Source organism: uncultured Tenacibaculum sp. (genome assembly GCF_947498805.1).
Classification (GTDB): domain Bacteria; phylum Bacteroidota; class Bacteroidia; order Flavobacteriales; family Flavobacteriaceae; genus Polaribacter.
In genome coordinates this window covers 461,371-576,713 of sequence record NZ_CANMLT010000002.1, presented here as the reverse complement: position 1 = coordinate 576,713, position 115,343 = coordinate 461,371, and the positions used below count along the sequence as shown (strand labels likewise).

The following is a 115,343-nucleotide window of genomic DNA, read 5'->3' as shown; positions in this document are numbered from 1 at the left end:
TGTGTTTTGGTATGTAAATGAAAAATATATTGGTAAAACGCAACAATATCATGAAAAAGAAATACTCCCAAAAAAGGGAGTATATAAAATTACGGTCTTAGATGATTTTGGTAATGAAAAAACGCGTATGCTTAAATTGCAATAGCTTCTTTCTTCTTGCATATAATATTTTGTAAACGCATACCGTAATCAGCCAACGCTTTAATCTCTTTAATACCAGCTAAACGTTCTCTACCAATAATTAATAACCCTCTATTACTGGCTTCAATGTGGTAGTATGTATTACTTTCGAAAAATAGCACTAATTCATCGGTAAAGAAATGCTTTATTTCTGAAGTGCTTTTACCAGATAAATAAAAACGTTTAGAAAAATCTGGATGCTTATCTATATCAATATCTTTAAATCCAGCAAAGTGATATATATATTCAAAAATACCTTCACGATCTAAAGTAAACTCAGGTACATTATGTTCTAATTGAATATGTAACATTGTTGCTTTGATGATTTGCTTGGCAAATAATTCACCTTCATGAAATTCAACGTCAAACAACGTACAATTTTCATTAGAAAGTACATTTGATACTTTCTTAATAGTACGTGTTTTAAAATATCCAAATTCTGGAATTTTGGTTACTTGAGAAGGTAATAATTGATATTCCCAACCTAACTCAGTGCTAATATGTTGTAATGATTTTTGTCTTTTAGTTAAATTGTGAACTGCTCCTAACTCTTCTTGTTGCGTTGGTATATTTTTACGTAAGGCAAAAGGATGTTCACTAGTAGAGTTGTGACTATCCAAACCAATTACTTCAAAATGACCTCCTTTACGTTTAAAAGATTCTGCATAATTGTTGAGGTTTTCCATTACCGAATGATCTACAAAATCACATAGGGTAAAGTCAATAATAGCATCTTCATTTTCTGGGATTTGATCTAATTTTGCTTTTAGTTTTGTATAATTTAAAAAACTAGAGAAGTTTTTTACCGAAACGTAGTATTTATCATCCTCTTTAAACATTAAAACATTAGGTTTTAATAAGTTTCTAAAAAATAAACTAAAACTCTTGTTGATAAATGTATGAATTACAAAAGTTGCTAGAATACCCACTAAAATACCAGTAATTAAACTAGTGGTAATGGTAGTTAATAAGGTAATTAAGAAAATTACTAATTGTTCTTTCCCGATTTTAAATACTTTACTAATGTTTTCTGGGGAAGCGAGTTTGTAACCTGTATAAACTAGGATAGCAGCTAATGCTGAAAGTGGAATCTTACGTAATTCACTAGCAAAAAGCAAAATAAATATCACTAAGAACGAAGCATGGAAGAAGTTTGCAGAACGATTACTTCCTTTATTATTTACGTTTACAGAACTACGAGCGATAACGGTTACTACATTTAAACCACCCAAGAAACCGCTAATTACAGTAGCTAACCCTAAAGCTCGAATGTCTTTGTTTACATTAGAACGACGTTTTAAGGGATCTAATTTGTCTACGGCTTTAATACTCAATAAACTTTCTATACTTGCAATCAAAGTAATTGAAATAACAGCGCTGATGAAGTCTGTTTCATACACCTTTCCAAAATCAGGGAAATTAAAATTAGAAACGACATCATCAGGAATATTAATTAATAAATTAGCATCGATAGGATAGTTACTTGCAGAGAAATATTCGAAATAGTAATACATCCCAACACTTAGCATAACAATCCACATAGGAGCTGGAACTAACTGAAAATACTTATTTCTAATTTTACCATAAAATACCATAATAAGTAAACTCAGAATACCTACACCACCTGCATATAACACACTTGTACTATTAGACGTAACGTAATTATATAATCCTTCTGGAGTTTGTAATACTAATTGTACAATACTTCCTTTGGCATCTAAATTCCCTAGCATTACATGAATTTGCTTGGCAAAAATACCAATACCTATGGCAGCCAGCATTCCTTGTATGGCAGAGGCTGGGAAAAAGTCTCCTAATGATCCAAGTCTTAAAAAACCTAGAATAATCATAATAAGCCCAGAGATAACGATGGCAGCTAAGGTGTATAAGAAACCTTGATGCATATCTCCAGCACCAAGTGTAGTAATTGCAGCTAAAATAACTACTACTAAACCATTTCCTGGCCCTGTGATAGTTACATTTGAGCCACCTAATAAGGCTACTACAGAACCTCCAACAATTGCTGCTATAATTCCAGAAATAGGAGGTGCTCCTGAAGCCAATGCTAAACCTAACCCTAAAGGTAATGCTATTAAAGAAACAACAAACCCAGAAAAAAGATTTTGAGGAATGTCGTTTATAAATGTTTTAAAATTATTCTTCATATTCATTTACTTCACTATTAAAACATCGGTTGGTAATTCTGATAAAATGTATTCTAAGTCTTGAGGAAAAATTCTGTCTAAAATTCCCGTTTTTGAAGGTGGGTTCATTATGAGTAAATCGGCACGTTTTACTTTTGCATAATGACCAATAGAATAACCTCTTTTACCAAAGATGTTTTGTGTTTTTACGGTAATATCTTTGGTGTCGATTTCTTCTAAAATTGAACGAACACGTAAATCTTCACGTTTTTTTATCTGCTCTTTTACTTTTGTGCTTTTTTCTAGAGTTTTGTCATCGTTAACTCTAACATTCAATTCAGACTGACTAGTTTCTTCAACAATTGTAACTCTTTTACATCCTAAACTGTGAGAAACATTAAAAGCTGTTTTGATAGTCTCTTGTGTTTTGTCATCTTTTAGACCATTCACAACAATATGCTTACAAGGAATTCTTTTTACAGAAGGTTTTATCATTAATAAAACAGAACATGGAGCTTTTCTAGTTAGCTTCCTAGCGATAGAACCCACATAATACTTATATAAATTTTCTCTTTGTAAAGCTCCTAGTATCAATAAATCAATTTGATGCTTATGAATAGTGTTTAATATAACATTTACAGGATTTCCTTCTTGCCAAATAGTAGTATAAGAATCTGTTTGGGGTGCAATACTTAACAATTGCTTTAATTTAGATTCTTTCTCTGGAGTTTGCTTACCAACATGAACTCCAACAAGTTGAGCGTTGAGCATATCAGCTAATCGAATTGCTTCAAATAAGTTGGATTTTAAATTTGGAGAAAAAGCAATACCAATAAGAATTTTTTTCGTCAAAATTTGTATTTTAAGCCGCCGAAGATAGAGTTTTATTATCGCATACGAAAAAATAACTATTAAGAACACTGAACTTTACATTTATGATTGAATTAGCGGGAATTATCATTTTAGGAATTTTAGCACAATGGGTGGCATGGAAATTCAAAATACCAGCAATTTTACCTTTAATTTTAATAGGTCTTTTTGTAGGGCCAATTGCTGCTGAGTTTTTTAATGAAGATGGAAGTAAATGGATAGAACCTGTTTGGAATGGTACAAAAGGGCTTTTTCCAGGTAATGGACTGTTTTATTTTGTTTCATTGGCAATAAGTATTATACTTTTTGAAGGAGGATTAACACTTCGAAAAAGTGAAATATCAAATGTTGGACCTGTAATTACAAAGTTGATAACCTTAGGTTCTGCGGTAACATTTGTAATTTCTGCAATTTTTGCACACTATATTTTCGATTTAGGTTGGGAGATTTCTATGCTATTCTCCGCGTTAATAATTGTAACTGGACCAACGGTAATATCTCCAATTTTAAGAAACATTCCGCTGAAAAAAGATGTTGCTGCAGTATTAAAATGGGAAGGAATTTTAATTGATCCTATTGGAGCATTGGTAGCAGTATTAATGTTTGAGTTTATTAGTGTAGGAGGAGGAAGTGGTTTCACAAAAACCGCATTGTTAGAGTTTGGAAAGATTTTGTTATTCGGATTTACCTTCGGGTTTACTTTTGCGCATGCACTTATTTTTGTAGTCAATAGAAAGCTTGTACCGCATTATTTGTTAAATGTTGTAGCACTATCTTCAGTATTATTGGTTTTTGTATTGTCTGATTTGTTTGCCCATGAATCTGGACTACTTTCTGTAGTAGTTATGGGAATGGTTATAGCAAATAGTAAAATTCATAGTTTTGATGAATTACTCTACTTTAAAGAATCTTTATCCGTTTTGTTGATTTCAATATTATTCATTTTATTAGCTGCAAACATGAATATTAGTGAGTTAATGCTAGTATTTAATTGGAATGCGTTGTTGCTATTTGCTTCTGTAGTATTAGTTATAAGACCATTAGGAGTATTTCTAAGTACCTATAATTCTAAATTAAAATTAAATGAAAAACTATTTATAAGTTGGGTTGGTCCTAGAGGTATTGTAGCTGCGGGTATTGCATCTTTATTCGGAACAAAGTTGATGCAACAAGGAGTAGAAGGAGCAGAATATATTACTCCATTGGTATTTATGATTGTATTAGGAACGGTTTTATTAAATGCTACCACTGCAAGATTGTTTGCAAAGTTGGTAGGAGTTTTCTTAAAAGAATCAAAAGCAATTGTAATTATAGGAGCTTCAGAGGCATCTCGTTTGATTGCTAAATACTTAATAGACAATGACCGTAGAGTGGTGTTGTTAGATAGAAACAAAAGTTATATCAGTGAAGCAAGAGATAATGGAATAGAGGCATTTGATGTAGATATTTTCCATGATAGTTTAGATGAGAATGTAGAGTTGAATGATGTTGGATATTTAATAGCAATGACAGGAAGTGATGCCGTAAATGAGTTTGCAATAAACCAGTTTTCAGAATTATATGGAGAACAAGGTACCTTTAGAATTGCAACTTCAAATGAGGCTAAATTAGAAGATAGCCAGATGAATGGAATGCTGTTAAGTTGTAAAGATGATTATATTAATTTAAATGACAGTGCTAGAGATTATCCTAATATGAATGAATTGGTAGTAAGTTCTTCTGAAGATTATCTTAATAAATTAAAAGTAATTAATGACGAGTTAAAGGCGATTCCATTATTTGTGAAAATGGGAGAGAACTTTGAAGTGGTTACTAATGTAAAAGCAGAAGATATTAAGGAAAATAACACGATTGTTTATCTAGGAAAAGAACTAGACATCTAATCCAAAGGTATTTTTAAGCGTTTCTAAAAGAGGATTTTTCTCTTTAAGCTTTTGATATTTTTCATGGGGTGTGTACGCAAATTTCTTTTCAACTTTTTCGTTTACCACCACCTTAATACTAATACCATAGTTATTTAAAGCTTCTCGCAAATGCCTTAATAACTTTGGTTTTGCACGCTCTAATTGATTAGACATTAAACTATTTGGTAGTGAAAAAAGAATTTCGAAGTTTTGAGCCAATTTAGGCTCACCAGCAGTGATAACTGAAGCTACGCTTCGTTCACCTCCATTATAAAGTTTAAAATAATATTTTTTCCAAGCATCCTTTAATTGTTCTTCAGTAAAAGGTGTTTTAGGATGATTGTCGAAGTTTTCTTCTAAGTCCGTTCCTTTCTCTTCTCGTTTTTCATGAACACTTTTTAAAGTTAGTGAAGAAGAGCGTCTACGAACTCCTTCCAAACGAGGTTTTCTAACTTTTACTTCCTCTTGAGGAATAACTTTCTTTTCAACAGGTTGCTGTTGAACAGGAGTAGGAGTAGGTTTTACTTCTTTTTTTACTTTTTGAATCTTTGGAGATAAAGAAGTAAAAAATGTAGCTGGAATTATGTAGTTGCTAGATTTTTTTTTTGCTCCATCAAAAGTGATAGAGGCAATTTGCATTAAAGTAAGTTCTACCAGTAAACGCTGATTTTTACTGCTTCGGTATTTTAAATCACAATCGTTGGCTTTATCAATAGCGGGTAATAAAAATTGCATAGTAGCTTTATTAGCCTGCTCTAAGTACTTTTTCTTAGTATTATCACCAACTTCTAATAATTGGATGGTGGCGCTATCTTTAGCAACCAATAAATCTCTAAAGTGAGAAGCCAACCCACTAATAAAATGATGTCCTTCAAATCCTTTAGATAAAACATCATTAAAAGCCATTAATACTTCTGGAATTTTGTTAGTTAATAACAAGTCAGTCATATTAAAATATACATCATAATCTAAAACGTTCAGATTCTGTGTAACTGCTTCACGTGTTAAATTACTACCAGAAAAACTCACCACTCTATCAAAAATAGATAAAGCATCACGCATTGCTCCATCTGCTTTTTGAGCTATAATATGCAACGCATCATCATCAGCGGTAATGTTTTCTTTAGCGCAGATTGTTTTTAAATACTCTTTAGCATCTAAAACACCAATTCGCTTGAAATCAAAAATTTGACAACGAGATAAAATCGTCGGTATTATCTTGTGTTTTTCAGTAGTAGCTAAGATAAAAATAGCATGAGCAGGTGGCTCTTCAAGTGTCTTTAAAAAAGCATTAAAGGCTGCTTGAGAAAGCATATGTACCTCATCAATAATATATACTTTATACTTTCCTGTTTGAGGCGGTATTCTTACCTGATCAGTTAAGTTACGAATGTCATCTACAGAGTTGTTAGAAGCGGCATCCAATTCAAAAATATTAAATGCGAAATCTTCGTCGTCAGTTGTAGAACTCTCTTGGTTGATTCGTTTAGCCAAGATTCTGGCACATGAGGTTTTACCAACACCTCTTGGTCCGGTAAACAACAAAGCTTGTGCTAAATGGTTATTTTTAATAGCATTTTCCAACGTATTTGTAATAGCTTGTTGACCTACAACATCCCCAAAATTTTGAGGTCTATATTTACGTGCCGATACTATAAAATGCTCCATTAATTACTTTTGTTTACTTGAACAAAAATAGAAAACCCAAAAGCAACACACAAACAAATTTCTTAAGGAAAACATAAAGTTGTAAACAATTGTATGTAGTTTGTTTTTTTATCGACCAAACAGTCATAAACATTATAAAAGAATGAAAAAATACATTTTAGTAGTACTTGCATTAGCCTTAGGTATTTATGGTTTTAAAACAGAAGAAAAAGTAGAAAAGAAGGTGGTGGAATCTGTAAAGAAAGATACAAGAGTAGCATATTTTGCAAGTGGGTGTTTTTGGTGTGTAGAGGCAATTTTTGAAAGTGTAAAAGGAGTAGAGGAGGCGGTTTCAGGATATGCAGGAGGTCATACAAAAAGACCAACCTATAGAACCATAGGAACTGGAAGAACAGGGCATGCAGAAACAGTTGCAGTATATTATGACCCTAATATTGTTAGTTTTCAAAGTTTAGTAGATGTATTTTTTGGATCTCATGATCCAACTACAAAAAATGGACAACATCCAGATTATGGATCGCAATACCGTTCTATAGCGTTTTATCAAAATGAAAAAGAAAAGGAAATAATCGAAAGTACCATTAACAAATTAAATAAAGAGGTATATAACGGAAGAATTGTAACCGAAGTAACTAAGTTTACAAAATTTCATAAGGCAGAAGAATATCATCAAAACTATGAAAGGTTACATCCTTTCAATTCTTATGTAAGGAATGTATCAATACCGAGACTAAACAAATTCAAAAAACGGTTCCCTCACCTTTTAAAAGATAAAGTTCATTAATAGAATTTTAAGTTAATAGTTTAAATGTAGAAGCCTTTTGATTTGTTAATAACAGGTCAAAAGGTTTTATTTTTTAAATAAGAATCCGAAACCTAATCTACTTAAGAATTTCTTTTCAAACTCCCAGAAGAAATCGAACTTACCAAATAACCAACCTACAATAGGTAAAGTAGTTTGGTAAATAGGAAAAATTAACAAGAATCTATACAAACCATATAGAAACCAGTGTGTGTTATCAGCAGTTACATTGAAATAAGATAAAAGTGGTCCTCCAATCTTAGCAGCAAAAGATCCATTGATAGAAAAAACCAATAGTACGGCAATAACATCCCAAGTAGTTTTTAATCCCCAACGTTGTTTCAATTTTTCCATGCTGCAAAAGTAATTAAAAGAAAAAGGGCAAACAACAAATGTTTGCCCTTTTAAGAATGTATTTTTCTTAAGTTTATTTCTTACCGAAAAGTCCACCAAGTAATCCTCCTAATAAACCTCCTGACTTTTGATTACTAGATCCTCCTAAAACCATTCCAGCTACATCATCTACAACACTTCCGTCTCCATCTGCATCTAAAATTTGCTCTAAAAAACTTTGCTCTTTTTGAGCTGAACTTCCACCTAATAAGCCTCCAAGTAATCCACTTAAATCACCTGAGTTATTTACATTACTTTGACGCGTTTGTTTACCTAAAACTCCCATTAAAATCGGAGCAGCAGTTTTTAAAATATTAGCAACAGATCCTGCATCAATTCCAGCTTTTTGACCAATTACTTGCTCAACTCCTTGTTGTTTGTTACCTAAAACATGTCCTAAAATTTTACCACCATCTTGTAAAACATCCGCATTTACACCTCCTTGAAATAAATCTCCAAGATTATCTAAAATACCACCATCGTGTTTTTTAGATAAAGCACCCATTAAACCTTCAGCACCTTCTGGTGTAGAAGCATTTCGTTGCATTGCTTTCATTAAAACAGGTAATGCCATTGTAAGTACACTTCCAGTTTTATTTGTGTCTTGACCAGTTGATCCTGCAACTCCTGAGATTATTGTTTTTCCTAAGTCGCTATTTAAGAGGTCTAAAATTCCTTCCATTTGTTCTTTTTTAAGATTAGTAATTCGCTTTCAATAATTGAGACACAAGTTACAAATTTAAAGTCACATTTGTTTCAATAATTATTTTTACCTTTCAGCTTTTAAAATAAACGATTACATGAAAAAACTGGCACTACACTGGAAAATTCTAATAGGAATGGTTCTAGGTATTTTATTCGGATTAGCAATGACTGGTATTGATGGAGGAGCAGGCTTTGTAGGGGATTGGATAAAACCTTTAGGAACAATCTTTGTTAAACTATTAAAATTAATCGCAGTTCCGTTAATTATAGCATCATTGGTAAAGGGAATTTCTGATTTAAAAGATATCTCAAAGTTTAAAAACATAGGGTTACGAACTATTGTAATTTATGTCGGTACTACTGTGATGGCTATTACAATAGGGTTATTATTAGTAAATATTGTAAAGCCAGGGGATGGAATTTCTGAAGAAACTATTACTAGATTAACAGAAACCTATGCTAATAGTGGAAGTGTTCAAGCAAAGATTGCGGAAGCATCTAAACAAAAAGCAAGTGGACCATTACAGTTTTTAGAAGATATGGTACCAGATAATGCGATGAAAGCAATGAGTAATAATAAAGCTATGTTGCAAGTTATTTTCTTTACTATTTTCCTCGGAATTTCAATGTTGTTAATTGGAGAAAAAAAATCAAAGCCATTAAAAGACTTTTTTGATTCTTTAAATGAAGTCGTGTTAAAAATGGTTGATTTAATAATGTTATCTGCACCATATGCTGTGTTTGCATTATTAGCGAATGTAGTAGTATCTTCTAATGATCCAGATTTATTATTGGCACTATTAAAATATGCATTCACTGTTGTAGGTGGTTTATTAATAATGGTTACTTTTTATATGATATTGGTAAGTGTATTTACTAAGAAAAACCCAATGTGGTTTTTAAAACAAATAAGTCCAGCGCAATTATTAGCTTTTTCAACTAGTAGTAGTGCTGCAACCTTACCCGTAACTATGGAGCGTGTTGAAGAGCATGTGGGAGTAGATAAGGAAGTATCTAGTTTTGTACTTCCTGTTGGAGCAACCATTAATATGGATGGAACCAGTTTATACCAGGCAGTAGCAGCAGTATTTATTGCTCAAGCCTTAAGTTTTGATTTAACCTTTGGTGATCAGTTAACCATTATTTTAACTGCATTATTAGCTTCTATTGGTTCAGCAGCAGTTCCAGGAGCAGGAATGGTAATGTTAGTAATTGTTCTAGAAGCTGTTGGTTTCCCTGGAGATAAGCTAGCGATTGGTTTAGCACTTATTTTTGCCGTAGATAGACCGTTAGATATGTGTAGAACGGTTATTAATGTTACGGGTGATGCAACGGTATCTACATTAGTAGCAAAGTCAGTTGGTAAATTAGGAGACCCTAAGCCAAAAAATTGGGATGATCATTATGATGAAGTAAAATAATATTTCATTTTTACATATTGAAAAAAATAGTATTTTTATAAACACCACTGTACTTAGTTACATTGGTGTTTATTTTCTTAAAATAGAATAAAGTAACAAACTAAACTAATATCATTTTAACTTTATGAACATTTGTTTTTTAATGTATCCTTGGGAAGAAATAGATCCAGAGAATGATACTACATTAGCACTTATTCATGAGTGTGCTAAGAGAGGTCATGGAGTGGCAATCTGTACACCATCTAATTTAACAATACGTAATAGTATTACCAATGCATTTTGTACAATTATTAATAGGATGGAGAAAGTACCTTCTAGTATAAAATCGTATTATAAAAAAGCAACAACAAGAGAAGAAATGCTCCCTTTAGCAGGTTTTGATGCTATTTTTATGCGTGCTAATCCGCCATTAGATCCACTAATGTTAAACTTTTTAGATTCCGTAAAGGACGATGTGTTTATCATCAATTCGGTTCAAGGGATGAGAGAGGCAAATAACAAGCTCTACACCGCAGTTTTTGATGATCCGAATAATGATATTATTCCCGTGACACACGTTTCAAAAAATAAAGACTACTTGATTAAAACAATTGCTGAATCTGATTCTGATAAGATGATCTTAAAACCATTAAATGGTTACGGGGGATCAGGAGTTATTTTAATAGAGAAATCTGCAATGGGAAATATCAATTCTCTATTAGATTTTTATATCAGTAAAAGTGATGGGTCTTCAGATTATGTAATTCTCCAAGAGTATATTGAGGGAGCAGAAAAAGGAGATGTACGTATTTTATTATTGAATGGGGTTCCAATTGGAGCAATGAAACGAATACCAGGAGAAAAAGACCATCGTTCTAATGTAACCGCAGGAGGAAGAGTTGAAAAACACAAATTAACAAAAGCTGAAAAAGTACTTTGTGAAAAGATTGGACCTAAATTGGTTAAAGATGGGCTGTTGTTTGTGGGAATAGATGTGATTGGAGGAAAGCTAGTAGAGGTAAATGTAATGAGTCCTGGTGGAATTACATATATCAATAAAGTATCTAAAGTTAAACTTCAAGAAAAAGTAATTGATTTCTTAGAAAGTAAAGTATTAGAAAAGAATGCTGCTTTTAGGAGAATGACAGATCTTAAAAGAGCAGTAAATGAGGCTTAAAATACCTACTTCCTTAGTTTCTAAGGAGTGGTTGCATGAAAACCTTCAACATGAAAATTTGATTGTTTTAAACGCAACTATTCAAAAGGTCGGAACAAAGAAGGAAGAAGAAATAGATAAACAACAAATACCGGGTACTATATTTTTTGATTTAAAAAATGTTTTTTTAGACAAAGAGGCAGAGTATCCTAATACAATTCCTTCAGAAAAACATTTTCAAAGAGAAGTCCAAAAACTTGGAATTAATTATAATAGTTGTATTGTTGTTTATGATGATATAGGTGTATATTCTTCTCCTAGAGTATGGTGGCTTTTTAATGTATTCGGATTTAAAAATATAGCAGTTTTAAACGGAGGCTTAAAAGAATGGATTAGCGCAGGTTATAAAACGGAACCTCCTAAGCAAATAGAAAGATTAGAAGGGAACTTTGAGGCAAGTTTTAGTAAAGACTTGTATGCAAGTGCAGAAGAGGTTTTAAAATCTCTTAAAAAGGACGTTTCTATTTTAGATGCTCGATCGAAAGGAAGGTTTAATGCAACCTCTCCAGAACCTAGAGAAGATTTAAGGGGCGGGCATATTCCAAATTCATTTAGTTTACCATATTCAGTTTTACAAGAAGAAGGTAAAATGAAACCTATAGAAGAATTAAAGAAGTTGTATATCGACAGTAATCCTGAAAATAAAGAAATGATTTTTACTTGCGGATCTGGAATTACGGCATGTATTCTTGCATTAGGAGCACAGGCATCAGGATATACTAATTATAAAGTTTATGATGGCTCATGGACAGAGTGGGCTAGCAGATTAGAATTACCAATAGAGAAATAATGGAGTTAGATTGGACCAAAAGAGAATTTGAAATATATGTGTTGTTATTCGCAGCACATTGTAACTATATAGAAACAAAAGAAGAAAGAGACTATATTCTTTCTAAAGTAGATGAAGTTACGTATAACAAGATGCATACTGAGATTGTTGCAGAAAGTGATCATACGAACTTAGAGAAAATAAAATTGTATTTAAAAGAGAATAAGTACTCAGAAACAGAAAAGGATGATTTACTTAGAGATATTAAGGAAGTCTTTTTTGCAGATGGTACTGTGGATGCCATGGAAAGAAAGGTATTTGGTGTTTTACAAAAAATATTGAATTAAATGCTAAAACTATCTGTTGAGGAGATTATAGAAAAGATTTCTAAAGAAGAGTTGTTTGAAGCGGTTAGTAGGGACTATTCTTTTACTTTAAAGGTAGAAGCATATGTTCCTTATGTATGTGGTGCAGTTCATGATGGACATCAATTTAGAAAAGAACTTTGGAACAATTGTAAGCATACAGCATATGAACGTTGGTATGAGGAAGATCCTGAAACAAAGAATATGGTAATTTCTCATCCCATTATTATTGCAGGATTAGATTCTCGTTTTGAGTATGATCTTAATAGAGCGCCAGAAACCGCAATATATGAAGATGCCTGGGGAAAACAATTGTGGCATAAACCTCTTTCAAATGAAATGAAAGAGAAAAGTCTTCAAAAGCATTTTAATTTTTATAGCGTAGTACACGCTTTAATATCGAAAATTGAAGAAAAATTTGACTGTTGTGTAGTGTATGATATGCATTCTTATAATTGGCAACGTTGGGATAGGGAAGTACCTACTTGGAATTTAGGAACGGCTAATGTTGATAATACGAAGTATGCTTTGTATATTGAATCTTGGAGGAAGATTTTGGAGGAAATGCCTTTTCCAAATGGAATTAAATCAAGCTCTAAGATTAATGATACCTTTCAAGGAAATGGATATTTCTTAAAATATATTACTGAAAACTTCAACAATACATTGGTATTAGCTACTGAGATAGCAAAAGTATATTGTGATGAGATACATCAAGTAAATTACCCGGAAGTTGTTTCTGCTGTAGAAAAGTATTTAAGAACAGCACTAAAAAGTCATGCCGAAACTTTTTATAAAAGCTTTAAATTGTAACTTTGCAGCCACTTTTTCAAATTGAATTATGATGAATGATACGAATGTTGCTACGCAAGAGCTGTTCAAAATAGATCGATATATAGATGCTCTAGTGAAAAAAATAGAGTTGTTAAACTATGTGAATCCGACAAATATTGAAGAGCAAAAAGAACTTTTTTTCGCTTCTAAGTATTTAACAGACCCTGTATTTGCATACCCTCAAAGAGATTTTGATAAGTTTAAACTACATAGAGAATTCTTTACACTTCCTTTAGAGAAAATTGAAGATGAACGAATTCGAAATATGTATGAAGAAATTGTGTATTTCTATTCTGGATTAATTCAGTGTATTGAAACTATTGGAGAAGGAAAGAAGTTTTATTATAACAGCTTACGTTCGTTTGGAACTCCAACTGAAGATGATGTAGAAAATGCAAAATTTATCTTACATTTTGAAGATGTAGATAAAGATTCTCCAGTATTCAAACCTAAATTTTCTCCTCAACAAGCAGAAGAAATATTTAAAGAATACGGTAAAAATTATGAATTCAATTTTCATATAAAACAATCTACTAAAATGAGTGCTATTGCCATGGTTTTAAATAGTATTAAAACCTTAGTGATAAGTGGAAATCATACCTTTTCTGAAAATGAAATGGCTATACTTACAAATCATGAAATAGGTGTACATATGGTTACTACCATGAATGGTTTAGAGCATCCTTTAAAAATATTCTCTCATGGTTTTCCAAATAATGTTGAAACTCAGGAAGGATTGGCTGTTTTTAGCGAGTATATGTCTGGGAATTTAACATTAAGACGACTAAAGGAGTTGGCTTATAGAGTTATTGCAGTAGATGCATTAGCTAAAGGATATTCTTTTTCTAAAACTTTTAGATTGTTACATAACACCTATGACTTAGAAAGAGAGGACGCCTTTTATAAAACTGTGAGAGCCTATAGAGGAGGCGGTTTCACCAAAGACTACTTGTATTTAACAGGTCTTAAAAAGATTTATAACTACTACAAATCAGGAGAAGATTTAAGTGTGTTGTTAACAGGAAAGGTATCATTAGATTTTGCAGAAGATATTAAGTATCTGATGAAAAATAATTATGCGGTGCCTTCAAAGTTTATAACAGATTCTTATGCTGAAAATAAAAACCAAAACAAAACCATTGATTTTATCTTAGAAAATTTAAAATAGAATTGTTGGTCAAAAATAGTTTTAGGTAATGTTAGATATATTAATTTGTTTCTAAAGAGCTTCGTTCTAGTTTTTCTAAATAACAATATAAGATTTGTTCGTTAACGTGTAAAAAGTTAATTAGTTTTAAAGCAACCAGAGCAGCCAAGCCTATAGTACCGTTTTTGTCATTGCTAAATTCGATTTGTAACTTATGATTTGGAGTTTGTTGATCGTTAGAGATTCCCTCAGGATCTAACCAAGTACCTTTAGCCTCCACTTCAGTTACTGCTTTTAAGAAAAATAATGAGTCGGATTTAGAAACTGGGAGCATAATAGTTAAGATTTCTTCCTGCTCTCTAGTTAAATGAATGTTAATGCTTTCATCTCCATATAAGCAAGAATAGAGTACATCTCTAGCTTTTTCAAGAAGCAAATCACCATTAGAAGATCTTTGAAGAGAGGAGATAGTATCTAATCCCATATGTGGAGGATTAATTAAGAGGTTGTTTTTTTCTAGTACTTCTCTTGTAGTGTTTTGGTATTGTTTAATAAAATTATCTAGATGTTGTAAATTGTAGTTTGCTGTATGAATTCGTTCTAAACGCTTTTTAAAGTTATCTAAATTATGTTTTTGTTCATGTAAACTGTGCTTTTCGCAAGTGAGAAATATAATTTGATCTATAAGCCAATCTTTATCTTTCTTTTCTAATTCGGCACGAATTTTAGCTTCTAATTGAGGAAACAAATCATCTTGTGCTTTTTTTATAATGCTATTTATATTATTCATAGAAGTAAGGTTTGAAGGGTGTAAGTAGATAGAATATAGGTTATGTGTTTAAACTAAATTCAGGATTATAAATTAAACCTAGAACATTATTAAAAGGATCAAGTACGGTAGCGGTTACAATTTCTCCACCAACATTATACGGTTTTTCATGTTCTTTGGCTCCAAGTTCGATAAGTCTGTTGTATGATTTTATAATATCGTTAACTCCCCAGTAGGTAATTACACTTTCTGTTTTGTTTTGAATTGCTTGTTTTTCAGGTTGTAATCCAAGTTCGTATCCTCCAATATTGAAACCTACATAAAAAGACTGGTTGAAATAAGGAGCAGTTTCAAATGCTTTGGTATACCACTCTGTGGCCTTAGTAATATCTCCTACTTTATAAATAGTGGTACGTAAACCAAGAAATTCAGTCGTATTCATTTATTTAATTTGTTTAGATATATCTTATGGTTGCCATTGTTCTATTAATTCAAGAATACCTTTTTCAATACCAAGATAATACTGTTCATTATTAAATTGAGGAATGATTGTTTTATCAATAACTTGCTTGCAAATAGAATTAGTAAGTACTAATTGAGTGCCTATTCCAGTGGCTATGCCAATCTTTTTACATGGTTTGCATAAAACAATTGCCAGTCCATTATTAGTTTTTTTCGATCCAACTCCCCAGTTATTCCCTAAATCGCTCGTATACTTTTGTATATTAGTATAGGGATTTATGCTATCTACGGTAACCACTACAATTTGCTTTGTTGTTTTAATTTCGTAATCATAAAGTATTTTATGCAGTTGCGCTTTTTGCTCTTGACTGAAAATATGACTAAAATCATTAATAATTCCTCTAGGAGTAGGGAAGGAGCTTTTATTAATTTTTTCCTTCTCTTTTGAAACACTTTTGCAAGAAACAAAATTTAAGGAGATCAATAAAAATATAATTTGAATAGCAATTTTCATTATAAAAGTTTGATAGTTTAGTTATGTGTTTTTAACAAGTTTGTTATGTGTCTAAGTAGTTTTTTAATTGGTTTTTGATAAACCAATTCCATCCTCCAATACAGCTTTCTCTTTTAAATTCTTCAATGTCTGCAGTAAAACTCTCTGTTACTTTATGGGTTAATATTAATTTGGAACCTTGTTCAGATTTAAATATTTCGAAAGTTACAAAAGAATCACCTTTATACCCTTCATATTTCCAATTATAACATATTCTTTCTTTTGGAATAACTTCAGTTACTTCCCAAAGGTGAGGAAAGATTCTATCTTCATTTTGAACGATAAACTTTGTTTTAAAGCCTACCGTAGGCTCAAAAGACTCAATGTTTTCAAAGAACCACTGTTTCATACGATTCACTTCAGTGATGGCACCCCATAGTTCGTTTATGGATACAGTAAAGTTTTCTTCTACAATTACGGGTTTATCAGTTTTTTTCATGTTTGTTAGTTTTTAATTCGTCTTGAATAGAAACATATTTAATACTCCATTTTTTATCCTGTCTTGTTCAGTTGGGATGAGAGTTAATTTTGCTTTCACATGAATCATTTCAGACGTTTCATTGAGGTGAAAATCCTTAATACTATAATTCGAGTATTTTTCATAAGTATTGTCAAGTCTCAATTCTTTGTGATTATAAGTTTTAATCTTTAAAGAATATGTGCCAATTTTTATTATCATTTTTTGTTTTGAAGTAGTTCTTCTAAATTTTTGATAACTTTTTGTATATGGTGTGTATCCCAAGGGGTGTCCACAATAAATTTTGTTAGGTATAGTTTATTCTATTTTTATTCTATTTTCATCATACAGCCCAACCAAGAGGCTATTACCTTTATTGTCAACTTTTAGTCCTCCATACTTGGCTTTTTCATACTTTTCTGCTTCTCCTTCTTGGAAAAAATATGATTCAGAACCAATGTTGATTCCTCTCCACTCTCTTGAAGTATATTTTATTGGAAATTCATTTTTATTAAGAGGGGTTCTTTTGTCTTGAATTCGAACTTTTTCCGCGACTCCATTTTCTTTCAATTTGATAATGCAATATCCTCTTTTAGAAATGCTGTCGGTATCAATGTTATTTGAAATATCGTAATTCAATCTCATATAGTCTCCTTGCATTAAAGAGCGAGGGTCAACAGGAGCTAGCTCTAATAAAACAAGTTGTCCGTCAGCTAGTAATTCTTCTTTTTGAAGAATAGAATTATTAAAAAAAACAAGTAAAATGATAAGATTAATTAGAATGATTACCAACTTATATTTTTTCATTCTTATTTAAATTTTTTATGGTGAATAAATAGAACAATAGAAATATGACTCCAGATATAAATAAGATTATTGACTTGGTTAGCAATGTGAAATTTAAGTCATAATAGTACTGTGAAACAAAGTAAATAATTGAAATTATTCCTATAGCTAATCCTGTTTTGTAGTTAACTAAAAAACTTAATAGTATAATCAAAATTGCTCCTGAGATAGAGGGTGAGAATATTGTTGGAATTAGTATTAATGTACTTAAAGTATAAATCAATACCTTGCTTTTGATAGTTTTAATTTCATTTATTTTTATAATTGAATAAACTAAATACATTATAACTAAAATCATTGCAATTGACGATAACCAAATATAACCTTGCGATATTGGGATTAAATGTCTTTTACCAATTGAAACAAGACCAAATAATAAAGAAATAATCAAACCAATTCTAACTGGATTATAAAGTTGAGATATCCGTTTACTTGATGAAATTAGTTTTGCTTCATTTAAAAACAAGTATGTTAGGCATAAAGTATTAATGAAAACATAAAGATGAATTAAATCATATGAATTGTTAGAGATTATAAGAAAAATAAAATTGCCACTAATAATAAGGACCGAAATAAATGATAGAATAAAATTTTGTGTAACAATCAAAGAACTAAGTGCTATAAAACTTATTAATATTGTAATTATATTTTTATCAACGTTCATCTCTAATAATCCAAAGGCAAACAAAGCAAAGCCTATGACATATATTGAAATACTAAATGTGTCTATGATAATTTTATTGTATGCTTTATTAAGCCAAATAGCAGAAGTTATAAACCCTATTCCAAATATTAACAATCCAAGTTCAGAGTTGTAAAGGCCTGCAATTGCTAAAAAACCGAGGAATGCTAATGTTGCGATAAAGCCTCCAAAAATAGAAAGTATTTTAATAGCTAAACTGGATTTATTTTCTCCTTGAGCTTTATATTCTTCATGGATAGCATTTTCATCACATTCAAAATTAACACCTTCTGATGAACGAATACTATTTAGTAGAGCCTTTTTCTTAGTTAATTTATCCATTTTTTTTGAAGGTCAATTAGATTTTTAATTACAAGTGTTACACTTCCAATAACAAATAAGCTAATGATGAAAAATATACCGGCACCATCTGATATTTTTATTAGCAAAGCTGAAATTATAATAATGATACTAAAAGGAATTATAGAAAGGTAAAAACCGCTTTTTACTTTTAGTCCATATTTAATTCCAATTCCATATAGTATTGATGTAATGATAATTAAAATGAAGAATGATTTTTGGGTTTTGTCAAAAATTCCAAAGATAATACCTAAAGTACTGAAAGACAAAGCTGTCAATGCTATTAAGTTCGAAAACCAAATAGGAATCTTAATTTCTTTGTTAATTTTCTTTCCGTATAAGAAAGTTGTTAAGAATAGTATGTTGATAATGAAAAGTAAAGTAAAAACAAAAACCTCTGACCAATCGTGCGCTACTTGTTGAGTGTATAATATGAGTGTTGTGTTTATTAAAGTTATAAAAATAAGCCACAAAGGAGCAAAATTAGAAATTGCTACCCAAAGGGTAATAAATATAGTCCAGCCTAGAAAAAAATCATAAGCATTAGCGCCGGTTTGATAAATTTGCCCAAAAACGGCAAATAAAACACCTACTAATACTGATGCTCCTGTAAGTAATATCTTTTTAATATCTAAACTTACTTTAGATAATAATAAAGTTAAAGTTGAAATTACAATCAACCCTTCAATTAATCCTATTTTAATGAATTTGTGTAAGTCTGCCCAATTATAAGCAAAGAAGAAAATTATCCCTGCAGTAGTAAAACTAATACCTAAACTAATAAAAAAGAGTCTTAGAAATTTTTGCCAAGATTGTTTATTACTATAAATTTCTTGTTTCAGTATTTTGTCAATACTTCTTTCAGACCAATTGCTGTGTCTGCTTATTATATGAATATCTTCTCTTTCAATTTTTTCCATTCAATTATTTCTTGTTTCAGTAGTATAAATATAGCATTATTTTAGTTTTAACTCAGATTCGATATTTATCCATTTAATTGTCCAGTTTATCTCTTGATATCCACCAGTTGTAAAGAAAAGAAATTTATTGTCTGGAGTTACATATGGATTACCTTGTCCATAACTGTTTATTTCATTATTGAATCTTTTTGTGTTTGTCCAATTACCTTTTCCATCGTTGAAACTAACTTGTAGATCAAGCTGTTTTCCAACCGTTGCAAAAAGAAGGTAGGACTCATCTGGAGAAATGTATGGGGTGCATTTGTTTAAATGAGTTAATGATGGGATTGATACTTTCTGAGCATCTTGAAAGGAATTGTTCACTTGTTTTGCTGAGTAGATGTCCATTTCACTATAGTCTGTATTGCTTGAATGAAAATATAGCGTCCCTGAGTTTGTAATAACAGGATGAGATACTAATTTGTCTCTTAAATTAGGAATATCAACAAAAATAGGAGTGCTCCAAACTCCATTAACTTTTTCTGACTTCCAGATATGCCAAGTAGAAGGAATACCTTTAATATTAACTGGTCTAGTGGAGCTAAAGTATAGTGTATTTCCATCGGGAGAAAAGCTCATTCCATGGTCGTCATATGAACTATTAATGAATGTTTTTTTAGGTTTAGACCATTCATTACCTATTCTTTTAATAGCATAAATATCGAAGTTTTTAAAATCTTTATCAGAGATTGTATAATAGTAGTGTTTAAAGTCTGGACTAAAAATTCCTTTATGGATAATTTTGTTTTTAGGAGTTAGTTCTGGTTTAAATGCTAGAGGGGTGTTAGTAGCATTGGTATTAAACGGAATTGTTTTTCCTAAGTTATAATTACCTCGTGCCCATTGAATAGTTGGAGATATCCACTGTTTTAAAGGTTTAAATAAAAAACCGTGTTTCATTCCAGTATTGAGCTGGATTTCTTTAAAGTGTTGAATTTCACATATAGAATTTTGTTTTCTCTGTATGGCAGAAACTCCAAAGGGATCAGACTTTTCATAAATGGTCAATATGTTTCCGCAGAAATTGATTTCAGGAATATTTTGAATATCACTATCTCGAAAGCTAGCTATAAAAACAAAATTTAATAAGGGATTATTTGCAATAGTAGAAACATACTGAGCAATATATCCACCCTTAGAAGTTCCAACAACTGTAATATGCTTTGGGTTAATTCCTTTTGTAGTTAAGCTATCTATTTGTTGAACAACTCTTGTAGCATATTCACGAGCATTTACATTTCCTTTTCTCTGTTCGCTTATAACGGTAAACCCATTTTTCTTAAATTCATTTAAGATTTCAATATATTCAGTTCGTCCGTATTCAGAATGTGTATCATTTAGATGGTGTTCTTCTAAAAAACGATTGTGTAAAAAGAAAACAAAGCGATTCGGTTTTTCCTTGAACAAATTAATCGTATAATCCAAAAGTTCTGTGCCTCCATTTTTTCCATGTCCAGGAATTACAATTTCTAAATCAGGAAGTTCTTTTTTAATTTTTGTTACAGTTGTAGGCCACTCAGACACAGTAGCATCTGCTAAGTTCCCTTTAGGAGCGTTTACTTGTTTTACTAAACAACCTCCAAATAAGGCTTTTTCCGAAGGAATATACCCAACAATATTATCTTTTGTATGCCCCTCACCAAAGTATTTAGCATAGACTGCTTTATTGCCTATTAAAAACTTAAACTCTCTATCAAACCCTTTCTGAGGAAGAGGATTTTTATTGTTTTCTTTAGCAAGCTGTATAGTTTGATTAGTAGCGTAAGATGGTATTTCTTTAGAATGAAATTCTTTTAGTCCGCCCAAGCAATCAATATGGAAATGAGATACTACAACTGCTTTAATATGTTTTTCTCCTAACCAATTAATTAATTCTCGCGAAGCTTTTTCATTCACTGGAGTATCAAAAATAATTGCTTCATTTTCATTGAAATAAATCATTCCATTACAAGGAACAACTCCGTGACTTTTGGTAGGTAAAAAGGAGGTGTGTTGATATATATGATCACCAATTTTTTTAATCGTTAAAACATCAGAGGTATAATCACTCAATGTCTTTTTATTGGGTGAACAAGCATTAAAAACTAATGTTATTAAAAGTAGTTGTAGAATATACTTCATATGTAAACAGTATATGATTGCATTTATAGGTTCATCTAAGGGAGTTCTACGCAAACTTTTAAACAACATTCTCTTGTCTAACAATAGAGATAAGGGAAACGAAAAAACATTAAGTTGTTTTTTAGAATTTCATTCCAACCTTAAAGTTTAATACTCTGCCTGTCATAAAGTTAGGAATACCATATTGTTGTTTGCTATAGGCATCACGAACCCAAGTATTGGTAATAGAATTACGAATATCAAAAATATTGAATAATTCCAATCCTAAGGTAAACTCTTTAAAATGAGATAAAATTTTGTTGTTTGATGATTTATTAGCGTCTACAAAAACATAAGAAACCCCTAAATCAGCTCTTTTATAATCGTCTAATCTATTTTGAAATTGATATACATCGGCATATGCAGGAGCACCTCCCGGAAGCCCAGTATTGTATACAATATTTAAATAGGCTTTTAAATCAGGAAGGTTAGGTACATAATCTTGAAATAGTAAACCAAATTTTAAACGTTGGTCCGTAGGTCGAGCAATGTAACCTCTTCCATTGATGTTTTCTTCTGTTTTTAAATACCCGAAACTTATCCAACTTTCGTTACCAGGAACAAACTCTCCATTTAATCTAACATCCAAACCATAGGCGTAAGCTTCTGTAACATTATCGGCTCTGTAGCGCACACGCACATTATCAATAGAGTAGGCATTGACATCAGAAAGGTTTTTATAATAGGCTTCTGTTGTAAGTTTAAAAGGACGGTTCCAAAGAGTAAAACTATAGTCATTTCCTGCTACAATATGAATAGATTTTTGTGCCTTTACCTCTGGATGAATTTGCCCATCATAATCTCTTAACTCCTTATAAAAAGGCGGTTGCGAATACCAACCTCCTGAGAGTCGGAATAACATATCTTTTTCCCAGTCTGGTTTGATAGCTATTTGAGCTCTTGGACTTATAATTGTATGACTTTGAGAATTGTTGGCAGTTTTAACATTCCAGTAGTGTGAACGTACTCCTAAATTAAACCAAAGTTGATGATCGTTAAGAGTTGTTTTTCTACTAAATTGAATAAAACTTGTTAAACGATTAATATCCACTTCGTTTTGAGCACGTACATTTTGGAAAGGCTGTATAGGCCCTGTAAAAGGTTCGTATGGCTGATTATTTGTAATGTTATGGTGTGGAGGACGAACAGAAAAACCTAAAGAATCAATTACTTCCCATTCTCTAATACGATCCTTAATATTTTCTTGTTGATATTTTATTCCAGCCTTCCATTCATTATTCCCATCCTTAAGAGTTGCTCTCAATTGAACATTGTTGATTAAGGCATCTAAATCATTTCGAGCATGATTGATTTGCGAGCCAATTCCTTGCGCGAATTGAACATTACCAAAGTTATCTGATCCAATATTACTATCAACTTGTCCTAAGGCATAAGCTGCTGCGATATCAAAATATTCTTCTTCTTGGGTATTAAACGAAGAAACTGTAGCGGTTATTTTTAATTGTTCATTTACTTTATAGTCTGCTGAAAAAGCTCCGAATAAAGTCTGAAATTGATCTTGTTCTTGACCTTGATAGAATACAATAAGTTCTAAAGGGTTGGCTAAGCCTCCAAAGCGAGTTCTTCGAGTTAATGGCTTATAATTATAGTCGTTTAAAGAAAAATTACCTAAGAAATTTAAAGTCAGTTTATCAGAAAACTCATAGCTTAAAAATGTTTGTACATCAGTAAATTGAGGTCTGAAATTTACTTCTGTTTGTTTGCTATTTACAAATAAACTGTTATCACGATAGCGCACTCCCAATATGGCGCTTAGTTTGTTTTTTGCAAATGTATCTTCAATGGTAAAACTACCACCTAATAAACTCAAATCAACTTGACCCTGAAATTCCTTAGGTTTTCTATAGGTGATATCTAACACTGAAGAAAGCTTATCACCATATTTAGCTTGAAATCCACCTGCAGAAAAGTTAATGTTTTGAATCATATGTGGGTTGAGAAAACTTAATCCTTCTTGTTGACCAGATCGTATCAAAAATGGGCGATAGATTTCAATACCATTTACATACACTAAATTTTCATCAAAATTTCCTCCACGAACGTTATATTGAGTACTTAATTCATTATTATTACTAACTCCTGGTAAGGTCATTAATACATTTTCAACACCAGCATTTGCTCCAACAAGAGTATTAACTTTCTTAACATCAATTTTGGTAATCCCTTGGGCTTCTTTCTTTTGGTTTTTAATAACTACTTCTTCTAACTCTTGCGTTTTAAAATTTAAGGTAGGAGAGAAGTTGAATGTTTTACTTCCTCTGGCAGTAAATTTTTTGGTAACACTTTTATAAGAAACATGTGTAAAAGTTACTGAAACAGTTTTTCTTATTGGAATCGTGAATTCGTAATAACCATTTTTATCGGTAGTGGTTCCTTTATCTAAATATGAAATAGCAACTCCGTTGATAGGATTGTTGTATTTATTAATGATGTTACCTTTTACCGTAGCGGTTTTTTGGGCAAAAACAGCTAGAGGGAATAGCAATAATAAAAGTAGTTTCTTCATGTAGGGTTTTATTAATCTCTAAAGATTTTACTTTCTAAAGAACGTTGCAGAAATAATTTTCGTATTTCCAACATTATCAGAAACTACAAGTTTAAAAAGATGTTTGCTACCTACCAACTTTTTATCACTAAAATCGTAAGATAATATTCCTTTTTTATGATTGTATTCCATTAAAACCCAATCATTATCAATAGTTGCACGATAATTCTTTATTCCGGATTCTTTATCTCTAATTTTTACTTTCAATTTTTTAAGTTGAGAGACCCACTGGTTGTTTTTAAAGTTATATAGCTTCGCTGTAGGCGGAATGGAATCAAATTTAAGCGTATAAGTTCCAAGAGATTTGGTGGTCGTATAAACTTTGTCGAGTTTTTTCTTAGTAGAAGTATACCTTGAACGGTTTCGATTAATTTTGGCAATATATACTTGTTGTTTTTCTTTTTCTGTTAAATGTTGAGTGAAAAAAGTAAGTGTATAGCGCTTGTCTAAAGGAATAACTGGTTCATGAATTTTAGCTGTATCGTTTTTTACAGTAAAATCTAGAAAACAATCCTTATAAAAGGTGTTTTTAGGAAAAGCAATGGTTACGTTTTCCTGTTTAAACTTATGAAAATCGTTTGCTTTAATTTTAAAGCTGGTAGTGTCTTTTTTGGTAAAAAGGCTATTACTTTGTATTCCTTCAATAGGAATACTAATAGAAGAAGTATTTCCTTTAAAATCTTTAGCAATGATTTCTACGTGGTAGGTATATCTATCTTCAATATCTATTTTTCCATTGTTAACAAGGTCTTCATAAATACTAAGTCTATTTTCATCTACTTTATGAGTTTTTTGAAATCTTCTTCTAAACTTGGTATAATGTTTATAATCGATTAACAGATTGATATATTTACTTTCAGCAAAAGAAAATGTTTCTAAATCATGGTAATATACACGAGTGCCATTTAGTTTCATTTCTAAACTGTAAATTCCATTTTTATTTAAAGCACCATCTAATCGATCAAAGACATTTACCCCAAAACCTATAGTTCCGCTAGCGGTTATTTTATTGGTAATGTATTGATTGTTTCCTTTATTTCGTAACTCTAAGGTGGTTTTTGTCGCTGAATTATTAATTCTTGCATTATCAGATAGAGGAAAAACCATTAATTTTTTAATGGTTGGAGCTTTGGTATCAACTGGTAAAAGACCAAAAAACATTGGATTGATGATATGTTCTGTTTTGGTATCTCTTATTTCGTAATGTAAGTGTGGTCCTCCAGAACTTCCCGTATCTCCAGTATAACCAATAAGATCGCCTTTTTTAACAGGGAAACGTTCTGGTTTAGGAAAAAGATTACCTGTAGCGTATTGCTCTTTTTGGTATTGAACGCTTTTAACGTATTCTTGAATTTCTGGGGAGAATCTTCTTAAATGAGCATAAACAGTAGTATAACCATTTGGATGATTAATATATAGTGCTTTACCAAAGCCAAATTGTGCTACTTTTATTCTGTATACAAATCCGTCTGCAGGAGCAAAAATTGGAATTCCTTCTTTACCTAAAGTCTTTATATCTACCCCAGAATGAAAATGATTACTTCTCAATTCTCCAAAAGTTCCAGATAGTATAATTGGAATTTTTAAAGGTGGGTTAAAATAATCTTGTGGATATTGCTTTTGAGCAAATCCAAATTTGAATAAAAAAACAGTAAAAAAGGTTAAAAAATATTTCAATTTGCAATGGTTTATAACAAAAATAATAAAAATTATGCCAAAGAGTTAGTAGGTTTAAAACCAGTTAAATAGGAAAATGCGTCAAAAATTTTGCTATCTAGCTAGAGATTAATAACTTTGTAAATATAGTTTTAGTCTCAAAAATAAATGGGTAACACTTTAGAAGCAATTCATTTACTGGAAGATAGATTAGAAAAACTTTTAGTTAACTATGAATTTTTAAAGGAGGAAAATGAGGTTTTACTTCAACAAAATACAAAGTTACACTATTTGTTAGAAGAAAAAGATATGGAGCTTAAAGCAAAAGATGAAAGATATAATTTGCTAAAAGTAGCTAAAACTATAGAGGGCAGTAATGAAAATACAAGAGAAACAAAACTCAAAATAAATGCTTTAGTTCGAGAGATAGACAAATGTATTGCTCTCTTGAATATTTAAAAGTTCTTTATAAATGGCAAAATTAAAAGTTAATGTTGTTATAGCTGGTAGGAATTATCCTTTGAGTGTGAATAATGTAGAGGAAGAGGAAGGAATGCGAAGAGCAGCTAGAAATATTAATGAATTAATTGCTAAATTTGAAGAAAACTATGCGGTTTCTGATAAGCAAGATGTATTAGCGATGTGCGCTTTACAATTTGCCTCTAAAGGAGAGATAGAAAGATTAACACATTCTATAGAAAGCGAAAAAGCATTAAAAAAAATAAATGAGCTAACAGAAAAGTTAGATCAGCACATATAAGTTCTTTAAAATAAAAATTTAAATATACTGCCTACATTAGTACATTGTTTGATAAACTCAACGTTATATAATTATAAAGGATGAGTCTTGGTTAGTAAAGCATGCCGTTTTATACGGATCCTTGATCAACCAGTTAGTCCTAAACCTGTTTTTTTGGAGTTTATAAAACCCTACTGATGTAGGCTTTTTTTATACAATTAATCAAAATTATGGAAGGAGTATTATTTCCTGTGTTAGCAGGGATTGTAGGATTAGCAATAGGTTTTATTATTGCTAAAATGTTAGAAAAAACAAAAGCAAATAAATTAATTCAAGAAACAGAAAAGGAAGCAAAGAGCATTATAAAGGAGGCTAAGGTAGAAGCAGAAGCTCTTAAGAAAGATAAGATATTACAAGCTAAAGAAAAGTTTATTGAGCTTAAAGCAGAACACGAAAAGGTAATCTTAAGTAGAGAGAAGAAAGTTTCTGATGTTGAAAAAAGAATTAGAGATAAAGAAAGTCAAGTTTCTTCAGAATTAGATAAAAATAAAAAGCTAAACAAGTCATTAGCACAAAAAGAAGGTGATTACAACTATAAATTAGATTTCTTAGAGAAGAAGGAATCAGAAGTTGAAAAATTACATAAGCGTCATGTAGATATGCTTGAGCAAATCTCTGGTTTATCTCCTGATGAAGCTAAAACAGAACTTGTAGCTTCGTTAAAAGATGAAGCTAAAGCAGATGCAATGTCTTTTATTCAAGACACAGTTGAAGAAGCTAAAATGACAGCACAGCAAGAAGCTCGAAAGGTTGTTTTAAATACAATTCAAAGAGTTGGAGTAGAGCAGGCTGTAGAAAATTGTGTATCTGTATTCAACTTAGAATCAGATGACGTTAAAGGTAGAATTATTGGTAGAGAAGGACGTAATATTCGTGCTTTAGAAGCAGCTACTGGAGTTGAGATTATAGTTGATGATACTCCTGAAGCTATTATTTTATCTTGTTTTGACCCAGTACGTAGAGAGATAGCACGTCTTTCAATGCACAAGTTGGTTACCGATGGTAGAATTCACCCAGCTAGAATTGAAGAGATTGTTAAGAAAACAGAAAAACAAATCAATCAAGAAATAATTGAAGTTGGTAAGCGTACAGTTATCGATTTAGGAATTCATGGATTACATCCAGAATTAATAAAAACTGTGGGTAGAATGAAATATCGTTCTTCTTACGGACAGAATTTATTACAACACTCAAGAGAAGTAGCGAATCTATGTGGTATCATGGCAGCTGAAATGGGCTTAAATGCAAAGGCAGCTAAAAGAGCTGGATTGTTACATGATATTGGTAAAGTGCCAGAAACTGAAAGTGAATTACCGCACGCTTTATTAGGAATGCAATGGGCAGAAAAATATGGTGAAAAAGCAGATGTTTGTAATGCAATCGGAGCGCACCATGATGAAATTGAAATGAAAAGTTTAATTGCACCGATTGTTCAAGTATGTGATGCTATTTCTGGTGCAAGACCAGGAGCAAGACGTCAAGTATTAGACAGCTATATTCAAAGATTAAAAGATTTAGAAGATATTGCTTTCGGATTTAATGGAGTGCAAAAGGCATATGCAATTCAAGCAGGTAGAGAATTACGTGTGATGGTTGAAAGTGCAAAAGTAAATGATACAAAAGCTGCAGAGCTATCGTTTAACATTTCTCAAAAAATTCAGAACGACATGACGTACCCAGGTCAGGTTAAAGTAACTGTAATTAGAGAAACAAGAGCGGTTAACGTAGCTAAATAATATTGAATACAATAGATGATTATAAAAACCAAATAGGCATGCTTATTTGGTTTTTTTTATTTTTAACAAGATTATGAAGCTTGTTTATGTAAATTTGTAATGAAAAGATTAAAGAAACAACTATAGTTTAATCACACTATCACCCCTAAAATGATCAAAAAAAATGTCATAACGTTTGGATGTTTTTTACTGTTTCTATTGACGGTAAATACAATGATGTCTCAAACTGTGTTTACAAAAACATATAGTGGACCAACGGTATCAATAGATGCTACTACTACTTCAATTCCCATAATATTTAATGCTGCAGATTTCCCTAATGGTACAAACATAGAAAATGTTAGAATTTCTATAACATGGACAAAAACAGATGGAACTTGTGCGGCTCAAAATACAGGTGATCCTTTTCATACGGAAACGGGTTTTGATATACAAGGACCAGGAGCAACGGTTGAACTAGTTCCTACGAATACATGGTCAGGAGGTTTAGATATAGGAAATGTAACCACTGTTTTTGATGATGCTTTTGGAACAAGTCCAACGGGAACTCCTGTAAGTGGTAACTTTTCACCTTCTGGGAGTTTAGCAACTTTTAATGGAGGGGATCCGGTAATGACTTGGAATTTATTGGCAACAGATACAGTAGGACAAGATCCTTTATGTGTTGAGTCATATTCCATTACCATAACCACTACAGATACTTCGACATCAACATGTATTAATGATACTCTTTTAAATGTTAATCCAACTGACGACTTTGTTGGGCCTGCAGAAAGTTGTAGTAATCATACAGGAGGAGATCCAACGAGTAATGCAAGTAATCTATTTAGTTATCCTGCTCCTACAGCTTGTTATGAAGAAGTAGATGTTTTTGTAACCATAATACCCGATAACCCAAATAGTTCTGGTACACCGGGATTTGAAGGAGGGGATTATGTTGAGATAACGTTAACAGATGATAATGGAAGCACAACAACAACAATTCCTGGAAGTACATATAATGGTAACACAAGTAATACATTTACTGCTACTAGAACCAATCCAGGAGCGAATTTAACGATTAGTGTTTTTATTCATATTACGGGTAATTCAAATCCTTCGAATGATAGGGCCTGTTTAGAGCGTCTAAGAGTTACTAATGTTAGGGTAACAGGTAGTGATACTACACCGCCGCCGACACCATCACTTGGTAATGTAAACTTTGATTGTAGTGCTACGCCAACGGCACCAACTATTACCGATACTTGTAATTCTAGTACGATTACTGGTACGACTACAACATCTTTTCCAATTACAACAGTGGGAACTACCGTAGTTACTTGGAGTTTTACCGATAGTTGTGGGAATATTACTACAGCCGATCAAAATGTGATTGTAAACGGTTGTGCAGATTTAAAATTAACAAAAACAGTAAGCAATGCGCTACCTAAAGTGGGTGATAGCATAACATTCACCATTACTTTAACCAATGCTGGTCCGTTAGCAGCAACAGGAGTTCAAGTAACTGACTATACTTTACCAGGATCAACAGCTAGTTTACAATATGTAAGCCATACTACTTATGGAACATCAACATATACCCAAGCTACTGGAGTTTGGGATTTAAGTTCAGAAACAATTCCTTTAAATACACCTGTTCAATTAACAATAACTGTGAATGTAATTGCAGCAGGTCAAATTATAAATACGGCTGAAATAACCAATAATGGCTTAGTCGATCCAGATTCTACAGAAGGAAGTAATAATTAAAAAAGTATAAATTAAAAAACCTCATTTGTACAATGAGGTTTTTTTGTTGTTATCTAGATCTTCTATTTGATCTATCATCTCTATTTGGATTCGCTTGATAAAGATCGTTTCTTCTCTTTTTAGATTTACGTCTTTTAATAACCTTACTACGTTTTCCAATTTTTGCATTAGGAACTGCTCTATAGTAGAAGAAGTTATCATCTTCTCTAAACTGACGGTAATTGTTTCTAAAATCTCTTCTATAGAAATAAATATCGTCGTAATCAAATACATCTCCAATATTAATATCGATATCTATTCCTCCATCGTCATAATATACATCATCTTCACAATAATCGTTGTATTTTACATTTCCATGAAATCTTGGATTTCCCCAACGATCATACCTAATTCTAAGATTTCCTACATCAGTTAATTGCCCAAACCTATATCGCATGTATACACTACCAATTCTTTTTACATTACCTCTTGCATCATAATTGATAAAAGTGTTTCCTACACGTCTTACACGACCTCTATGATCTCTGTCTATACGTACACCACGATTGGATCTTACACGTTTTCCGTAATAATCATAGTATCTTGTATTTCTGTAGTGGGTGTTAAAGTCAAAATCACCATTTAAAAATACATGAAATTGTACTCCTCTTTCTACAAAGGTAACAGCCTCGTTATAACGATATGTAACCCCAAGTTTGCTTGTTGATTTTGTGATGTTATTAGCATTTATAGTTGCCATTGTCATCATTCCTAATAATAAAAGTATCCCTTTTTTCATAATTGCTAGTTTAGGGTTATGCTTACTCTATATGCTTTTCAGCTTCCGCAGTATGCTTTATCAATTTTCAAATAACATGCCAAAAAATATGAAGAAAAGTATGTTAGTAATTACTTTAAATGTAACTCTTTGTTAGTAAGGGTGTTAAAAATGTTTTTAAAAAATACTTACTATAGCCCGTAAAATATTTTATATTTATACGACTCTTTATTCAAAACCAATTTTAAAGCATGATCGACGCTATCGAGAAAAACCTTCAACGAGGAATTAAATTATTAAACTCTATTTCCGATGAACAATACAGTAATAATACAATACCACCTTATTTTTCAAGTATAGGGAGTAATATGCGTCATATTTTAGATGTGTTTTCATGTATTTTTAATGGAGTTAATTGTTGTTGTGTTGATTTTTCAGATAGAGAACGTAATACATTGGCAGAGCAGAAAACGGTAGAAGGAATTGCTTATTTTGAAAGAATCATAAAACAGCTAAGAGAATTAGAAGCTGAAGATTTTGATAAAATCATTTCTGTTACTGATGATTTGGGAACTGGAAGAGTTACTGCAAATTATACTTTAGGAAGTGCATTAATTCAAGCCCATAGTCATGCAATACATCATTACGCAAGTATTGGTTTTATTATAAATCAATTAGGAATAGAACTACCAGATGCAGATTTTGGTTATAATCCAACGACACCAAAATTAGCGAAAGCAAATTAGCCTGATATTCTTAAGGTTTGGTTTACTAAGTATTTAGTTTTTTTATTGTAGCAATGTATTTTTTTAACTCCAGCATTTCTTGAATAAAGTTAGCAGGAGATTTATAGGGAATACGATTCTTTCTATGGTTTTCGGTAGATACATCAAATAAAGATTTCCAGTGTGCTCTAATAGCTTTTAAAGCTTTGAAATAAGTATAGTTTTCAGAATCATAAATATGTGTTGGCTCAGCGATGATTCCATTAATTTCTAAAACTTTAAAATCAGTACCATTTTCTAGTTCCGAAAAATCATTGTATTTTAAATCAACACGACCATAATACCAGCCATCAATGGATTGACTTAATTTATCAAATGTTTTTACTAATTTAGATGTTATAAGGTGGTTCCCATTAATAAACTGTGTTCCTTTAGAATGGTTTCCTATTGAGGTTAACTTAATTACTTCTTTCTCTTTAGGAACGGTGTTCAGTTTTTCTTTATGTATATCTATAAATAGTTCATAATAGAGCTTAGCTCTTGAATCTTGAAGAATCAACTGCTCTAAAGTACTAATGCCATCACCAGTAACTGTAATAAAGTTCTTTAGAGTTAAAGAAGTAATCTTTCCTGAAGCTTCATTTGGATTTCGATGATAGAATACCCCACATTCGTTTTCATGGTCTAAAAACTCTTGTATGATAATATCTATAGGATATTTGCTTAGGTAGTTTTTTAAGGCTTCTGGAGTGTTTATTTTCTTCACAAGCAACCCCCTAAAGCCAATATCTGGTTTAGCAATAAGCGGAAAAGAAATGTTTTCTTTTTTAATTTGATTTAGAACTTCGTTGAATCCAAGGTTTGGAGTTGCTAATACAGATTTTGGTCTAAATTCTTCAGGAACTAATTGTATGGTGATGTACTTACTTTCTGTACCATTTCCTGAACTTTTGATAGATGGATTAGCTGCAGTAAAGAAAGCCAAATGCTTAGCTCTAAAGGCTAAATAAAAAGCATAGGGTAGATTGGGAACATAAAACATTGAAGAAGGCCAATGTTCCCAGTTTAAAATCTTTTCTAATGTAGCTGATCTCTCTTTCAACATTTTAACTATTAAAAATTAAGTCTAAAATGACTTTAAAAGTTTTAATTCCAAAATATACCGTATATAAAATTAAAACAACTCCTAATGCTACTAATATATATGCGATAAAGATTTTTGGCGTATTGTTAAAAACTCGCAAAGCTTTAATTCCAAAACTTAAAACCAAGGGAGAAAGGATTAAAAATCCTAGTAACATGAGTAATCTTTTAACTCCGGATTCATTTGTTTTCGGTTTATCCATTGGTGGTATAGTTTTTAATAGCTTCTCTAACACTTCCATACTTATTTAGTAACTCGCTAGCCATATTTTGGTCGATATTTAGCTCATTTACTAACATTCGAATACCTCTATCTACCAATTTATTATTAGATAGCTGCATATCTACCATTTTATTTCCTTTTACTTTCCCCAATTGAATCATTGCAGTGGTTGAAAGCATATTTAAAACTAGCTTCTGTGCGGTTCCAGCTTTCATTCTAGAGCTACCAGTTACAAATTCAGGGCCAACAATTACTTCAATAGGATACCTTGCTGTTAATGCTAGCGGGCTATTTTTGTTACAGGTAATGCAACCGGTAACAATATTTTTTTGGTTACATTGTTCCAAAGCAGCAATAACATAAGGGGTAGTGCCTGAAGCTGCAATTCCAACTACTACATCATTTTCTGATATCTGATATTGCTGTAAATCTTCCCATCCTTGTTTTGTAGAATCCTCAGCAAATTCAACTGCTTTTCTAATAGCAGTATCTCCTCCTGCAATTAAACCAACTACTAATTCATGTGGAACTCCAAAAGTAGGAGGACACTCACTTGCATCTACAACACCTAAACGGCCACTAGTACCAGCTCCCATATAAAATAGACGTCCACCACTTTTTAACTTAACAACAATTTGTTCGATAAGTTTTTCTATTTGCGGTAGTGATTTTTCAACGGCTAAAGGAACCGTTTTATCTTCGTTGTTTATGCTGATTAATAATTCAGAAACACTCATGTTTTCTAAATTATTGTAGTTTGAATCTTGCTCTGTAGTTTTAATAAAATCCATAATTCAAATGTACATATAAAACAATAAAAAAGCAGACTACTAGAGTCTGCTTTTAAATGAATTTATATAATGTATTAAATACTTGCTAAGATAGAATTTAAGGTAGTATTTGGACGCATTGCTGCATCTGTTAACTCATCTTTTGGTTCATAATATCCGCCAATATTTACTGCATCTCCTTGAATTTTATTTAATTCGTCAACAATAGTAGCTTCATTTGTAGCAAAAGCTTCAGCAACTGATGTAAATTGAGCTTTTAATTCAGCATCGGTATTTTGAGATGCTAATTGTTGCGCCCAGTACATTGCTAAATAGAAATGAGAACCTCTGTTATCTAACTCACCAGCCTTACGAGAAGGTGATTTTTTGTTGTCTAACAAAGTTTCGATAGCCTCGTCTAAAGCATCTGCTAATACTTTTGCTTTAGAATTGTTATTTGTTTCACTTAAGTGCTCTAAAGAAACCGCTAAAGCTAAAAACTCTCCTAAAGAATCCCAACGTAAGTGATTTTCTTTTACAAATTGTTGAACGTGTTTAGGAGCAGAACCTCCAGCACCTGTTTCAAATAAACCTCCACCATTCATTAATGGAACAATAGATAACATTTTAGCAGAAGTACCTAATTCTAAAATTGGGAATAAATCTGTTAAATAGTCACGTAATACGTTTCCTGTTACAGAAATTGTATCTTTTCCTTCTTTTGTTCTTTTTAAAGTGAATGCTGTAGCCTCTGCAACAGACATGATATGAATTTCCAGCCCTGAAGTATCATGGTTTGGTAAATATGCTTCAACCTTTTTAATTAATTCAGCATCATGAGCTCTATTTTTATCTAACCAGAAAACAGCAGGAGTTTGGGTAGCTTTTGCGCGTGTAACAGCTAACTTTACCCAATCTTGAATTGGAGCGTCTTTAGTTTGACACATTCTCCAGATATCTCCTTCAGCAACCTCATGAGAGATTAAAACAGTTCCGCTAGCATCTACTACTTCAACTGTACCATTCGAAGCAATTTGGAAAGTTTTGTCATGAGAACCATATTCTTCTGCTTTTTTAGCCATTAAACCAACATTAGGAACAGTTCCCATAGTAGTTGGATCGAAAGCACCATTTTCTTTACAGAAATCAATTGTTGCTTGGTATAATGAAGCATATGAACTATCCGGAATAACTGCCTTCGCATCTTGTTGCTTTCCTTCTTTATTCCACATTTGACCTGATGTACGAATCATTGCTGGCATAGAAGCATCAATAATAATATCAGATGGTACGTGTAAATTAGTAATTCCTTTATCAGAATCAACCATTGCTAGGTCTGGATTCTTTGCGTAAATAGCATCAATATCAGCTAAAATCTCTGCTTTTTTATCTGCAGAAACTTCTTCTAAATTCCTTAATAAGTTTCCAAAACCATTATTAACATCAACACCTATTTGTTCAAACGTATCTCCGTGTTTTTCAAACAAATCTTTGAAGAAAGTACGTACTGCATGTCCAAAAATAATTGGGTCAGAAACTTTCATCATGGTAGCTTTCATGTGTAAAGAGAATAAAATCCCTTGATCATTAGCATCTTGTACTTGCTTATCTAAGAATGCTAATAAAGCCTTTTTACTCATTACAGAAGCATCAATAACCTCGTCTGCTAATAAAGATACTTTTTCCTTTAATACTGTTTTAGTTCCGTTAGCATCAGTATGCACAATTTGTACATCGGTTGCTGCTGGTACAGTAACAGATTTTTCGCTATGTGCAAAATCACCATCAGTCATTGTTGCTACATGCGTTTTAGAATCTGAACTCCAAGCTCCCATTGAATGTGGGTTCTTTTTAGCGTAGTTTTTAACAGCTTTAGGAGCACGTCTATCTGAGTTTCCTTCACGTAAAACAGGGTTTACCGCAGAACCTTTAACTTTATTATAACGAGCTAAAATTGCTTTTTCTTCTTCTGTATTCGCATCTTCTGGATAATCTGGTAAAGCATATCCTAAAGCTTGTAATTCCTTAACTGCAGCTTTTAACTGAGGTACAGAGGCAGAAATATTAGGTAATTTAATAATGTTGGCTTCTGGTTTTGTAGCCAACTCACCTAAAAATGCCAAAGCATCTTCTACGCGCTGATCTTCAGGTAACATATCTGAAAAATTAGCAAGTATTCTTCCTGCTAAGGAAATATCTTTTATTTCGATTTCAATATTTGAAGATTTTGTAAAAGCTTTTACAATTGGTAAAAACGAACGAGTAGCTAACGCTGGAGCTTCATCCGTTTTAGTATACATAATTTTAGCTGTTTTACTCATACTGTTGTATTTTGAATCTCACGAAAGTGAGTAATTAGTAATGATTAAATTCTTTTGATTTTGAAGCGAAGCAAATTTAAGAATTACAATTGAAATTTTTAATAAGGATTTTTTATTAATCACTTGTTTTTGTTGTGAATATGATAAAAATATAAAGTGATTTTAAGAAGTTGTTATAAATAATAAAAGCCATATCATGCAGTTTCCTGTCTGATATGGCTTCCTTGAAATAGACTTTATGTCCTAATTTGGTATTGCTACAAATTAAATAGAATTACTTCTATGTTTTTAAAAAAATTAAAAACTACATATACTATTTCAAAATGAAATAATAATTGATAAACATTTTATTTATGAATTACTATCTCAAGCGTTTTTAAACGAACCTCAATTGTTATAATGAATCTAATCAAATAACTATTTTAACTTTCAATTAAAATTATAAATCAAAAAATTAATTTATAATTCTATTTTCAATTACATAAATATTAAATCAACTATTACTCGGTTGCTTAAAAACGATTTATATAAAGAACGTTACTTTATGTATTTACTTTTTCGGTGATTAGTATAGTTAAACTATAAATCTGACGTCACTTACTTTAGTAAAGTTATTCAAATTTAAGAAATTATGTTTGTTTTTTTTGTGGTTTAACTAATTATTAATCAACAAGATAAGAACAGGTGTTATTAACAATTGTTAATAAAAAAAGGAGCTTTTAAAAGCTCCTTTTATAGTTTGTTTGAAGATAAAATTAGTTTCTTCTTTCTGTGATTCTTGCTTTTTTACCAGTAAGACCTCTGAAATAGTAGATACGAGCTCTACGAACTTTACCTCTTTTGTTAACTTCAATTTTTTGAATAGAAGGTAAGTTAATTGGGAAAATACGCTCTACACCAATAGTACCAGACATTTTTCTGATCGTAAAAGTTTCTGAAGAACCGCTTCCTCTCTTTTGAATAACAACTCCTCTAAAGAACTGAGTACGAGTCTTGTTACCCTCTTTAATTTCGTAATAAACAGTAATTGTATCACCAGCACCAAATTCTGGTAATTCGTTTTTTGTTACAAATTCGTTTTGTACAAATTTTACTAAATCCATTTTATTTAAATGTTATGATTTTAACAAAACAACATTCACGATTTTCGTCAGAGGTTGATTTTGTGGCTGCAAATTTATAAATATTTTTTAAAAAGAAGAAATATTTTTCTTGTTGATTTTTAGAAAGATAACTAAATTAATCTTCTAATAAATCGGGTCTTATTTCTTGTGTACGCTTATAAGCTTGTTCATTTCGCCATTCTTCAATTTTTGGAAAATTACCAGATAAAAGAATGTCTGGCACTTTCATTCCGTCAAATTCAGAAGGACGTGTATAAACAGGCGGAGACAATAAATTGTCTTGGAAACTATCTGTTAAAGCAGATGTTTCATCTCCTAATACCCCTGGAATTAATCTAATTACGGCATCACATAAAACAGCTGCAGCCAATTCTCCTCCAGTTAAAACATAATCTCCTATAGAGATCTCTTTGGTAATGTATTTATCTCGTATACGTTGGTCAACTCCTTTGTAATGACCTGTTAATATTAATATGTTTTCTTTTAAAGAAAGTGTATTAGCAGTTGCTTGATTTAATGTTTTGGCATCTGGAGTCATGTATATGATTTCATCATAATCTCTTTCAGCTAATAGCTTTTCAATGCATTCTGAAATTGGTTTAATCATGAGTACCATTCCGGCACCACCTCCAAATTGATAATCATCTACTTGGCGATAATTACCAATACCATATTCTCTTAAATTATGAAAATGTACTTCTGCCAATCCTTTTTCGATAGCTCTTTTCATCATAGAGTTTTCAAAAGGACTTTTTATTAAATCGGGTTCTACTGTAATAATATCTACTCGCATGCTGCAAAAGTAGTTTTTTTGAGATTAATAGAATCAATTCCTAACTAGGAAAAATCTTTTTAAATTTTTTAGGGAGTTCAGAAGTAATAAGAAGCTTTTCATGAGTTACCGGGTGAGTAAATCCTAGCGTTGTAGCATGAAGGTACAATCCTTTTCCTTTTAATATTTTATGTTCCAAAAAATAGTCTTTATCGCCTAAAATTGGGTTTCCCAAAGAGAAAAGGTGCTTTCTTAATTGATGTCTTCTGCCTGTTATAGGCGTTAGTTTAACAAGGTTTAAGTATTCAAAACGTTCAGAGACTACCGTTTCTTCAATGTTATATTGAGTAATAGCTTCTTTCTCCTCTAGTGCTTGGTGAATAGTTCCTTCAGTATCCATTTTCCCTATAGCAATAGCAACATAGGTTTTTTGGATGTCTTTATGTTTAAAAAGTTTGTATAAAGCTCTAATGCTAGTACTTGTTTTTCCTACTAATAATAAACCACTTGTGGGATAATCTAAACGATGAATAGGAGTGGGGCGAACAGCATCTTCTTGCGTACTTTTTTGTAGGTTTTGTGGAAGTGCGTTGTAAATAGTAACAAAGGTATTTCCGCTTACTAAAACTCCGGGAGGTTTTTCAATAACAGCTAAATAGTCGTCTTCGAAAACAACCTTTAGGGGAAATTTTAATTTTTGAATAGCACTGGGTAATTCACTCGTTTGAAAGAGTTCAATAGTTTCTCCTCCTTTGATATATAGCGCAGTTGTAGCAGTTTTATTATTAACACGTACCAAGTTCTTTTTAATGGCTTTTTTGAAACCAGATTTACTAGGTAATGTTTTAAAAATACCTACGCCGTACTCTTGTAATCGAATGGGAAGTTCAAGTTTAGGAACGATATGAGTTTCTACAAGTTCTTTTTTTTTCAATAGTTGATTTTTAGTATTAAAAACCTACAGCTTTATCATCACCACGAGGATCTGCACCACCTTCTAGCTTTCCGTTAGGAAGTACCATAATTCCTTCTACTTTACCAATTACAGGAGAGTTGGTTTCGTCTAATTCGTATCCTAAAGATTTTAGTTTGTCTTTTACTTTTGGGTCAAAACTATTAGGCTCCATTTTAATTACATCAGGTAACCACTGATGGTGGAATCTTGGTTGGTTTATTGCTTCTTGCATTCCCATGTTGTATTCATGTACATTTAGAATAGTTTGTAATACTGAAGTAATAATGGTAGATCCTCCTGGAGTCCCCACGACCAAATACAAGTTACCTTCTTTTTCTACAATGGTTGGTGTCATAGAACTTAGCATACGCTTTTCAGGTACAATTTTATTTGCTTCTGCACCAATTAGTCCAAACATATTAGGTACGCCTGGTTTGCTACTAAAATCATCCATTTCATTGTTTAAAAAGAAGCCGAGCTCAGTACAATAGAGTTTAGAACCATAGGCACCATTTAATGTTGTAGTAACCGAAACAGCATTTCCAAATTGATCCACGATAGAGTAGTGGGTAGTTTCATCACTTTCCACCATTTGAATATTTCCATGAGAAACCTCAGATGATTTGGTAGGTTTTTCAAAAGAGAAGTTATTCATTCGATCTTTGGTATATTCTTTAGAAATTAAGGTTTCTACGGGGATTTCTACAAAATCAGGATCACCTAGAAAGAAGCTTCTATCTGCATAAGCTCTACGTTCTGCTTCCGTAATTACTTGTATAGATTTTACAGTGTTATGTCCTAATTCATGTAAGTTATAAGGTTCTACAGCGTTCATAATTTGTGCTAAACAAATTCCTCCACTTGAAGGAGGAGACATAGAGATCAAACGTAAATTATCATAATTAAAAGTAATTGGAGTACGCCATTTCGCTTCGTATTTAGCCAAATCTTCTTCTGTAACATAACCACCATTATCTTGTAAAAAAGCGGCTAGTTTTTTAGCAGTTTCTCCTTTATAAAATTCATCTCTACCATTTTTTTGAATTCTAGTTAAGGTAGTAGCTAATGCATTATACTTGATGGTATCACCAGCTTTCCATTGTTTATCAAAAAGAATTTCATCTTTATTCGCTTTTGGAAAATTAGGTTGGTATTTCTTTATACGTTTTTCTTGTTTTTTGGTAACAACAACACCTCTTTTGGCCAATTCTATTACAGGTTGAATAATTTCTTCAATCGGTAACTTTCCAAATCTTTTATGAGCAGCATATACCCCAGCAACGGTACCTGGAACTCCTACAGCGGTAGCTCCTAAAGTACTTTTGTTTTTAATTACATTGCCTAAACTATCTAGATACATGGTTTCGTGAGCTGCCAAGGGAGCTTTTTCTCGATAGTCTAAAGCACCAATTTCACCGTCATTTTTTCTATATACCATAAATCCACCGCCGCCAATATTTCCAGCATACGGATAGGCAACTGCTAATGCAAGTTCAGTAGCAACCATAGCATCAAAAGCATTCCCTCCTTTTTTTAAGATATCAGCACCAATTTTAGAAGCTTCTTCACGAGCAGAAACCACCATGGCTTTTTCAACAATTAGTCCTTTTACTTCTTTCTTACATGAAAGAATAAGTAAGGATAATACAAATAGTGTAGTGAGTCTTTTCATATGCTTATAAGGATGATATTTTTTCTTTACAAAAGCTTTGTAGTTCTGCAAAAAAAGAAGTGAAGTCTTGTTCGAATACAGCATAGTGATTTAGTAAATCTTCTGTAGCAAGATTCATTTTAGATTTCCCTTCTGTTCTTCGATTCATTCCGTTTAAAACTTCTTGAATTCCTTTAGCAAATTGATAATTGTACAACCAATTATATTCAATCATATAAGGAAGCATTTCTTGTGTCTTTTGAGGAAGAATAGCAATGTTTTCATTAAGTAAGTTGTATACTGAATTCACAAAAACACTTAAGGGGATTTCTGAATAGTTTTTCCAATTTTTGGCTAAAAAGTGATCAAAAAATATATCAATTATAACTCCATCATAATGTCTATAACGTTCATGAAGTCTTCTTTTACTTTCTCGTACAATAGGATGTGTATCTGTATAACTGTCAATATTTCGATGTAATTGAATACCTTTTTGTATATCTTCAGAAAAATGAGAAAACTGATTTCCTTTTACATGATCAGCAATAAAATTGCCAATCATTAACTCTTTATTATCACCAGAAAGGTATAAATGCGCCAAAAAATTCATTTGATAAATGTAAATAAAAACAAGGACTTATACCTTACTTTTATTTATTTAACAGAAAAACGCTCCTTGGCATTGATAAACCTACCTTCTTTTGTATATCCTTGTATTGTAATTTCAAATGTACCAGTAACATCGGATGTAAAGAAAGAAAGTGTATTTTGACTTAGATTTATAGCAGGGTTCCAGTATAACTGTGTTCTAAAATCTGGAATTCTTTTGTTTTTGATGTTTTTATTGTTTTGGAAAAAGTATATTTTTTGGGGTTGTACAGGTGTTACTTCAAACTCTTGAGTCTTATTAGTACTTGACAAGAAATCGTTTTTAAAGGTTCTAATTATAACCACTCCTTGATATAATGCGTTTCCATAAAAATACTTGCTTTTAACGATAGAAATTGAATGGATTTTTCTAGAATCAAAGTCAGTTAAGTCATTATGATTAAATACAATGCTGCCATCTATAATTAATAAAGAAGGTATGTGTTTAAGAGTTTTGGCTTCTCCAGTATTGGTTACCGAAAGGTTATATTGACCTTTATTCCTTATAAAACCAGCTCCTTCGATAACTTCAACAAAGGTTTCTTTTATTGTTTTAAACCGTTTATAATCATCAAGAATATACGTGGTTTGAACGTAATTTAATAAAGGACTTTTCTTGGTTGTATGAGATATACTATCTTTTTTTACTTTGTAAAAGGCATTTTCTATTTGAGAGTAAATACTTCTATCACGTATTTCCTTTGAAATGTCTTCATTTAAGAATAATTCAGGAAAACTTTCAAATTGTATGTTTTCATTTGATGGTTTTATTAATTCTATGTTGTAATCATTCGCATTTTTATCTAATATTTGAATCTCAACTTTAGAAGTCCTTAATTCCGGAATATTAAAATAAAACTCACCTTTATCATTTGTTATTGCTGTAATAGGTAGGCGGTTTTTGTTTTTTGTTGAAAGAGATAATTTAACATCAGTAATAGCATTAGATGTATTTGATGTTGTTACTTTTCCTTGAATAAGTGTACCTCTTAGTTCAGGTAGATAAAAAGCGTTATTTGTTTTTATCGGAGTGTTGGTAGTCTTGTTATTAGGTAGTTGAAAGTTGTTTTTCTTTCTGATAGAAACAGAGAAACTTCCTTTTAATTGAGAGAATGTGTTGGTTAAATTAAGTACAACGTTTTCTCTTTTTGAATAGCTAGCTTTTAAATTGTCAAATAAACCGTTTCTTTCATTAGTATTTTCATTATACTTTAATGTAGTGGTGGTTTCATTTGTAGGGTTACTTCGTAACTTATCAGAAAAAGGGTTCACCAAAAATATATCTTGTTGAAAAAATGAGTTTTTATTTTTCATCCATTGTGTATAAGCAACTAACTTATACGATCCCGTTTTTATCTGAGGGCTGATAAAAAAATCGCCATAACCTTTACCTACATCTAATGAAATACGTTGTTTGAGAATACTATTGTTTTTAGAATCAATCAGTTCGGTATAGGCAATTTTGCTAAAAGGACTGTAGTTATTGTTGTTTAAACAATAAATGGTGTAATACAATGTTTCTCCTGTAAGTAGGAAATTATTATTACTATGTACATATATCTTTTCTTGTGGGAGATCTTTTGTTTGAGAAGCAAAAGATTGCTGTGATTGTGAAACCACTACCTTAGAAAAGGCCAGCAAGCATATTATTAAAATTTGTTTAGTCATCTTTTTCTTTTTAATCAATCCAAAATTCGGGAGCATTAACAGGGCCAATATCAGTACAGTCTCCACATATTCTTTTAGTAATATCATAGGGAGTATTTGGAGGAACGTTACCAAGTCCGTCTAGGTTTTCAGTAATATTTAAGAAAATCCAACCACTTTGCAACCTATTTAGTAAAGGAGAATTCCCTGCTGCACCTAAAATTTCAGGATTTAGAACTTCACCACACTCATCACCAGGATAGTTTATAAAATCAGTATTTGTAAAATCCTTTCTATTAAAGTATACTCTTTGAGATCGTACAGAGGAAACTTCAAAAAAGCCAATAACTTTATTTATATCTGCATTTTCTTTAAAAAAAATGTTGCTAGGAATGTTACCTACTTGAATTTGACTAAAAATATTGTCAGGATCAGAGAATTTATCTAGAAGAGTATAAAAATCATATGAGTTTTTATTGAGTACATATTGTCTAACCATAATAGAGTATCTTATACCAATGAGGTAACTATCTAAAGGAAGTTTTCTAATTTGAAAGTTTACAATTTTATCTTCACTTAAGCTTTTTGTTTCTGCTAGCATAACGGTTTTAGAGCTAGCACTTCCAAAACAAATACCAGTTCCTTCAGAAGGATCTTTATCAACTAATTCAAATCCATAGGGTGGAACACTAGAGGTGACAACCAGCTTTTGAGAATTCCAAAAAACTGTTTTTACTTTATAAGTTTCATCATATTCATAACGGTAATAGTTACCATCACCCGGGGTAGGCACACTATTAACTTTAAATACTACTTCTTTAAATCCTTCATCTTCATTATCTTCTATATTTAAGTTAATGTCTTGAATCTCGACACTAGAAGGTAATTTTTGAGGTGTAGAAATATAAGAACTTCCACTTTGAGTCTGGATGTTTAAAGTATAACTCTTGTTTGCATCTGCTGAAAAAGCTATGAAAGATTCATAAACTCCATTTTCTTTCTCACGAAAACTATAAGTACCACCAGCATCATCTGTAATAGAAACAATAGCATTTCTTTCTGGGTTTAGTTTTGTTGAGTCTATAGGAATTGTTCTTGATAACTCAATAGTGTGGTTTTTTAGTTCATTGGTTAATACAGCTCTAACCACTAAATTTTGTTCTTCGATGGAGCTACTAAACTCAAAAGGTTCTACACAGTTTTGTAGTACAAGTAACGATAGGACTGCTAAAATGTAACTTTTATATGTTTTCATATCGTTTAAAATTTAAAATTATAGGTTATTGTTGGGATTGGGTGAGAAAAAATAGAGCTTTGATAAGCTTCAACGTTACCTGTTCCAGAGGTTTGGAAGAATACTGAATATGGATTATTTCTTCCTAGGACGTTATATACAGAGATATTCCAAAAACTATGAGCAAACTTTTTAATCTTATGATTCCCTTCAATATTAATACCTACATCCAATCGGAAGTAATCAGGAATTCTAAATTGATTTCTGTTACTATAAGTTAAGTATTCTGTTCCTTGATAAATAAATTTTCCTGTAGGGTAGGTGATTGGTCTTCCCGTTTGATAAGAGAAATTGGTAGAAAAACTATATCTTTTTGTAAATTTATAATTTAAAATAAGATTTAAATCATGGGGTTTATCATAGTTTGTTGGAAAGAATTTTCCGCCATTAACACGTTCTTCTTGGAACATGCTATTTAGTTGAATTAAAGATCTAGAGTAGTTGTAACTAAACCATCCATTAAGTCTACCAGAATTCTTTTTTAGTAAAAACTCTACTCCATAAGATTTTCCGTTTCCTTGGATTATTTGAGTTTCCACTTGTTCGTTTAACAATAAGGTCGCACCAATTTTATAGTCTAAGATGTTTTTATAAGTCTTATAGTACCCTTCTAAGCTAAGCTCAATATCTTGATCGTCTAGGTTCTTAAATACTCCTAATGAAAATTGAGAACTTTCTTGTGGAGTAATATTAGAATCTGAAAGTCTCCATGTATCTATTGGAGTAGCTGTGGTATTGTTGTTTAATCGATGTATGTATTGAAAGGCTTTGTTGTAACTCGCTTTTAGAGACAATGAATTGTCAAAAGCATACCTACTAGCAATTCTATAACTAAAATTATGGTAGGTTTTAAATACTTCATTATTACCATAGGTTGTTGAGTTTACTAAAGTAGTTGGATTCTTGGGACCACCACTTTGGTATTCTCTTTGGGTGGATGCTCCTAAGGCTAGATATTGATTTAAACGCAGACCTACGTTAAAATTAAGTTTTGGGGTTACCTTTATTTCGTCTGAAATAAACAAGGCATTTTCTAGGGCTTTTTCTTCTTGAATATTAAGAGGACTCACGATAGAATTGGTTCCGTTTGGTACAATATTACCTGGGTTTACTCTATAGAGTTTCGCTTCAAAACCATAATCGAATTTATGAGTATCAGAGTGATCATACTTCATTTTAAGTTTTAAGTTCGTCTCGTTTATTTTATACGTAAGGTTGAATGCTTTTGTATCGTTAGTTTCATAATCGATATCAAAAGAATAGTTACTATTTGATAGGATTAAATTCCCTCTATTTTTATCATTAAATTTATGATGCCAATTAAGAGAAAACATGGTGTTTCCATATTTATTAATGGTATCTGAAGCAATTTGATATTGATCTCTACTGTAGTAACCAGTAAATTTTACGGTGTTATTGTCATTAATACGATGTGTATATTTTCCAATAACATCATAGAAAGAAGCGCTACTTTTCTCAAAATTCTTTTCATCAATAAGCCCTAAGATCCAATCAGAATAAGTACCTCTAACCCCAAGGTTTAATCCAGATTTATCTTTTACAACGGGAATTTCAACATTCAGGTTTCCTGTAACAGGGCCAATAGAAGCTTCTCCTTTAAATTTTTTAACATCAGCGTCTTTTGTAGTGATTTCAAAAACGGAAGATAACTTTCCGCCATATTCAGCTGGAATATTACCTGTGTATATCTTTAAATCTTTGGTCGTAAAAGGATTGATGGCAGAGAACAAGCCTAAGAAGTGTGTAGGGTTATAAATCACTCCGTTGTCTAATAAAAACAAGTTTTGATCTACTTTTCCTCCTCTAACATTTACTCCTTCCGCACCTTCACCTGCTGATTTAATAGAGGGTAGGGTAATGGCTACTTTTAAGATATCTCGTTCACCAAGGACCAAAGGAATGTTTTTAATGTCTTGTGTTTTAATTTGACTAATTCCACCAACCGTTTGTCGAATATTATCTTTTTTATTGGCATTGATAACAACTTCGTCGAGCTCTTCAGATTTAGGGTTTAGAGAGAAGTTTAATTGACCATCGTTATACATAATCAACTTCTTGTAATTACCATCAAATCCAACAAAAGATGTTTCTACTTCATTTTTGCCATAAGGCAGTTCGAGTCGGTAGTATCCTTTTTTGTTAGAAGTTGTATAGATGTTTTTCTCTTTTTCTAAAATGGTTACACCTTCAATCGGAGTATTGTTTTTATCATTTATAATATATCCAGATAGGGTATAGGTAGCACGTTTTGATTTCGTTTCTTTCCCAATTTTAATTATACTTTCATCAATATTGGTTTTAGATTCGACTAAAACGGGAGCCAATTCATTGGAAGAACTGGTGTTATTAACATCATATATGGAACTTTTAACTAGGTTTCCGCTTGTTAGAATTACTTGATTCTTGTTATGAATGTAATAATTGATTTTACTGTCTTTAAAAATTGAGTTTAATATGTTTTCAATTTTTTCATCTTTAAAAGAAATGTTTATAGGAGTATCGTCTAACCAATCATCAAGAAAGAAAAAGCGATATTCACTTTTTTTCTCGATAAGTTCTATGATTTCTTTTTTGTTTAATTGATTTATCTCTAATGAAATCGTGTTTTCTTTTTCTTGAGATACAATAGGGAACGCTACTAGCACGAGAAGCGTTGGGAGCAATTTTCTAATAAATGATAGCATCATTTTAATTTTCAAGTTGGTTCATTAGTTCTATTATGAAGGTTTTATAATTGTTCTTTTTTAAAGAGGAATTGTCATTAAAAAAGGACGTTATCTGTTTTCTTTTTTCGGGAAAAATTTTAATAAAATCTTTTCTTGATTCTATTGGGAAGTATTGATTGTTGTAATAAAGGTAGAATTCATCTACTTCTTTTTCAAAAGTATGATAAACGTAGTTTTCATTAGTGTTTTTCTCTACAGATTTTTGATGTTTTTTAAGAACAGAAAAATTATCAAAAACGGCTATTTTTTCTAAGAAACCATATTTCTGAGGAAAAGTATTGACAAAATTATGATTGTGTATCTGAAAGTGATCAATTAAGTTTTTCTCTAAAATGATCGAAAGTTTTTGCTCTTGATTGGTAATTCTAGCAATAATGATATCGTTTACAATATCATATTTTAGTTCAGCATTGAAAAAATCTTCACCTCGATAGTGAATGTTTCCTTTTTGAAAAACATCTGACAAAAAACAGTTGTGATTGTTTTTTATTCTCTTTCTAAATTTTTCTTCAAAAAAAACTCCATAGCTTAATTTAGTATTAAAGGTTCCTACTGTTTTATCGAAGTTTGAATACATCGAAGAACCTTGATTTTTACTCTGTGAAAAACCGAAACATACAAAAAAAAGTATAAAGCTAACAAGTAGTAGATTTTTCATTTAAATAGCTTTTTTGTTGTGAATGTATTGTTTTTTTTAATACAAGAATGTTAAAAAGGTGTTTTTTCGATGAATTGTTTATGATAAGTTCAGTCTAAAAAAGGGTAGAAAATAAAAAACCACCTAACTAGGTGGTTTTTATAGTTTATGTAAAGTGAACTTAGTTCTTACTAGGTGTATTTTTTAAAATCTCTAATAAATACTTCCAGAATTTTTCTGTTGATGAGATTTGTGCACGCTCATCTGGAGAGTGTGCTCCTCTAATATTTGGTCCAAATGAAATCATATCCATTTTAGGATAGTTGGTTCCCAAAATACCACATTCTAATCCTGCATGACAAGCTGCAACATGTGGTTGTTCTCCGTTGTTCATTTGTACATATAAATCCCTTAATACTTGTAAGATTTCAGAGTTTACGTTTGGTAACCAACCAGGGTATGAACCTGAAAACTCTACTTCAAATCCTGCTAATTCAAAAGCAGAACGTAAAGAGTTTGCTAAATCCCACTTATTGGTTTCAGAAGAAGAACGTGTTAAACATCCAATTTTAATAGCACCGTCTTTTACAATAACACGTGCTATATTATTCGAAGTTTCTACTAAATCTTCAATATCCGGACTCATACGATACACACCGTTTAAGGCAGTATAAATAGCTTTGATTAATCCTTCTTGTACGCCTAAATCCATTACAGAAGCTGGAGTTGCAACTTCTTTTAATTCAATGGCTAAGTTTTCTTCTAAAGAAGCAAATTCTTCTTTAATAGTATTGATAAGCTCGTTGATTTCAAATAAGAATGGTTCTTTAGAAATAGTATCTACTACTACAGTAGCAAAGCTTTCACGTGGAATAGCGTTACGTAAACTACCACCGTTGATTTCAGCTACACGTAAACCATAGTTTGTGAATCCGTCGAATAATAAACGGTTCATGATTTTGTTAGCATTTCCTAAACCTTTATGAATGTCCATTCCAGAATGTCCACCGTTTAATCCAGTTACAGAAATTTCAAAAGCTGTAGCATTTTCTGAAGTAGCTTCTTCTGCATAGGTTCTTGTAGCGGTAATGTCTACACCACCAGCACAACCAATACCTATTTCATCATCTTCTTCGGTATCTAAGTTTAATAAGATATCACCAGTTAATAAACCTCCTTCTAATCCCATAGCACCAGTCATACCAGTTTCTTCATCAATGGTAAATAGTGCTTCAATAGCAGGGTGTGCAATATCTGTAGACGATAAAACCGCCATGATAGAAGCAACTCCTAAACCATTATCGGCTCCTAAAGTAGTTCCTAGAGCTTTTACCCAATCACCATCTACAAACATTTTAATTCCTTCAGTGTCAAAATCAAAATCTGTATCTGAATTTTTCTGACAAACCATATCTAAGTGACTTTGCATCACTACCGTTTTACGGTCTTCCATTCCAGCAGTAGCAGGCTTACGAATAATTACATTTCCTACCTTGTCTACTTGAGTTTCTAGGTTCAAACTTTTACCAAAGTCAACCATAAATTGAATAACTCTTTCTTCTTTTTTTGATGGACGAGGAACTGAATTTAAATCAGCAAAGTGATTCCAAACCGCTTTAGGTTCTAGGTTTCTTATTTCTGAACTCATTATGAATTGTTTGTTTAATTTTTGATGCATCAAAGGTACTAATTTCAAATGTCAGTTCGAGTGATTTTGATTTTGAATTAAAATGAAAAAACAAAATTGTATCGAGAACAAATTGATTGTCAGGTCTCTTGATGATTTTTGTTGCTGTTATTATAAGCAAAGTGACAAAAAATGGATTTCAAAGTTGAATGTTGTACCTTTGTAGGCTATGGATTTTTCTTCAAAACTTTTAGAAAATGCAGTAAATGAAGTAAGTCGATTACCGGGTATTGGTAAACGAACAGCTTTACGTTTGGTATTGCATTTATTAAAACAGCCTTCTGAAAATACCAAGTACTTGACAGAAGCCTTATCTACTTTACGAAATGAAGTAAAATCTTGTAAGAAATGTCATAATATTTCAGATACTATTTTGTGTGAAATATGTGCAAATCCGAATAGACATACCGAAGTAATTTGTGTAGTAGAGGATATTCGTGATGTAATGGCTATTGAGAATACTGCACAGTTTAAAGGTTTGTATCATGTTTTAGGAGGGAAGATTTCTCCGATGGAGGGAATTGGTCCACAGAACTTACAAATAGAAAGTCTGGTTGAAAAAGTTCGAAATGGAGAGGTAAAAGAATTAATCTTTGCCTTGAGTTCTACTATGGAAGGGGATACCACCAATTTTTATATTTACAAACAAATCGAAAAATACAATATCACTACGTCTACCATTGCACGTGGAATCTCTGTAGGAGATGAACTAGAATATGCCGATGAAGTTACGTTGGGACGTAGTATTGTAAATAGAATTCCGTTTGAAAATAGTTTGAGGTCTTAATCATCTTTTTCTTTTTTTATTAAGTTATCATCTTACCTTATGTGTTATAAGGTAAATACCTTCTTTGTTTGTAAGCATAAAATCAAATGCTATGTAACTATATCAAATTATAAAAAACGTAGAAGAAGTTTTTATGAGCATTCTACTAATTAAAAATGAGGAGTGAAAATATCCTCCAAAGAAACATTTTGTTCCGCCTTGTCGCCAAGTTGTACTTAATAGTTATTCGTTTATAGGTCGTTCCTTAAACTGTAGGTTTTTAGAAAAAAGGAAAACAGTAGGTACCTATGGGGGTAAGACAACCATAAATACAATAATCATACATATTATGAATGTAATTAAAATCAGGAAGAATTTCTACTAAGGGGATTGCAAAGAGAGCACAGGATAATAAAACTGAGACAAGTTTAGTAAAAAAAGAAACTTTCCTAGTCTCTACAAATTCAATATTTAGTTGTTCATAGCTATGTTTCATAGAGTAAAAATAGTAAAACCAAAATAAAGTAAAATAGTAGTAATTATAGGAATTTCTGTCCTAAGTCAAATAAAAAGAAATATGAAATAATTAAGTACAAAGTTAATACAATCAAATTATGAAGTTTTTCATTTTTACTTGTATCAAAAATCTTTTCGTAAACGAATTTTAAAATAATAAACGGTAAGATATAACAAATAAAAATTGTGAATAATGTGATCAAAATTATCTGAGTTTTCCAATTTAGGAAGGCAAGATATTAAAATTAGTTAGTAAAGTAAATTATAAAATAATTGTAGTTAATCGGAACTATTGAAAAATCCGATAAGTTCATTGATATATTTGTAGTAAATAATTATTTTTCTAAACTAGCTAGAGTTAAAGACATATAAAATCGTTGATTTCTGTACGAAATTGATGGTGTAACGATGTGTTGTATATGTATATAAACAAATTATTATTCTTGCCTAATCAAAAATGGCCATTCACTCATTTTGATTTTTTAACCCTAAAGATTGAATATAAATTTGTCTGAAATAAAAGATAAAATGAATAAATCTATTTGCACACTGTTTCTGTTTTTAACAAATACCTATTTGATTTTTGGTCAAGTAAATAAAAAAAGAGTATATGAAATTTCCGTTTTTAACGAACCACAAACGATTGAATTAATAGAATACGATAACGGAAAATATTCGGGGAATGTAATTACAAAAATAAGTAAAGGAAAAAGAGGGGCAGGTTGGATAGATAGAACTTGGAAAAATATTTGGAACATAAAAGATAAAGAAATTGTCGATAAAAATTCAATAGACCAAACAGTTGTAAAAGAACTAATGGCTGAATTAAAAGATAACGGAATTGAAACTATAAAAAAATGTAGTGATGATAATGAATGCAATAAGCATATGTTTCTTGATGGAGGAACAGTTGGTTTTAATATAAAAACATCTGAAATAGAAAGAGAATATTGGTTTGAGGAAATCTATCCTTTAAACGAAAAGAACAAAGAGAAAATATACTTAAGATTTAAAGCGCAAATACTAATTACAATTCTTTATAAACATATTGATTTAAAACAAAGATTCTCGGACTTGTTCAAAAGACTTCCAAGAGGATATTATTATTGGTATCTATCAAGTGGAAATTCGATAGTGATGATAAAAAACAGGAAGCGAAAAAAAAATATGCGTAACAACTGCATGTATAGTAAATAGCAGTTGAATTCCTTATCTGAATACTATCTTTCGGTAACGGCTGAAAAATTATAGTGATTTCCAGCAGCGGACATCAAAAAAAATTTAATATTATTTACTACAAACACCTTATTTAAGGTGTTTTTTTATGTCCAAAATTTTGTAATAAGAATATTAAAATAATTGTAGTTATCCTTCAATGATCTTAATTGTTAAAATTATGAAACCGAAAAAGATTAGACATACTCCAAGTAACAAAAATAAGGTTGAAAATGGTAAGTAGTTTATCCATGCAAGAGCGTTAAATACATTACCTAAAAGTATTAGAATAAGCCATAAGAGTTCTTTAGCAATTTTTTTCATAAACCAAATGTAAACAAACTAAAAGCGGTAGTTAAACAATTAATGTATCTGCCATAATACACCCAAGAATAACAAGATTGGTAAAATTAACGAAGCAATGATACTTAACAAATTAAATATTAAACCTGAAGTATAACGAAATTGGTAAGATTTGATAGAGCTTACTATTGAAACAATGAATAAGAGGAAACAAATAATTAATACCCAGAATTTATTATAGAAAATGTAACGGTTAAACTTTACATTATCTAAATTAAAGATAGTAATAAGATTTAAGCATAACAAAAACAATGGATATAAGGTTAAAAAAATCTTTTTCATATACTAAATAAAGTAAAACTGTAGTTATCTATCAATTATTTTAACCATTAAGATTATAAAGCCGGAAAAGATTGTACCTATTCCTAAAATCATAAATAAAAAGCTAAAAGGGAAAAAGTCTATCCATGCAAGAGCATTAATAATGTAGCCTAATAGCATTAGAATAAGCCATGATAATTCCTTAGCAATTTTTTTAATCATACATCAAAAATAGTAAAACCAAAATAAAGTAAAAGAGTAGTTAGAAGAGTGGTAAAAAAAAGAAAAGCGAACCGAAGTTCGCTTAAAATTTTAAAGAGTTTCCCATACAAGACAACAACTTGGATTAATTGGTACAGCACATCTAACAGCTTCTCTTGGTAAAGGAACACATAGTTCGTTTACAGGTGGTAAACCATCACCACCACTAATAGATTTTTGTTCTGACTTGTTCAAAGTTGTTCCTAAGTTTAAAATGTTCTTTAACATAAAATAGATTTTTAATTTTCTCAAACATATGAATAAAGAATTATGAGAAATAATTAAAAACCTTACTAAAAATAAGGTTTTACCTTGTTTAACTAAAATTAACATTTCAATAAAATAGTATCAATACGATGGGAAAACTAACTATATTAGGTACCTAAATTGGTTATTTTGTTCCTTCCACCATTAAAAGAATCTCTTTAATAATGGTATCAGCATTTTCTTTTTTGGTAATAATAGAGCCATGATTGGCGTCCATGACAAATTGTTTACTATTGCTAGATAACTCTTTTAATTCTTTTTGCATTTGCAACCAAATTTGAACCTGTTTGTCAGGATCAATACCTTGTTTTCTGTATTTCTCTTTTTGAACTTCTCTATACTGTTCAGTAGCACTAAAAACTAAAAGAGGCAATGAATCTAGATTGTTGGTTTGTCCTGCTCGTAAAAGAATATCGTGGTTAATGCTGTTTTCTTTTAAATATCTTTTATATACTTTTCCTGAATAGGTATTAAGGTTACGAGAACGAATATGACATTCTTTAGGAAGTCCATCGTTTCTAAATTTAGGAGCAGACATTTTATTGAAAATACCCGATATCCCCATTTCTGCAAGTATTAACCCCAATTTTATAGAGCTAATATGCTCTTCTGGGATTAAATCTTTTTGAGCTAATCGTTTCCATTGCTCAGGGTGACTAGCATCTATAAGTACAAGTCCTTTTACTTCGTTTGGATAGAGGTCTCTGTATATTCGTTGATAAAGGCCACCCATAGAATGTCCTACTAAAATATAAGGAGGTTTTTCACCGTTCTTTTCTAATAAACCATGTAGTTGATGAGCATAATATGCGGAGTTAATAGAATCATTACTTGTTTCACTAAAACCTTTTCCTTCTCTATCATAACGAATGACTCTCATTTTGTGCTTTAAGCCTTCCGCAACCCAATGAAACATATCTGTGGTTCCACCTGCACCGGCTTCAAGAATAAGTGTAGGTAAATCATTCTTTTCACCTTCGGCAATGATATGGAGTTTGGTTCCGTTAAGATCTACTAATTTTCCTAGAGGAACAGGTTCAGAGCTAAACAATCGAAAGCATAGTCCAGAAATTAAAAGAAGTAGTATAAGTCCAGCAATAATCTTACTTATCCATAAGAGGATTTTGCGAAGTGTTTTCATAGTAATTCTAAATAAAAATGATTGTACTTTTAGTGATGACTAAATTAACCTATTATCCCTTAATTTTAAAGAGAAAAAGTGGTTTTTAGTTTATGATATAGCGACTGTTTTTTGAACTGTTTGTTGTGGGCAATATTATCAAGAATTAGAATAAAAAGTAACAAGACGATACTCAATTCGTCTTAGAAATAAAGAGAAAAAATGAGAATCTTTAAATTAATAATTGCATTAGTAATCTGTTCGTTGATTTGCTGTAAGCAAGAAAAGGAAGAAGTTAAACCTGTTTCTAAAGATATAATTGTTGAAAATGTAAAAGAGAATATAAGTTTATCAGGAACATTGTCTTTGCCCAATGAAAAAGGAATTTTTCCAGCAGTGATTTTGATTAGTGGAAATGGTAAACACAATAGAAATGCTGAGTTTGCCAATCACAAACCCTTTTTAGATGTTTCTAATTATTTGACAAAAAAAGGAATAGCTGTATTTCGTTATGATAAAAGAGGAGTAGGAGAGTCTACAGGAGATTATGGTGCAGCGAATTCTTTTGATTTTGCTAATGATGTTAGGGCTATTTTTAAGTATTTACAAACCAGAAAAGAAATCGATCAAAATAAAATAGGTTTAATAGGTCATAGTGAAGGAGGTTTAATAGCTCCTATTGTTGCTGGTGAGTCTCCAGAGATTGCATTTATTATATCGTTGGCGGGTCCAAGCCTTTCTGGAAATAAAATTCTATTATCTCAACAAAAGGCAATTGCTATGGCTAAGGGGCAGGAGCCGTCGGATATAGAAAAATCTCAAAAATTGAATCGGGATGCTTTCGAAATTGTTCGATTATATAAGAATAAGGATACTCTAAAGAGCAAAATGACTGAATATATTGAAAGAATATCTTTGAATGATCCAGACAAGCCGGAAAGCATGACTTATGATGAATATGTAAAAGCTCAAGTAAATGGAGTTTTAAGACCATGGATGGTAAATTTTTTAAACTACAATCCAGAAGAGTATATTAAAAAAGTTAAATGCCCAGTTTTAGCACTTAATGGAGCAAAAGACTTACAGGTTTTGGCAAGTGAAAATTTACCTGAATGGAAACGGATATTGGTGAATTCAGGAAATACAAAGGTAACGGTTAGAGAGTTTTCTAATTTAAATCATTTATTTCAAGAAAGTAAAACAGGGTTGCCTGAAGAGTATGAAAAATTAGAAGAATCCTTTTCAATAAAGGTAATGGAGGAAATGGTAAATTGGATTCAACAACAATTGTAGTAATTGTTTCAAAACTTAAAATATAGAAAAGCACCGGCTATACGCATCGGTGCTTTTAAGTTATACTATGCCGGAATTACCATAAATGGAATGTTTAGTATATGGCCTAAATTGGCTATAACAGGTTCTCTAAATAGGTTTTCAAAGAAATTATGCTTGTATTTGATCATGGTTAAAACATCAATATTTTCATTATTGATAAAGTTGGTAATTTCATTAGTTATGCTTGTGTTTTGAGAAAGCTCTACATAGTTACTCTGTACATCGTTTAAATACATTTGTAACGAATCTAAATTTTCTTTTTGACTTGTATTTAACTCATTAGTTGTTTGTATATGAAAGATATGTAATTTGGAGTTATGTAAGCTTGCTAAATTTCTAATTTCATCTAATTCTTTACTATTATATAAGCGTTTAAATCCACTTGAAAATCCAATGTTTTTCGGAGTTGTATATGCCGTATTACTAGGTATTGCTAATACAGGACATTTAGAAAGCGTACTCATAACTTCTACCGTATTGCTTCCTACAAAGATTTCTTTAGAGCCTGTGGCTCCTTTGGTACCCATAATAACTAAATCTATATTATGATTTTCTACAGCAATACTTACTGCTTGTTCAATGTCATAGGTACTAGTTGAAATACTAAAACTATGCTTTGCATTGGAATGTGTTTTCTCTAATCGTTCTTGTAGATGTTTTAGGTCCTTTACTGCATTTTCTTGCATTACACGAGCTAGTTTATTTGAAAATGAAGAAATCCTAGAAGATTTAACTGGAGCAGCATGAAGTAAGTGAAAAACACATTCTTCATCAGCAAATAAATTTAGAGCGTACACGGTAGCTGTCCATGCATTTTCTGAAAAATCGGTGGGTATTAATATGCGTTTCATAATGATAGGTTTTAAGAGTTAGTTAATGGTGAGACATTAGTATTTGTTTACGTTTACTGAGTTGTCTCTCTAAATCACTAATAGTGTTCTTAACCGCCAATTGATAATTGTCTTCATTTGAAGAAGCAAATATTTGTGGGCCAGATTGACTCAATACAATTTCACAAATTTTACCTTTTGGCGTAGGGTCATTCTCGTATTTGATAAATACTTGTGCTTTGATAAGCGAATCGTATTTTTTATGAAGTTTGTTTAGTTTTTGTTGAATGAAGTCTTGTAGACTTTCACTTACTGGCATTTTAACAAATTGAATATGTACTTCCATCTTGTATTGTTTTAATTTAATACTCAAATTTAATTGGAAGAAATACCTTTAGGAATGATATATGTCAGTTTATATTTAAGTTTATAATGGTATATTTATAGGGAGTTGTGGTGTTATTGCATAGCATGCAATTAGATGTCGATACATATCAGTATGCAATGAATTTTATCTCAAAGTACTGATTCTTTTAAAGTTAATGAAAATATTTTAGTTTTCACCTTATTTGTTGAGTAACTAATTGTAATAAATCATAAAAAAGAAGCCACTATACAATGGCTTCTTTTTAGATTTTCTGCTAGAAAATAAACTAGTTTTTCTTTTTTAGTTTCACAATGTCAAAAACGTTATTGTATTTTTCTGCAAACAAAAAGTCGGAAAGTATCGATTTTAGGTTTCTCTTTCTTTCAGGTGCTACATCACCCTTTTTTTTGTTAGGATCTGTACTTTCTGAAAGTACCTTGTGTATGTATTGTTCTTGATAATAATCCAAGGTGCTTTTTAAGTTTTCATCTAAACTCAAGCCTTGGAAAGTTAACTTTTTATAACTCACTATTTAAATCCTCTTTGTATTTGTTTAATAACTTCTTGGTAATACCCATGTTAGCCTTTTCTCTATCTAATGCTAAATAGATAAAATACTCTCCGTTTTGTGAGATATTAATGGTGTGTATTTGGTTAGATAAGTTAAATTGAATATCGTTTAACTCTTCATTAATGTCTAGAGCATTCATTGTTTTTCGCTTTGCATTTATAATTTCAACATTAAATGCAGATGCTAATTCTGGATCAAACCCTTCAATGCTAGAATCTGAAATTAATGATTCTCCAGAAGACATTTCTGTTACGCTCACACCTCTGTAACCTGGAATATTTTCTTTTACATTGTTTACTAACCCTTTTAAAACTGTTTCCATAATTTATTAATATTTATTTGTTTAACTCTTTTCTTAAGCTTAGTTCTAATACGCCTAGATTCATGTTTTTATCTGAGAAAAAGCAAATGATAAAATCATCAAGCTTTATTAAAGCAATATTTTTTTTATTCGATTTTATGGTAAGATTAGATAATTCTGATTCAAAAAAATCGGTAAAAAAATGTTGCGCCATATTAAAAACTGTAGCGCTAAATGCTGTAATGTTTTCTGCTGTTTTATTACTTTCTTTAGGATAAGAATCAATAATATTTCCATCTCTTTCAAAAAGATAAATACTATGAGAATTCGTATTAGATAAAAGTTCTTTTAAATTCAATTTTATATTGTTTAAGATTATAAATACATGTGCTGATTGTTAGAGGAAAGTTTAAGGTTAAGTTTGGAGCAAAATTAGTTAAGACGCTAGCGTGGTTTTGATTATTAAAGCGGTATAAAGTCAAAGAATCGGAAATTTATACCTCAATAAATGGTTCTTGTGAATTCTTGTAGAGAATTATAGGTCTTTACATGGTTTAGCTATGGATAGCTTGTAAAAAATAAAACCCAACTTTAAGGCTTAAGCAGAGGAAATTAAACAACTAACTATTGACTTGAGCATTAAGTTGGGCTTTAACATAATAAGGGGTGTAAATTCCTTATTAGTACATCAAACTAACATAAGGGATAGAACGTTCGTCAAAGGTATTATGGAGATTAGTGGGATACAAAAAAATGAGGGAGGTATGAGTTTAGAAATCAGAAATATAAACTCTTAAAATACTTTTATGAAGCTTTGTACTGAGCAGGCGTCATATGAACATTCTTTTTAAAAGCGCTGTAAAAAGTTGCCTTGGTGTGAAATCCAGCTTCAAAACCAATTCCTTCAATAGATAAATGCTGAGTTTGCTCACTTTTTAAAAGCTTTTTAGCTAGTTCAACTCTAAATGAGTTGATATAATTGTTAAAATTTTTTGATTTAACGGTATTGATAGAGTAAGAAATTCGTTTAGGATGAATGTTCAATGTTTCTGCAATATCAATGATGGTTAGTTTGTTGTTCATATAACATCGAGACTCGATTACATATGTTTCAACTTTGAGACAAATGTTTTGAGCTTCTTTAAGAGGCATTAGGTTATGAGATATTTGAGGAGAAATATGAGTGTCGGTATTGATGAAAGATGAATTTGGTTCTTTATCAAGAGCAGCGTTGTTGTTACTTTTCTCTTTAAGTTTTTTATTATCCCAAACAAGTGCTCTGACATTTTCTTGGGTTACTCCTTTAAAAGAAACCCAATAAATAAGAATAACATTGAGTACAGAAATCCAAGCATACCATACATGACTTTTTAAGAAAATGTTGGTTAGGATTAACAAATGAAATAAAACACTAGCGTAGGTAAACCATTTAGACCAACTCAATGTTTTACTATGAATATAGGTGTATTGATTTTCTACTTCAATAACGTGTGAATGAATCCATTTTAATATGAGATAGGCAATGTAGAGTGAATATGATAAGCCAGCAATAAAATATAAAATAGCAATAGATGATTCTTTTATTTGAAGTTTTATTTGATAAGGGAGCATAAAAATAACCAAGGCTATACTGAATTCAATTATTCCAGGAATTAAGGTCCAGTTACTGGTCTTTTTATCTTTTAATATAGATGTTTTTTGAATGTATATAAGTAAAAAAGGATATGCTAGAAAATGAAATCCTACAGGGAGTAACTCAAGTTCTGGGTGTTTTTCTAGGTAACCAAGATCATGGAGTACATTGGGCATGGGTTCTAGTGCGAACAAAATTATAAACAGACCTAGAAATAGAGTTGGTTTGTTTTTTTTTGAATAATAAAAAATTAAAATCAAGCCAAATAATAACCCCTGTACGACTCCTAATGAATCAATGAAACTAATAATGCTGTTTGATAAATCCATTCGTGTTAGCTTAAAAATAAATAGGTAAAGAAAAAGATGAAATGGTATTCATTTTTTAGTTGTTAAAATTTAATTGAGGGCATGCAAAATAGGGGTATTATTATTTAATAATTGATATACAGGGTGTTTTTTAAGTTTAATATTCTGAAATATTTACTAAAAAGAATAATTAAACTTTAAAAGGGGTGCTATAGAAACAAAAAAGCGAAGTGTACACTTCGCTTTTTTTATAGTTTATTATATATTTTCATCTTCTTCGAGTAATTCCTCTTCAAATTTGTCCCAACTCTTTTTAGCACGTATTTTTTTATACAGTCTAACAGCTAACATTAATAGGATAGAAACAAGAAGAATTCCTACAACTCCCCAAATCCAATTAATGGTGTCTTTTAATACCACTAAAAAGACAATTGCAAATAAAAGAATCGTTGCTACTTCATTCCATAAACGAAGTTTAAGAGAAGTGTATTTGATTTCGTCTCGTTGTAATTGTTTGTAAATAACTTGACAAAATCCGTGGTATACGTATAAAACCAATACAAAAGATAGTTTTACCAACATCCAACCTTCTTCTAAATAAATTGGGTTTTTATACAGCATCCAAAATGCAAAAAAACTTGCTAAAATGGCAGAAGGCCAAGTAATAATATACCACAAACGCTTTTGCATAAGCTTGTATTGCGTTTGTAGAATTTCTTTGGAAGGTTGCTCTTTTTTATCTGCTTCAACATGGTAAATAAATAAACGTACCATGTAGAATAGTCCGGCAAACCAAGTAACTACAAAAATAATATGTAATGCTTTAACGTATAAAAAATCCATGATTAGTTGTTGTTAAATTCGTTGATCCAATTGGCTAATACAGCTACCCATTCATCATTATCATTAATACAAGGTACTGTATAGAATTCATCACCACCAGCTTCTAAAAATTCATGTTTACCTTCCATTGCAATTTCCTCTAAGGTTTCTAAACAGTCAGAAACAAAAGCAGGAGTTACAATAGCTAACTTTTTAATACCATCCTTTTCGGCTTTGTTAACGATCGTTCTATCGGTATATGGTTGTAACCAAGGATCTACTCCTAAACGCGATTGGAAAGAGGTAGATACTTTGTTTTCGTCCAAACCTAATTCAGCCATAACATTCTTTGTAGTTTGATAACACTGATGTCTATAGCAAAATTTATGCGCATCTGAAGGAGTATTACAACAAGTTAAATTACCAGCTTCTGGGTTACAATGAGACTTGGTAATATCTGATTTTCGAATATGTCTCTCAGGAACTCCGTGATACGAGAATAATAAATGATCATAGTCTTTATCTTTCAAGTAATCTTTAATACTATTCGATAATGCTTTGATATATTCTGGTTGGTTATAAAAAGCAGGAACATCGGTTATTTTCATATCCGAAAAATGCTTTTTACGCAATTCTTCTGCGAATACTAAGATGGTTTCCGTAGTTGCCATGGCAAATTGCGGATATAACGGCACTAATAAAACATCTTTAACGCCTTTATCATATAATTCTTGTAACCCGCTTTGTAAAGACGGATTTCCATAACGCATTGCTAAAGCAACAGGTAATTCTGTTTTAGCCTGAACCTTGTCTTGTAGTCTTTCAGAAAGCACAATTAAAGGAGAACCTTCTTTCCACCAAATTTTTTGATAAGCCTCAGCAGATTTTTTAGGTCGTGTATTTAAAATAATTCCTCTAACAATAAAAGCTCTTAACCAATAAGGAACGTCGATAACACGCTCATCCATTAAAAACTGATCTAAATACTTTTTTACATCTTTTGGATCTGTACTGTCTGGAGATCCTAAGTTTACTAATAAAACTCCTTTCATGTTTTATAATTTATCTTAAGGAAGATTAATCAAGTAGACTAAACTTGCTTTTTCCGATTGTATTATTATTTATTTTATCAAGAGATAACTTGTTGCCTAGTACTAGATATTTAAAAGCTCTATGATTGTATTTTTTGTAGCAATCATAACTTTTAAGATCTTTTTTATATACTAAGGTGTACGTGAAATTATATCTTTTTTGAATTTTAATATCTTTTTTTGATAACGGTTTTTTTTGAAAAACATATAATTTAACTGTATTCTTTTTGTAATCGTTTCTTACAGATTTGCTAATAATTGTACATTCTTCTACAAATGATATAGATTTAGGTTTTTTTCTTTTGGTCCAAACGTGTTTGTAGTTGTATGTTTTAACAATGCTATCATTAATATAGAAATTAATGATGTAATCTGATTGTTCTTTTTCAATTTGTAATTCAAATAAACCATTATTATCAATTAATTTTTTTTCTGAGAATCCTTTTATTGAAACATTGATTAATGGAAAGTGTTCTTTAAAGTTTTCAGAAGTAAATAGTTTACCCTTAATGGTGTTTTGCCCATTAAGGTTGAGTGATATAAAGAAAATAACTAAAAGTATGTTTTTTATATTTCTTCTAATCTCCAACTTCTACTTTTTTAATTGATTGGTTACTTCGTATAATGTAATAGATAAACTATGAATAACATTCATACTAGAGTTTCTACCATACATAGGTATAGCTACAGTGGCATCTACAACATCTATATTTTCAATTCCATGGCGTTCGCTTCCCAAAAGTAACACGATTTTTGAATGATTTTCAAAATTAAAATCTTGAATATTGATACTGCTATCGGTAATTTCTATACCAATAATAGTGTTTCCTTCTTCTTTTAACTGTTTGATAAGCGTCTCAAAATTGTCATAACTATCATGTGCAATTTGTTGGATAGTATTACGCGCTGTTTTCTTAACAATACGATTGCTTATCGAAGGAGAGTTTTCATGTAAATATATTTTCTGAACACCAAAACTTTCAGCAATTCGAAAACACATCCCTATATTTTCAGGTGTACGAATAGCATCACAAACAATCGTAATAGGAAAAGATTGTTGCGTATTTTCTATTTCATAATGAGTTAATTGTTTCATTTAATTACTTTGTAAAGAGATGACATATTGTTTTGGAGTTGTACCAAATTTCTTTTTAAAAGCGGCAATAAAATGACTAGAGGTACTATAACCTACTTGCAACCCAACTTCATTTACATTTAACTGATTGCTCTCCAATAATTTTCGAGCATGTTCCATTTTATAATCAAATAAAAAGCTATATACCGTATCTCCATAAATTTGTTTAAACCCTTCTTTTAGCTTTTTTAAGTTTAATCCAACTTCATTGGCTAATTCTTGTAGGGTAGGAGGTTCGGTCATTTTAGATATAATGATATCCTTTGCTTTTCTAATTTTTAAAACATCACGTTCATCTACTAAAAAAGGACAGTATTCCCCTTCGTACATTTCATCTTTTTGGAAATACAAGCTTAACAACTCATAAATTTTTCCTTTAACATAGAGGTGTTTTAAAGAGCTATTAATATTGGCATTGATTAATTGTTGTAAAACAACTAATTCTGTTGGCTTAATGGTTGAATCATCGTAATACTTTCTATTTCTGTTCTCTTCACTTAAAAAAGGAATAAAAGCTGCCTCGTTAGAAAAAAGAGAATGAAACTTCTTAATGGAGATCACCAAAGAAACAATTTGTGTTTTTGGTTGTAACTCTAAATTAATTGGAAGTTTTTGCTGTGGATTATACAACAGAATAGAATGCTTATCTAATACATCAAAAGTGTAATTTCCGTTGTTAAAAAGAAAGGATGATTTTCCTTTTATACAGAAATGTAACTGAATAAAAGTGTTATCTATATCTCGTTCAAATCGTTGAATTTCACCACTTTCGTTTTGAAAATACAAAACGCGAAAACCATTTTCTAGGTCGATTTCTTCAAAAGTACTTTTAGCGATGTTTTTTGACATAGATCAAAAAAAGTTTTTAATTTAATTTATTTAGAATGATTATAAATAAAATCATTCCAATTGCCTTATTTTACTGCAAATCTACACTTTTTTGTACGTTTTTTATTTAAATAACGACTAAAAAACGGGAAACGACATTAAAAGTACTTTTAGCGATACTTTTTTTTAATGAATCTTTATATTTTTGACCGTTTTTAGGAAGTAGATTGAATGCAAACAGAGAATAAATCCACAAATTTTTACAACATAGGTGTTAGTTATGTGAAAGCTGATGCGCATACTCGCGGTAAGTTTTCGCTATCTAAAGAGAATCAATTAAACTTATTAGCAGAAGCAAAAGCTATTGGATTAGGTGAGATCTTTGTCTTATCTACTTGTAATAGAACAGAGATTACTGGATTTGCTGAGCATCCATTTCAAATAATTGGTTTGTTGTGTAAGCACTCGAATGGTTCGGTAGAGGAATTCGCCAAAGTTTCTTATGTAAACAAGAACCAAGATGCAATTCAACATTTATTTAGAATGGGAACTGGTTTGGATAGTCAGATTTTAGGAGACTATGAAATTGTTGGGCAGTTACGTCAAGCATTTAAACAAGCAAAAGAGTTTGGAACTACCAATGGATATTTAGAACGATTACTAAATTGTGTAATGCAAGCTAGTAAGCGTGTGAAGAATGAAACCAAATTGAGCTCAGGAACAACTTCTGTATCCTATGCCGCTGTTCAATACATTATCAAAAACTTACCAGATTATAATTCAAAAAACATTTTAGTATTCGGTTTAGGAAAAATGGGGAAACATACTTGTTTAAACCTTGCCGAGTATACCAAGAACAAATCGGTTTGTTTAATTAATAGAACAGAGGAGAAGGTAGATGCATTTGTTAAGGAGAACCCAGCTATTAGAAAAGCTAAGTTTGAGAACTTAAATAAAGAAATAGCCAATGCAGATGTGTTAATTGTTTCTACGGGGGCAGAACTTCCTACCGTTACAAAAGAACATGTTTTAACAACCAAAAAATTATTGGTGTTAGATTTATCGATGCCAGCTAATGTATCTCATGATGTAAAAGAACTATCTAATGTTACTTTGGTAAATGTAGATGAGCTTTCTAAAATTACAGATGAAACTTTAGCGGTTCGCCAACAAGAAATTCCGGTTGCAGAAGGAATTATAGAAGAACACAAAGCAGAATTTAATGAATGGTTAAACCATAGACGATTTGTACCAGCAATTAATGCCTTAAAACAATCGTTGCAAACTATTCAGAAAGACGAAATAAACTTCCACAAGAAGAAAATTGAAAATTTTGATGAGATGCAAGCAGAAGCAATCACGTCAAGAATAATTCAAAAAATCACTACACAATTTGTTAAGCACTTAAAAGACGAAAAAACATCGGTACCTCAAAGTATTGAAGTAATGTCTAAAGTGTTTGGAACTACGTTACAATCTATCGATGCAGAAGATAATTAGAATAGGAACTCGTGATAGCGAGTTAGCCTTATGGCAAGCCAATAAAGTACGTAAAGAACTTGAAGAATTAGGCTACTTAACAGAAATAGTACCGATTAAATCTACAGGAGACATTATCTTAGATAAGCCCTTGTATGAATTAGGAATTACTGGAATTTTTACCAAGAACTTAGACATAGCAATGTTAAATGGCGATATTGATATTGCTGTACATTCTATGAAAGATGTTCCTACAGTATTGCCTACAGGAATCATACAGGCAGCAGTTTTAAAGAGAGCCAATCATAACGATATCTTAGTTTTAAAAGATAACGAAGAGTTTATGGCGCAGCCTAATGGAGTCATTGCTACAGGAAGCTTACGAAGAAAGGCACAATGGTTAAACCGTTATCCGTCTCATAGTGTAGAAGACTTAAGAGGAAACGTAAATACACGTTTAGAGAAGTTAGATGCAAATGAATGGAACGGAGCTATTTTTGCAGCAGCAGGATTAGAACGTATTGGAAAAAGACCTAAAGGAGCAATTAATCTATCTTGGATGATTCCAGCACCTGCACAAGGAGCAATTATGATCACGGCTTTAGAAGAAGATACTTATGCTATAGATGCTTGTGAACAAATTAACGATAGAGACACGAAACTTTGTACAGATATAGAACGAGAGTTCTTAAATCGTTTAGAAGGGGGATGTACTGCACCAATTGGAGCTTTTGCTAGAATTGATGAAGTAGAGAAGAAAGTACATTTCAAAGGAGTACTCTTAACAAGAGATGGAAGCAAGAAAATAGAAGTTCAGAAATCATCAAAAATAGGCCCTCATAAGTACATCGCAAAAGATGCGGCAAACTACATAATTGATAGAGGAGGAAAGTTGATGATGATGGAAGATCAAGGAATAGAAAAAGAATTTTCTATTTACTCAACAAAGAAATTATCTGAAACTCAAAAGAAGTTATTACCAACTACGATGAAAGTAGAAGATAGTGATTTTATTAAAATCCGTTTTAATAGAATTGCAGCGAAGGTAGTAAAGCAAGAAATAGAAAATGTAATTCTTACCAGTAAAAATGGAGTAGAAGCGGTATTACATAACTATCCGGCTGAAGAATTACAGTTCAAGAATATTTATTGTGTTGGAAGAAGAACCAAGAAGTTAATTGAACAAAAGATAGGAAAGGTAGTAAAGTCAGAGAGAAATGCTCAGAAATTGGCAGAATACCTTTCAAAAGAAATAAAAGGACAAGAAGTAACTTATTTCTGTAGTGATTTACGTTTAGATACTTTACCAAAAGTATTAACGGAAAACGGAATTACTGTTAATGAGGTAGAAGCTTACAAGACTATGTATAGTCCTGCTAAAGTAGATGCAAAAGTAGATGGAGTATTGTTTTATAGCCCATCTACTGTAGAAAGCTATATGCAGCAAAATTCAACAGATAAAATAGCATTTTGTATAGGAGAGAGTACAGCAAAAGAAGCACGTAAGCATTTTGAAAATGTGCAGGTAGCAAATGTACCAACTGTAGAAAGTGTGATTGAAATGGTGAATTTACATTTTGTAAAAAAATAAAATATGTCACCTCGAGCGCAGTCGAGAGGTTTGTAAATAAGGTCTCGACTGCGCTCGACCTGACAAATGAAGTTATATGTTTAGAACACGTAGACTTAGAAAAACAGAAGGAATCCGAAGGTTGGTAAGAGAAAACCAATTATCGGTGAACGATTTTATATATCCGTTATTTATTGAAGAAGGAGAAGGTATAGAAAAAGAAATTGTTTCTATGCCAGGAATCAAACGTTGGTCTTTAGATACTATTTCTAAAGAATTAGATGAAGTAGTGGCTTTAAACATACCAGCTGTTATTTTATTTGGTATTCCAACTGAGAAAGATGAAGTAGGAACAGAAACATGGAATGATAACGGAATTATGCAGCAAGCAGTTCGTTATATTAAGAAGAACTATCCGAGTTTGTATGTAATAACAGATGTATGTTTTTGTGAATATACCTCTCATGGGCATTGCGGAGTGTTGTGTAATAATGATGTTGATAACGATGCTACATTAGTGAATTTAGCGAAGCAAGTAATTTCTCATGCAAAAGCAGGAGTAGATATGGTAGCCCCTTCAGGAATGATGGATGGAACCATAGCCATGATTCGTGAGAGCTTAGATCAAGCAGGGTATCCAAATTTACCAATTATGGGATATTCTGTAAAGTATGCTTCGGCATTTTATGGTCCGTTTAGAGATGCAGCAGATTCTGCACCAAGTTTTGGTGATAGAAGAACTTATCAAATGGATCCGGCAAATAGAGATGAAGGTTTACGTGAAGCTACTTTTGATGATGAGGAAGGAGCAGATATTTTAATGGTAAAGCCAGCTTTATCATATTTAGATATTATTAGAGACTTAAAAGAGAACTTTGACCGACCAATTGCATGTTATAATGTAAGTGGAGAATATGCGATGGTAAAAGCTGCCGCGGAAAAAGGATGGATTGACGGAGAACGTGTAATGATGGAAAGCTTACTATCTATGAAAAGAGCAGGAGCCGATATTATCATTACTTACTTTGCTAAAGAAGCAGCAAGGGTTTTAAATAGAAAATAATAGAGTGGAAAGAATTGCTGCAGCTGGAAATATAGAACCTCCTATTTATCATCTCCTTTTGGAGAAAGGTTATAAGCTTGAACTGAAAAATCATCGAGTTATAGCAAGGAAAGATAATTTGGAAATAATAGCAAATAGTGCAGTTGAGTTGGCAGGAATAATTTTATTGAGAGAGAGTAAAGGTGAAAACTGGAAAGTAAGTGATGAAAAGATTCACGAGTATTTAAGTTTTTTTGAAAATTTAAAATAATAAATTCCACTACAATATTAATTAAGGTAACAGAGTATAATGAACTTCAAAAAATCACAAGAATTATATCAACAAGGATTGGTAAACTTAGTAGGAGCGGTAAATTCACCAGTACGTGCATTTGCTTCTGTAGGAGGAAATCCTTTATTCATTAAAAAAGCTAAAGGAAGTAAAATTACCGACGTTGATGGTAATTCATATGTTGACTTAGTATTATCATACGGACCAATGATTTTAGGACACCGTCATAAAAAAGTACAAAAGGCAATAACCAAAGCTTTAAAGAATGGATATTCTTTTGGAGCTTCTACCAAAAATGAAATCAAATTAGCAAAAATTGTTTGTGATGCTTTTCCAGGAATGGATAAAGTTCGTTTTGTAAATTCTGGAACCGAAGCTGTATTAAGTGGAATTCGTTTAGCACGTGCATTTACAGGAAAAGATAAAATTATAAAATTCTCTGGTTGTTACCACGGTCATCAAGATGCTTTATTAGTAGCAGCGGGTTCAGGATTAGCAACCTTAAGTTTACCGGGGTCTAAAGGAGTTCCAGAAGGAGCAGTAAAAAACACTTTAATTGCAAATTACAATGACTTAGAAAGTGTAAAAGCACATTTCGAAGCACATGATGATATTGCAGGGGTTATTTTAGAACCAGTAGCGGGGAATATGGGAGTAGTAACTCCACAAAATAACTTTTTAAAAGAATTAAAAGAGTATGTAAACTCGAAAGGAGCCTTATTAATAATTGATGAGGTAATGACAGGGTTTAGATCTAAATTCGGAGGAGCTCAAGAATTATTTGATGTAGAAGCAGACATTACTTGTTTAGGTAAAGTAATAGGAGGAGGATTTCCTGTAGGAGCGTATGGAGCTCGTAATGAAATTATGGAAATGGTGGCACCGTTAGGAGGAATGTATCAAGCTGGTACATTATCGGGTAACCCAATAGCAATGGCTGGAGGTATTGCTACCTTAACAGAATTGAAAAAACAAAATCCATACGAGAAGTTTAATGAGATTGCACAAATAATTGAGGTATTCTTGTTAGAATCGGCTAAGAAATACGACGTAGAGATTACTGTAAACAGATTTGGATCAATGATTAATCCTTTCTTTAGCAATAAAACAGTAACAAACTTTACAGAAGCGCAAACTTCTGATACTAAAAAGTTCGCAACGTTTTTCTGGGCAATGATGCATAACGGAGTGTTTTTACCTCCATCGCAATTTGAAGCGTGGTTCTTATCATCAGCTTTGTCTGAGAAAGATATTCAAAAGATTGCCAAAGCGATTGATAAAGGAATGGAAGCAGTTTCAAAAATGTAAAATATAATTGTATGAAGCTTATATTTAGTATTTTATGTAGTTTATTGTTAACTTCATGTCCAAATAAGAACATGAATCAAAGTCAAGAACCTAATGAAATAGTCTCTTTATTTGAAGGAAGCCTATTAGGAGCTGGAGAAGAAGGTTTTCAAAAAGAGAACTTTGTTATTTCTTCAGAAAAACAATGGAAAGACTTTTTAAATAAATTAGATATAACAAATAAAGTTTCTACAAGTTTCGATTCAGTAATAGATTTTGATAAAGTTATGGTCTTAGTGGCGGTAGATGAAGTGAGAAACTCTGGAGGATATGGAATTAAAATTACAGAATTGAAAGATGAAAAAGAGAAATTGAATGTAGTTGTATTACATACAGGACCAAAACCAACAGATATGGTTACTATGGCAATAACACAACCAATAAACATTGTACAAATTAAAAAAACAAACAAAGAGATCATCTTTGTAGAAAGATAAATATGATAAAAAACGATTTATTCTTAAGAGCCTTAAAGGGAGAAACTGTAGACAGACCTCCTGTGTGGATGATGCGTCAAGCTGGACGTTATTTACCAGAATTTATGGAAATCAGAAAAAAGTATGATTTCTTTACACGTTGTCGTACTCCAGAATTAGCATCAGAAATTACCGTACAACCTATTCGTAGATATGGAATGGATGCTGCTATTTTATTTTCAGATATTTTAGTAGTACCTCAAGCAATGAATGTTGAGGTAGAAATGAAACCTAATTTCGGACCATATTTACCAAATCCGATTCGTGATAGAAAGAGTTTGGATAATGTAATTATTCCAGATGTTCATGAAGAATTAGGGTATGTAATGGATGCTATTAAAGCAACCAAAGAAAAATTGAATGATGAAATCCCATTGATAGGTTTTGCAGGGTCTCCATGGACTATTTTATGTTATATGGTGCAAGGGCAAGGATCTAAAAACTTTGATAAAGCAAAAGAATTTTGCTTTAGTCAACCAATTTTGGCACACGAATTGCTTCAGAAGATAACAGATACCACAATTGCTTATTTAAAAGCAAAGGTTGAAGCAGGTGTAAATGCTGTTCAGGTTTTTGATTCATGGGGAGGAATGTTATCTCCAGTAGACTATCAAGAATTTTCATGGCAATACATCAATCAAATAATAGAAGCATTAAAAGACGATGCCCCAGTTATAGCATTTGGAAAAGGGTGTTGGTTTGCTCTAAATGAAATGTCTAAATCAAATGCTTCTGCACTAGGTGTAGATTGGACATGTTCAGCTAGAAATGCTCGTTATTTATCAGGAGGAAATATTACTTTACAAGGTAATTTTGACCCTTCGAGATTGTTATCACCGCCAGCTGAAATTAAAAAAATGGTAAACCAAATGATAAATGAGTTTGGTAAAGACAAATATATTGTTAACTTGGGGCACGGAATTTTACCTAATATCCCTCTAGACCATGCAAAGGCTTTTGTCGATGCAGTAAAAGAATATAAAGGTTAATTTTTTTATCCCCTAAATAATTAATTATGAAGAAAATAGTATTATTACTTACCTGTTTAATAGCAACTAATTTTTTCGCTCAGGAAAAAGTGTATTACAACTTTGCAGTAAACAATTGCACTGAAGAAAGTGCAGAAAGTATGATTGATAACTGTATCAAAGGATCATATTTATTAGATTATGATTTTACTTCTATTGATGGAAAAACATTAAGTACAAGTAAAATTAAAAAGCCAATGGTGATTATAGCTGGTGCTTCTTGGTCTGCTCCTTGTCATGGAGATATTCCAGCCATTAACAAAATGGTAGAGAAGTATGGAGACAAACTTCAATTTGTTATGATACTTTGGGATAGTGAAGCGAAAGCTAAAAGAATGGTTGATAAATTAAACAAAAATGTGTTTATCATTCCAGCAAGAGAAGGTGATAAAGTAAAGAAAGACTACTTAGATATTAGTGGTTTTGTACATAAGCTAGATTACCCAACAGCTTACCTTATCGATAAAACAAAGAAATTTGTAAATGTAAAAAGAGGAGCTGCTACACCAACAAAAGAAGTTGGATGGGATCAAGTAAACGAAATTAACATTAAAAATTTCGAAGAATTTTTAGCGCCAATATTAAATTAAGATTTTAAAAATATTTAAATTACCTCTTTCTAACTAGAAAGAGGTTTTTTTATGTTTAAAAAGAAAATAATATGATTAAGAATATAATTCAAGGTGTGAAAGCTTATGTTGGTGCATTACAATTAATATCCAAATTAAAGCTATGGAAATACTTTACCATTCCTATTTTAATTAGTGTAGTTACCGCTATTGTTATTGGTATTTCAGCATACGGACTGTCCGATAATATTGGGCATTATATCGCTAATTTTTGGAAATGGGAATTTGGAAAAGAAACATTTGAAGTAATAAGCACATTCATTAGTGCTTTGTTAATATTAGCCGTCGGATTGGTGCTGTACAAACATATTGTAATGGCATTATCTGCTCCATTTATGAGTCCTGTGTCAGAAAAGATAGAAGATTATTATAGAGGAGAAGATCATAAACACAGAGAAACAACCTTTCAAGAACAATTAATAAGAGGTATTCGTATTAATGTTAGAAACCTAATTAGAGAACTATTCTTAACCGTTCTTATTTTACTTTTAGGACTTATCCCGGTCATAGGAATACTATCCACCATTTTACTATTCTTAACGCAAGCATATTATGCTGGTTTTGGTAATATGGACTATACCTTAGAAAGACATTTTAAATATAAAGAGAGTATTCTTTTTGTTAAAAGAAACAAAGGACTAGCTATTGGTAACGGAATGGTTTTTATGTTGTTCTTATTAATTCCCGTATTAGGAGTAATATTAGTCTTACCACTTTCGGTAACTGCAGCAACTACTGAAACTATTAAAAAGATTCAGCAAAATAAAATAGAAGAATAGTTACTTTTGCAATTCAATTGAGATTAGATGAAAGAACAATTTTATAGCTATATACAAAACTTGCAAGATACCATTACTTCTAAATTAGAAGTTGTAGATGGAAAAGCCAAGTTTCAAGAGGATTTATGGGAAAGAGCTGAAGGTGGAGGCGGAAGAACACGTGTTATTGAAAATGGAAACATTTTTGAAAAAGGAGGTGTAAATATTTCTGCAGTGCATGGAGAATTGCCAGAAGTTTTAAGAAAGCAATTTGGAGTAGAGAGTGGAGATTTTTTTGCTTGTGGATTAAGTTTGGTAATTCATCCTAAAAACCCTTTTGTTCCTACAGTGCATGCTAATTGGCGTTATTTTGAAATGTATGATCAAGATGGGAATATTGTTACCCAATGGTTTGGTGGGGGTCAAGATTTAACTCCTTACTATTTATTTGAAGAAGATGCTGTTCATTTTCATACAGTTTGTAAAGAAGCTTGTGACAAGCATCATGCTGATTTTTATCCAAAATTTAAAGAAACTTGTGATTCTTATTTCTGGAATGCACATAGAAATGAAGCACGTGGTTTAGGAGGATTGTTTTTTGACTACTTAAAAGAAACGGAAGAGTTTACTATGCAAAATAGATATGATTTTGTAACAGAAGTAGGAAATAGCTTTTTAAACTCCTATGTACCAATTGTTGAGAGAAGAAAAGAAATAGATTATACCCAAGCGCATAAAGATTGGCAAGAAGTACGTAGAGGGCGTTATGTGGAGTTTAATTTAGTGCATGATAGAGGAACATTATTTGGATTAAAAACTAATGGACGAATTGAAAGTATATTAATGAGTTTACCTCCAACAGTGCAATGGAAATACAATCACCACCCAGCACAAGGAAGTGAGGAAGAAAAGCTATTAGAAGTGTTAGCAAAACCTAAAAGTTGGGTTTAAAAATATAGAGGTAAGATGTAGAAATCTTACCTTTTTTATTTTAGGTTAATACAATGTTAATGAAGAAGACTTAAGGCTATCTATTTAAAACTTCTCTTATTTTTGAAGTATTATGACTCAAAAAAATAACTTGTTAATCATTGCCTCTATATTGGGGCTTTTAGCATTGTCTGTTGTTCAAGGTTATTTAATAAAGAACACCTATATGTTAAAAAAGGAGTCGTTTGTAAATAAGGCAAATCAAGAAGTTTCTAGAATTGATGATTATACACCAGAAATTGATTCAATAAATGAAGCATGGCAGAGAACTTTTATAAAAACACTTGATAAGTATAGTCTTAAAACGATTTCCAAAAAAAAAGTCTTAACACGATTAAGAACAATTACAGATTCTTTAAATGATGATTTTATAAAAGAGTATGAGAAGGAACTTAAAACAAAAAAACTTGGCTATGGATTACAATTCCATAAAAAAGTAACCAATATTATTCTTATTGACAGTATACAAATAGATACGATATTTAAAGGGGAAAACAAACCCGTATTTAAATTATTGGGATCTGATTTTAAAGAACAGAGAGACTTGCAAATAAGTAATTCTGTTTGGCATACAGAACGTTCTTTTACTAAAAAAATTGGAGGCAAAGTAAAACGTAGTTTTTATCAGTTGTATTTTGAAACTCAAGATTATATCAATATTGACCAATGGAATACGATTGTATTTAATCAGATGAAAGGCCTATTAGTACTCTCTTTTATTGTCTTTTTATTTGTTTTCGGCCTGCTGTATTATTCCGTCAAAAATTTAATTACTCAAAAGAGAATATCAGATATAAAAACCGACTTTATCAATAACATAACCCATGAGTTAAAAACGCCTTTAGCAACATTATCACTTGCTACAAAAATGTTGAAAAAGGATGAAGTAAAAAGCCACCGAGAATTACTAGATAATACAATACATACGGTTGAACGACAAAATATAAGACTGCAAAAATTAATCGATCAAGTATTGGATAATAGTTTAGGCTACAAAGAAATTACTTTGCAAAAAGAGAGCGTATTCTTAAATGAGTTTATGCAAGCGCTTCTAAATGATTTTTGTCTTTCCATTGAAGAAAAGGATATTATTGTAAAAAGAAGCTTTTTAAAGGATGATATAGAAGTTTTTGTCGACAAATTTTATGTAACAACAGCTTTGCTAAACATGTTGGAAAATGCGGTGAAGTATGGAGCAACTGAGGTACATGTTAGCCTATATAATACTACGACCCATATTGAAATAAGCATTAAAGATAATGGTATTGGAATATCAAAAAATCAACAGGCATATCTATTTGACAAATTTTATAGAGTACCTACTAAAGAAGTACATAATGTAAAAGGATTAGGCTTAGGATTATATTATAGCAATCAAGTAATAAAAGCACACGAAGGAGATATTACTATAGAAAGTAGAGAAAACAAAGGTGCTATATTTAAAGTTAAAATACCAAAGATATAAATGAATGTCAATCATATTTTATTAGCAGAGGATGATCCAGATTTTGGAAATATTTTAAAACAATATTTAGAAATTTCTGGATATAAGGTAACCTGGGCAAAAGATGGAGTAGAAGCACTAGAATTGTTTGAAAAAATAGATTTTCATATATGTGTATTGGACGTAATGATGCCTAAAATGGATGGGTTTTCCCTGGCTGAGAATATAGTAGATATAAAACCCGAAATTCCATTTGTGTTTTTAACAGCACGTAAAATGAAAGAGGATAAGATAAAGGGGTTGAAACTTGGAGCCGATGATTATATTGTAAAACCATTTGAAGCAGATGAGTTGGTTTTAAGATTGCGAAACATTTTAAAAAGAGCCAATACTTTTCTTAGTGAAAGACTAGAGGAGAATCTTGTAAGGATTGGACAATATACCTTTAACCCTCGTAGATTAGAGCTAAAGTTTAATGATGAATTGGAAAAACAGCTTACGGAAAAAGAAGGAGAATTGATATTGTTTCTTTTTAATCATAAAAATCAACTATTAAAAAGAGAGGAGATTTTGAAAAAGGTCTGGGGAAACGATGATTATTTTTCTGGGAGAAGTATGGATGTATTTATCAGTCGCCTAAGAAAGTATTTTAAAAAAGATGCTGAAATATCTATTAAAAGTTCTCGAGGAATAGGTTTGGAATTTAAGATAGGTTAATAGGTTTTTAAAGTTGAGTTAATGAAGGGTTAACAGGAATGATTCTTTTGTTTTCAGTAGATATGACCTATAGTTTTGAAGTATTAAAATTTAAAACCATAGCATTATGAAAGCAATTCAATTTATTCTATTTAAAGTAGCAGTGTGCCTTATACCAACGTTGTTAAACGCACAAGTACCAGAAACTCCAACTCCTCCTAATAATACGCATACTGACGTAACCACTACAATTAGTAATTCAACGAGTGTATCTAATTCAAATGATACGTATAAATTTTTATCGAAACATGAATCTTCAAAAAAAGAAGGTGTTTTAGAAATCTTGGAAGATGCTTTAGATGATGTTACTGTAAAAAGAAGTGGAAGTACCTATGTATGGAAAAAAATAAAGCAGGGAGAAACAGTGTTTTATTGTAAGTTAACCAATAGCACTTTAAAAATGGTTTTGGAAAAAGACGAAGTGTCATATAGCTTTAGTAAAAAGATCAAACATTTAGGTGATGAACTAAAAAATTATATCTCATCACACAGAAAACATATATTTGGAAATGCTTCTAAATCAGTGTCTAACGCTCAAATAAGAGTAGATAGAGCTAAAGAAGAGTTAACACGAGCAATAAGAAATTTAGAAAAAGTAAAAAGGAATTCTGAAAACTAGTAAAATCAAATAATTGTTAAAAACGCAATTTATAAGCTGAAAATCAACGAATAATAATGTAAAAGTTGATTTTTGGCTTCACTTTTTATGTATAATTCAAAATATAAGCCAATTCATTTTAATAATTCAATAATAAAAATTGGAAAAATTGGGGTAATTTTAGTATTTTCGCAATCAAATAAAAAAACAAACAATGGCTAGATTTGAATTAAAATTGCCTAAAATGGGTGAAAGTGTTGCAGAAGCAACAATTACTTCATGGGTTAAAGAAGTAGGTGACACTATTGATATTGACGACACGGTAGTAGAAGTAGCAACTGATAAGGTTGATAGCGAAGTACCTAGTGAAGTAGAAGGAACCCTAGTTGAGATTTTATTTGATAAAGACACAGTTGTTCAAGTTGGAGAAACAATTGCAATTATAGAAACGGAAGGGGGAGCAGTAGTAGAAACTGTAGCAGCCCCAAAACAAGAAGCACCAAAAGAAGTAGCTCAAATTGAAAAAACAGTAGAAGATGCTAAAGAAATGGTAGCTACTACAATAGATACTTCTTCAAGTGATCGTTTTTATTCTCCTTTAGTAAAAAGTATAGCACAAACAGAAGGTATTTCATTATCAGAATTAGAAACTATTTCAGGAACTGGAAAGGATGGAAGAGTTACTAAGAATGATATTTTAACTTATATAGAAAATAGAGGAAGTCAACCGAAACCAGCAGTAAAACCTGTTGTAGCGGCTCCTGTAAAACAAGCTCCAGCTAAAGTTTCAACTCCTATCACTATGAGTGGAGAAGATGAAATTATAGAAATGACTCGTATGGGTAAATTGATTTCTAAGCACATGGTAGATTCTGTACAAACATCTGCGCATGTACAATCATTCATAGAAATTGATGTAACTAATATTGTTAAGTGGAGAAATAAGGTAAAAGATGCTTATTTAAAAAGAGAAGGAGAGAAGTTAACTTTTACTCCAATCTTAATGCAAGCAGTAGCCCAAACTATTAAGAAATTCCCATTGATTAATATTTCTGTAGATGGTGACAAGATTATCAAGAGAGGAAATATCAATTTAGGAATGGCAGCAGCTTTACCTGATGGAAACTTAATTGTACCAGTAATTAAAAATGCAGATCAGTTAAACTTGGTTGGAATGACTAAGAAGGTAAATGATTTAGCAAATAGAGCAAGAGCAAATCAATTAAAGCCAGATGAAATTCAAGGTGGTACTTACACAGTTACCAACGTTGGTAGTTTTGGATCTGTAATGGGAACTCCAATTATCAACCAACCTCAAGTAGCAATTTTAGCTTTGGGAGCTATTAGAAAAATGCCATCTGTTATTGAAACTCCTGAAGGTGATTTCATTGGAATTAGAAGCAAAATGTTTGTATCTCATTCTTATGATCACAGAGTAGTAAACGGAGCTCTTGGAGGTATGTTTATTAAAACGTTTAAAGAAATTTTAGAATCTTGGGATGTAAATCAAGATTTTTAAACTGAAGATATATCAAATAAAAAAGCTCACTTTACAAAGTGAGCTTTTTTATTTTTAGTAAGCTATTAAATTTAATAACTCCTCTTTAAATCGTTCTTTAGGTAAGTATTCTTTCTCTAGGTTTCCAGCAAAAGGAATAGGAGTTTCAAGACTCGCTACTCTTTTTACAGGAGCGTCTAAATACTCAAAACAATTTTCCATAATTAGGGAAGAAATATCACTAGATACACTTCCAAATAAAGAATCTTCTTGTACAATAATCACTTTTCCGGTTTTCTTTACTGATTGATATATTGCATCTGTATCTAAAGGATGTAAAGATCTTAGATCAATCAAATCTGCTGAAATATCTTGATGTTCTTTTAAGGTATCTAAAGCCCAATGAACAGCAGCTCCGAATCCAATAATAGTAACATCATTACCCTCTTTTAAAAGAGAAGCCTTTCCTATTGGTAAAGTATAATAATCGGTAGGTACATCTTGATAAGTACTTCTATACAACGCTTTATGCTCAAAAAACAGTACAGGATTAGGATCATTTATGGCAGCGGTTAATAAACCTTTAGCATCATAAGGAAATGCTGGATATATTACTTTAAGTCCGGGAGTCTTGGTAAACCAAGCTTCATTGGTTTGTGAGTGAAAAGGTCCAGCGCCAACTCCTGCACCACAAGGCATTCTTACTACTACATCAGCTTTTTGTCCCCAACGGTAATGTGATTTTGCTAACAAGTTCACAATTGGATTAAACCCTGTAGAAACAAAATCTCCAAATTGCATTTCCATAACAGCTTTCATACCGTTTAAAGATAAACCATAAGCTGCAGAAACAATGGCAGATTCGCAAATAGGAGTATTACGAACACGCTCTTTTCCAAATGCTTCTACAAAACCTTCTGTAATTTTAAATACACCACCATATTCAGCAACATCTTGACCCATAACAACAATAGAGTCATCTTTTTCCATTGCTTGTCTTAAACCGTCTGAAATAGCATCTATTAAGCGAATGTTTTTAGTTTCTTGATTTGCCGGTATATTAATAGGTTCATAAGCTTTATATACATCGGACAATTCCTTTGTAATTGTTGAAGTAATGGTTGGTTCTTCAAAAGCAATGTTCAGATTATCTTGAATCAAGTTTTTAAATTCATTTCTAAAGTTTTCATCTTCTTCATTGGTTAAGATATTTTCAGAAATTAAAAAGTCTCTAAAATTGTTTAGAGGATCTTTTACAGCCCAATAATCCATTAACTCTTGTGGAACATATTTTGTACCACTTGCTTCTTCATGACCACGCATTCTAAAAGTTTTGAATTCAATTAAAACGGGTCTTGGATTTTGTCTAACACTTTCTGCTAGTTCTGATACTTTAGTATAAACTTCTAAGATATTATTCCCATCAATAATGTGAGACTCCATACCATATCCTTTTCCTCTATCAGCTAAATGTTCACAATTGTACTGTTCAGAAGTAGGAGTAGAAAGACCGTATCCATTATTTTCAATACAAAATAATACAGGTAAACTCCATACAGAAGCAACATTTAAAGCTTCATGAAAATCACCCTCACTAGTACCACCATCTCCTGTAAAAACGGCACAAACTTGATTGTTCTCTTTTAATTTGTTAGCTAAGGCAATTCCATCAGCAATTCCTAATTGAGGTCCTAAATGAGAAATCATTCCTATTACTTTGTAGTCTTGAGTACCAAAGTGAAAACTTCGATCTCTTCCTTTTGTAAAACCATTGGCTTTTCCTTGCCATTGAGAAAAAAGACGATGTAATGGAATTTCCCTTGAGGTAAAAACTCCTAAGTTTCTATGCATCGGTAGAATGTATTCCTCTTTTGATAAAACAGAAGTAACTCCAACAGAAATAGCTTCTTGTCCAATACCACTAAACCATTTAGATATTTTACCTTGTCGAAGAAGAATTAACATTTTTTCTTCAATCATCCTTGGTAATAACATCTTTTTGTAGAGATCAAGAAGTGTTGTATTACTGAGTTTGTTTTTATTGAATTGTATAGCTGATTGTAAGTTGTTCATTTTTGAATTCTAAGGTTTTTAAGGAATATCAAATGTGACTAAAAAAAATATAGAATCAAAGTTTATTTGATAATTTTTCAATTTTAACACTCTTTTTTTAAGGGAGTGTTAAAAAATAGCCAAATAAATTATCTATATGTAACTAGTTGCTTCCATGAGAGGGAGGGATATTTGTGTATATTGCCAGCTAATTAAAAAAAAAAAACATGAAAAAAATAGTACTATTTTTATTGTTGGCCATTTCTGCTGTGGGAATAGCACAAGAAAAAGCTTTACTTCGTTTGAACTATGAGTAAGGAGATGTTTATTTAGTAAAAATGAACATGAAGCAGAACATGATTGGAATGATGGATTTAGATATCAATATGGATATGAGTATGAAGGTTACAGGATTTGAAAATGATTATTATAGTACTGAGATGAAGTTTACACATGCTACAATTGATATGATGGCCCAAGGGAAGACGATAAAGTATGATTCAAATGTAAAAGAAGAGGATATGAACCCATTTGCAAAAGGAGCACATGTAAAGATGAAGCCTCTTTTAGAATCGGTAATGGGGTTTACTTATGATAAATTGGGAGAGGTTAAAGAAACAAAGGTAATTTCAGGTACTGCAAGCGCTGATGCTTTTAAGGAGAATTCAAACGGTATTATGTATCCAAAAGAAGCGGTTGAAGTAGGTACAGCTTGGAAAGAATCTAAAACAACTGGTGAGGGAGTAAAAATGAACTATGAGTACAAAATTACTGCTATTGATAATGATAAAGTAACTATTGGTATATCAGGAACTATTTCTGAAGTTGGTGCGGGAACATTAACAGGAACTGCCTACATAGAGAGAAAAACTGGAAATGTTTCAAACTTAACTATTGACATGAACATGGATATAATGGGGCAAAAGATGAAGCAGGTATTGACTATGACTACCACCAAAATATAATTCGTAAAACGGAAATATAAAAAAGCTCAGAAGAAATTCTGAGCTTTTATTTTTTGGTGAAGTACCACCAATTCATATCTCTTGTGAGTTGGTATCCTAGTTTTTCATAAAGTTTAATAGCTGGATTTCCTTTAGTGGTGTGTAAAATAGGATGTTTTCCGTCTTCTATAATATCTTTTGTAACATGTTGGGTTAGTTGTTTAGCAAATCCTCTTTTAGTAAAATCAGGATGTGTAACCACACCACTTACTTCTATAAAATCATTTGTTTGCATACGTTGGCCTGCTATGGCTACTAATTGTTCATTTTTAAAAATTCCAAAGTATTTTCCCATATCAAACGTTCTTTTTTTATAGTACCCTGGCATTACTAACCAAATCAGGTTATAGATTTCATCCACATTTTTTTCAGTTAAAGGAACAATTTCTTCTGTTATAGTAACTTCTTGTATATTCTCTAAAACCATTTGAACTCCTTCGATTTTTTTATCTAATATGATTTTTGAAGTATCATATGTAGGAGTTTTACTTTCTGAAACTAGAAAAAATGAATCTGTTAGTTTTGAATATTCATTTAAAGCATGTTCAGTTTTCTTGGTATTGGTGAATGCACCAAATGGACAAATAGTAGGCTGATAAAAAGTAACTTCATCGTATTGAATAGAAAACTTTTTATGGGTCTCTTCTAACGAAGACCAAACAGGGTTAACGAGCTTGTTATTCATTGTAGAGATTGTTTAAGGCTGCTGTTAAATCTGCAAAAATATAATTATACAATTTAGATGTTTTATCAGCAGAAACTCTACTTCCTTTTAATAGTATATAAGCCATTTCTCCTAAGGCAGTTTTTAAAACAAAAGAAGGAGCATTGATTGGAAATACTGCTTTTTGAATGGTTTTGCCCAATGTATTTGTAAAGCTTTCATTAGTTTGGTGCTGGGGTGCTACAGCATTGAATATCCCTTTAAAGTTTGTATTATGTACAGTTTCAAGATATAAATTACACAGATCTTTGATATGAATCCAAGGAACGTATTGTTGTCCATTACCTAAGGCAGATAAAAAGAGGGGAGTATTCATTTTAGTCAGTGCTCCACCTGTTTTGGTTAAAACTACCCCAGTACGGAGAATAGTAACAGGAACATCAATTTTTTGAAATTGTAAAGCAGCATTTTCCCATTGGACGCAAATGTTAGAAATAAAATCATTTTCTGGACGATCTTCTTCTGTAAAAATTTTGTCTGAAGTCTTAGCACCGTAATACCCAATTCCGGATGCGGAAATAAACCCTTTTAATGGAATTTGTAATTCTTGTACTTTTTGAAATAGTAAGTTGGCAGATTGAACTCTACTATTTATAAGCTCTTTTTTTCTTTTGGTAGTCCATCGTTTGTCGGCAATTCCTGCTCCTGCTAAATGAATAATATGCGTTACTCCTTCAAAAGCTTTAACATCAATATAGTTTTCGGAAATGTTCCAATGAAATTCATTTTTATTTTGAGGAGAGCGAGTAAGTATAGAAACTTCGCATTTATTGGCTCTTAAAAGATCCTGAAGTTGTTTTCCTATTAACCCGGTTCCTCCAGTGATTAAAACTTTTACCATGTTCCTTTTTGTTTTTGGTTGGCTTCACAAAGCTGAATTATTTCAGTAATTCTCTTTAATCGTGTAGCTTCTCTTTTGGCACTAAAAAGCCAATATAAATATCCTTTTCGATAAGATCGTGCAAAATTTTGATAATTTGAATAAGCAACAGGATTCTTGTCAAACTCAATTTGTAAGTCTTTAGGGATAATAAGATTTTCCACATTGTCTAAAGAAGACCAAGAACCGTTCTCTTTTGCTGTTTCAATTGATTTTAAGCCTGATTGATGTATTAACTTTTCAGATAACAATTCATCAATATATCTTTTATTTAAAGCACTCCAAACTCTTTTAGGTTTTCTCGGACAAAAATATTGTTGACGTTTTCCATCACCTAAGCTTTTTACGGTAGAGTCAATCCAACCAAAGCACAAAGCAACTTTCACAGCTTCTTCCCATCGCATGCTTGGAGTATTTGATTCTACTTTATATAAAATTAAATTAACACCAGTACTTTTATCATGGTTTTCAAGTAACCATGCTCTCCACTCAATATCAGTTTTAAAATATAGCTGAGGCCTGTTTTTACTCATGTTTATCTAATTATTTTGGAAGGAAAGGCAACAATACTTTCATATCCATTTTCACCAACAGCCGATACACCAAAGAAATAATTATCTATAACAATTCCTTCTAAGGTAAACTCTGAAAGGTCTCCAACATACCTGCTATGATCCCAAGTAGGAGAAGTAGTGTCTCTCCAATAAATTTTATATCCTTTTGCTCCATCAACTTTGTCCCATTTAAGTTTAACAGAAGGTTCTACAATTCCTCCAATAGCAACATTATTAGGTGAAGTTGGGGCCGTTGCTACACTTGCTAAATTTATAGCATTTACAGCAGTTAGCTTTTTGGCATAATCAAAATTAACAAACTTAAGTTTATCTCCGTATTCTATTCCGTTTTCTGATCTTATATCTTGATGTTGTTGCGTGTAGTTTTCATGAGCTTCCATAATACGTATTCCAGGAAACCCAGCATCGTTAAATGGACGGTGATGACCACCTCTTCCGAATCTATCTAAGCGATATACCATTTTCGGATTCATTTCAGGCATATAAGTTTTAGTAGTTTTATAAATATATCGCGCTAATTGACGAGAAATACCGTCTACTTCGCCACCATAAAAACGTCTTGCTCTTCGTTGACGTTCAGTTTCAGTAGGAGGGGTAGGTTCAGAAAAAATTCTAAAAGTACGATTGTCTATAACTCCATCAACACCTTTGATGTTTCCAATCATATCATTGTTCATCACTCCTAAAATATTCCAGCCTTTTTCTTTAGCATGGGCAGCCAATCCTTTTCCTCCAAATAACCCTTGCTCTTCACCAGAAAGCCCCACATAAATAATACTATTGTCAAAAGAATATTTACTTAATACACGTGCAGCTTCTATTGCTCCAGCCATTCCAGTAGCATTATCATTTGCTCCTGGCGCGTCATCTGTAAAGTTGTTTGGGTCTGAAATTCGAGAATCAATATCACCACTCATGATGATATAATTATTTGGATTCTTTTTTCCTTTTTGAACCGCAACTACATTAACCACCCAAACATCTTTTGTAATTCTATCATTAGTTCCTTTTTTAACCAAATCTTTTTGATAAAATACATCTAAGCAATTATTGCAGTCTTTTGAAATTTTATCAAACTCAGATTTAATCCATCTTCTAGCTGCACCGATCCCTCTGGTATCAGAAATGGTATCGCTTAAAGTATGCCTAGTACCAAAATTGGCTAAAGTGGTTATATCAGCTTTTATTCTATCTGCTGAAATAGCATGTATGATATCATAAATTTTAGCATCCGTTTGAGCTGATAAACAAAGGGAAATTCCTAAGAAAAGTGTAGTTATGTATGTTTTCATTTGAATAAGTTTTAAGGTTAACTTATTGGTTAGACGTGGTAAATCAAAATCATTGCAATACAATATTATTTTTTAAAATGCCAAAAAGGAATTTTTGAGATAATAACATTGGAAGTATCTTTTTTTCGAATACGTTTACGCGTTATTTTTAAGACATGGTCTCCTTCAGCCAATGAATCAATATTAATATAGGTTTCATATCCTAGATCTTTGCGTTTGTTTTTAGTAGCGATAAATTTAGAAGGATACTGAATCGAATCGATATATATAGAAAACATCTCGTTGAATGTCTTGTGATATTGATTTACCAAGCTATCACTATTTTGTGTAAAATCATTCCAAAAGAACATTTTTGATTTTAACCCTCTAATATCTTCTTTTGGTTTAAGATCTTTATTAAAGTTAAAAATTTTATCTTCTAGTCGCTCGTTAAAAACAATGAATACGTTTAAATGAGAATCTTTAATGATTTTAGAAGGAATGGTAGCGGTATTTATAAAATCTGTTTTACTTTTAAGTTGATCTTCATAGTTGTGTGGATTTGCATATACTTCTGAAGACTTTCTATCTTCCTTTAAATAGTTGGATTTATTATAAGAGTAAGTAGAAGAAAACAAGATAAATACATATACAGGGACGAGTATAAAACTTAAACGTCTTCCAAAGCGATTGTCTAAAAAGTTATATACTAACGGACGGTATAAAAAAGACAAGGTAATAATGCTAAAGACTCTATAAAGAGGGAAATACAGTTTGGCAATCCATTTTTTCTTTTTTAAAAAACCTTGACTCAAAAAATCAACAAAAGTTAGAAAAGCACCGGCTAAAATGAACAAAATAAGCACTATTCCGATAAAAACAGATATTTTTTCCCAGATTCCATCTAAATCTGTATCCATAAACAAGAATACCGTAAAGAGTATACTTAATAAGGTAAATAAGCAAGCTAAAAAGTAAAATATAAACAGAAAAGAAACTGCAAAAAGTATACTACAATAGTTTTCAAGATTTCCAATATATCTATCAAAAGAACCTATTCTTTTCTGTAAATGTTTTGTGAATTTGGGAACATATTTTAACTCATCGTAATCAATATCTCCCGAAACATATCGAAGTCCTAAAGCTCCAATCCATAGCCCTCGAAGAATTACGTGTATAAGAAGATTGGATATCAGAATCCAACAGGAAACTTTAATAGTATACCAAAGAATGGTCTCTGCAAGTTTAGTATCATGTTTGGCAATTTCAAAATTGGCTTCAATTGGACCAATAGCGGAAAATAAACCAAATATGGCAAAACCCGAAATAAGTAATTCTAATTGCCAACTTTCTTGCTGTAAACGGTCTAATAAATCTTTAAAAACCGAGCTATTGTAGTCTTTACTCATAGTTTGTTTAGTATTGATCTAAAGATACATTGTTTTTTTAAAGTAAAAAACCTCTTCAGAAGAAGAGGCTCTATCATATTATTAGTATTGTGCTATAAGGAATTATATTTCTCGTAGCATCTCGGTTTTGTTTTTGTTTTTCCATGTACCACCAGTAAAATCAGGTACTTTGACAGAACTACTATTTTGAGCTACAGAAAGTTCTGATAGAGGAGTAATAGCACTCCAAAGTACACTATCATAAACATTAATATCTAAGGGTAAACCTTCGTTTAAACACCTAATTAAACGATAAATCATTACAAAGTCCATTCCTCCATGCCCAACTGAATTGTCAGAAATTTGTGATTTCAATTTTGCCCAAAGCGGATGGTTGTATTTTTCTCTATAAGCTTTGTATTGTTCTTCATCTAACCATTTGTGTCCCCACCAAGCCAGTTCCTCTTCATTGATATATAATTTAGAAGGATATCCTTCATGAACAGCTTTGGTACCTACTACAGTATTGAGTCTATCATATGGTCTACCAGAGTGCACATCAAATTGTAGCATTATGGTTTTTCCAAGTTTTGTTTTGATCATGGTGGTATTCATATCACCACATTTGACATTGGAAAACTTACTAATGTTAACTCTTTTTGCAGCGTCACTTAAGCTTTTTTCACGAGAACTCATAGAAACTACATGATCATAGGTGTCTCCACGTCCTATATCCATATATTGACTAATAGGACCTAAACCGTGCGTAGTGTAAAAATTTCCGTCTTTTGTTAAATGATGTTTGATACGCCATTGATCTTCATAATATTTTTCATCCAATAAGTGTTTTCTTAAATCATGAATATAAGCACCTTCTGCATGAGTTAAATCTCCAAAAACTCCTTGGTTAACCATGTTTAAAACCCATAACTCCTCGTTATTAAAACAGCAGTTTTCCATCATCATGCAGTGCTTTTGAGTGCGTTCTGCAGTTTCAATGAGTTTCCAACAATCTTCTAAGGTATAGGCTATAGGTACCTCACAGGCAACATGTTTTCCTTTTTCCATTCCGTACAAAGACATTGGAGTATGCATTTCCCATGGTGTAGCAATAATTAAAAGGTCTATATCATCTCTATCAACTAATTTTTTCCATTCATCAGGATTTCCATAATAGGCATCTGCTATCTTACTATGGGTTTTTTGTAAATGCTCATTGAGTTTGTCAGTTTTGTCTTTTTGAAGATCTGATACGGCTACAATATTGGCTTTGTTAGTTTTAACTAACCAATCGAACATTTGTACTAAAACCTGTCCTCTGTTTCCACAACCAATAATTCCAACATTAACGGTATCTATTTTTGGAGCTGTTAGAGCAAAGGCACTTCCTTTAGCGGTTTTATTTAATAGTTGTGAGGTCTTTTCTTCGTCTTTACAAGAGATTGTTGTAGATAAACCTAAAAATAATGAGGCTTTTGCAGAAAGCGAAAGAAATTTTTTTCTATTCATCATAGTTTCATTAAATTGCTTAAGATGTAGTTACTTGTAAAGGTATCAATTAATTGCTATTTTTACTGGCTAAAATTTACTAAACGACAAAAATCAACATAAAAAAATATGTATAGTTCAAAAATTACAGGTTTGGGTTATTACGTTCCTGAAAACGTGGTAACTAACGATGATCTTACCCAGTTTATGGAGACAAGTGATGAATGGATTCAGGAGAGAACTGGAATTAAAGAGCGTCGTTGGATTGATCCTAAAACTGAAGATACTACTTCGGTAATGGGAGCAAAGGCTGCTAAAATAGCGATTGAAAGAGCTGGATTGACAAAAGATGATATTGATTTTATCATTTTTGCAACCTTAAGTCCAGAATTATACTTTCCTGGTGGAGGTGTGCAAATTCAAGATTTATTAGATATGCCAACTATTGGAGCATTAGATGTACGTAATCAATGTTCTGGATTTATTTATTCATTATCTGTGGCAGATCAGTTTATCAAAACAGGAATGTATAAAAACATACTTGTTATTGGTTCTGAAAATCACTCTGGTGGATTAGAGAGATCAACTAGAGGTAGAGGGGTAACTGTAATTTTTGGTGACGGTGCTGGTGCAGCAGTTTTATCTCGTAGTGAAGAAGAAGGAAAAGGTATTTTGTCTTCTCATTTACATTCAGAAGGAAAACATGCTAAAGAATTGGCGTTAATAGGTCCTTCTACAGGAAGATGGGTAGACGCAATCATGGAAGAAAATGATCCAGATGATACTTCATATTATCCATATATGAATGGACAGTTTGTATTTAAACATGCTGTAGTTCGTTTTTCTGAGGCAATTGTTGAAGGATTACAAGCAAATGGATTACAAAAAGAAGATATTGATATGTTAATTCCACATCAGGCAAATTTACGTATCGCACAATTTATTCAGAAGAAATTCCAATTATCAGACGATAAGGTGTTTAATAACATTATGAAATATGGAAATACTACTGCTGCTTCTGTTATTATTGCTTTAACTGAGGCATGGGAGAAAGGAAAGATTAATGATGGAGATTTAGTAGTTTTAGCTGCTTTTGGTAGTGGATTTACTTGGGGATCTGTTGTGATTCGCTGGTAGTTATAAAGTATAATATATAAAAAAAGCCGAAGTTAAAAACTTCGGCTTTTTTTATTAGAACATGCCTCCTTGAGACTCATTGTCATCTCTATATTTTCGACCTTTACTTTTGTTTTTACCACTTCCAAAGTTATAAGAAAACCCTAGATATACTGAATCATACTCTAGTGTGTAATTTCCTGTTTGAGCAAAAGGATTGTTAGAAGAATACTCAAAGTTAACATTATTGAAAATATCAGTTCCTCTAAAGGTAATACTACCTTTGCCTTCAAGTACCTTTAGTCTTGCTCCTAAATTAATCATAGTATACGGTTGTACTATATATTGAATATTTTCACTTTGACCTCTATGAATAGCAGATAATTGGAAACTTAAATTTTTACTAGCTTTAAAAGAATTGCTTAAACGTGCTTTTACAAGGGTATTCTTAATAGTTTCAAAATTTCCATTTAAAATACCTTGTGAATCTTGTATGTAAGTTTCAAACGAAGGTCTTATCGTCCACCATTTTTGTGGCTTATAGCTTCCTGAAATTTCAATACCATAGCTATCTGAAAAATCATAGTTTGTAAAAGAAGAAACTAATAAATTAGGATTTGCAGTATCTCTTTGAAGAATTCTTCCAATTTTATCATTGGTTCTACGATAAAAAGTCCCAAAAGAGAGATAACCTTTGGAGATTGTTTTGGTATAATTTAATTCTAAAGAGTTGGTAAATTGAGGAACCAAATTCATATTACCTTTAGAAATAGTTAATGGAGAAGCCCATTCCTGAATAGGGGTTATTTGATATGCAGATGGGCGATCAACTCTTCTACTATACGCAAGTTGAAGATTATCTTTTTTGCTTAGTTCATAATTAATGGAAGCCGTGGGATAAAGACTAAAAATACGATCATTTAGATCAGAATTTCCTTGTTCGGTGTTAGAAAAATTAGCATCTAGATTAAACTGTTCTAATCTTAATCCTATTTGAAAAGATAGTTTTTCGTAGGTTTTATTAAAATTAATGTATCCAGAATAGATTTCTCGATGATAGTCTAATGTTGTATTTCCAATAGGCTGTACAGTTGGGGGAGAAGAAACTTGTACCTCTTGATCTGTGAGTATGTTGTTATAAAAGTTTTGTTTTCTAAATTCTAATCCTAATTCTATTTTTCCTTTTGTTATAGGTTTAACATAATCAATATTAAATAGCCATAATTTTCTAGTGTCGTTAATATCATTGGAGTAATTATGTTCTTTTGATAGAGGATTGATGCTCTCTGAATTTGTGGTTACCTCAGGATTTTTAGTTAAAGAATGAGTCAATTCAAATTCTATATTTTGCCCTTTGTCATCTAAATGATATAAATAATCAACATTGTAGGCTTCATCCTTTTGTTTGTATTTAGAAAAACGTTTGTTGTTAAATAGCAAATTAGTATTTTCTAAAATAGTAGTATTTGTGGTCAAGCTATTATTATCAAAATTCTGACTTGTATAAAGAGATAGTATACTTTTAGGAGACACGTCAATATCTACACCAAATTTAAAATTATGACTTTCAGAATTATTTAGAAAATCAATGTCTTGAAATAGGTTATCATTAGGCCTTTTAAGATTGTTAAAAGTTTCATAGTCTCCCGAACTACTACTGTAATTAGTATAAAAATTAGTGATTCCAATTTTATAGTTGGCATTTAAAGAAACATCAGGTCTTGTATTTCTACTATGTTTTATTCCAACAGAAACATTTCCATTAAAACCAATTTTGGTATTCTTCTTTAAAATTAAATTTATAATCCCACTCATTCCTTCTGGAGTATGTTTTGCAGAAGGGTTAGTAATGATTTCAATGCTTTTTATAGAGTTCGAAGGGATTTGTTTTAAAAGTTGCTCTGTGTCAATATTTGAAGGTTTTCCATTGATTAAAATTTGTACATTTTCATTACCTCTGAGACTTATGTTTCCTGATAATTGATTTACATCAATGGAAGGGATGTTTTCCAACATCTCTAAGGAAGTACCTCCAGTGGAAATTAAATCCTTTCCAACATTGAAAATTTTTCTATCAATTTTTTGAACCATGCTAGAAGATTCAGAGTCTATCTCAATTTCGTGCAATTGATGATGGTTTTCTTGAATTTGGATAGTACCTAAATGATGTTTTGAACTTTTATTCGTTAAGTCAACTTCTTTTAAGATTGTTGTATAGCCAATAAATTGAAAGCTTAAAGTAAGTTTGGTTTTTGGGAGTTTTTTTAAATAGAAAAGACCTTTATCATTTGTGATAGTACCAGTAACAATGGTTCCATCTATTTGTTTGCATGTAATGTTTACATAAGGAATTGCAATTTTACTCTTTGCATCAATTACTTTTCCTGAGATTTGATTTTTTTGACTGTAAGTACTTAGAACCATACCAACAAGTAGTATAGTTAGTAAAAACTTTTTCATATTTAAGGGACTTCATATTTAAGTCGCTAAATGTATAAAAAAAAACCAAGGTTACAATCACCTTGGTTTTATTTATATAGTAGTTAGTTGCTTAGAAGAAACCTCCGCCTCCTTGCTTTTCATTACTGTCTCTTCTTCTGCGTTGTTTTGCTTTATTTTTTCCACCTCCAAATCGGTAGTTGAAACCTAAGAAAGTAGTTCTACTTTCCCATTTAAAACGTCCGTTTTGTGTGAATGGATTGTCAGAGTTGAATTGAAATCTCATGGTATTGAAGATATCATTTACTCTAAAGCTAATGTTTCCTTTTCCTTTAAATACGCTATAATTGGCTCCTATGTTAACCATTTTCATTGGATCAACATTCCATTGAATATCTTTAACTCTACCTCTATACATTGCAAATAACTGTAATCTAAGTTTTTTACTAACAGTAAAGCTGTTGCTTATACGAGCATTGAATACTTCATTTTCAACTTCTATTCTATTAGCAGTTGGGTTCGTTAAATTGGTTGTTCCAAATTGCTTTTGAGAGTAGAAATCCATACTTGCATTTGCACGCCACCATTTTGCAATTCTATAGTTTGCAGAAAGCTCTAACCCGTATGCATCTGTATCGTCAAAATTTCTAAAAGTTAATAACTGTGCTCTTGGATTTACATTATCAGGATCTATAGTGGTAACTCTATTAATCACATCAGTAATATTTCTATAGAAACTACCTAAAGTAATTGATCCTCCTTTAACTTTTCTTGTATAGTTGAACTCAACAGAGTTTGTAAACTGAGGTACCAATGTTGGTTCTCCTACAGATGTAATAAGTGGTGTACTCCATTCTCTAATAGGATTCACTTGTTGAATGCTTGGTCTATCAACACGCTTACTATAACTTAATTGGAATTGATTTTTATCAGTTGGGTTAAATGTAAAGAATGCAGATGGGTATACAGTGAATATTTCATCTGTTACTTTTTTAGTTGTAGGTACTCCATTTTCTAATCCATTGAAATTTCCTTCAATATTGTATTGCTCTAACCTAGCTCCTAACTGCATAGTTACTTTTCCAAATTTGTGGCTATAATTAACGTAACCAGAATAGATATCTCTATCATATGTGAATGAAGAGTTTCCTAGGTCAACAAAACTAACAGGTGTAGTACTAGTATCGGCACGCTGTTGATCAGTTAAGTTTACATTATCAGTTGAATTGAATCTATATTCTAAACCTAACTCTAATTTACCCTTTTTAGAAACTGGGTTTGTATAATCAACATTAATTAAAGTATTTTTTCGATCGTTGTTGATATCATTAAAGTAATTTAATGTACGATCAGTAGGGTTTAATAGATCCATATTTCTTAATAATTGAGGAGACTCATTAATAGAATATGTTGCTTCAAACTCAATATTATGCCCTTCTTTTTCGAATTCTCTCTTAAAGTTTACATTATAAGTTTGATTATGACTATCAGATACTTGTGTGTTAGGGGCGTTGTTAGTTAATGTATTGGTATTGTTAAAAATTAAAGAACGTCCAGAAGCATTACTATCAAACCAGTTTTGAGTAGTGTAAAAAGAAAGTGTATTCTTTTCATTTAAATATACATCAGCACCAAATTTTAATAAATGAGATTCATTATCATTCACAAAAATAAAGTCTTGGAGATTTGCTTCATTTCTCACAAACCCAAAATTGTATCTTTCTCCAGTTCTAAATCCGTAGTTACCAAAGAAATTAACCTTTCCTGTTTTATAGTTCATGTTAGTACCAAGATTGTAACGAACGTAATGTCCAGCTTCAATACCAGTATTTACAGAACCATTAAACCCAATATTAGCATTTTTGTTTAAAACAATGTTTATAATTCCACTCATTCCTTCAGGATTATATTTTGCTGAAGGGTTCGTAATTAGTTCAACGCTTTTTATCGATGTAGAAGGGATTTGCTTTAATAATTGAGCCGCTGGAATATTTGTTGGTCTTCCATCTACTAATACACGTACGTTTTCATTTCCACGTAAGCTAATATTTCCTGATTGACTATCTACACTAACAGATTGTACATTGTTTAATAACTCTGAAGCAGTTGCCCCAGCAGAAGTTAAGTCTTTTCCAACATTGATTACTTTTCTATCTACTTTTTGTGTTACTGTAGATGTTTCAGCTCTTACTTCAACTTCGTCTAAAGTAGTACTATCTTCTTCTAAACCAATAGTTCCTAAATTAACTCTTCTATTTTTATTAGTTACATCAATTGCTTTACTAAAAGTTTTATATCCAATAAACTGTACCTCAACCGTACTTTTACCTTCTGGGATATTTTTAATAGTGAAAGCTCCATTATCTGTAGTAATTCCACCTGTTATAATTTTATTGGCAAGGTCTTTGACAATAATATTTACATAGGGTAATGGTTCTTTAGTGGTTTGGTCGATTACTTTTCCCGAAATTACCCCAGGTTTCGGAAGATTACTTTTTGACATTTGAGCAAAAGAAATGCTACTTACAAGTAAAAAGAGTAACAATAGTTTTTGTTTCATTTTATTTTTTTATTGAATAGTTTTAATGTCTAGTAGACTATCTTTAATCTATATTTGTTACCTTGTTTAACAGAGTTTAACGTATTATTAACAAAAATGAAAGATGCAACCCTTGTCTTAGGAGCTTCATTAAAGCCTGAGAGATATTCGAATAAAGCAATAAAGAGATTGATAGCAAATGGTTTAGATGTGTTGGCTGTTGGAAATAGGGAAGGGGTTGTAGAAAACATTCCTATAATTACAGAAAAAGAACATTTTGAAAATATTGATACAGTAACACTCTATTTAAATCCTAAAAGACAAAAAGAGTACTATGATTATATCGTAGGATTAGCTCCAAGAAGAGTTATCTTCAATCCAGGTACAGAGAATATGGAGTTTATTAAAATGTTGGAATCTCAGAATATCGAATCGGAGTTGGCTTGTACTTTAGTGTTGTTAGCAACTAATCAATATTAAGAACGTTTAATGGCGTTTTTTCGGTAGAATAGCGATTACCAGCAATAGCAAGTTCTACATTGTTAAAAACGGTATTGGCTTCTTCTTTAAAAGCCATGATATCTTTATAACGACTAGAATAATGACCAATAATTAATTTTTTTGCATTGGCATCGGCAGCTATTTGAGCAGCTTGTTCGGCAGTTGAATGTTTCGTCTTATCACAAAGATCTTCTCTGTCTTTTAAAAAAGTAGCTTCATGGTATAACAGATCTACATTTTTAATAATAGGTACGATACTTGGTTTGTAAGCAGTATCACTACAGAAAGCAAAACTTTTAGGTGTTGGAGGTTCTATGGTTAATTCACCATTAGGAATAATTTCTCCAGAGTTTAATTGATAATCTTTCCCTGCTTTTAAATTATGATAATCGCATGTTTCAATTTCTTTGTATTGGTTTATATTATCAATATTTAATTTTTTAGGTTTTGGTTTTTCAGTAAATAAAAAACCATTTGTATACACTCTATGATCTAGTGGAATGGTTCTTACTTCAACTTTATCATCTTCAAAAATAAGTTCACTTTCTTTTGAGCTCAACTCATGGAAAACAATATTGAATTTGGTCCAAGATTTTGAAAGTTTTAATTGTAAGACTGTAACCTCTTTAATACCTACTGGACCATAAATATGTAGGTCTTTTTCACGGTTTAAGATACCAAATGTAGAAATTAACCCAATAAGACCAAAGAAGTGGTCACCGTGTAAATGTGAAATGAATATATGATTAATCTTAGAAAAACCAACTTTATACTTACGCATTCTACTTTGCGTTCCTTCACCACAATCAATTAGAAAATGACGATTGTTTATTTCTAAATACTGGGAAGTTGGAAAAGCATTTACCCTAGGTGTTGCAGAATGACATCCTAAGACCGTAAGTTGTATACTCATTTATCTAATAACAAAGCGTTTTGAAATAACTTGTTCTTTAGTTTGGATTGCATAGATATACATTCCAGATTTTAAATTATTTCTATAGAAAGGTAATTCATTTTTTCCAGCTTGCACTTTATAAGTTTTATGAAACACCGTTTTACCTAATACATTTTTTACAGTTAAAATGATTTGCTCATTACTATTAGACTGGAAATAAAAAGTAGTTTTATTAGAAAACGGATTAGGCGATGCCTTTACATCTTTAATAGACTTTTCTTGAGAAAAACCTATAAAAGAGAATGATATAAATAAAATTAATAAAAGTATTTTTTTTACCATAAATTGCTTTTTTAAGGGGTTAAAACAATCTAAGTTTTTAAAAACCTAAATCTCGTTGTATATTTTCCATTTCAATAACATCTTCTGCTTCTTGCAATGTAGGAACAATATTAAATTCCTCAGGAAAAGCATCTATATTGATGTTTTTACATATTAGAACAAAAGACATGCCATTTTTTTTGTGCATACTTGCGTAACTCAAAAATAATGAAATATTTTTCTCAACAACATTTTTTTGCAAAGAAAAATCAATAATTAAGTGATTTTCCTTAAAATTAACATATTGTGTTTCAAAATTTTGATAAAAATCTTCAAATGAATTTTCATCAACAGAAAGTAAAATATATTCTTCAGTAGTATTTATTTTCATCATTATCGTTTTATTTGCTGCGCTAACAAATAAATAACTGCCATACGAACAGCAACTCCATTTTCAACCTGGTTTAATATGATTGATTGATCACTATCGGCAACATCACTTGTTAGTTCAACCCCTCGGTTGATCGGTCCAGGGTGCATAATTACAATTTTCTTGCCAAGGGTATCAAGTATTTGTTTATTAATACCGAATAGTTGCGTATACTCTCGAGTTGATGGAAAATATTTAATATCCATTCGTTCATGTTGAACACGTAACACGTTGGCAACATCACACCACTCTAAGGCTTTCTTTAAATTGGTTTCTACACCTACTCCTAAACTAGAAATATAACGAGGAATTAAAGTAGTAGGACCACATACTTTTACTTCAGCACCTTGTAATTGTAAGGCAAAGATGTTTGATAAGGCTACACGTGAGTGTAAGACATCACCTACAATTACTATCTTTTTACTTTTTAAGCTATTTGTATTTAAAGCTTCTCTCATCGAAAAGCTATCAAGTAAAGCTTGTGTGGGATGTTCATGGGTACCATCACCAGCATTTACAATTCTAGCATCTACGTGTTTCGATAAGAAAACTCCAGCACCCACATTTGAATGTCTCATCACAACAATATCTACTTTCATAGATAATATATTGTTTACCGTATCTATTAACGTTTCTCCTTTCTTCACTGAAGATTGTCCGGCAGAAAAATTAATCACATCTGCAGATAAACGTTTTTCAGCAAGTTCAAAAGAAAGTTTAGTACGTGTACTATTTTCAAAAAATAAATTGGCAATAGTGATATCACGTAAAGAAGGAACCTTTTTTATTGGTCGGTTAATTACTTCTTTAAAATGAGAGGCAGTTTCAAAAATTAATTCTAAATCGTTTGGGTTAAGGTATTTTATGCCTAATAAATGTTCTACACTTAACTGCTTCATTGGTTTATAGTTGTAATTGTTGTATTGTTATTGTTTTGATGCTGTTTTAAATTTGTTCTAAAAATATAGCATCTTCATTTTGTGTTTCTTTCCAGTGAACCACTACTTTTTCTCGATTGATAGCATCTACCTGTCGTCCTCTATAATTTGGTTGAATAGGTAAATGGCGACTAAACCTTCTATCAATTAGTACTAATAGTTCAATATTTTGAGGTCTACCATAAGCTTGCAAAGCAGTTAAAGCAGATCGTACACTTCTACCAGAGTACAATACATCATCTATAATAACTACTTTTTTGTTTTCTATTAAAAAATCAATTTTAGTAGGAGTTGCTTCTAATGGCTCCTCATTTCTTCTAAAATCATCGCGATAAAAAGTAATATCTAATAAACCTAATTGTAAATCAGAAATCCCGTAATCTTCTTTTAATATTTGTACCAAACGATTGGCAAGAAAACTACCTCTAGGTTGTAATCCAATTAATACAGTATTAGAAAAGTCGTTATGATTTTCGATTAACTGACATGCTAATCGATGAAGAATAATTTCAATCTCTTTCGAGGTAAGTAAAATTTTGCTTTCCATTTTTGTCGCTATCAAAGTTTTAAATGATAGTTTCAAAACCCAAAAGTAAGCTAAAATTATACGTGAACAAAATTAAACTTAATGAAACATGAAACTATATAAATAAAATTATCTTTACATTTGCCAGCTTTTACATAAGATCCGAAATATTATGATGAAATACATTAAAAGTAAGAAGATTAACATTAAAGATGATACGCTTGCAGGTATTACAGTTTCTTTAGCAATGATACCAGAAGTAGTAGCTTTTGCTTTTGTTGCTCAAATAGATCCTTTAGTAGCTTTATCTGGAGCATTTATTATAGGTTTAATAACAGCTATTTTTGGAGGTAGACCAGGGTTAATTTCTGGTGCAGCTGGAGCGGTAGCGGTTATTTTTGTTAATATGATTGCTGAAGGGCATAAAAAAGGGATGCTTTTTGATGCGCCTATTGATAATATGGGGTATTACTATTTGTTAGGTGCTGTTATATTAATGGGGCTTATTCAAGTTGGAGCAGGGGTTTTAAAATTAGGACGTTTTGTTCGTTTAATACCACATCCTGTAATGATGGGGTTTGTGAATGGATTAGCAATTGTTATTTTTATTGCTCAAGTAAAAATGTTTTCACATAAAGAACTGAGTATTTCTGCAGAAGGTGTAAAGGAATATACGAACATTTTTATGCAAGGTTCAGAATTATATACAATGTTAGGTTTGGTACTTTTAACTATGGGAATAATTTGGGGGTTACCTAAACTAACCAAAAAGGTACCTGCTGCTTTAACAGCAATTTTAATTACAACAGCTATTGTAGTAATTTTCGGAATTGATGTTAGTACTGTAGGATCTTATATTAGAGAAGGTGGAGGAGATGGTTTATCAGGAAAATTTCCAACACCTAATTTAGAATTATGGCAAAACTTACCATTTAATTTAGATACACTTTCGTTTATTTTACCATATGCATTTTTAGCTGCTTCAGTAGGTTTGATAGAATCTTTAATGACTATGAATTTAGTAGATGAATTAACAGATTCTAGAGGAAACGGAAATAAAGAATGTGTGGCTCAAGGAGCAGGGAATATTGTAAGTGGATTGTTTGGAGGTACTGGAGGATGCGGTATGATTGGTCAGACCGTAATTAATATCAATGCGGGAGGAAGAGGACGTCTTTCTGGAGTGATGATGGCCTTAACATTATTAACCTTTATTTTATTTGCAGATAAGTATATAGAACAAGTACCTATTGCTGCATTAGTAGGAGTAATGTTTATGATGGTAATAGAAACATTTGCTTGGTCTAGTTTCAGAATTATGAATAAAATTCCAAAATCAGATGCATTTGTACTAATTATAGTTTCTGCGGTTACAGTGGTATTTGATTTAGCAATTGCTGTGTTTGTTGGAGTAATTATTTCGGCATTAGTCTTTGCATGGGAAAATGCAAAAAAGATTAGAGCTCGTAAGAGAATGAAAGACGATGGAACCAAAGTTTATGAAATTTGGGGACCTTTATTCTTTGGAAGTATTACAGCATTTAATGAGAAGTTTGATGTAAAAAATGATCCAAATACGGTAGAAATTGATTTTGTAGAGTCGAGAGTTTCAGATCATTCAGCAATAGAAGCAATTTTTGCATTGGTTGAAAAATACCAAGCAGTAGGAAAGAAAGTTACTTTAAAGCATTTAAGTGAAGATTGTAAAGTTTTATTATATAAGGCAAGTCCGATTTTTACAGAGGTAATCGAAGAAGATATAGAAGATCCGCGTTATCACTTAGCAGCGAATCCAGAAAAGTTTCCAAAACCTTTATCAGAATATACATTTTAATACTTAGATTATTAAAAAAATAAAAGTGGTTAGTGAATGCTAACCACTTTTTTGTTAGTATTGGCACAAAGTTTGTCTAAACCAGAAAAGGCTCAAAATGGTAAAGGGATGGATGTTTTTCATTTTAACTCCCAATTAACAAGGCAACAAGCTTATTTTATTATTTTTGAGCCATTAAAGAACGATTTTATGAAGTTTCAGAAAGCCCTTATTGTATTCCTTACCCTACTTTCAATAACCATCAATGCTCAATCTAGAAAATATAGAGCAGAAAAAGATAAGATTCATAACATTATACACACCAAATTAAAAGTTGATTTTAATTTTGAAAAGAAAGAATTGAATGGAGAGGAGTGGGTTACTTTAAAACCTCACTTTTATGAAACAGATAAATTGACATTGGATGCCAAAGCAATGAAAATTCATAAAGTAAGTTTAGATGGAACTGATTTACCTTATAATTATGATGATTTTGAGCTAAAAATAGAGCTTCCTAAAAAGTATACACGAACGGAAGAATTTACGATATATATAAAGTATACAGCGAGACCAGAAAGAGTTAAACAAAAGGGAAGTGCTGCGATTACAGACGCAAAAGGATTGTATTTTATCAATCCAAAAGGATTGGAAAAAGACAAGCCAACACAAATCTGGACACAAGGAGAAACAGAAGCAAGTAGTTGTTGGTTTCCAACAATAGATGCACCAAATCAAAAGACTTCACAAGAAATATATATTACCGTTCCTAAAAAGTACGTAACCTTATCTAATGGAAAGCTAGAAAAACAAACAGATAATCCAAACGGAACACGCACTGACTATTGGAATTTTACTCAAAAGCATGCTCCTTATTTATTTTTTATGGGAGTAGGAGAGTATGAAATTATAAAAGACACCTACAAAAATATACCAGTAGAATACTATGTAGAGAAAGAATACGCCCCATATGCCAGAGATATTTTTGGAAATACACCGGAGATGTTAGCGTTTTTCTCAAAAATTACAGGTGTAGAATACCCATGGAATAAATATGCACAAATTGTAGGAAGAGACTATGTAAGTGGAGCAATGGAAAATACAACGGCGGTTATACATGGGGAAAAAGCATATCAAATGCCAGGGCAATTAATAGATGAAAATGTACAAGAGAACACGATTGCACACGAAGCATTTCATCATTGGTTTGGAGATTTAGTTACGACTGAAAGTTGGAGTAATTTAACCGTAAATGAGAGTTTTGCAAATTACAGTGAGTACTTATGGTTAGAGCATAAGTATGGAAGAAATGAAGCAGATGCTCATTTATTTGAAGATACACAAGCTTATAAAAGTGGCGATAACTATGACAAGCATCTTGTTCGTTTTTATTATGATGATAAAGAAGACATGTTTGATGCCGTTAGCTATAACAAAGGAGGAGCTATTTTACATATGTTACGTAACTATCTTGGAGACGAGGCTTTTTATGCAGGGTTAAATAAGTACTTAACAGATTATAAATATAAAGCTGCAGAAGCGCATCAATTACGTTTAGCTTTAGAAGAGGTTACTGGTAAAGATTTAAACTGGTTTTTTAACCAATGGTATTTTAATAGTGGTCATCCAAAATTAGACATCTCATATGACTATAATAAGTTAAGAAAAACAGTTACTGTAAATATTGTTCAAACGCAGATAAATGAATTTAAGTTTCCTTTTGCTATCGATATTTTTGAAGGAGGTAAAAGAACACGTCATAATGTTTTTGTTGAAGGAAGAGATGCTTCATTTACCTTTCCATTTACAAAACATCCAAACTTAATTCAAATTAATGCAGATGGTGTCTTATTATGTGATATTAAAGAAAATAAAGTATTGAGCGATTATATCTATCAATTAAAACATGCAGATAATTACGCACATAAAAGGGAAGCGCTATTGGAAGTTGCAAAAAGGCAAGATGATAAGAATGCTTTTAATGCTATTGCTAATGCAATGAATGACGATTTTTATAAAATAAGAGTGTTAGCTTTAGAAAACGTTAATTTGATAAATAAGCATACCAAAAAAAGAGTGATCAAAAAAATAATGGATTTAGCGAATAATGACCCTAAAACATTGGTGCAAGCCGCGGCTGTTGAAACCTTAGGGAAATTAACAGATCCAGAATTAAAATCGGTATTTGAAAAAGGACTACAGAGCAAATCATATTCGGTTTTAGGAAAATCTTTAGTGGGAATGTATTATATCGATAAGGACTTGGCTATTCAAAAGTCGAAAACATTGCCTTTAGAAGTTAAAAGAATTATTGCTACTCCGTTAACACGTATTTATTTAGAAGAAAATGATCATGACGAGTTAAGTTTTATAGCGAGTAATGTCATGGCAGGAATGTTTTTAAGTCAAAATAAAAAGATTCAATCGTTGTATAAAAAGGCATTTGATAAGATTTCTAAAAGTGATAATACAAAGGCAATCGAGAATCTTTCAAATGATATTGTTGCAAAGGGAATTCAGTATAAACAGTACAATTTTGATAAGGTAGGAGTGAATTTACTACGTCAAATGGTGCAAATGCAAAAGAAGGCAAAGCCTGCTACGTTAGAAGCAAATATGGACGCGATTCAGAAGGCTATGGCAAAAATACTTGAGTAGCTAAAATAGGTTACGTTGAATTCAAAGAACATTTATAATAAGATAACAGTAAAACATTTAAATAAAAGTATTTCTGAATTGTATTATGCAATTCTGTTAATTGTATTTTTAAATGTTGTTATAGGGTTGCTTGTTGCTTTAATTGAAGATTCTTTGAATAAGAGAACTTTAACTCCCTTTGTTTTATTCTTTTTACCTGTAGGATTTTATCTATTTATAGCAATAAGAACTAAGTTAAATACACTGAGCTATAAAGTGTATCTTTTTACAGGGGTATGTTATATTTTCTTATGTTTTATTGAGTTTAATAAAGGTTACTCTTTAGAAACATTCATGAGTGTTTATCGGAAGAAAGGTAATAATACACATCCTATGAGTTATGTCATGCAACTTGTACCATTGCTATATAAAAGTTTTAAAGTTGGACTTTCATTAGTGTTTTTTAAAATAGCATATTTAGTGTATAAGTATCATAAAATGCACTCCCTCATAAAGTAAATGCTTGTATGGTAGTGTTATATAAAAAACCAATTGTAATGTTATTAGAATAATAGATAGAAATAAGTATTTTTGGCACAAATCTTGACTAGCTTAGCTAAACTTATACTTATGAAGAAAACTACTATACTATTATTTATTTCCTCTTTAGTTATTATGTCTTGTAGTAGTGTGAAATCTACGCAGAAGGCAATTAACACCGGGAATTATGAAAAAGCCATCGCATTATCGGTTGAAAACTTGTCTAAAAATAAAACAAAGGAGAAGAATCAACCATATATAGTAATGTTAGAGGAGGCTTTTATAAAAGCTGTTGAGCGCGATGAAGCAAGATTATCTTTCTTACAAAAGGAAAACAATCCAGCAAACTTAAAAACAATTTACAATCTTTTTCAAGATTTGAAATTCAGACAAGAAAAAATTAGGCCATTATTACCTTTAAAATTAATGTCTGGAAGATATGCTACGTTTGATTTTGTGAACTATGACGATGCAATTATTCAGGCAAAAGAAGATTATGTAGCGCATTTATATGATAATGGAAAGGCAATATTTGAGGAGGGTAGAAAAAACAAAATCAATTATCGTAGAGCTTATCAAGAGTTGAGTAATGTAGATAGAATTGCGCCGAATTATAAGGATGTGAGAAGTATGTTAGAAGAGTCTCATATTAAAGGAACTGATTACGTATTTGTATCAGTGTATAATGAAACCAATCAAATTATTCCTAGAAGATTAGAAAGAGATTTATTAGCGATAGATACTTATGGATTAAACGATTTTTGGACAGTGTATCATTCGCAAAGAGTAAAGGAAGTTCAATATGACTTTGATTTGGAGTTAAACTTTAGAAGAATACAAGTATCACCAGAACAAATCCGAGAAAAAGAAATTATTAAGGAGCTTAAGATTAAAGATGGATTTAAATATCTTTTAGATGATAATGGAAATTATGTTAAAGATAGTTTAGGGAACAAAATTAAGGTTGATAAATTCATTACAGCGCGTTGTAAGTTTTATAGATTTACGCAATTTAAGAGTAGTAGAGTAACTGGAGTGGTGAAGTATATAGATAATAGAACAAATCAATTATTAGAACAATTTCCGTTAAATAGTGAGTTCGTTTTTGAACATAGTTATGCCGATTATGATGGTGATAAAAGAGCTTTAGAAGAGTCTTTTTTAGACTTAATTAGAATTGAAAGAGTACGTTTTCCATCAAATGAACAAATGGTATACGATACCGGAACTGATATCAAAGAAAAACTAAAACATATAATTACTAGAAATAAATTTAGAAATTAGTCTTGTAAAACTCCTGTTAACTCAGGAGTTTTTTATTTTTACCATATGGATCTATTTTCTCAATTCGATAGCAAACCTAAAAACTTACTTCCAAAAGATGGAACAGTTCATTATCACGGACTAGTGTTATCTAAGGCGCAATCAGATTTGTATCATGATTATTTGTTAAATGAAATTGAATGGCGTAATGATGAGGCGATCATTTTTGGAAAACGAGTGGTAACTAAACGTAAAGTGGCTTGGTATGCTGAAGAAGCCTTTGAGTATTCGTATTCCAATACAACAAAAGTAGCTTTACCCTTTACCAAAGAGTTGTTAGCACTAAAAGAACTGGTAGAAAAAGAAACCAATGAAACCTATAATTCTTGCTTGTTGAATTTATATCATGATGGTTCTGAAGGAATGGCTTGGCATAGCGATGGAGAAAAGGATTTAAAAAAGAATGGAGCAATAGCATCCTTAACCTTTGGAGCAGAGCGTAAATTCGGATTTAAACACAAACAAACCAAAGAAGTAGTTTCTCTAATACTTCAGCATGGTTCATTATTAGTAATGAAGGATGAAACACAAACGCATTGGTTGCATCGTTTACCACCTACAAAAAAAGTACACAGACCAAGAATAAACCTAACTTTTAGAACAATTACAAGGTAAAAACATCCTTGATATTGGCTACTTTAAAACCATTACGTATAACTTCTTTATATTCTTGGTTAGATGAATTTAATAAAGGATTGGTATGATTGAAATGGATAAAAATCACTTTCTTCTTTTCACTTTTTTCAAGCTGACCAAATTTAGTCATACTTTCACTTACGAAGGGATGCGGAATCTCAGAAATATCTCTATTATTAATTTCCTTTCCATCAAAGAAAGTAGCATCTAAAAACGCATAATCTACTTTTTTAATCTCTTCAATAATATTCTTGTTCCATTTTTCCCATTTATCAATATCTGGAATAAATAGCGCTGTTTTATTTGGGCCTTTAATTTTGTATCCTACTGTTTCAGAAAATTCATCACGATGAGGAACTGTAAAAGGAGTAATTTTAATATGATTAGTTAAGGCAAATTCTTGTTCATTTTTAAGAGGTTTTATTTCGATATTATTGTTTAAAACCAATTGACTCCAAGGCCCATTATTTTTAAGGAAATCTCTCATTTTGGGCATTGCATATGTTGCAATTTTATTAGCGTTCATTGCCTCTTTACCAAAAAACATTAATCCAGCATAGTGACCAATATGAGCGTGTGTTAGAAATACGCCATCCGGAGCTTCATTCTTAAAATTATTTAGTTGGTGTAGTAATCTAATTTGATCTCCAATATTTGGAGTAGCTTCAAAAAGAAATTTTTTGTTTGATTTTGGATCGATTAGCCCGAGAGAAGTTACTTTTCTCGATAAGTCGGGAGAAGTAAATAAATCTTTGCAACATTCTTTTTTACAAGTTATCTGAGGAGATCCAGCATCTTGCACTGTTCCTAGCACAACAATGGAAACCTCTTTGATAGGTTGCTCATTTTGGGTACAAGAAATACATAGTAACAGTAATAGAATGGCAAATTTAGATTTCATAATTAATTCATTTTTTCAAAGAAAGTAGTTTCATAGTTTGGAAGTAACTCAGGCTGAGTAATCTTGATAATGTCTTTTAAAACTAAATCAGGCCTTACAGGAGCTAATTCAAAATAAATGGTTCCACCTGTACTACCTTTTTTAAGGTTAGGCGTATAGACCTGACCATTTTTAAATGCATTAAATTGCTGGTAGTTTGTATTACTTTGCAACATCTCTTCTTTTGTGTTAAAATAACCAGGAGCTATCCATACATCTGCATTTTGAGCTTTGTCTAACACACTTTCAAAACTTAAAGACAAGCTACCTCTTCCTTTGGTATCTTTCCATAAATAGTTCAAGTTAGCATCATGCAAATACTGAGCTACAAAGCTTTCACCTGCAGGTAAGTTCCACACTTCACTATTCATAATAGCACCAGATAATATAGAAGGTTGTTTGTTTGATTTAAAGGCTAATTTTTTAGCCGCTATATAATCACTTTCAATTTTATTAAAAATACTGTCAGCTTCTTTTTCTTTGTTTAATAATAAACCAAAAAACTTAATCCATTCTGCTCTTCCTAATGGGGTTTCTTCAAGCCATCCACCATGCATCATTACAGGAATTCCAGATTTTTCAATTGTTTTGTAGGATTTACTAATATTACTTACAGAATAACCAACTACCAATTCAGGTTGTAGATCAATCAAAATTTCGGTGTTAAGCGATGCTTCTTTACCTATTTCGGCAATGTTTCCATTATCTACAAGTTTTCTTGTTTTTTCAGAAGAGATGTATCTTGTATGAGGAAAACCGATAATAGAATTTTCTTTACCTAATAACTCAATCATTGGAATATGAGTGGTTGAAGTAACTACAAGCTTCTCAATAGGAACGTGAATAGTGTTGGGTTGTTTTGTTGTTGAAATTGTATATTCAAAAGTTTCTCTAGCGTTTTGATAAGGCTTTTTAATAATTAATGTGGTCGTTGACTCATTTTTAATAATATCAAATCCTTTGGCATACTTAATCTCAGAAGAAGCTTTCTTTTGCAGGCTTTTTTCATCTTTAGCTGTTTTCTTACATGAAATAAAACAGGTTAATAAGGCTACAAGAAAATAGTTTTTCATACTTAAAGTTTTCAGCAAGATTACAAAACTATTTTGTAATAACAATTTTTGAAGTACATTTGCGGCGATTTTGGTTTTGTACTTATGGTTTCTCATAAGTCAAATTAAAAGGGAATTCGGTGTAAATCCGAAACTGTTCCCGCAACTGTAAGCTATAAAGCTTGTAACTAAGACTTTTACCACTGTTAAAAACGGGAAGGTAAGTTACAAGACGCAAGTCAGGAGACCTGCCACAATCAGAATAAGTAAAACTTTCGGGACAAAAGTTAATGTACTTAAACCTATTACGTACAAAAATTTAACCTGATTAATTGTAAAATTAAATCATTAACAATGAAAAAACAATTACTAATTGTTGGTGCAATTGCTATGTCTTTAGCAAGCACAAAATCTTTTGCTCAAGAGCAAGAGAACACTGAAAAGTTAGATGAAGTTGTGGTAACTGCAACTAAAATCAAAACAAGTAAGAAAAATATTGGAAAAGTAGTTTATAAGTTAACGTCTAAGCAAATTGAAGAAAGACAAGGAAAAAGCTTAGTAGAAATTTTAAACGAAGTTCCAGGAATTGAAATTAACGGTAGTCAAAGTAACCGTGGACAAAATTTAGGGGTTTATATTCGTGGGGGTAGAAACAAACAAGTAGCAGTTTTAATTGATGGAGTGAATGTAAATGATCCGTCATCTATTGCTGGTGATTTTGATTTAAGACAATTAGATTTAAATCAAGTAGAATCTATTGAAGTATTAAAAGGAGCTTCTTCTGTATTATATGGTTCTGGTGCAGCAACTGGAGTTATTAATATTATTTTAAAGAAATCATCAAAGAAAGCTTTTGAAGGAACTTTTACAACTTCTTTTGGTAGTAACAGATCAGCAGAGCATACTAAAGTTGCTGTAGATGAAATTCAAGCAAACTTTAATTTTAATGGTACAGTAGGTAAGTTCGATTACTTAGTAGGTTTAAATGCAAACAGTTCTTCTGGTTTATCTGCTATTGAAAATATAGATCCAAATACTCCAAATCAAGAAGATAAGTTTTATCGTCAAAATGCATTATTAAGAGTAGGATATAATGTAACAAAAAGATTAAGAGTAGGAATTGAAGGTAGCTTTAATGCTTTTAACAATGAGTTTGATTCTTCTTTCCCAGCTGGAGATGCTGACTTTTTCGCTGATACAAAGCAACACAGAGCGGTATTTAGTACTGACTTCAAATATGCAAAAGGAGAGTTAAAAGCAAGAGCATTTTTTACAGATATCGATAGAGAATCTAATTCTTTTGGAGGAAGTGTATTTAATGGAGAAGTAAAAGGCTTTGATGTGTTTAATAGCTATAGATTAACACAAACATTCTCTGTGATTACTGGTGTTACAGGACAGTTTCAAGATATGTTACAAGAAGCATCTTTTAGTAATATAGGTAAAGGAACAGCAAAGCAACATTTTTATGACCCTTATGTTTCTGCAAACTATAATACAGATAGATTTAATATTAATGCAGGGGTAAGAACAAACATACACAATGAATACGGAACACACTTCGTATATAACATTAACCCATCATACAACTTTGAAGTTTTAGACGGGAAAAACTTAAAAATATTTGCTTCATATGGTACTGCGTTTATAGCACCAACATTATCAGAAATTTTTAACAAAGCAGATACTGTAGATCAATTAAAGCCAGAAGAAGACTTTACAGTAGAAGGAGGTTTTGAATTTGATGTTTTAGATAATTTAACGTTAAATGCAACTTACTTCTATAGAGAAGAAACAGATAAAGTTGTTTGGAATGCAGGTAGATATTTAAACAACTTAGGTACTTTTAACTTAAAAGGTATCGAAGCAAACGTTACCTATGCACCAATTAAGGAGTTAACAATCTTAGCTGACTATACTTTCATAAATATTGATGGAGGTACTAGTATAATTAATTTACCAAAGCAAAAATTTGGAGTAAGAGCTAATTATCAAGTAGCACCAAAAACTTTTACAAGTGTTTCTTATAGGTTTACTGGAGAGAGAGAGACTTTTGGAGGTACTTTAGATTCATATAGTTTAGTGGATTTATTTGTAAATCATAAAATATTAAAAGATAAAATTACATTATTTGGAAGTTTAACAAATGTGTTAAATGAAAATTTCCAAGATGTAAATGCATATACTGCTAGAGGAAGAAACTTTAACCTAGGATTAAGAGTTCAGTTTTAATAGGTTTCCTAAATGCAAATTTAAAACCCATGATAAATTTTATCATGGGTTTTTTTATATAAACTTTTTCTTGATTTCTTTTGTAGGAATCATACATTCTTCTCTTTTTCCAAACCATTTATACCTATTTCTTGCAATAAAATCATAAACTAGATCTCTTAAAGGCCTTGGGAAAATATATAAAACTTGACTTAGTTTCCAAATACCACCAAAGTTATTCATGATTTTTAGAGCCGCAGTAGATTTGATATCATAGGAAATATTGGGTTCATATAATACGATAGAATCAATTTTAGAAGTGTCAATACGCAAATGATCAACGATTCTTTTGCCTGTATCGGATTGTAACGAGGTAAATAGAAAGGAGTTACTTTTATCGTATTTAATAATCGTTAAAATGGAATTATTGCAAAAATTACAAACTCCATCAAACAATATAATTTTTTTATCTTTATAAATGTCAGTCATTTAAGTGGAAATGATAAGTGAAATTCAAATTTATAAATAAGTTTTGTAACATTATTAAAAAAGAAGCGTCTAGTATACAGTAGTTGATGCTTCAGCTATAAAAATGTTAGATAATAACCAATTTGCTATAAAATAACTAACTAATGATACGTATAGAAAACCTGCACAAATCCTATCCTATAGGTAAAGATTCACTTCATGTATTAAAAGGATTAGACTTGCACATTAAAGAGGGTGAGTTTGTATCTATTATGGGATCTTCTGGGTCTGGTAAGTCTACTTTACTAAACATTGTAGGGTTGTTAGATAACCATGATGAAGGAAACTATTATTTAAATGGTCAATTAATTGAAGATTTAAATGAGAAAAAAGCAGCAGTACTTCGTAATAAATTTTTAGGATTTGTATTCCAGTCGTTTAACTTAATATCTTATAAAACAGCATTAGAAAATGTGGCACTTCCACTTTACTATAAAGGTATTAGTAGAAAAGAACGATTAAAAACAGCATTAGATTATTTAGAAAAAGTTGGATTAAAAGATTGGGCGAATCATTTACCCAATGAACTTTCAGGAGGGCAAAAGCAAAGAGTTGCCATTGCAAGGGCTTTAGTAACACAGCCAAAAGTAATTTTGGCAGATGAGCCAACAGGAGCATTAGATTCTAGTACAACAGATTCTGTAATGGATTTGTTAAAGGAAATTAACGATGATGGTATTACCGTTTTTGTAATTACACACGAGGAAGATGTAGCAGAGCAAACGAATAGAGTAGTTCGTTTAAAAGATGGAGTGATTATTAGTGATGAGTTAACAGAGGTCTATAAAAGTAAAGCTAAAGCCGTTTAATTATGTTTGATTTAGATCGCTGGAGAGAAATCTTCCAAAGTATAAATAAAAACAAGTTACGTTCTGTATTATCTGGCTTTACAGTAGCATTTGCTATTTTGTTATTTACGTTGTTGTTCGGAATCGTTTCTGGACTACAAAATCAATTTAAAACTGCCTTTGTAGATGATGCTACCAATGCAATGTTTGTAAGAGTATGGAAAACTTCAAAGCCTTACAAAGGATTACAAACGGGTAGAAGAATTCAGTTAAAGAATAAGGATTTAAACTATGTAAAAGATAGTTACGAAGATAAAATTCAACATTTAACTGCAAGAATTTACAAGAGTGTAAATATTGCATATAAAAACAAACAAAACAATTATCAATTAAGAGCAGTACATCCAGATCATCAGTTTTTAGAAAAAACGATCATGGATGAAGGACGCTACATTAATGAGTTGGATTTAAAAAATAAATCTAAGGTAATGGTAATTGGTAGGTTAGTTAAGCAAGATTTGTTCGGAGAAAAGCCTGCACTTGGAAAACAATTAAATGTTGATGGGATTTCATATAAAGTAATCGGAATCTTTTCAGATAAAGGAGGAGATAATGAAGAACGTTTAACGTACATGCCAGTAACAACTGCGCAGAAATTATATGGTAATAATGATTATATCAGTCAAATAAATATTGGTTATGATCCAAAATTAAGCTTAGATCAAGCTATTACTTTTGGTAACCGCCTAGAAAAAGATTTAAGAAAGAAATTAGACATTCATCCAGATGATCAAAGTGCACTTTCTGTAAGAAATATGGCAGAAGCAAATAAAGGAATTAATCAATTTATGTTTGCCCTGTACTTTATCGTAATCTTTGTGGGGTCTGGTACATTAATAGCAGGAATCATTGGAATTAGTAATATTATGATTTTTGTGATTAAAGAACGAACAAAAGAGTTTGGAATTCGTAAAGCATTAGGAGCAAAACCATCTTCAATTATTGGAATGGTAATCCAAGAATCTATTTTAATTACTACGATAGCAGGATATTTAGGTTTAACATTAGGAACTTATATATTAAGTGCTATAGGAGATAGTTTAGAAGAGTTTTTTATAAAGGATCCAAGTGTAAGTCCTGGTATCGTAATAGGAGCAACGATTATCTTGATTTTATCAGGGTTGCTGGCTGGATATTTACCAGCAAAGAAGGCAGCAAAAATTAAACCTATTGTAGCACTAAGAGCAGATTAATTATGAAGTTTTTATTTGATTCAGATACTTGGCAAGAGATTTACGGTAGTATTCGTAAAAACAAACTAAGAACAGGTATTACCATTATAGGAGTTTTATGGGGAATATTCATTTTAGTAGTTTTATTAGGAGCTGCTCGTGGAATGGAGAATAACTTTAAAAGGATATTTGGTGATTTTGCAACCAATAGTGTTTTTATTTGGACACAGAGAACAGACATGCCTTTTAAAGGTTTTCAGAAAGGGAGAAGGTTTAATTTAACTTTTAAAGATATTGAAGCTTTAAAAAGAGAATATAAGGATGAAATCAAGTTTTTGGCTCCAAGAAACCAAACCAATGGTAATGTTGTAAGAAATTTTAAATCGGGTGCATTTCAGGTAAGTGGAGATTATCCTATCTTAGATAAAATTCAAAAGAAAGATTTAATTTATGGTAGATTTATCAACCAAAATGATATCAATAATATAGCTAAGGTTTGTGTAATTTCAGAAGACATTTATAAACAGTTATTCGATAAAGATGAAATGCCTATTGGGCAATATGTAAAGATTGCTGAAATTAACTATAAAGTAGTAGGAGTATATAAAAGAGCTGCGGGAATTGATTTAGATGGAGATACAGCATATATACCATTTACAACTTTTCAAAAAGTATATAATACTGCAAATAATATCGATTGGATGACGGTTACAGCGAATGAAGGGTACGATATTATTCAATTGGAAAAGGATTTAGTATTAACTCTTAAAAATTTGCATAAAGTGCATCCTGATGATAAAAGAGCTTTTGGTTCTTTTAATTTAGGAGATCGAATTGATAAACTGAATGGTTTTTTAAAGGGAATGCAATTTTTAACATGGTTTGTAGGTATTGCTACATTAATTGCAGGGGTATTTGCAATTGGTAATATCCTATTAATTACCGTAAAAGAACGTACCAAAGAAATAGGAATACGTAGAGCATTAGGAGCAACACCAAGTAGCATTAGAAGACAGATAATATTAGAATCGGTTTTTTTAACGACAATCGCGGGAATGTTAGGGATTGTTTTCGGAGGAATAATATTATATGTACTTGATGTAACCGTGGGTAGTGGAGATGATCCAACCCTTGTAAACCCAACAGTAAACATACCAATTGTCATGTTAGCATTTTTTATATTGGTGGTTTTAGGAACCGTAATAGGACTAATTCCAGCACACATGGCAACAATTATTAAACCAATAGAAGCACTAAGAGAAGAATAAAAAAGTAACAATCAATTAATCATGAGTAAAAGAGCAAAAATTATTTTAGGAGTTGTATTACTACTATTTGTAATCATACTAATTTGGTTAGGAAAGAAAAATCAAAAGAGTGTAATTACGTATGAAACGGAAAAACCATTTAAAACTACCATTGTTAAGAAAGCGGTAGCTACAGGTAAAGTAATACCTTTAGAGGAAGTAGAAATAAAGCCACAGATTTCTGGAATTATCGATAAAGTATATTTAGAAGAAGGAGCTATTGTAAAGGCAGGTGATTTAATAGCTACAGTTAGAGTAGTACCTAATGAACAATCTTTACAAAGCGCGAAGGGAAGAATCAATTCTGTTCAAATTCAATTAAATAATGCAAAAACACAATACGAAAGAAACAAGGCATTATTTGATAAAGGGGTAATTTCTAGTCAACAATTTGAAGCGTCTGAGTTATCATTTAACCAAGCTAAGAACGACTTACGCAATGCTCAAAATGATTATCAAATTATTAGAAAAGGATCAGCTGGATCTGCAGGTGCGAATACAAATATTAGAGCAACAACCTCTGGTATGATCGTAGAGATTCCTGTAAAGAAAGGATACCAGGTAATTCAATCAAATAACTTTAATGCAGGAACAACAATTGCTACAATTGCCGACATGACTAAAATGATTTTCGAAGGAAAGGTAGATGAATCAGAAGTTGGTAAATTAGTCAGAGGTTCTAATATTGACGTATCATTAGGAGCTATTGAAAATAAAAAGTTCCCTGCAATATTAAACTTTATAGCACCAAAAGGAACAGAAGAAAATGGAGCGGTTCAGTTTAAGATTAAAGCAGATGTAACCTTAGATGATCAATATTTCGTAAGAGCAGGTTATAGTGCTAATGCTGATATCGTATTAGATAAAAAAGATAGCATCTTATCTATTAAAGAATCTTTATTAAGATTTGACAAGAAAACGGAAGAACCTTATGTTGAAGTTAAAACAGGAGAAGATAGTTTTGAAAAGAAGACTTTAAAGTTAGGTATTTCAGATGGAGTTAATGTTGAAGTATTAGATGGAGTAGGAGTAGACGAAGAGATTAAAATATGGAACAAAGCTTCTAAAGACGATAAGAAAAATAATAGCTAATAAATTATAATTAGTTTTTAAAAAAGCAGCTCTAAAATAGAGCTGCTTTTTTTATACGTCTAGATTAAAATTATACTATTAAAACATGACATGTGATAACCTTTTAAAAGCTCGTTTTAAGGACAAAACCATTTTAATAGTTCACTTTATGTAGTTAAAAAGAAATAATAGAAACCAAGTACTTTAAAGTTGGTTTAATTGATATAAAGCAAGAGTTGAAATAATTAAAGCATTAAATTACTACGTAGGAGGTATTGTTTTTTACTTGGTTAAATAGGTTATAGTTATGTATCATACTTTAGAGAAGCGATTAACTCAATTATATACACGTATAAGAATTAAAAGAAAAGGTTAGAGTAGAGGAGAAGCCAAATTATAAATAAGTTAACATCGGATACAAAAAGAGAGCAATAAAGTATTGTAATACTATTAACGCGTTTTAAATATAGCTATTAAATGATTTAGTATGTTTATGGCTAATAGTTTTATATATAAACGCTAAAAAGCCCTAAGATTAGTTCTTAGGGTTTTTTAGATGAGTATTGTTATGAATTACATTGAGTAATTATTTATTCATTGTCTAACTTTTTGGTTAAGTTGAAACCAATAAATAATGCTGCTCCTGCACAAATGAAGATTGATGATACAAAGAATACTTCTGAATCTACAGCATTACTTGGACGCATATCCCATGGACCATTATAACCAAACATTGAAGCCAATAATGCTCCGAATAAAACACCAACTCCGATTCCCATAGCTAATAAAGCCAAGTTTAAAATAATAACTCTTCCTGTTAAAGTTGAACGCTTTTTTTCTCCTTGCATAAATATTTTAGCATCTACACCTTTTTCTATTAAAGCTAAACGTTCTTTATTTCTTGTTGAATAGAATAAATAAAAGATTCCGAAGATTACTGCGAACAAGAACATAAATACAATTGCTACTTCCATATTTTTGATTTTAAATGATTATTTTTAATTTGTTTGAAGGTATGACTGTCTGCTTTTTAAAAAGGTTACAAAAAAATAAAAAAAAATAATTTTTAAAAAATGTGTAACCTTTTTTGACAGGAATATGTCATAGATATAAAACTAACTATTATTAACGATCAAGCTTACATAGAACTAATCCTAAAAGGAGATACGAATGCTTTCGCTTTTCTAGTAGATAAGTATAAAACGATGGTATTTTCTTTGGCTTATAAGATGTTGGAAAGTAAGGAAGAAGCAGAAGAGGTTTCTCAAGATACTTTTATCAAAGCTTATAAGAATTTGAGTAAGTTTAAAGGTGAATCAAAGTTTTCTACATGGATTTATAAAATAGCCTATAGAACCTGTTTAGATAGCTTAAAAAAGAGAAAGAATAAATATAATACAGATACAATAGATGAAGTAACCATCAATAAGATACAAACAACAGAAGGTGTTTTAGACACTTTAGAACGAAAAGAACGTGCATTGATTATTGAAAAGTGCATGAAAGACCTTCCGGAAGATGAACGTTCAATTTTATGGATGTTTTATTTTGAAGAGCTAAGTTTAAAAGAAATTATTGAGGTAACGGATTTTTCAGAAGCCAATGTAAAAGTGAAATTGCATCGAGCTAGAAAAAGATTGTTATCTATTGTAAAACAAAAAGTAGAACCCGAATTAATTAATCATTATGGGAGAAAATAAACATATTGAAGAATTAGATGCTTTTACCAAAAAGTATATAAAAGAATTAGATGCAAAGGAGCCATCGATAGACTTTACAGTAAATATTATGCAAAGTATTTTGCAAACTGAAAACGCTGAAGTATTTAAAGCAACTCCTTTAATATCCAAAAAGGTTTGGGGAGTATTATTCACAATATTAGTAGTGTCGATTGTTTACGTATCTAGAGGTACTTCTTTGAACTGGGTAAAAATGCCTAAGAAAATATTAGACTATATTCCACAGATACAAATGCCAGATTTATTTAAAAACATAAGTATTTCTAATACAGTATTGTATGTTTCTTTTCTTTTTACAATAATGATTTTTTTACAAATCTTTTTCCTAAAAAATCATTTTACAAGAAAGTACAACCTATAATTTATCGTACAAAACGAACCGAACTAATTTTACCATTAGTAACTTCATAAATGGCAACTGCTTTAAAGGTGTTGCCATTTGCTGTTACTAACTCTTCGTCAATTACAACATTTCCTTTTACAATTCTACTGGTAATTTTACAGTGTAAATCTGTTGTCTTTTTAAACATTGGAGCATAGCGTTTACGCATTTCCTCAATCCCTTGATAGTTTAATTCATCAGGATACGTATACACCTTTACGTCTTTAGCATAAGGTTTTAAAAAAGCTTCTATATCTCGTTTGTTATAAGCTTCTAATTGCTCTTGCGCTAGTATTCTTGGAGAAACTACAGCAGTAATAGCTAGTTTTGTTGCGTCTTTATTCACTGTTATTCTTGATATATTATTAATGTTTTCATCTTTAAAGTTATGAAAAACAGACCAGCTTTTATCAGTAGTTGGATTGAATTGATACAAGGTGTTTTCATAAGGAATTAAAATATTACCGTTTGGTAACCAACAAATATCTTGAGCAATACCTGTATTCGTTATTTTTTTAGTTTCCTTGGTCAGTGGGTTTAAAGACCATACTTCCCATTTTTTTCCATTTTGTTTCATAAAACTTACTAATTTCGAATTAGGAATTTTATGAAAAGAACGTCCAACTTGTTTCGTAATAGATGTGTTTACTTTCTTTTTTAAATCACTTACAAAAAGATGGAGGCTATCATTTACAATTACTGAAGATATCACCGTGTTTTTGTCGTACCACATTGGATATGCTACTACCAAATCTTTAATGATTTCCTTATTTTGTCCAGAGCTAAAATTATATTGATAGAATCGTTGTAAACCATTTTTATCCAATCTTACAGCAGATACATCTTTTGAGTTAGGGATTCTTTGAGGTGAATATTCACTTCCTTTAGTAGTGCTACTAATGAAGTTTTTA

The 115,343-nt window shown here is 31.3% G+C and carries 106 protein-coding genes, 1 other RNA gene, 1 pseudogene and 1 riboswitch (2 of these 109 only partly in view); of the genes and pseudogenes, 46 read left to right on the top strand and 62 right to left on the bottom strand.

Annotated features, from left to right (window positions below; all coding sequences use genetic code 11):
• Positions 1 to 145, top strand: the final stretch of a protein-coding gene (gene pbpC / locus Q0873_RS05605; RefSeq protein ID WP_299104949.1) for a penicillin-binding protein 1C. Its footprint begins 2,204 nt before the window's first position; the window shows 145 of its 2,349 coding nt (coding positions 2,205–2,349); the start codon falls outside the window, past its left edge; the stop codon is at positions 143 to 145.
• Here pbpC and Q0873_RS05600 read toward each other — a convergent pair.
• Together Q0873_RS05600 and Q0873_RS05595 are read right to left on the bottom strand one after the other, a co-directional pair.
• Complete coding sequence (locus Q0873_RS05600) at positions 132 to 2,351, bottom strand: SulP family inorganic anion transporter (protein ID WP_299104947.1); 2,220 nt, start codon at positions 2,349 to 2,351, stop codon at positions 132 to 134. The two genes, pbpC and Q0873_RS05600, sit on opposite strands and share 14 nt — an antisense overlap.
• Positions 2,352 to 3,176 (bottom strand): universal stress protein, encoded by an 825-nt coding sequence (locus Q0873_RS05595; RefSeq protein WP_299104946.1) that lies wholly within the window; start codon positions 3,174 to 3,176, stop codon positions 2,352 to 2,354. It abuts the gene before it with no gap.
• An 83-nt stretch (positions 3,177 to 3,259) separates the two neighbouring features.
• Between Q0873_RS05595 and Q0873_RS05590 the strand changes: the two genes are divergently transcribed.
• Positions 3,260 to 5,077 (top strand): sodium:proton antiporter, encoded by a 1,818-nt coding sequence (locus Q0873_RS05590; protein WP_299104944.1) that lies wholly within the window; start codon positions 3,260 to 3,262, stop codon positions 5,075 to 5,077.
• Here the strand turns inward: Q0873_RS05590 and dnaX are convergent.
• On the bottom strand, positions 5,066 to 6,766 hold the full coding sequence (dnaX, locus tag Q0873_RS05585; protein ID WP_299104942.1) for a DNA polymerase III subunit gamma/tau: 1,701 nt from the start codon (positions 6,764 to 6,766) through the stop codon (positions 5,066 to 5,068). The two genes, Q0873_RS05590 and dnaX, sit on opposite strands and share 12 nt — an antisense overlap.
• A gap of 142 nt (positions 6,767 to 6,908) precedes the next feature.
• Between dnaX and msrA the strand changes: the two genes are divergently transcribed.
• Positions 6,909 to 7,550 (top strand): peptide-methionine (S)-S-oxide reductase MsrA, encoded by a 642-nt coding sequence (gene msrA / locus Q0873_RS05580; protein WP_299104940.1) that lies wholly within the window; start codon positions 6,909 to 6,911, stop codon positions 7,548 to 7,550.
• Positions 7,551 to 7,616: 66 nt separating this feature from the next.
• Here msrA and Q0873_RS05575 read toward each other — a convergent pair whose 3' ends face one another.
• Positions 7,617 to 7,922, bottom strand: a complete 306-nt coding sequence (locus tag Q0873_RS05575; RefSeq protein WP_299104938.1) for a DUF6787 family protein — start codon at positions 7,920 to 7,922, stop codon at positions 7,617 to 7,619.
• 73 nt (positions 7,923 to 7,995) lie between these two features.
• Positions 7,996 to 8,643: a DUF937 domain-containing protein gene (locus Q0873_RS05570; protein WP_299104936.1), complete on the bottom strand. Its 648-nt coding sequence runs from the start codon at positions 8,641 to 8,643 to the stop codon at positions 7,996 to 7,998.
• A 118-nt stretch (positions 8,644 to 8,761) separates the two neighbouring features.
• Here Q0873_RS05570 and Q0873_RS05565 point away from each other — a divergent pair, with 118 nt between their 5' ends.
• From Q0873_RS05565 to Q0873_RS05540, 6 genes are all read left to right on the top strand, one after another.
• Positions 8,762 to 10,087 (top strand): dicarboxylate/amino acid:cation symporter, encoded by a 1,326-nt coding sequence (locus Q0873_RS05565; RefSeq protein ID WP_299104934.1) that lies wholly within the window; start codon positions 8,762 to 8,764, stop codon positions 10,085 to 10,087.
• A gap of 124 nt (positions 10,088 to 10,211) precedes the next feature.
• Positions 10,212 to 11,243 (top strand): glutathione synthase, encoded by a 1,032-nt coding sequence (gene gshB, locus Q0873_RS05560; RefSeq protein ID WP_299104932.1) that lies wholly within the window; start codon positions 10,212 to 10,214, stop codon positions 11,241 to 11,243.
• Positions 11,233 to 12,072, top strand: coding sequence for a sulfurtransferase (locus Q0873_RS05555; RefSeq protein WP_299104930.1), 840 nt, complete (start codon positions 11,233 to 11,235; stop codon positions 12,070 to 12,072). The genes gshB and Q0873_RS05555 overlap by 11 nt, the downstream gene beginning before the upstream one ends.
• Positions 12,072 to 12,398: a hypothetical protein gene (locus Q0873_RS05550; protein ID WP_299104928.1), complete on the top strand. Its 327-nt coding sequence runs from the start codon at positions 12,072 to 12,074 to the stop codon at positions 12,396 to 12,398. Before Q0873_RS05555 ends, Q0873_RS05550 begins: the two co-directional genes overlap by 1 nt.
• Positions 12,399 to 13,229, top strand: coding sequence for an N-formylglutamate amidohydrolase (locus Q0873_RS05545; RefSeq protein ID WP_299104925.1), 831 nt, complete (start codon positions 12,399 to 12,401; stop codon positions 13,227 to 13,229).
• Between the two features lie 28 nt (positions 13,230 to 13,257).
• Entirely contained in the window at positions 13,258 to 14,418 is a 1,161-nt protein-coding gene (locus Q0873_RS05540) for a tyrosine/phenylalanine carboxypeptidase domain-containing protein (RefSeq protein WP_299104923.1), read from the top strand.
• Positions 14,419 to 14,458: 40 nt separating this feature from the next.
• Here the strand turns inward: Q0873_RS05540 and Q0873_RS05535 are convergent, their stop codons facing one another.
• The 10 genes and pseudogenes from Q0873_RS05535 to Q0873_RS05485 all read right to left on the bottom strand — a co-directional run bounded on the left by Q0873_RS05535 (position 14,459) and on the right by Q0873_RS05485 (position 25,888).
• Positions 14,459 to 15,187 carry a hypothetical protein gene (locus Q0873_RS05535; protein WP_299104921.1) on the bottom strand — a complete coding sequence of 243 codons (729 nt, stop codon included), beginning with the start codon at positions 15,185 to 15,187 and terminating at the stop codon, positions 14,459 to 14,461.
• 40 nt (positions 15,188 to 15,227) lie between these two features.
• The gene (locus Q0873_RS05530; protein ID WP_299104919.1) at positions 15,228 to 15,608 is read right to left on the bottom strand and encodes a VOC family protein; all 381 of its coding nucleotides are present in this window, start codon (positions 15,606 to 15,608) and stop codon (positions 15,228 to 15,230) included.
• A 24-nt stretch (positions 15,609 to 15,632) separates the two neighbouring features.
• Positions 15,633 to 16,142 (bottom strand): TPM domain-containing protein, encoded by a 510-nt coding sequence (locus Q0873_RS05525; RefSeq protein WP_299104916.1) that lies wholly within the window; start codon positions 16,140 to 16,142, stop codon positions 15,633 to 15,635.
• A gap of 43 nt (positions 16,143 to 16,185) precedes the next feature.
• Positions 16,186 to 16,620, bottom strand: a complete 435-nt coding sequence (locus Q0873_RS05520) for an SRPBCC domain-containing protein (protein WP_299104914.1) — start codon at positions 16,618 to 16,620, stop codon at positions 16,186 to 16,188.
• A gap of 336 nt (positions 16,621 to 16,956) precedes the next feature.
• Positions 16,957 to 17,445, bottom strand: coding sequence for a GDYXXLXY domain-containing protein (locus Q0873_RS05515; RefSeq protein WP_299104911.1), 489 nt, complete (start codon positions 17,443 to 17,445; stop codon positions 16,957 to 16,959).
• A complete protein-coding gene (locus tag Q0873_RS05510; protein WP_299104909.1) occupies positions 17,432 to 18,508 on the bottom strand; it encodes a DUF4401 domain-containing protein in 1,077 nt (358 codons plus the stop codon). The genes Q0873_RS05515 and Q0873_RS05510 overlap by 14 nt, the downstream gene beginning before the upstream one ends.
• Complete coding sequence (locus tag Q0873_RS05505) at positions 18,496 to 19,446, bottom strand: DUF2157 domain-containing protein (protein WP_299104907.1); 951 nt, start codon at positions 19,444 to 19,446, stop codon at positions 18,496 to 18,498. The genes Q0873_RS05510 and Q0873_RS05505 overlap by 13 nt, the downstream gene beginning before the upstream one ends.
• 1,431 nt (positions 19,447 to 20,877) lie before the next feature.
• A pseudogene (gene bla / locus Q0873_RS05495) lies at positions 20,878 to 21,606 on the bottom strand (subclass B1 metallo-beta-lactamase); the annotation flags it as partial.
• 121 nt (positions 21,607 to 21,727) lie between these two features.
• Positions 21,728 to 24,172, bottom strand: a complete 2,445-nt coding sequence (locus tag Q0873_RS05490) for a TonB-dependent receptor (RefSeq protein WP_299104905.1) — start codon at positions 24,170 to 24,172, stop codon at positions 21,728 to 21,730.
• A gap of 27 nt (positions 24,173 to 24,199) precedes the next feature.
• A complete protein-coding gene (locus Q0873_RS05485; protein ID WP_299104903.1) occupies positions 24,200 to 25,888 on the bottom strand; it encodes a M23 family metallopeptidase in 1,689 nt (562 codons plus the stop codon).
• A gap of 147 nt (positions 25,889 to 26,035) precedes the next feature.
• On the opposite strand from Q0873_RS05485, the gene Q0873_RS05480 reads away from it, so the two are divergent.
• From Q0873_RS05480 to Q0873_RS05460, 5 genes are all read left to right on the top strand, one after another.
• A complete protein-coding gene (locus tag Q0873_RS05480; protein WP_299104901.1) occupies positions 26,036 to 26,326 on the top strand; it encodes a hypothetical protein in 291 nt (96 codons plus the stop codon).
• Positions 26,327 to 26,339: 13 nt separating this feature from the next.
• Positions 26,340 to 26,627 (top strand): cell division protein ZapA, encoded by a 288-nt coding sequence (locus Q0873_RS05475; protein WP_299104899.1) that lies wholly within the window; start codon positions 26,340 to 26,342, stop codon positions 26,625 to 26,627.
• A 55-nt stretch (positions 26,628 to 26,682) separates the two neighbouring features.
• Positions 26,683 to 26,789: non-coding RNA, 6S RNA (gene ssrS, locus Q0873_RS05470), on the top strand.
• 47 nt (positions 26,790 to 26,836) lie between these two features.
• On the top strand, positions 26,837 to 28,402 hold the full coding sequence (gene rny / locus Q0873_RS05465) for a ribonuclease Y (protein WP_299104897.1): 1,566 nt from the start codon (positions 26,837 to 26,839) through the stop codon (positions 28,400 to 28,402).
• 213 nt (positions 28,403 to 28,615) lie between these two features.
• Positions 28,616 to 30,151: a DUF11 domain-containing protein gene (locus Q0873_RS05460; protein WP_299104895.1), complete on the top strand. Its 1,536-nt coding sequence runs from the start codon at positions 28,616 to 28,618 to the stop codon at positions 30,149 to 30,151.
• A 49-nt stretch (positions 30,152 to 30,200) separates the two neighbouring features.
• Here Q0873_RS05460 and Q0873_RS05455 read toward each other — a convergent pair whose 3' ends face one another.
• Positions 30,201 to 30,929, bottom strand: a complete 729-nt coding sequence (locus Q0873_RS05455) for a hypothetical protein (protein ID WP_299104894.1) — start codon at positions 30,927 to 30,929, stop codon at positions 30,201 to 30,203.
• A gap of 230 nt (positions 30,930 to 31,159) precedes the next feature.
• Between Q0873_RS05455 and Q0873_RS05450 the strand changes: the two genes are divergently transcribed.
• Positions 31,160 to 31,654 (top strand): DinB family protein, encoded by a 495-nt coding sequence (locus Q0873_RS05450; RefSeq protein WP_299104893.1) that lies wholly within the window; start codon positions 31,160 to 31,162, stop codon positions 31,652 to 31,654.
• A gap of 25 nt (positions 31,655 to 31,679) precedes the next feature.
• Here Q0873_RS05450 and Q0873_RS05445 read toward each other — a convergent pair whose 3' ends face one another.
• The 14 genes from Q0873_RS05445 to Q0873_RS05380 all read right to left on the bottom strand — a co-directional run bounded on the left by Q0873_RS05445 (position 31,680) and on the right by Q0873_RS05380 (position 49,213).
• Positions 31,680 to 32,738 carry a D-alanine--D-alanine ligase gene (locus Q0873_RS05445; protein WP_299104892.1) on the bottom strand — a complete coding sequence of 353 codons (1,059 nt, stop codon included), beginning with the start codon at positions 32,736 to 32,738 and terminating at the stop codon, positions 31,680 to 31,682.
• A 1-nt stretch (position 32,739) separates the two neighbouring features.
• Positions 32,740 to 32,979, bottom strand: a complete 240-nt coding sequence (locus Q0873_RS05440) for a hypothetical protein (RefSeq protein WP_299104891.1) — start codon at positions 32,977 to 32,979, stop codon at positions 32,740 to 32,742.
• Positions 32,972 to 33,790 carry an N-acetylmuramic acid 6-phosphate etherase gene (murQ, locus tag Q0873_RS05435; RefSeq protein ID WP_299104889.1) on the bottom strand — a complete coding sequence of 273 codons (819 nt, stop codon included), beginning with the start codon at positions 33,788 to 33,790 and terminating at the stop codon, positions 32,972 to 32,974. The genes Q0873_RS05440 and murQ overlap by 8 nt, the downstream gene beginning before the upstream one ends.
• A gap of 74 nt (positions 33,791 to 33,864) precedes the next feature.
• Positions 33,865 to 36,090 (bottom strand): NADP-dependent isocitrate dehydrogenase, encoded by a 2,226-nt coding sequence (locus Q0873_RS05430; RefSeq protein ID WP_299104888.1) that lies wholly within the window; start codon positions 36,088 to 36,090, stop codon positions 33,865 to 33,867.
• A gap of 755 nt (positions 36,091 to 36,845) precedes the next feature.
• Positions 36,846 to 37,193, bottom strand: coding sequence for a 50S ribosomal protein L19 (gene rplS / locus Q0873_RS05425; protein ID WP_299104887.1), 348 nt, complete (start codon positions 37,191 to 37,193; stop codon positions 36,846 to 36,848).
• A 136-nt stretch (positions 37,194 to 37,329) separates the two neighbouring features.
• Positions 37,330 to 38,007, bottom strand: a complete 678-nt coding sequence (trmD, locus tag Q0873_RS05420) for a tRNA (guanosine(37)-N1)-methyltransferase TrmD (RefSeq protein WP_299104886.1) — start codon at positions 38,005 to 38,007, stop codon at positions 37,330 to 37,332.
• A 40-nt stretch (positions 38,008 to 38,047) separates the two neighbouring features.
• Complete coding sequence (locus Q0873_RS05415) at positions 38,048 to 38,920, bottom strand: RluA family pseudouridine synthase (protein WP_299104885.1); 873 nt, start codon at positions 38,918 to 38,920, stop codon at positions 38,048 to 38,050.
• A 16-nt stretch (positions 38,921 to 38,936) separates the two neighbouring features.
• Positions 38,937 to 40,613 carry a gamma-glutamyltransferase gene (ggt, locus tag Q0873_RS05410; protein ID WP_299104884.1) on the bottom strand — a complete coding sequence of 559 codons (1,677 nt, stop codon included), beginning with the start codon at positions 40,611 to 40,613 and terminating at the stop codon, positions 38,937 to 38,939.
• Between the two features lie 4 nt (positions 40,614 to 40,617).
• Positions 40,618 to 41,202, bottom strand: a complete 585-nt coding sequence (locus tag Q0873_RS05405) for an ACP phosphodiesterase (RefSeq protein WP_299104883.1) — start codon at positions 41,200 to 41,202, stop codon at positions 40,618 to 40,620.
• A 44-nt stretch (positions 41,203 to 41,246) separates the two neighbouring features.
• Positions 41,247 to 42,908: a hypothetical protein gene (locus Q0873_RS05400; protein ID WP_299104882.1), complete on the bottom strand. Its 1,662-nt coding sequence runs from the start codon at positions 42,906 to 42,908 to the stop codon at positions 41,247 to 41,249.
• Positions 42,909 to 42,918: 10 nt separating this feature from the next.
• Positions 42,919 to 44,142: a DUF4249 domain-containing protein gene (locus tag Q0873_RS05395; protein WP_299104881.1), complete on the bottom strand. Its 1,224-nt coding sequence runs from the start codon at positions 44,140 to 44,142 to the stop codon at positions 42,919 to 42,921.
• Positions 44,143 to 44,147: 5 nt separating this feature from the next.
• Positions 44,148 to 46,889: a TonB-dependent receptor gene (locus Q0873_RS05390; protein ID WP_299104880.1), complete on the bottom strand. Its 2,742-nt coding sequence runs from the start codon at positions 46,887 to 46,889 to the stop codon at positions 44,148 to 44,150.
• Position 46,890: 1 nt separating this feature from the next.
• Positions 46,891 to 47,586, bottom strand: a complete 696-nt coding sequence (locus Q0873_RS05385; RefSeq protein WP_299104879.1) for a hypothetical protein — start codon at positions 47,584 to 47,586, stop codon at positions 46,891 to 46,893.
• Between the two features lie 160 nt (positions 47,587 to 47,746).
• Entirely contained in the window at positions 47,747 to 49,213 is a 1,467-nt protein-coding gene (locus Q0873_RS05380; protein WP_299104877.1) for an aminoacyl-histidine dipeptidase, read from the bottom strand.
• A gap of 208 nt (positions 49,214 to 49,421) precedes the next feature.
• Between Q0873_RS05380 and recR the strand changes: the two genes are divergently transcribed.
• Both recR and Q0873_RS05370 read left to right on the top strand, forming a co-directional pair.
• The gene (gene recR, locus Q0873_RS05375; RefSeq protein WP_299104876.1) at positions 49,422 to 50,039 is read left to right on the top strand and encodes a recombination mediator RecR; all 618 of its coding nucleotides are present in this window, start codon (positions 49,422 to 49,424) and stop codon (positions 50,037 to 50,039) included.
• A gap of 1,023 nt (positions 50,040 to 51,062) precedes the next feature.
• Positions 51,063 to 51,731: a hypothetical protein gene (locus tag Q0873_RS05370; protein ID WP_299104875.1), complete on the top strand. Its 669-nt coding sequence runs from the start codon at positions 51,063 to 51,065 to the stop codon at positions 51,729 to 51,731.
• A 954-nt stretch (positions 51,732 to 52,685) separates the two neighbouring features.
• Here the strand turns inward: Q0873_RS05370 and Q0873_RS05365 are convergent.
• Both Q0873_RS05365 and Q0873_RS05360 read right to left on the bottom strand, forming a co-directional pair.
• Positions 52,686 to 52,862 carry a hypothetical protein gene (locus tag Q0873_RS05365; RefSeq protein ID WP_299104874.1) on the bottom strand — a complete coding sequence of 59 codons (177 nt, stop codon included), beginning with the start codon at positions 52,860 to 52,862 and terminating at the stop codon, positions 52,686 to 52,688.
• A gap of 163 nt (positions 52,863 to 53,025) precedes the next feature.
• Positions 53,026 to 54,042: an alpha/beta hydrolase gene (locus tag Q0873_RS05360; RefSeq protein WP_299104873.1), complete on the bottom strand. Its 1,017-nt coding sequence runs from the start codon at positions 54,040 to 54,042 to the stop codon at positions 53,026 to 53,028.
• Positions 54,043 to 54,243: 201 nt separating this feature from the next.
• Between Q0873_RS05360 and Q0873_RS05355 the strand changes: the two genes are divergently transcribed.
• Positions 54,244 to 55,314: an alpha/beta fold hydrolase gene (locus Q0873_RS05355; protein WP_299104872.1), complete on the top strand. Its 1,071-nt coding sequence runs from the start codon at positions 54,244 to 54,246 to the stop codon at positions 55,312 to 55,314.
• A gap of 65 nt (positions 55,315 to 55,379) precedes the next feature.
• Here Q0873_RS05355 and Q0873_RS05350 read toward each other — a convergent pair whose 3' ends face one another.
• From Q0873_RS05350 to Q0873_RS05300, 11 genes are all read right to left on the bottom strand, one after another.
• Positions 55,380 to 56,207: a universal stress protein gene (locus Q0873_RS05350; RefSeq protein ID WP_299104871.1), complete on the bottom strand. Its 828-nt coding sequence runs from the start codon at positions 56,205 to 56,207 to the stop codon at positions 55,380 to 55,382.
• 22 nt (positions 56,208 to 56,229) lie between these two features.
• Positions 56,230 to 56,532 carry a ribosome-associated translation inhibitor RaiA gene (gene raiA, locus Q0873_RS05345; RefSeq protein ID WP_299104870.1) on the bottom strand — a complete coding sequence of 101 codons (303 nt, stop codon included), beginning with the start codon at positions 56,530 to 56,532 and terminating at the stop codon, positions 56,230 to 56,232.
• A 307-nt stretch (positions 56,533 to 56,839) separates the two neighbouring features.
• The gene (locus Q0873_RS05340; protein WP_299104869.1) at positions 56,840 to 57,052 is read right to left on the bottom strand and encodes a hypothetical protein; all 213 of its coding nucleotides are present in this window, start codon (positions 57,050 to 57,052) and stop codon (positions 56,840 to 56,842) included.
• A 19-nt stretch (positions 57,053 to 57,071) separates the two neighbouring features.
• Entirely contained in the window at positions 57,072 to 57,446 is a 375-nt protein-coding gene (locus tag Q0873_RS05335; protein ID WP_299104868.1) for a hypothetical protein, read from the bottom strand.
• Positions 57,447 to 57,459: 13 nt separating this feature from the next.
• Complete coding sequence (locus Q0873_RS05330) at positions 57,460 to 57,783, bottom strand: roadblock/LC7 domain-containing protein (protein ID WP_299104867.1); 324 nt, start codon at positions 57,781 to 57,783, stop codon at positions 57,460 to 57,462.
• Positions 57,784 to 58,229: 446 nt separating this feature from the next.
• The gene (locus Q0873_RS05325) at positions 58,230 to 59,234 is read right to left on the bottom strand and encodes a helix-turn-helix domain-containing protein (RefSeq protein ID WP_299104866.1); all 1,005 of its coding nucleotides are present in this window, start codon (positions 59,232 to 59,234) and stop codon (positions 58,230 to 58,232) included.
• Positions 59,235 to 59,624: 390 nt separating this feature from the next.
• Positions 59,625 to 60,209, bottom strand: a complete 585-nt coding sequence (locus Q0873_RS05320; RefSeq protein WP_299104865.1) for a CopD family protein — start codon at positions 60,207 to 60,209, stop codon at positions 59,625 to 59,627.
• A gap of 2 nt (positions 60,210 to 60,211) precedes the next feature.
• Positions 60,212 to 61,240: a ferrochelatase gene (gene hemH / locus Q0873_RS05315; protein WP_299104863.1), complete on the bottom strand. Its 1,029-nt coding sequence runs from the start codon at positions 61,238 to 61,240 to the stop codon at positions 60,212 to 60,214.
• A gap of 25 nt (positions 61,241 to 61,265) precedes the next feature.
• Positions 61,266 to 61,868 (bottom strand): hypothetical protein, encoded by a 603-nt coding sequence (locus Q0873_RS05310; RefSeq protein WP_299104862.1) that lies wholly within the window; start codon positions 61,866 to 61,868, stop codon positions 61,266 to 61,268.
• Between the two features lie 3 nt (positions 61,869 to 61,871).
• Positions 61,872 to 62,375 carry a TrmH family RNA methyltransferase gene (locus Q0873_RS05305; protein ID WP_299104861.1) on the bottom strand — a complete coding sequence of 168 codons (504 nt, stop codon included), beginning with the start codon at positions 62,373 to 62,375 and terminating at the stop codon, positions 61,872 to 61,874.
• Positions 62,376 to 63,263 (bottom strand): AraC family transcriptional regulator, encoded by an 888-nt coding sequence (locus Q0873_RS05300; RefSeq protein WP_299104860.1) that lies wholly within the window; start codon positions 63,261 to 63,263, stop codon positions 62,376 to 62,378.
• Between the two features lie 210 nt (positions 63,264 to 63,473).
• Between Q0873_RS05300 and hemA the strand changes: the two genes are divergently transcribed.
• The 14 genes from hemA (at position 63,474) to Q0873_RS05230 (ending at position 77,170) form a co-directional block, all read left to right on the top strand.
• Positions 63,474 to 64,742 (top strand): glutamyl-tRNA reductase, encoded by a 1,269-nt coding sequence (hemA, locus tag Q0873_RS05295; protein WP_299104859.1) that lies wholly within the window; start codon positions 63,474 to 63,476, stop codon positions 64,740 to 64,742.
• Positions 64,726 to 66,312 carry a hydroxymethylbilane synthase gene (hemC, locus tag Q0873_RS05290; protein ID WP_299104858.1) on the top strand — a complete coding sequence of 529 codons (1,587 nt, stop codon included), beginning with the start codon at positions 64,726 to 64,728 and terminating at the stop codon, positions 66,310 to 66,312. Before hemA ends, hemC begins: the two co-directional genes overlap by 17 nt.
• A gap of 76 nt (positions 66,313 to 66,388) precedes the next feature.
• Complete coding sequence (hemB, locus tag Q0873_RS05285; protein ID WP_299104857.1) at positions 66,389 to 67,354, top strand: porphobilinogen synthase; 966 nt, start codon at positions 66,389 to 66,391, stop codon at positions 67,352 to 67,354.
• A gap of 4 nt (positions 67,355 to 67,358) precedes the next feature.
• Positions 67,359 to 67,604, top strand: a complete 246-nt coding sequence (locus Q0873_RS05280; RefSeq protein WP_299104856.1) for a hypothetical protein — start codon at positions 67,359 to 67,361, stop codon at positions 67,602 to 67,604.
• 39 nt (positions 67,605 to 67,643) lie between these two features.
• Entirely contained in the window at positions 67,644 to 68,933 is a 1,290-nt protein-coding gene (hemL, locus tag Q0873_RS05275; protein ID WP_299104855.1) for a glutamate-1-semialdehyde 2,1-aminomutase, read from the top strand.
• A gap of 11 nt (positions 68,934 to 68,944) precedes the next feature.
• Positions 68,945 to 69,409, top strand: a complete 465-nt coding sequence (locus Q0873_RS05270; protein WP_299104854.1) for a protease complex subunit PrcB family protein — start codon at positions 68,945 to 68,947, stop codon at positions 69,407 to 69,409.
• A 2-nt stretch (positions 69,410 to 69,411) separates the two neighbouring features.
• Positions 69,412 to 70,437: a uroporphyrinogen decarboxylase gene (gene hemE, locus Q0873_RS05265; RefSeq protein WP_299104853.1), complete on the top strand. Its 1,026-nt coding sequence runs from the start codon at positions 69,412 to 69,414 to the stop codon at positions 70,435 to 70,437.
• Positions 70,438 to 70,463: 26 nt separating this feature from the next.
• Complete coding sequence (locus Q0873_RS05260) at positions 70,464 to 71,066, top strand: redoxin family protein (protein WP_299104852.1); 603 nt, start codon at positions 70,464 to 70,466, stop codon at positions 71,064 to 71,066.
• 71 nt (positions 71,067 to 71,137) lie between these two features.
• On the top strand, positions 71,138 to 71,884 hold the full coding sequence (locus Q0873_RS05255; protein WP_299104851.1) for an EI24 domain-containing protein: 747 nt from the start codon (positions 71,138 to 71,140) through the stop codon (positions 71,882 to 71,884).
• 27 nt (positions 71,885 to 71,911) lie between these two features.
• The gene (gene hemF, locus Q0873_RS05250; protein ID WP_299104850.1) at positions 71,912 to 72,814 is read left to right on the top strand and encodes an oxygen-dependent coproporphyrinogen oxidase; all 903 of its coding nucleotides are present in this window, start codon (positions 71,912 to 71,914) and stop codon (positions 72,812 to 72,814) included.
• Positions 72,815 to 72,926: 112 nt separating this feature from the next.
• On the top strand, positions 72,927 to 74,318 hold the full coding sequence (locus Q0873_RS05245; protein ID WP_299104849.1) for a HAMP domain-containing sensor histidine kinase: 1,392 nt from the start codon (positions 72,927 to 72,929) through the stop codon (positions 74,316 to 74,318).
• Positions 74,319 to 75,014, top strand: a complete 696-nt coding sequence (locus Q0873_RS05240) for a response regulator transcription factor (RefSeq protein ID WP_299104848.1) — start codon at positions 74,319 to 74,321, stop codon at positions 75,012 to 75,014.
• Positions 75,015 to 75,120: 106 nt separating this feature from the next.
• Complete coding sequence (locus Q0873_RS05235; protein ID WP_299104847.1) at positions 75,121 to 75,672, top strand: hypothetical protein; 552 nt, start codon at positions 75,121 to 75,123, stop codon at positions 75,670 to 75,672.
• Between the two features lie 193 nt (positions 75,673 to 75,865).
• Positions 75,866 to 77,170, top strand: a complete 1,305-nt coding sequence (locus Q0873_RS05230; protein ID WP_299104846.1) for a dihydrolipoamide acetyltransferase family protein — start codon at positions 75,866 to 75,868, stop codon at positions 77,168 to 77,170.
• A 54-nt stretch (positions 77,171 to 77,224) separates the two neighbouring features.
• Here Q0873_RS05230 and Q0873_RS05225 read toward each other — a convergent pair whose 3' ends face one another.
• Positions 77,225 to 79,222 carry a dehydrogenase E1 component subunit alpha/beta gene (locus Q0873_RS05225; protein ID WP_299104845.1) on the bottom strand — a complete coding sequence of 666 codons (1,998 nt, stop codon included), beginning with the start codon at positions 79,220 to 79,222 and terminating at the stop codon, positions 77,225 to 77,227.
• A gap of 323 nt (positions 79,223 to 79,545) precedes the next feature.
• Here Q0873_RS05225 and Q0873_RS05220 point away from each other — a divergent pair, with 323 nt between their 5' ends.
• Entirely contained in the window at positions 79,546 to 80,166 is a 621-nt protein-coding gene (locus Q0873_RS05220) for a DUF6263 family protein (protein ID WP_299104844.1), read from the top strand.
• 46 nt (positions 80,167 to 80,212) lie between these two features.
• Here Q0873_RS05220 and Q0873_RS05215 read toward each other — a convergent pair whose 3' ends face one another.
• From Q0873_RS05215 to Q0873_RS05190, 6 genes are all read right to left on the bottom strand, one after another.
• Positions 80,213 to 80,890, bottom strand: coding sequence for a GNAT family N-acetyltransferase (locus tag Q0873_RS05215; protein WP_299104843.1), 678 nt, complete (start codon positions 80,888 to 80,890; stop codon positions 80,213 to 80,215).
• Positions 80,883 to 81,770, bottom strand: a complete 888-nt coding sequence (locus tag Q0873_RS05210; protein ID WP_299104842.1) for a TIGR01777 family oxidoreductase — start codon at positions 81,768 to 81,770, stop codon at positions 80,883 to 80,885. Before Q0873_RS05210 ends, Q0873_RS05215 begins: the two co-directional genes overlap by 8 nt.
• Positions 81,764 to 82,342 carry a YdeI/OmpD-associated family protein gene (locus tag Q0873_RS05205; protein WP_299104841.1) on the bottom strand — a complete coding sequence of 193 codons (579 nt, stop codon included), beginning with the start codon at positions 82,340 to 82,342 and terminating at the stop codon, positions 81,764 to 81,766. Before Q0873_RS05205 ends, Q0873_RS05210 begins: the two co-directional genes overlap by 7 nt.
• 2 nt (positions 82,343 to 82,344) lie before the next feature.
• Positions 82,345 to 83,676: a M28 family metallopeptidase gene (locus tag Q0873_RS05200; protein WP_299104840.1), complete on the bottom strand. Its 1,332-nt coding sequence runs from the start codon at positions 83,674 to 83,676 to the stop codon at positions 82,345 to 82,347.
• A gap of 65 nt (positions 83,677 to 83,741) precedes the next feature.
• Positions 83,742 to 85,064 (bottom strand): hypothetical protein, encoded by a 1,323-nt coding sequence (locus Q0873_RS05195; RefSeq protein ID WP_299104839.1) that lies wholly within the window; start codon positions 85,062 to 85,064, stop codon positions 83,742 to 83,744.
• Between the two features lie 102 nt (positions 85,065 to 85,166).
• Positions 85,167 to 86,555: a Gfo/Idh/MocA family oxidoreductase gene (locus tag Q0873_RS05190; protein ID WP_299104838.1), complete on the bottom strand. Its 1,389-nt coding sequence runs from the start codon at positions 86,553 to 86,555 to the stop codon at positions 85,167 to 85,169.
• 105 nt (positions 86,556 to 86,660) lie between these two features.
• Between Q0873_RS05190 and Q0873_RS05185 the strand changes: the two genes are divergently transcribed.
• Positions 86,661 to 87,668 carry a beta-ketoacyl-ACP synthase III gene (locus tag Q0873_RS05185; protein WP_299104837.1) on the top strand — a complete coding sequence of 336 codons (1,008 nt, stop codon included), beginning with the start codon at positions 86,661 to 86,663 and terminating at the stop codon, positions 87,666 to 87,668.
• Positions 87,669 to 87,722: 54 nt separating this feature from the next.
• Here Q0873_RS05185 and Q0873_RS05180 read toward each other — a convergent pair whose 3' ends face one another.
• Complete coding sequence (locus Q0873_RS05180; RefSeq protein WP_299104836.1) at positions 87,723 to 90,107, bottom strand: outer membrane beta-barrel family protein; 2,385 nt, start codon at positions 90,105 to 90,107, stop codon at positions 87,723 to 87,725.
• Between the two features lie 91 nt (positions 90,108 to 90,198).
• A complete protein-coding gene (locus Q0873_RS05175) occupies positions 90,199 to 92,646 on the bottom strand; it encodes a TonB-dependent receptor (protein WP_299104835.1) in 2,448 nt (815 codons plus the stop codon).
• A 96-nt stretch (positions 92,647 to 92,742) separates the two neighbouring features.
• Here Q0873_RS05175 and Q0873_RS05170 point away from each other — a divergent pair, with 96 nt between their 5' ends.
• The gene (locus tag Q0873_RS05170; RefSeq protein ID WP_299104834.1) at positions 92,743 to 93,105 is read left to right on the top strand and encodes a CoA-binding protein; all 363 of its coding nucleotides are present in this window, start codon (positions 92,743 to 92,745) and stop codon (positions 93,103 to 93,105) included.
• On the opposite strand, the gene Q0873_RS05165 is transcribed toward Q0873_RS05170, so the two are convergent.
• The 5 genes from Q0873_RS05165 to pyrR are packed head-to-tail and all read right to left on the bottom strand — an operon-like array spanning position 93,092 to position 96,257.
• Entirely contained in the window at positions 93,092 to 94,039 is a 948-nt protein-coding gene (locus Q0873_RS05165) for a ribonuclease Z (RefSeq protein ID WP_299104833.1), read from the bottom strand. The genes Q0873_RS05170 and Q0873_RS05165 overlap by 14 nt on opposite strands.
• Positions 94,040 to 94,363 carry a T9SS type A sorting domain-containing protein gene (locus Q0873_RS05160; RefSeq protein WP_299104832.1) on the bottom strand — a complete coding sequence of 108 codons (324 nt, stop codon included), beginning with the start codon at positions 94,361 to 94,363 and terminating at the stop codon, positions 94,040 to 94,042.
• A gap of 37 nt (positions 94,364 to 94,400) precedes the next feature.
• Complete coding sequence (locus Q0873_RS05155; RefSeq protein WP_299104831.1) at positions 94,401 to 94,736, bottom strand: hypothetical protein; 336 nt, start codon at positions 94,734 to 94,736, stop codon at positions 94,401 to 94,403.
• A complete protein-coding gene (locus Q0873_RS05150; protein ID WP_299104830.1) occupies positions 94,736 to 95,671 on the bottom strand; it encodes an aspartate carbamoyltransferase catalytic subunit in 936 nt (311 codons plus the stop codon). Before Q0873_RS05150 ends, Q0873_RS05155 begins: the two co-directional genes overlap by 1 nt.
• 46 nt (positions 95,672 to 95,717) lie before the next feature.
• Positions 95,718 to 96,257 carry a bifunctional pyr operon transcriptional regulator/uracil phosphoribosyltransferase PyrR gene (pyrR, locus tag Q0873_RS05145; protein ID WP_299104829.1) on the bottom strand — a complete coding sequence of 180 codons (540 nt, stop codon included), beginning with the start codon at positions 96,255 to 96,257 and terminating at the stop codon, positions 95,718 to 95,720.
• A gap of 151 nt (positions 96,258 to 96,408) precedes the next feature.
• Here pyrR and Q0873_RS05140 point away from each other — a divergent pair, with 151 nt between their 5' ends.
• The 4 genes from Q0873_RS05140 (at position 96,409) to Q0873_RS05125 (ending at position 103,161) form a co-directional block, all read left to right on the top strand.
• Positions 96,409 to 98,070, top strand: a complete 1,662-nt coding sequence (locus Q0873_RS05140; RefSeq protein ID WP_299104828.1) for a SulP family inorganic anion transporter — start codon at positions 96,409 to 96,411, stop codon at positions 98,068 to 98,070.
• A 36-nt stretch (positions 98,071 to 98,106) separates the two neighbouring features.
• Positions 98,107 to 100,704 carry a M1 family metallopeptidase gene (locus Q0873_RS05135; protein ID WP_299104827.1) on the top strand — a complete coding sequence of 866 codons (2,598 nt, stop codon included), beginning with the start codon at positions 98,107 to 98,109 and terminating at the stop codon, positions 100,702 to 100,704.
• A 609-nt stretch (positions 100,705 to 101,313) separates the two neighbouring features.
• On the top strand, positions 101,314 to 102,507 hold the full coding sequence (locus tag Q0873_RS05130) for a hypothetical protein (RefSeq protein WP_299104826.1): 1,194 nt from the start codon (positions 101,314 to 101,316) through the stop codon (positions 102,505 to 102,507).
• Between the two features lie 45 nt (positions 102,508 to 102,552).
• A complete protein-coding gene (locus tag Q0873_RS05125) occupies positions 102,553 to 103,161 on the top strand; it encodes an alpha-ketoglutarate-dependent dioxygenase AlkB (RefSeq protein ID WP_299104825.1) in 609 nt (202 codons plus the stop codon).
• On the opposite strand, the gene Q0873_RS05120 is transcribed toward Q0873_RS05125, so the two are convergent.
• The gene (locus Q0873_RS05120) at positions 103,151 to 104,083 is read right to left on the bottom strand and encodes an MBL fold metallo-hydrolase (protein WP_299104824.1); all 933 of its coding nucleotides are present in this window, start codon (positions 104,081 to 104,083) and stop codon (positions 103,151 to 103,153) included. The two genes, Q0873_RS05125 and Q0873_RS05120, sit on opposite strands and share 11 nt — an antisense overlap.
• 2 nt (positions 104,084 to 104,085) lie before the next feature.
• Positions 104,086 to 105,195: an ABC transporter substrate-binding protein gene (locus Q0873_RS05115; protein ID WP_299104822.1), complete on the bottom strand. Its 1,110-nt coding sequence runs from the start codon at positions 105,193 to 105,195 to the stop codon at positions 104,086 to 104,088.
• 68 nt (positions 105,196 to 105,263) lie between these two features.
• A riboswitch (cobalamin riboswitch) is annotated at positions 105,264 to 105,445 on the top strand.
• An 83-nt stretch (positions 105,446 to 105,528) separates the two neighbouring features.
• On the opposite strand from Q0873_RS05115, the gene Q0873_RS05110 reads away from it, so the two are divergent.
• A complete protein-coding gene (locus Q0873_RS05110) occupies positions 105,529 to 107,406 on the top strand; it encodes a TonB-dependent receptor plug domain-containing protein (RefSeq protein ID WP_299104821.1) in 1,878 nt (625 codons plus the stop codon).
• A 54-nt stretch (positions 107,407 to 107,460) separates the two neighbouring features.
• Here the strand turns inward: Q0873_RS05110 and Q0873_RS05105 are convergent, their stop codons facing one another.
• Positions 107,461 to 107,874, bottom strand: coding sequence for a thiol-disulfide oxidoreductase DCC family protein (locus Q0873_RS05105; protein WP_299104820.1), 414 nt, complete (start codon positions 107,872 to 107,874; stop codon positions 107,461 to 107,463).
• Between the two features lie 143 nt (positions 107,875 to 108,017).
• On the opposite strand from Q0873_RS05105, the gene Q0873_RS05100 reads away from it, so the two are divergent.
• The 4 genes from Q0873_RS05100 to Q0873_RS05085 are packed head-to-tail and all read left to right on the top strand — an operon-like array spanning position 108,018 to position 112,332.
• Positions 108,018 to 108,722: an ABC transporter ATP-binding protein gene (locus tag Q0873_RS05100; protein WP_299104819.1), complete on the top strand. Its 705-nt coding sequence runs from the start codon at positions 108,018 to 108,020 to the stop codon at positions 108,720 to 108,722.
• A 2-nt stretch (positions 108,723 to 108,724) separates the two neighbouring features.
• Positions 108,725 to 109,954, top strand: coding sequence for an ABC transporter permease (locus Q0873_RS05095; protein WP_299104817.1), 1,230 nt, complete (start codon positions 108,725 to 108,727; stop codon positions 109,952 to 109,954).
• A gap of 2 nt (positions 109,955 to 109,956) precedes the next feature.
• Positions 109,957 to 111,201, top strand: coding sequence for an ABC transporter permease (locus Q0873_RS05090; RefSeq protein WP_299104816.1), 1,245 nt, complete (start codon positions 109,957 to 109,959; stop codon positions 111,199 to 111,201).
• 21 nt (positions 111,202 to 111,222) lie between these two features.
• A complete protein-coding gene (locus Q0873_RS05085) occupies positions 111,223 to 112,332 on the top strand; it encodes an efflux RND transporter periplasmic adaptor subunit (protein WP_299104815.1) in 1,110 nt (369 codons plus the stop codon).
• 569 nt (positions 112,333 to 112,901) lie between these two features.
• Here Q0873_RS05085 and Q0873_RS05080 read toward each other — a convergent pair.
• Positions 112,902 to 113,285 carry a DUF6249 domain-containing protein gene (locus tag Q0873_RS05080; RefSeq protein ID WP_299104814.1) on the bottom strand — a complete coding sequence of 128 codons (384 nt, stop codon included), beginning with the start codon at positions 113,283 to 113,285 and terminating at the stop codon, positions 112,902 to 112,904.
• Between the two features lie 129 nt (positions 113,286 to 113,414).
• On the opposite strand from Q0873_RS05080, the gene Q0873_RS05075 reads away from it, so the two are divergent.
• Both Q0873_RS05075 and Q0873_RS05070 read left to right on the top strand, forming a co-directional pair.
• The gene (locus tag Q0873_RS05075; RefSeq protein WP_363322537.1) at positions 113,415 to 114,011 is read left to right on the top strand and encodes a sigma-70 family RNA polymerase sigma factor; all 597 of its coding nucleotides are present in this window, start codon (positions 113,415 to 113,417) and stop codon (positions 114,009 to 114,011) included.
• A complete protein-coding gene (locus tag Q0873_RS05070) occupies positions 113,998 to 114,411 on the top strand; it encodes a hypothetical protein (RefSeq protein ID WP_299104813.1) in 414 nt (137 codons plus the stop codon). Before Q0873_RS05075 ends, Q0873_RS05070 begins: the two co-directional genes overlap by 14 nt.
• Before the next feature lies 1 nt (position 114,412).
• Here the strand turns inward: Q0873_RS05070 and Q0873_RS05065 are convergent, their stop codons facing one another.
• Positions 114,413 to 115,343: the 3' portion of a nuclear transport factor 2 family protein gene (locus Q0873_RS05065; RefSeq protein ID WP_299104811.1), read on the bottom strand. 242 nt of this gene lie beyond the right edge of the window; only the last 931 of its 1,173 coding nucleotides appear in the window; its start codon lies off the right edge, out of view — the gene reads right to left on this strand; the stop codon is at positions 114,413 to 114,415.

Coding starts and splice junctions, on each gene's coding strand:
- Q0873_RS05600 (WP_299104947.1), bottom strand. CDS start 2,351: ATGAATATGAAGAATAATTTTAAAACATTTATAAACGACATTCCTCAA.
- Q0873_RS05590 (WP_299104944.1), top strand. CDS start 3,260: ATGATTGAATTAGCGGGAATTATCATTTTAGGAATTTTAGCACAATGG.
- dnaX (WP_299104942.1), bottom strand. CDS start 6,766: ATGGAGCATTTTATAGTATCGGCACGTAAATATAGACCTCAAAATTTT.
- msrA (WP_299104940.1), top strand. CDS start 6,909: ATGAAAAAATACATTTTAGTAGTACTTGCATTAGCCTTAGGTATTTAT.
- Q0873_RS05575 (WP_299104938.1), bottom strand. CDS start 7,922: ATGGAAAAATTGAAACAACGTTGGGGATTAAAAACTACTTGGGATGTT.
- Q0873_RS05570 (WP_299104936.1), bottom strand. CDS start 8,643: ATGGAAGGAATTTTAGACCTCTTAAATAGCGACTTAGGAAAAACAATA.
- Q0873_RS05565 (WP_299104934.1), top strand. CDS start 8,762: ATGAAAAAACTGGCACTACACTGGAAAATTCTAATAGGAATGGTTCTA.
- gshB (WP_299104932.1), top strand. CDS start 10,212: ATGAACATTTGTTTTTTAATGTATCCTTGGGAAGAAATAGATCCAGAG.
- Q0873_RS05555 (WP_299104930.1), top strand. CDS start 11,233: ATGAGGCTTAAAATACCTACTTCCTTAGTTTCTAAGGAGTGGTTGCAT.
- Q0873_RS05550 (WP_299104928.1), top strand. CDS start 12,072: ATGGAGTTAGATTGGACCAAAAGAGAATTTGAAATATATGTGTTGTTA.
- Q0873_RS05545 (WP_299104925.1), top strand. CDS start 12,399: ATGCTAAAACTATCTGTTGAGGAGATTATAGAAAAGATTTCTAAAGAA.
- Q0873_RS05540 (WP_299104923.1), top strand. CDS start 13,258: ATGATGAATGATACGAATGTTGCTACGCAAGAGCTGTTCAAAATAGAT.
- Q0873_RS05535 (WP_299104921.1), bottom strand. CDS start 15,187: ATGAATAATATAAATAGCATTATAAAAAAAGCACAAGATGATTTGTTT.
- Q0873_RS05530 (WP_299104919.1), bottom strand. CDS start 15,608: ATGAATACGACTGAATTTCTTGGTTTACGTACCACTATTTATAAAGTA.
- Q0873_RS05525 (WP_299104916.1), bottom strand. CDS start 16,142: ATGAAAATTGCTATTCAAATTATATTTTTATTGATCTCCTTAAATTTT.
- Q0873_RS05520 (WP_299104914.1), bottom strand. CDS start 16,620: ATGAAAAAAACTGATAAACCCGTAATTGTAGAAGAAAACTTTACTGTA.
- Q0873_RS05515 (WP_299104911.1), bottom strand. CDS start 17,445: ATGAAAAAATATAAGTTGGTAATCATTCTAATTAATCTTATCATTTTA.
- Q0873_RS05510 (WP_299104909.1), bottom strand. CDS start 18,508: ATGGATAAATTAACTAAGAAAAAGGCTCTACTAAATAGTATTCGTTCA.
- Q0873_RS05505 (WP_299104907.1), bottom strand. CDS start 19,446: ATGGAAAAAATTGAAAGAGAAGATATTCATATAATAAGCAGACACAGC.
- Q0873_RS05490 (WP_299104905.1), bottom strand. CDS start 24,172: ATGAAGAAACTACTTTTATTATTGCTATTCCCTCTAGCTGTTTTTGCC.
- Q0873_RS05480 (WP_299104901.1), top strand. CDS start 26,036: ATGGGTAACACTTTAGAAGCAATTCATTTACTGGAAGATAGATTAGAA.
- Q0873_RS05475 (WP_299104899.1), top strand. CDS start 26,340: ATGGCAAAATTAAAAGTTAATGTTGTTATAGCTGGTAGGAATTATCCT.
- rny (WP_299104897.1), top strand. CDS start 26,837: ATGGAAGGAGTATTATTTCCTGTGTTAGCAGGGATTGTAGGATTAGCA.
- Q0873_RS05460 (WP_299104895.1), top strand. CDS start 28,616: ATGATGTCTCAAACTGTGTTTACAAAAACATATAGTGGACCAACGGTA.
- Q0873_RS05455 (WP_299104894.1), bottom strand. CDS start 30,929: ATGAAAAAAGGGATACTTTTATTATTAGGAATGATGACAATGGCAACT.
- Q0873_RS05450 (WP_299104893.1), top strand. CDS start 31,160: ATGATCGACGCTATCGAGAAAAACCTTCAACGAGGAATTAAATTATTA.
- Q0873_RS05445 (WP_299104892.1), bottom strand. CDS start 32,738: ATGTTGAAAGAGAGATCAGCTACATTAGAAAAGATTTTAAACTGGGAA.
- Q0873_RS05440 (WP_299104891.1), bottom strand. CDS start 32,979: ATGGATAAACCGAAAACAAATGAATCCGGAGTTAAAAGATTACTCATG.
- murQ (WP_299104889.1), bottom strand. CDS start 33,790: ATGGATTTTATTAAAACTACAGAGCAAGATTCAAACTACAATAATTTA.
- Q0873_RS05430 (WP_299104888.1), bottom strand. CDS start 36,090: ATGAGTAAAACAGCTAAAATTATGTATACTAAAACGGATGAAGCTCCA.
- rplS (WP_299104887.1), bottom strand. CDS start 37,193: ATGGATTTAGTAAAATTTGTACAAAACGAATTTGTAACAAAAAACGAA.
- trmD (WP_299104886.1), bottom strand. CDS start 38,007: ATGCGAGTAGATATTATTACAGTAGAACCCGATTTAATAAAAAGTCCT.
- ggt (WP_299104884.1), bottom strand. CDS start 40,613: ATGAAAAGACTCACTACACTATTTGTATTATCCTTACTTATTCTTTCA.
- Q0873_RS05405 (WP_299104883.1), bottom strand. CDS start 41,202: ATGAATTTTTTGGCGCATTTATACCTTTCTGGTGATAATAAAGAGTTA.
- Q0873_RS05400 (WP_299104882.1), bottom strand. CDS start 42,908: ATGACTAAACAAATTTTAATAATATGCTTGCTGGCCTTTTCTAAGGTA.
- Q0873_RS05395 (WP_299104881.1), bottom strand. CDS start 44,142: ATGAAAACATATAAAAGTTACATTTTAGCAGTCCTATCGTTACTTGTA.
- Q0873_RS05390 (WP_299104880.1), bottom strand. CDS start 46,889: ATGATGCTATCATTTATTAGAAAATTGCTCCCAACGCTTCTCGTGCTA.
- Q0873_RS05385 (WP_299104879.1), bottom strand. CDS start 47,586: ATGAAAAATCTACTACTTGTTAGCTTTATACTTTTTTTTGTATGTTTC.
- Q0873_RS05380 (WP_299104877.1), bottom strand. CDS start 49,213: ATGAGTTCAGAAATAAGAAACCTAGAACCTAAAGCGGTTTGGAATCAC.
- recR (WP_299104876.1), top strand. CDS start 49,422: ATGGATTTTTCTTCAAAACTTTTAGAAAATGCAGTAAATGAAGTAAGT.
- Q0873_RS05370 (WP_299104875.1), top strand. CDS start 51,063: ATGAATAAATCTATTTGCACACTGTTTCTGTTTTTAACAAATACCTAT.
- Q0873_RS05365 (WP_299104874.1), bottom strand. CDS start 52,862: ATGTTAAAGAACATTTTAAACTTAGGAACAACTTTGAACAAGTCAGAA.
- Q0873_RS05360 (WP_299104873.1), bottom strand. CDS start 54,042: ATGAAAACACTTCGCAAAATCCTCTTATGGATAAGTAAGATTATTGCT.
- Q0873_RS05355 (WP_299104872.1), top strand. CDS start 54,244: ATGAGAATCTTTAAATTAATAATTGCATTAGTAATCTGTTCGTTGATT.
- Q0873_RS05350 (WP_299104871.1), bottom strand. CDS start 56,207: ATGAAACGCATATTAATACCCACCGATTTTTCAGAAAATGCATGGACA.
- raiA (WP_299104870.1), bottom strand. CDS start 56,532: ATGGAAGTACATATTCAATTTGTTAAAATGCCAGTAAGTGAAAGTCTA.
- Q0873_RS05335 (WP_299104868.1), bottom strand. CDS start 57,446: ATGGAAACAGTTTTAAAAGGGTTAGTAAACAATGTAAAAGAAAATATT.
- Q0873_RS05325 (WP_299104866.1), bottom strand. CDS start 59,234: ATGCCCAATGTACTCCATGATCTTGGTTACCTAGAAAAACACCCAGAA.
- Q0873_RS05320 (WP_299104865.1), bottom strand. CDS start 60,209: ATGGATTTTTTATACGTTAAAGCATTACATATTATTTTTGTAGTTACT.
- hemH (WP_299104863.1), bottom strand. CDS start 61,240: ATGAAAGGAGTTTTATTAGTAAACTTAGGATCTCCAGACAGTACAGAT.
- Q0873_RS05305 (WP_299104861.1), bottom strand. CDS start 62,375: ATGAAACAATTAACTCATTATGAAATAGAAAATACGCAACAATCTTTT.
- Q0873_RS05300 (WP_299104860.1), bottom strand. CDS start 63,263: ATGTCAAAAAACATCGCTAAAAGTACTTTTGAAGAAATCGACCTAGAA.
- hemA (WP_299104859.1), top strand. CDS start 63,474: ATGCAAACAGAGAATAAATCCACAAATTTTTACAACATAGGTGTTAGT.
- hemC (WP_299104858.1), top strand. CDS start 64,726: ATGCAGAAGATAATTAGAATAGGAACTCGTGATAGCGAGTTAGCCTTA.
- hemB (WP_299104857.1), top strand. CDS start 66,389: ATGTTTAGAACACGTAGACTTAGAAAAACAGAAGGAATCCGAAGGTTG.
- hemL (WP_299104855.1), top strand. CDS start 67,644: ATGAACTTCAAAAAATCACAAGAATTATATCAACAAGGATTGGTAAAC.
- Q0873_RS05270 (WP_299104854.1), top strand. CDS start 68,945: ATGAAGCTTATATTTAGTATTTTATGTAGTTTATTGTTAACTTCATGT.
- hemE (WP_299104853.1), top strand. CDS start 69,412: ATGATAAAAAACGATTTATTCTTAAGAGCCTTAAAGGGAGAAACTGTA.
- Q0873_RS05260 (WP_299104852.1), top strand. CDS start 70,464: ATGAAGAAAATAGTATTATTACTTACCTGTTTAATAGCAACTAATTTT.
- Q0873_RS05255 (WP_299104851.1), top strand. CDS start 71,138: ATGATTAAGAATATAATTCAAGGTGTGAAAGCTTATGTTGGTGCATTA.
- hemF (WP_299104850.1), top strand. CDS start 71,912: ATGAAAGAACAATTTTATAGCTATATACAAAACTTGCAAGATACCATT.
- Q0873_RS05245 (WP_299104849.1), top strand. CDS start 72,927: ATGACTCAAAAAAATAACTTGTTAATCATTGCCTCTATATTGGGGCTT.
- Q0873_RS05240 (WP_299104848.1), top strand. CDS start 74,319: ATGAATGTCAATCATATTTTATTAGCAGAGGATGATCCAGATTTTGGA.
- Q0873_RS05235 (WP_299104847.1), top strand. CDS start 75,121: ATGAAAGCAATTCAATTTATTCTATTTAAAGTAGCAGTGTGCCTTATA.
- Q0873_RS05230 (WP_299104846.1), top strand. CDS start 75,866: ATGGCTAGATTTGAATTAAAATTGCCTAAAATGGGTGAAAGTGTTGCA.
- Q0873_RS05225 (WP_299104845.1), bottom strand. CDS start 79,222: ATGAACAACTTACAATCAGCTATACAATTCAATAAAAACAAACTCAGT.
- Q0873_RS05220 (WP_299104844.1), top strand. CDS start 79,546: ATGAAGCAGAACATGATTGGAATGATGGATTTAGATATCAATATGGAT.
- Q0873_RS05215 (WP_299104843.1), bottom strand. CDS start 80,890: ATGAATAACAAGCTCGTTAACCCTGTTTGGTCTTCGTTAGAAGAGACC.
- Q0873_RS05210 (WP_299104842.1), bottom strand. CDS start 81,770: ATGGTAAAAGTTTTAATCACTGGAGGAACCGGGTTAATAGGAAAACAA.
- Q0873_RS05205 (WP_299104841.1), bottom strand. CDS start 82,342: ATGAGTAAAAACAGGCCTCAGCTATATTTTAAAACTGATATTGAGTGG.
- Q0873_RS05200 (WP_299104840.1), bottom strand. CDS start 83,676: ATGAAAACATACATAACTACACTTTTCTTAGGAATTTCCCTTTGTTTA.
- Q0873_RS05195 (WP_299104839.1), bottom strand. CDS start 85,064: ATGAGTAAAGACTACAATAGCTCGGTTTTTAAAGATTTATTAGACCGT.
- Q0873_RS05190 (WP_299104838.1), bottom strand. CDS start 86,555: ATGATGAATAGAAAAAAATTTCTTTCGCTTTCTGCAAAAGCCTCATTA.
- Q0873_RS05185 (WP_299104837.1), top strand. CDS start 86,661: ATGTATAGTTCAAAAATTACAGGTTTGGGTTATTACGTTCCTGAAAAC.
- Q0873_RS05180 (WP_299104836.1), bottom strand. CDS start 90,107: ATGAAAAAGTTTTTACTAACTATACTACTTGTTGGTATGGTTCTAAGT.
- Q0873_RS05175 (WP_299104835.1), bottom strand. CDS start 92,646: ATGAAACAAAAACTATTGTTACTCTTTTTACTTGTAAGTAGCATTTCT.
- Q0873_RS05170 (WP_299104834.1), top strand. CDS start 92,743: ATGAAAGATGCAACCCTTGTCTTAGGAGCTTCATTAAAGCCTGAGAGA.
- Q0873_RS05165 (WP_299104833.1), bottom strand. CDS start 94,039: ATGAGTATACAACTTACGGTCTTAGGATGTCATTCTGCAACACCTAGG.
- Q0873_RS05160 (WP_299104832.1), bottom strand. CDS start 94,363: ATGGTAAAAAAAATACTTTTATTAATTTTATTTATATCATTCTCTTTT.
- Q0873_RS05155 (WP_299104831.1), bottom strand. CDS start 94,736: ATGATGAAAATAAATACTACTGAAGAATATATTTTACTTTCTGTTGAT.
- Q0873_RS05150 (WP_299104830.1), bottom strand. CDS start 95,671: ATGAAGCAGTTAAGTGTAGAACATTTATTAGGCATAAAATACCTTAAC.
- pyrR (WP_299104829.1), bottom strand. CDS start 96,257: ATGGAAAGCAAAATTTTACTTACCTCGAAAGAGATTGAAATTATTCTT.
- Q0873_RS05140 (WP_299104828.1), top strand. CDS start 96,409: ATGATGAAATACATTAAAAGTAAGAAGATTAACATTAAAGATGATACG.
- Q0873_RS05135 (WP_299104827.1), top strand. CDS start 98,107: ATGCTAACCACTTTTTTGTTAGTATTGGCACAAAGTTTGTCTAAACCA.
- Q0873_RS05130 (WP_299104826.1), top strand. CDS start 101,314: ATGAAGAAAACTACTATACTATTATTTATTTCCTCTTTAGTTATTATG.
- Q0873_RS05125 (WP_299104825.1), top strand. CDS start 102,553: ATGGATCTATTTTCTCAATTCGATAGCAAACCTAAAAACTTACTTCCA.
- Q0873_RS05120 (WP_299104824.1), bottom strand. CDS start 104,083: ATGAAATCTAAATTTGCCATTCTATTACTGTTACTATGTATTTCTTGT.
- Q0873_RS05115 (WP_299104822.1), bottom strand. CDS start 105,195: ATGAAAAACTATTTTCTTGTAGCCTTATTAACCTGTTTTATTTCATGT.
- Q0873_RS05110 (WP_299104821.1), top strand. CDS start 105,529: ATGAAAAAACAATTACTAATTGTTGGTGCAATTGCTATGTCTTTAGCA.
- Q0873_RS05105 (WP_299104820.1), bottom strand. CDS start 107,874: ATGACTGACATTTATAAAGATAAAAAAATTATATTGTTTGATGGAGTT.
- Q0873_RS05100 (WP_299104819.1), top strand. CDS start 108,018: ATGATACGTATAGAAAACCTGCACAAATCCTATCCTATAGGTAAAGAT.
- Q0873_RS05095 (WP_299104817.1), top strand. CDS start 108,725: ATGTTTGATTTAGATCGCTGGAGAGAAATCTTCCAAAGTATAAATAAA.
- Q0873_RS05090 (WP_299104816.1), top strand. CDS start 109,957: ATGAAGTTTTTATTTGATTCAGATACTTGGCAAGAGATTTACGGTAGT.
- Q0873_RS05085 (WP_299104815.1), top strand. CDS start 111,223: ATGAGTAAAAGAGCAAAAATTATTTTAGGAGTTGTATTACTACTATTT.
- Q0873_RS05080 (WP_299104814.1), bottom strand. CDS start 113,285: ATGGAAGTAGCAATTGTATTTATGTTCTTGTTCGCAGTAATCTTCGGA.
- Q0873_RS05070 (WP_299104813.1), top strand. CDS start 113,998: ATGGGAGAAAATAAACATATTGAAGAATTAGATGCTTTTACCAAAAAG.